The 98,972-nt window shown below is 40.2% G+C and carries 103 protein-coding genes and 1 rRNA gene; 73 read left to right on the top strand and 31 right to left on the bottom strand.

Annotation, left to right across the window (positions count from 1 at the left end):
- Together rrf and H5090_RS12855 are read left to right on the top strand one after the other, a co-directional pair.
- Positions 1-104 (top strand): 5S ribosomal RNA (gene rrf, locus H5090_RS12860); the annotation flags it as partial.
- A 332-nt stretch (positions 105-436) separates the two neighbouring features.
- Positions 437-1,030 carry a hypothetical protein gene (locus H5090_RS12855; protein ID WP_182695887.1) on the top strand — a complete coding sequence of 198 codons (594 nt, stop codon included), beginning with the start codon at positions 437-439 and terminating at the stop codon, positions 1,028-1,030.
- Between the two features lie 2 nt (positions 1,031-1,032).
- Here H5090_RS12855 and H5090_RS12850 read toward each other — a convergent pair whose 3' ends face one another.
- A complete protein-coding gene (locus H5090_RS12850) occupies positions 1,033-1,413 on the bottom strand; it encodes a hypothetical protein (RefSeq protein ID WP_039489163.1) in 381 nt (126 codons plus the stop codon).
- Positions 1,414-1,512: 99 nt separating this feature from the next.
- On the opposite strand from H5090_RS12850, the gene H5090_RS12845 reads away from it, so the two are divergent.
- A complete protein-coding gene (locus H5090_RS12845; protein ID WP_154904115.1) occupies positions 1,513-1,953 on the top strand; it encodes a TerB family tellurite resistance protein in 441 nt (146 codons plus the stop codon).
- Positions 1,954-1,974: 21 nt separating this feature from the next.
- Here the strand turns inward: H5090_RS12845 and H5090_RS12840 are convergent, their stop codons facing one another.
- Positions 1,975-2,541 (bottom strand): NADPH-dependent FMN reductase, encoded by a 567-nt coding sequence (locus H5090_RS12840; protein ID WP_182695886.1) that lies wholly within the window; start codon positions 2,539-2,541, stop codon positions 1,975-1,977.
- Positions 2,542-2,660: 119 nt separating this feature from the next.
- Here H5090_RS12840 and H5090_RS12835 point away from each other — a divergent pair, with 119 nt between their 5' ends.
- On the top strand, positions 2,661-3,560 hold the full coding sequence (locus tag H5090_RS12835; RefSeq protein WP_182695885.1) for a LysR family transcriptional regulator: 900 nt from the start codon (positions 2,661-2,663) through the stop codon (positions 3,558-3,560).
- Positions 3,561-3,592: 32 nt separating this feature from the next.
- On the opposite strand, the gene norR is transcribed toward H5090_RS12835, so the two are convergent.
- Positions 3,593-5,149 (bottom strand): nitric oxide reductase transcriptional regulator NorR, encoded by a 1,557-nt coding sequence (norR, locus tag H5090_RS12830; RefSeq protein WP_024594305.1) that lies wholly within the window; start codon positions 5,147-5,149, stop codon positions 3,593-3,595.
- Positions 5,150-5,309: 160 nt separating this feature from the next.
- On the opposite strand from norR, the gene H5090_RS12825 reads away from it, so the two are divergent.
- Genes H5090_RS12825 through hmpA form a run of 3 tightly spaced genes read left to right on the top strand, consistent with a single transcriptional unit; the run spans position 5,310 to position 8,013 of the window.
- Positions 5,310-5,579: a hypothetical protein gene (locus H5090_RS12825; protein WP_007584928.1), complete on the top strand. Its 270-nt coding sequence runs from the start codon at positions 5,310-5,312 to the stop codon at positions 5,577-5,579.
- Positions 5,579-6,811, top strand: a complete 1,233-nt coding sequence (locus H5090_RS12820; protein ID WP_182695884.1) for an NnrS family protein — start codon at positions 5,579-5,581, stop codon at positions 6,809-6,811. Before H5090_RS12825 ends, H5090_RS12820 begins: the two co-directional genes overlap by 1 nt.
- A gap of 20 nt (positions 6,812-6,831) precedes the next feature.
- Entirely contained in the window at positions 6,832-8,013 is a 1,182-nt protein-coding gene (gene hmpA / locus H5090_RS12815; RefSeq protein ID WP_024605008.1) for an NO-inducible flavohemoprotein, read from the top strand.
- Positions 8,014-8,084: 71 nt separating this feature from the next.
- On the opposite strand, the gene H5090_RS12810 is transcribed toward hmpA, so the two are convergent.
- The 3 genes from H5090_RS12810 to H5090_RS12800 form a co-directional block, all read right to left on the bottom strand.
- Positions 8,085-8,456, bottom strand: coding sequence for a hypothetical protein (locus H5090_RS12810; RefSeq protein WP_024605009.1), 372 nt, complete (start codon positions 8,454-8,456; stop codon positions 8,085-8,087).
- Entirely contained in the window at positions 8,456-10,063 is a 1,608-nt protein-coding gene (locus H5090_RS12805) for a S41 family peptidase (RefSeq protein ID WP_182692764.1), read from the bottom strand. Before H5090_RS12805 ends, H5090_RS12810 begins: the two co-directional genes overlap by 1 nt.
- A gap of 100 nt (positions 10,064-10,163) precedes the next feature.
- Complete coding sequence (locus H5090_RS12800) at positions 10,164-10,817, bottom strand: endonuclease (RefSeq protein ID WP_149603346.1); 654 nt, start codon at positions 10,815-10,817, stop codon at positions 10,164-10,166.
- Positions 10,818-11,048: 231 nt separating this feature from the next.
- Between H5090_RS12800 and H5090_RS12795 the strand changes: the two genes are divergently transcribed.
- Both H5090_RS12795 and H5090_RS12790 read left to right on the top strand, forming a co-directional pair.
- Positions 11,049-12,017 carry a DnaJ C-terminal domain-containing protein gene (locus H5090_RS12795; RefSeq protein WP_182695883.1) on the top strand — a complete coding sequence of 323 codons (969 nt, stop codon included), beginning with the start codon at positions 11,049-11,051 and terminating at the stop codon, positions 12,015-12,017.
- Entirely contained in the window at positions 12,017-12,337 is a 321-nt protein-coding gene (locus H5090_RS12790) for a chaperone modulator CbpM (protein ID WP_024599636.1), read from the top strand. Before H5090_RS12795 ends, H5090_RS12790 begins: the two co-directional genes overlap by 1 nt.
- A gap of 62 nt (positions 12,338-12,399) precedes the next feature.
- Here the strand turns inward: H5090_RS12790 and H5090_RS12785 are convergent, their stop codons facing one another.
- Complete coding sequence (locus tag H5090_RS12785) at positions 12,400-13,125, bottom strand: hypothetical protein (RefSeq protein WP_182695882.1); 726 nt, start codon at positions 13,123-13,125, stop codon at positions 12,400-12,402.
- A 313-nt stretch (positions 13,126-13,438) separates the two neighbouring features.
- Between H5090_RS12785 and H5090_RS12780 the strand changes: the two genes are divergently transcribed.
- Positions 13,439-13,819 carry a hypothetical protein gene (locus tag H5090_RS12780; protein ID WP_024595094.1) on the top strand — a complete coding sequence of 127 codons (381 nt, stop codon included), beginning with the start codon at positions 13,439-13,441 and terminating at the stop codon, positions 13,817-13,819.
- On the opposite strand, the gene H5090_RS12775 is transcribed toward H5090_RS12780, so the two are convergent.
- A complete protein-coding gene (locus tag H5090_RS12775) occupies positions 13,820-14,260 on the bottom strand; it encodes a PaaI family thioesterase (RefSeq protein ID WP_149603343.1) in 441 nt (146 codons plus the stop codon).
- A 167-nt stretch (positions 14,261-14,427) separates the two neighbouring features.
- Between H5090_RS12775 and lexA the strand changes: the two genes are divergently transcribed.
- From lexA to H5090_RS12750, 5 genes are all read left to right on the top strand, one after another.
- Positions 14,428-15,045 carry a transcriptional repressor LexA gene (lexA, locus tag H5090_RS12770; protein ID WP_024595093.1) on the top strand — a complete coding sequence of 206 codons (618 nt, stop codon included), beginning with the start codon at positions 14,428-14,430 and terminating at the stop codon, positions 15,043-15,045.
- Between the two features lie 484 nt (positions 15,046-15,529).
- Positions 15,530-16,672 carry a cytochrome c oxidase subunit II gene (coxB, locus tag H5090_RS12765; protein ID WP_039489140.1) on the top strand — a complete coding sequence of 381 codons (1,143 nt, stop codon included), beginning with the start codon at positions 15,530-15,532 and terminating at the stop codon, positions 16,670-16,672.
- Complete coding sequence (gene ctaD / locus H5090_RS12760) at positions 16,672-18,264, top strand: cytochrome c oxidase subunit I (protein WP_002959615.1); 1,593 nt, start codon at positions 16,672-16,674, stop codon at positions 18,262-18,264. Before coxB ends, ctaD begins: the two co-directional genes overlap by 1 nt.
- Positions 18,264-18,794 carry a cytochrome c oxidase assembly protein gene (locus tag H5090_RS12755; protein ID WP_182695881.1) on the top strand — a complete coding sequence of 177 codons (531 nt, stop codon included), beginning with the start codon at positions 18,264-18,266 and terminating at the stop codon, positions 18,792-18,794. The genes ctaD and H5090_RS12755 overlap by 1 nt, the downstream gene beginning before the upstream one ends.
- A 35-nt stretch (positions 18,795-18,829) precedes the next feature.
- Entirely contained in the window at positions 18,830-19,705 is an 876-nt protein-coding gene (locus H5090_RS12750) for a cytochrome c oxidase subunit 3 (protein WP_002959610.1), read from the top strand.
- On the opposite strand, the gene H5090_RS21030 is transcribed toward H5090_RS12750, so the two are convergent.
- A complete protein-coding gene (locus H5090_RS21030) occupies positions 19,608-19,916 on the bottom strand; it encodes a DUF2909 domain-containing protein (RefSeq protein ID WP_182693455.1) in 309 nt (102 codons plus the stop codon). The genes H5090_RS12750 and H5090_RS21030 overlap by 98 nt on opposite strands.
- A gap of 14 nt (positions 19,917-19,930) precedes the next feature.
- Between H5090_RS21030 and H5090_RS12740 the strand changes: the two genes are divergently transcribed.
- From H5090_RS12740 to H5090_RS12680, 13 genes are all read left to right on the top strand, one after another.
- A complete protein-coding gene (locus tag H5090_RS12740) occupies positions 19,931-20,671 on the top strand; it encodes an SURF1 family protein (protein WP_182695880.1) in 741 nt (246 codons plus the stop codon).
- Entirely contained in the window at positions 20,661-21,155 is a 495-nt protein-coding gene (locus H5090_RS12735; protein ID WP_002959602.1) for a hypothetical protein, read from the top strand. The genes H5090_RS12740 and H5090_RS12735 overlap by 11 nt, the downstream gene beginning before the upstream one ends.
- A 28-nt stretch (positions 21,156-21,183) precedes the next feature.
- Positions 21,184-22,173 (top strand): heme A synthase, encoded by a 990-nt coding sequence (locus H5090_RS12730; protein ID WP_182695879.1) that lies wholly within the window; start codon positions 21,184-21,186, stop codon positions 22,171-22,173.
- A gap of 12 nt (positions 22,174-22,185) precedes the next feature.
- A complete protein-coding gene (gene cyoE, locus H5090_RS12725) occupies positions 22,186-23,115 on the top strand; it encodes a heme o synthase (RefSeq protein ID WP_182695878.1) in 930 nt (309 codons plus the stop codon).
- Positions 23,112-23,729 carry an SCO family protein gene (locus H5090_RS12720; protein WP_182695877.1) on the top strand — a complete coding sequence of 206 codons (618 nt, stop codon included), beginning with the start codon at positions 23,112-23,114 and terminating at the stop codon, positions 23,727-23,729. The genes cyoE and H5090_RS12720 overlap by 4 nt, the downstream gene beginning before the upstream one ends.
- A gap of 151 nt (positions 23,730-23,880) precedes the next feature.
- Positions 23,881-24,153: an STAS domain-containing protein gene (locus H5090_RS12715; RefSeq protein ID WP_002959595.1), complete on the top strand. Its 273-nt coding sequence runs from the start codon at positions 23,881-23,883 to the stop codon at positions 24,151-24,153.
- Between the two features lie 8 nt (positions 24,154-24,161).
- On the top strand, positions 24,162-24,524 hold the full coding sequence (locus tag H5090_RS12710) for a response regulator (protein ID WP_007584956.1): 363 nt from the start codon (positions 24,162-24,164) through the stop codon (positions 24,522-24,524).
- A 10-nt stretch (positions 24,525-24,534) separates the two neighbouring features.
- Entirely contained in the window at positions 24,535-26,625 is a 2,091-nt protein-coding gene (locus H5090_RS12705; protein ID WP_182695876.1) for a chemotaxis protein CheA, read from the top strand.
- Positions 26,622-27,107 carry a chemotaxis protein CheW gene (locus H5090_RS12700; protein WP_182695875.1) on the top strand — a complete coding sequence of 162 codons (486 nt, stop codon included), beginning with the start codon at positions 26,622-26,624 and terminating at the stop codon, positions 27,105-27,107. The genes H5090_RS12705 and H5090_RS12700 overlap by 4 nt, the downstream gene beginning before the upstream one ends.
- Before the next feature lie 45 nt (positions 27,108-27,152).
- Positions 27,153-29,459, top strand: a complete 2,307-nt coding sequence (locus H5090_RS12695) for a methyl-accepting chemotaxis protein (protein WP_182695874.1) — start codon at positions 27,153-27,155, stop codon at positions 29,457-29,459.
- An 83-nt stretch (positions 29,460-29,542) separates the two neighbouring features.
- Positions 29,543-30,367 carry a protein-glutamate O-methyltransferase CheR gene (locus H5090_RS12690; RefSeq protein ID WP_182695873.1) on the top strand — a complete coding sequence of 275 codons (825 nt, stop codon included), beginning with the start codon at positions 29,543-29,545 and terminating at the stop codon, positions 30,365-30,367.
- Positions 30,357-30,974 carry a chemoreceptor glutamine deamidase CheD gene (gene cheD, locus H5090_RS12685; RefSeq protein ID WP_039489124.1) on the top strand — a complete coding sequence of 206 codons (618 nt, stop codon included), beginning with the start codon at positions 30,357-30,359 and terminating at the stop codon, positions 30,972-30,974. Before H5090_RS12690 ends, cheD begins: the two co-directional genes overlap by 11 nt.
- An 8-nt stretch (positions 30,975-30,982) precedes the next feature.
- Positions 30,983-32,014, top strand: a complete 1,032-nt coding sequence (locus H5090_RS12680; protein WP_024596107.1) for a chemotaxis response regulator protein-glutamate methylesterase — start codon at positions 30,983-30,985, stop codon at positions 32,012-32,014.
- On the opposite strand, the gene H5090_RS12675 is transcribed toward H5090_RS12680, so the two are convergent.
- Complete coding sequence (locus H5090_RS12675) at positions 32,004-33,041, bottom strand: polysaccharide deacetylase family protein (protein WP_182695872.1); 1,038 nt, start codon at positions 33,039-33,041, stop codon at positions 32,004-32,006. The genes H5090_RS12680 and H5090_RS12675 overlap by 11 nt on opposite strands.
- Between H5090_RS12675 and dinF the strand changes: the two genes are divergently transcribed.
- Positions 33,021-34,355, top strand: coding sequence for an MATE family efflux transporter DinF (dinF, locus tag H5090_RS12670; protein WP_182695871.1), 1,335 nt, complete (start codon positions 33,021-33,023; stop codon positions 34,353-34,355). The two genes, H5090_RS12675 and dinF, sit on opposite strands and share 21 nt — an antisense overlap.
- Positions 34,356-34,364: 9 nt before the next feature.
- Here dinF and H5090_RS12665 read toward each other — a convergent pair whose 3' ends face one another.
- Together H5090_RS12665 and nfuA are read right to left on the bottom strand one after the other, a co-directional pair.
- Positions 34,365-34,634 carry a hypothetical protein gene (locus H5090_RS12665; protein ID WP_002959572.1) on the bottom strand — a complete coding sequence of 90 codons (270 nt, stop codon included), beginning with the start codon at positions 34,632-34,634 and terminating at the stop codon, positions 34,365-34,367.
- Positions 34,635-34,643: 9 nt separating this feature from the next.
- Positions 34,644-35,219 carry a Fe-S biogenesis protein NfuA gene (nfuA, locus tag H5090_RS12660; RefSeq protein ID WP_002959571.1) on the bottom strand — a complete coding sequence of 192 codons (576 nt, stop codon included), beginning with the start codon at positions 35,217-35,219 and terminating at the stop codon, positions 34,644-34,646.
- Between the two features lie 146 nt (positions 35,220-35,365).
- Between nfuA and H5090_RS12655 the strand changes: the two genes are divergently transcribed.
- Positions 35,366-37,921 carry a M14 family zinc carboxypeptidase gene (locus tag H5090_RS12655; RefSeq protein ID WP_182695870.1) on the top strand — a complete coding sequence of 852 codons (2,556 nt, stop codon included), beginning with the start codon at positions 35,366-35,368 and terminating at the stop codon, positions 37,919-37,921.
- A gap of 223 nt (positions 37,922-38,144) precedes the next feature.
- Here the strand turns inward: H5090_RS12655 and H5090_RS12650 are convergent, their stop codons facing one another.
- Complete coding sequence (locus tag H5090_RS12650; protein ID WP_182694083.1) at positions 38,145-38,822, bottom strand: ComF family protein; 678 nt, start codon at positions 38,820-38,822, stop codon at positions 38,145-38,147.
- Between the two features lie 74 nt (positions 38,823-38,896).
- On the opposite strand from H5090_RS12650, the gene bioH reads away from it, so the two are divergent.
- From bioH to H5090_RS12635, 3 genes are all read left to right on the top strand, one after another.
- A complete protein-coding gene (gene bioH / locus H5090_RS12645; protein ID WP_182695869.1) occupies positions 38,897-39,634 on the top strand; it encodes a pimeloyl-ACP methyl ester esterase BioH in 738 nt (245 codons plus the stop codon).
- A gap of 90 nt (positions 39,635-39,724) precedes the next feature.
- Positions 39,725-40,033 (top strand): hypothetical protein, encoded by a 309-nt coding sequence (locus tag H5090_RS12640; RefSeq protein WP_002959563.1) that lies wholly within the window; start codon positions 39,725-39,727, stop codon positions 40,031-40,033.
- Between the two features lie 4 nt (positions 40,034-40,037).
- Positions 40,038-40,886, top strand: coding sequence for a putative metalloprotease CJM1_0395 family protein (locus tag H5090_RS12635; protein ID WP_182695868.1), 849 nt, complete (start codon positions 40,038-40,040; stop codon positions 40,884-40,886).
- Positions 40,887-40,958: 72 nt separating this feature from the next.
- Here H5090_RS12635 and H5090_RS12630 read toward each other — a convergent pair whose 3' ends face one another.
- From H5090_RS12630 to greB, 4 genes are all read right to left on the bottom strand, one after another.
- Positions 40,959-43,286, bottom strand: coding sequence for a Tex family protein (locus H5090_RS12630; RefSeq protein WP_182695867.1), 2,328 nt, complete (start codon positions 43,284-43,286; stop codon positions 40,959-40,961).
- 168 nt (positions 43,287-43,454) lie between these two features.
- Positions 43,455-44,036 carry a CBS domain-containing protein gene (locus H5090_RS12625; RefSeq protein WP_039489108.1) on the bottom strand — a complete coding sequence of 194 codons (582 nt, stop codon included), beginning with the start codon at positions 44,034-44,036 and terminating at the stop codon, positions 43,455-43,457.
- Positions 44,037-44,086: 50 nt separating this feature from the next.
- Positions 44,087-44,398, bottom strand: coding sequence for a hypothetical protein (locus tag H5090_RS12620; protein WP_138489777.1), 312 nt, complete (start codon positions 44,396-44,398; stop codon positions 44,087-44,089).
- Positions 44,399-44,514: 116 nt separating this feature from the next.
- Entirely contained in the window at positions 44,515-44,994 is a 480-nt protein-coding gene (greB, locus tag H5090_RS12615; RefSeq protein WP_002959554.1) for a transcription elongation factor GreB, read from the bottom strand.
- A 195-nt stretch (positions 44,995-45,189) separates the two neighbouring features.
- Between greB and ompR the strand changes: the two genes are divergently transcribed.
- Together ompR and envZ are read left to right on the top strand one after the other, a co-directional pair.
- Positions 45,190-45,909, top strand: coding sequence for a two-component system response regulator OmpR (gene ompR / locus H5090_RS12610; protein ID WP_002959552.1), 720 nt, complete (start codon positions 45,190-45,192; stop codon positions 45,907-45,909).
- Between the two features lie 5 nt (positions 45,910-45,914).
- Entirely contained in the window at positions 45,915-47,237 is a 1,323-nt protein-coding gene (gene envZ / locus H5090_RS12605) for a two-component system sensor histidine kinase EnvZ (protein ID WP_182695866.1), read from the top strand.
- 49 nt (positions 47,238-47,286) lie between these two features.
- On the opposite strand, the gene H5090_RS12600 is transcribed toward envZ, so the two are convergent.
- Entirely contained in the window at positions 47,287-48,078 is a 792-nt protein-coding gene (locus H5090_RS12600) for an ABC transporter substrate-binding protein (RefSeq protein ID WP_182695865.1), read from the bottom strand.
- Between the two features lie 225 nt (positions 48,079-48,303).
- Complete coding sequence (locus tag H5090_RS12595) at positions 48,304-50,346, bottom strand: glycoside hydrolase family 97 protein (protein ID WP_182695864.1); 2,043 nt, start codon at positions 50,344-50,346, stop codon at positions 48,304-48,306.
- A gap of 158 nt (positions 50,347-50,504) precedes the next feature.
- Here H5090_RS12595 and H5090_RS12590 point away from each other — a divergent pair, with 158 nt between their 5' ends.
- The 3 genes from H5090_RS12590 to H5090_RS12580 all read left to right on the top strand — a co-directional run bounded on the left by H5090_RS12590 (position 50,505) and on the right by H5090_RS12580 (position 54,017).
- Positions 50,505-51,128, top strand: coding sequence for a methylamine utilization protein (locus H5090_RS12590; protein WP_182695863.1), 624 nt, complete (start codon positions 50,505-50,507; stop codon positions 51,126-51,128).
- Positions 51,118-52,350, top strand: a complete 1,233-nt coding sequence (locus tag H5090_RS12585) for a hypothetical protein (RefSeq protein WP_182695862.1) — start codon at positions 51,118-51,120, stop codon at positions 52,348-52,350. The genes H5090_RS12590 and H5090_RS12585 overlap by 11 nt, the downstream gene beginning before the upstream one ends.
- Positions 52,351-52,415: 65 nt before the next feature.
- Positions 52,416-54,017, top strand: a complete 1,602-nt coding sequence (locus H5090_RS12580) for a methyl-accepting chemotaxis protein (RefSeq protein WP_182695861.1) — start codon at positions 52,416-52,418, stop codon at positions 54,015-54,017.
- Positions 54,018-54,197: 180 nt separating this feature from the next.
- Here the strand turns inward: H5090_RS12580 and speE are convergent, their stop codons facing one another.
- Positions 54,198-55,061 (bottom strand): polyamine aminopropyltransferase, encoded by an 864-nt coding sequence (speE, locus tag H5090_RS12575; RefSeq protein WP_182695860.1) that lies wholly within the window; start codon positions 55,059-55,061, stop codon positions 54,198-54,200.
- A 199-nt stretch (positions 55,062-55,260) separates the two neighbouring features.
- On the opposite strand from speE, the gene speA reads away from it, so the two are divergent.
- The 4 genes from speA to H5090_RS12555 are packed head-to-tail and all read left to right on the top strand — an operon-like array spanning position 55,261 to position 60,282.
- Positions 55,261-57,141: a biosynthetic arginine decarboxylase gene (gene speA, locus H5090_RS12570; RefSeq protein ID WP_002959544.1), complete on the top strand. Its 1,881-nt coding sequence runs from the start codon at positions 55,261-55,263 to the stop codon at positions 57,139-57,141.
- 60 nt (positions 57,142-57,201) lie between these two features.
- The gene (locus H5090_RS12565) at positions 57,202-58,080 is read left to right on the top strand and encodes an acyltransferase (RefSeq protein ID WP_182695889.1); all 879 of its coding nucleotides are present in this window, start codon (positions 57,202-57,204) and stop codon (positions 58,078-58,080) included.
- Between the two features lie 25 nt (positions 58,081-58,105).
- The gene (locus tag H5090_RS12560; protein ID WP_182695859.1) at positions 58,106-59,026 is read left to right on the top strand and encodes an acetyltransferase; all 921 of its coding nucleotides are present in this window, start codon (positions 58,106-58,108) and stop codon (positions 59,024-59,026) included.
- Positions 59,023-60,282 carry a mechanosensitive ion channel family protein gene (locus H5090_RS12555; protein WP_002959539.1) on the top strand — a complete coding sequence of 420 codons (1,260 nt, stop codon included), beginning with the start codon at positions 59,023-59,025 and terminating at the stop codon, positions 60,280-60,282. Before H5090_RS12560 ends, H5090_RS12555 begins: the two co-directional genes overlap by 4 nt.
- Here the strand turns inward: H5090_RS12555 and chrA are convergent.
- Positions 60,239-61,393: a chromate efflux transporter gene (gene chrA / locus H5090_RS12550; RefSeq protein WP_182695888.1), complete on the bottom strand. Its 1,155-nt coding sequence runs from the start codon at positions 61,391-61,393 to the stop codon at positions 60,239-60,241. The genes H5090_RS12555 and chrA overlap by 44 nt on opposite strands.
- A gap of 190 nt (positions 61,394-61,583) precedes the next feature.
- Between chrA and H5090_RS12545 the strand changes: the two genes are divergently transcribed.
- Positions 61,584-62,216: an OmpA family protein gene (locus tag H5090_RS12545; RefSeq protein WP_002959537.1), complete on the top strand. Its 633-nt coding sequence runs from the start codon at positions 61,584-61,586 to the stop codon at positions 62,214-62,216.
- Here the strand turns inward: H5090_RS12545 and H5090_RS12540 are convergent, their stop codons facing one another.
- Positions 62,217-63,995, bottom strand: a complete 1,779-nt coding sequence (locus H5090_RS12540) for an ABC transporter transmembrane domain-containing protein (protein ID WP_182695858.1) — start codon at positions 63,993-63,995, stop codon at positions 62,217-62,219.
- A gap of 91 nt (positions 63,996-64,086) precedes the next feature.
- Between H5090_RS12540 and H5090_RS12535 the strand changes: the two genes are divergently transcribed.
- The 5 genes from H5090_RS12535 to pulA all read left to right on the top strand — a co-directional run bounded on the left by H5090_RS12535 (position 64,087) and on the right by pulA (position 72,670).
- Positions 64,087-64,485, top strand: coding sequence for a DUF3224 domain-containing protein (locus tag H5090_RS12535; RefSeq protein ID WP_182695857.1), 399 nt, complete (start codon positions 64,087-64,089; stop codon positions 64,483-64,485).
- Positions 64,486-64,502: 17 nt separating this feature from the next.
- A complete protein-coding gene (locus H5090_RS12530; RefSeq protein WP_024604488.1) occupies positions 64,503-64,685 on the top strand; it encodes a hypothetical protein in 183 nt (60 codons plus the stop codon).
- Positions 64,686-65,303: a LysE family translocator gene (locus H5090_RS12525; RefSeq protein WP_182695856.1), complete on the top strand. Its 618-nt coding sequence runs from the start codon at positions 64,686-64,688 to the stop codon at positions 65,301-65,303.
- Positions 65,304-65,469: 166 nt separating this feature from the next.
- Positions 65,470-68,343: a TonB-dependent receptor gene (locus tag H5090_RS12520; protein ID WP_182695855.1), complete on the top strand. Its 2,874-nt coding sequence runs from the start codon at positions 65,470-65,472 to the stop codon at positions 68,341-68,343.
- A gap of 22 nt (positions 68,344-68,365) precedes the next feature.
- Positions 68,366-72,670, top strand: a complete 4,305-nt coding sequence (pulA, locus tag H5090_RS12515) for a pullulanase-type alpha-1,6-glucosidase (protein ID WP_182695854.1) — start codon at positions 68,366-68,368, stop codon at positions 72,668-72,670.
- A gap of 87 nt (positions 72,671-72,757) precedes the next feature.
- Here the strand turns inward: pulA and H5090_RS12510 are convergent, their stop codons facing one another.
- The 3 genes from H5090_RS12510 to H5090_RS12500 form a co-directional block, all read right to left on the bottom strand.
- Positions 72,758-73,507 carry a MipA/OmpV family protein gene (locus H5090_RS12510; RefSeq protein WP_182695853.1) on the bottom strand — a complete coding sequence of 250 codons (750 nt, stop codon included), beginning with the start codon at positions 73,505-73,507 and terminating at the stop codon, positions 72,758-72,760.
- A gap of 187 nt (positions 73,508-73,694) precedes the next feature.
- Positions 73,695-75,020 carry a basic amino acid/polyamine antiporter gene (locus H5090_RS12505; RefSeq protein ID WP_182695852.1) on the bottom strand — a complete coding sequence of 442 codons (1,326 nt, stop codon included), beginning with the start codon at positions 75,018-75,020 and terminating at the stop codon, positions 73,695-73,697.
- A gap of 32 nt (positions 75,021-75,052) precedes the next feature.
- On the bottom strand, positions 75,053-75,970 hold the full coding sequence (locus tag H5090_RS12500; RefSeq protein ID WP_182695851.1) for a homocysteine S-methyltransferase family protein: 918 nt from the start codon (positions 75,968-75,970) through the stop codon (positions 75,053-75,055).
- Between the two features lie 249 nt (positions 75,971-76,219).
- Here H5090_RS12500 and H5090_RS12495 point away from each other — a divergent pair, with 249 nt between their 5' ends.
- Together H5090_RS12495 and H5090_RS12490 are read left to right on the top strand one after the other, a co-directional pair.
- Positions 76,220-76,765 carry a PH domain-containing protein gene (locus H5090_RS12495; protein ID WP_182695850.1) on the top strand — a complete coding sequence of 182 codons (546 nt, stop codon included), beginning with the start codon at positions 76,220-76,222 and terminating at the stop codon, positions 76,763-76,765.
- Positions 76,766-76,802: 37 nt separating this feature from the next.
- Positions 76,803-77,204, top strand: a complete 402-nt coding sequence (locus tag H5090_RS12490; RefSeq protein WP_024604483.1) for a DUF1801 domain-containing protein — start codon at positions 76,803-76,805, stop codon at positions 77,202-77,204.
- Between the two features lie 15 nt (positions 77,205-77,219).
- Here H5090_RS12490 and H5090_RS12485 read toward each other — a convergent pair whose 3' ends face one another.
- Complete coding sequence (locus H5090_RS12485; protein ID WP_024591370.1) at positions 77,220-77,564, bottom strand: rhodanese-like domain-containing protein; 345 nt, start codon at positions 77,562-77,564, stop codon at positions 77,220-77,222.
- A 287-nt stretch (positions 77,565-77,851) separates the two neighbouring features.
- On the opposite strand from H5090_RS12485, the gene H5090_RS12480 reads away from it, so the two are divergent.
- A complete protein-coding gene (locus H5090_RS12480) occupies positions 77,852-78,160 on the top strand; it encodes a helix-turn-helix transcriptional regulator (RefSeq protein ID WP_010554926.1) in 309 nt (102 codons plus the stop codon).
- On the opposite strand, the gene H5090_RS12475 is transcribed toward H5090_RS12480, so the two are convergent.
- Positions 78,153-78,830, bottom strand: coding sequence for a nitroreductase family protein (locus H5090_RS12475; RefSeq protein WP_182695849.1), 678 nt, complete (start codon positions 78,828-78,830; stop codon positions 78,153-78,155). The genes H5090_RS12480 and H5090_RS12475 overlap by 8 nt on opposite strands.
- Before the next feature lie 187 nt (positions 78,831-79,017).
- On the opposite strand from H5090_RS12475, the gene H5090_RS12470 reads away from it, so the two are divergent.
- From H5090_RS12470 to H5090_RS12455, 4 genes are all read left to right on the top strand, one after another.
- Positions 79,018-79,899 (top strand): ABC transporter ATP-binding protein, encoded by an 882-nt coding sequence (locus H5090_RS12470; protein ID WP_182695848.1) that lies wholly within the window; start codon positions 79,018-79,020, stop codon positions 79,897-79,899.
- A 9-nt stretch (positions 79,900-79,908) separates the two neighbouring features.
- Positions 79,909-83,487, top strand: coding sequence for a M1 family aminopeptidase (locus H5090_RS12465; protein ID WP_182695847.1), 3,579 nt, complete (start codon positions 79,909-79,911; stop codon positions 83,485-83,487).
- Positions 83,488-83,670: 183 nt separating this feature from the next.
- Positions 83,671-83,982: a Bor family protein gene (locus H5090_RS12460; protein ID WP_182693249.1), complete on the top strand. Its 312-nt coding sequence runs from the start codon at positions 83,671-83,673 to the stop codon at positions 83,980-83,982.
- A complete protein-coding gene (locus tag H5090_RS12455; protein WP_182695846.1) occupies positions 83,979-84,290 on the top strand; it encodes a Bor/Iss family lipoprotein in 312 nt (103 codons plus the stop codon). The genes H5090_RS12460 and H5090_RS12455 overlap by 4 nt, the downstream gene beginning before the upstream one ends.
- Before the next feature lie 70 nt (positions 84,291-84,360).
- Here H5090_RS12455 and H5090_RS12450 read toward each other — a convergent pair whose 3' ends face one another.
- The 4 genes from H5090_RS12450 to H5090_RS12435 form a co-directional block, all read right to left on the bottom strand.
- On the bottom strand, positions 84,361-85,047 hold the full coding sequence (locus tag H5090_RS12450) for a TorF family putative porin (RefSeq protein WP_024591363.1): 687 nt from the start codon (positions 85,045-85,047) through the stop codon (positions 84,361-84,363).
- A gap of 276 nt (positions 85,048-85,323) precedes the next feature.
- Positions 85,324-86,487: a hypothetical protein gene (locus tag H5090_RS12445; protein WP_024606326.1), complete on the bottom strand. Its 1,164-nt coding sequence runs from the start codon at positions 86,485-86,487 to the stop codon at positions 85,324-85,326.
- Between the two features lie 155 nt (positions 86,488-86,642).
- Positions 86,643-86,843: a helix-turn-helix transcriptional regulator gene (locus H5090_RS12440; protein WP_002959505.1), complete on the bottom strand. Its 201-nt coding sequence runs from the start codon at positions 86,841-86,843 to the stop codon at positions 86,643-86,645.
- A gap of 8 nt (positions 86,844-86,851) precedes the next feature.
- On the bottom strand, positions 86,852-87,271 hold the full coding sequence (locus H5090_RS12435; protein ID WP_182695845.1) for a hypothetical protein: 420 nt from the start codon (positions 87,269-87,271) through the stop codon (positions 86,852-86,854).
- A gap of 232 nt (positions 87,272-87,503) precedes the next feature.
- Between H5090_RS12435 and H5090_RS12430 the strand changes: the two genes are divergently transcribed.
- From H5090_RS12430 to rplQ, 18 genes are all read left to right on the top strand, one after another.
- A complete protein-coding gene (locus H5090_RS12430) occupies positions 87,504-89,474 on the top strand; it encodes an AsmA family protein (protein ID WP_182695844.1) in 1,971 nt (656 codons plus the stop codon).
- Between the two features lie 272 nt (positions 89,475-89,746).
- Complete coding sequence (gene rplN / locus H5090_RS12425) at positions 89,747-90,115, top strand: 50S ribosomal protein L14 (protein ID WP_002959498.1); 369 nt, start codon at positions 89,747-89,749, stop codon at positions 90,113-90,115.
- A 10-nt stretch (positions 90,116-90,125) separates the two neighbouring features.
- Positions 90,126-90,440, top strand: coding sequence for a 50S ribosomal protein L24 (gene rplX, locus H5090_RS12420; protein WP_002959496.1), 315 nt, complete (start codon positions 90,126-90,128; stop codon positions 90,438-90,440).
- A gap of 16 nt (positions 90,441-90,456) precedes the next feature.
- Positions 90,457-90,996, top strand: coding sequence for a 50S ribosomal protein L5 (gene rplE, locus H5090_RS12415; RefSeq protein ID WP_010554915.1), 540 nt, complete (start codon positions 90,457-90,459; stop codon positions 90,994-90,996).
- Between the two features lie 10 nt (positions 90,997-91,006).
- Positions 91,007-91,312, top strand: coding sequence for a 30S ribosomal protein S14 (gene rpsN / locus H5090_RS12410; RefSeq protein WP_006794245.1), 306 nt, complete (start codon positions 91,007-91,009; stop codon positions 91,310-91,312).
- 21 nt (positions 91,313-91,333) lie between these two features.
- The gene (gene rpsH / locus H5090_RS12405; protein WP_002959491.1) at positions 91,334-91,726 is read left to right on the top strand and encodes a 30S ribosomal protein S8; all 393 of its coding nucleotides are present in this window, start codon (positions 91,334-91,336) and stop codon (positions 91,724-91,726) included.
- 13 nt (positions 91,727-91,739) lie between these two features.
- Positions 91,740-92,273, top strand: a complete 534-nt coding sequence (rplF, locus tag H5090_RS12400) for a 50S ribosomal protein L6 (RefSeq protein ID WP_002959488.1) — start codon at positions 91,740-91,742, stop codon at positions 92,271-92,273.
- 9 nt (positions 92,274-92,282) lie between these two features.
- Positions 92,283-92,633, top strand: coding sequence for a 50S ribosomal protein L18 (gene rplR / locus H5090_RS12395; protein WP_002959486.1), 351 nt, complete (start codon positions 92,283-92,285; stop codon positions 92,631-92,633).
- 9 nt (positions 92,634-92,642) lie between these two features.
- Positions 92,643-93,149: a 30S ribosomal protein S5 gene (gene rpsE / locus H5090_RS12390; RefSeq protein WP_002959485.1), complete on the top strand. Its 507-nt coding sequence runs from the start codon at positions 92,643-92,645 to the stop codon at positions 93,147-93,149.
- Between the two features lie 2 nt (positions 93,150-93,151).
- Positions 93,152-93,334, top strand: coding sequence for a 50S ribosomal protein L30 (gene rpmD, locus H5090_RS12385; protein ID WP_002959482.1), 183 nt, complete (start codon positions 93,152-93,154; stop codon positions 93,332-93,334).
- 4 nt (positions 93,335-93,338) lie between these two features.
- Positions 93,339-93,773, top strand: coding sequence for a 50S ribosomal protein L15 (rplO, locus tag H5090_RS12380; protein ID WP_002959480.1), 435 nt, complete (start codon positions 93,339-93,341; stop codon positions 93,771-93,773).
- A 10-nt stretch (positions 93,774-93,783) separates the two neighbouring features.
- The gene (gene secY / locus H5090_RS12375) at positions 93,784-95,112 is read left to right on the top strand and encodes a preprotein translocase subunit SecY (RefSeq protein WP_002959478.1); all 1,329 of its coding nucleotides are present in this window, start codon (positions 93,784-93,786) and stop codon (positions 95,110-95,112) included.
- Positions 95,113-95,134: 22 nt separating this feature from the next.
- Positions 95,135-95,248 (top strand): 50S ribosomal protein L36, encoded by a 114-nt coding sequence (gene rpmJ / locus H5090_RS12370; protein ID WP_002959476.1) that lies wholly within the window; start codon positions 95,135-95,137, stop codon positions 95,246-95,248.
- 125 nt (positions 95,249-95,373) lie between these two features.
- Positions 95,374-95,730, top strand: a complete 357-nt coding sequence (gene rpsM, locus H5090_RS12365; RefSeq protein ID WP_002959473.1) for a 30S ribosomal protein S13 — start codon at positions 95,374-95,376, stop codon at positions 95,728-95,730.
- 12 nt (positions 95,731-95,742) lie between these two features.
- The gene (gene rpsK / locus H5090_RS12360) at positions 95,743-96,129 is read left to right on the top strand and encodes a 30S ribosomal protein S11 (protein ID WP_002959471.1); all 387 of its coding nucleotides are present in this window, start codon (positions 95,743-95,745) and stop codon (positions 96,127-96,129) included.
- Between the two features lie 21 nt (positions 96,130-96,150).
- Positions 96,151-96,771, top strand: a complete 621-nt coding sequence (rpsD, locus tag H5090_RS12355) for a 30S ribosomal protein S4 (protein WP_002959461.1) — start codon at positions 96,151-96,153, stop codon at positions 96,769-96,771.
- Between the two features lie 24 nt (positions 96,772-96,795).
- The gene (locus H5090_RS12350; RefSeq protein WP_002959452.1) at positions 96,796-97,782 is read left to right on the top strand and encodes a DNA-directed RNA polymerase subunit alpha; all 987 of its coding nucleotides are present in this window, start codon (positions 96,796-96,798) and stop codon (positions 97,780-97,782) included.
- Between the two features lie 39 nt (positions 97,783-97,821).
- Positions 97,822-98,223, top strand: coding sequence for a 50S ribosomal protein L17 (rplQ, locus tag H5090_RS12345; RefSeq protein WP_002959450.1), 402 nt, complete (start codon positions 97,822-97,824; stop codon positions 98,221-98,223).
- Positions 98,224-98,972 lie beyond the last annotated feature (749 nt).

Raw genomic sequence — 98,972 nt, 5'->3', positions numbered from 1 at the left:
TAGCGTTTTGGACCCACCTGACTCCATGCCGAACTCAGTAGTGAAACGAAACAGCGCCGATGATAGTGTAGCATTTGCTATGTGAAAGTAGGACATTACCAGGCTTCAAATTGTAGAGAGCCCGAATCTAACGATTCGGGCTTTTTTACGTCTGCAGAAAAGTAAAATGTGCGCAATTATCATCCACTCACAGCAACACCCATCTCGTAGGCCGGGCGAGCGTAGCGACTCCCGACGTTAAAATCACATCTAGAAGTGTGCAATTAATATTTATAAAAGTAGGATTGTTAATGAGTACAGAGATATTTAGTCGTTAATCATTCCTTAAAATTTTATCTAGCTGTCCCGTTCTCATTTTTATATAGATACTTCTAATAAAGTACTTAAGAAAACTGTACTATTACAGGTGTTTTAAAATAACTATAACGAGAAAAAAATGAAATTATTAACTGCAGCAACTTTATTACTTGCTTCATCGACAGCCTTTGCACGCCCTGCACCGTTAGTGTCTATTCCTACTCATGATGCCTTTTTTAATAGTATTGCAGCGCATTGTGGTAAAGCTTTTGAAGGTGAAGTAGCGGTAGATAACGCGAAAGGCCCAAGCTCATTTACAGATAAAAAACTGGTTATGCATGTACGTAAATGTAGTGAGACTGAGTTACAAGTACCGTTTCATGTAGGAGACGATGCATCACGTACGTGGATCATAACTAAAACGGGTAGCGGCTTGAGTTTAAAGCACGATCATCGTCATAGAGATGGAACAGACGACGCATCAACTATGTATGGTGGCCATACGCTTGATGCAGGGTTTGCGCAAATGCAGTCGTTTCCAGCAGACCAATACTCTAAAGAGTTATTTGTAAAACAAGGTCTTGCGCAGTCTGTAGGTAATACATGGCAAATGTATATTTACCCAGAAGTATTTACTTATCGATTAATTCGTCAAGGACGTGAGTTTAAGGTGGATTTTGATTTAACTAAACCGATTATTCCACCATCAGCACCTTGGGGTTATAAAGACTAAGGTTACTTACCTTTACTTGTATCTTCTTTAGTTTCGCATTGGAGTAAAACACTTAAATCTGGTTGGTAAGCGCGTGGTTTTGTTGGAAAGCGTTCGTACTCTTGCACGCCTTCAAGTACTTTCAACATAAAGGTATTGCCGCGGCATAGACGGTCAGCATGACGTAACAAAAATACACTTTGATTGGTAAAGTGTTTGTAATCGTCTGACTGGATTTCTATTTTATAGTTGTCTTCGCCAATTTGTGTTTGGTAGTAATGTACTTTGTTATCAAAGTCGTAGAGCTTCTCGGTTTCGGCTTTTTCAGCAAGTGCAGTATTTGCACTCGAAAGGGCCACCAGCGTAGCGCCTATAAATAAGCGTGGTGTGTTTATTCCTTTCATAAAATGTATCCTTTAATTTGCGAACTTTATACCCATTAATAAGAGTAATAAGGTCGATTTCTTTACGTATTAGTCTAACACCCAAAAAGGGAAAGTGTGATGTTCAAACAAATAAAACAACTTTTTGCTGTATTCGATGAACAGCAGCCAAGTATGCAAGAGCACGACTTAAAAACAGCGGTTGCTGCATTATTAATTGAAGTTATGCGCGCAGATACCAAGCTTGAACATGATGAACAACGAACCCTGACTGTAACCTTAAAAAAGTACTTTAATTTAACAGACACTGAGGTTAATGAGCTTACTAATAATGCGGCAAGTAGCTTAGATGATTCGATAGATTACTTTCAGTTTTCAAAACAGATTAATGAGCATTGTAGCGCGGAGCAGCGAATAGAAATAATAGAGTTATTATGGCGCTTAGCGTATGCCGATGGAGAAATAGATCCCCAAGAAGACTACGTTATACGTAAAGTAGCAGGGCTTTTATATGTAACGCATACCGACTTTATCGCCGCCAAAATAGCAGCGACAAAGTAATTAGTTATTTAGGCGTGCAAGTTATCTTAACTTACTTGCAACGCTTACTAACTGATGAGCGAGGGCTGATACTTTTTCAGCCGTTACAGGTTCATTTATTTGCCCATTCTCATTAAACAGTGTGTGCACAGCGGGTACTGCAAGTTGATCGGCAAGTACTAACGATCCAATGCCGCTTAATATATCACGCACATGATTTAAACCGCGTAAGCCGCCAAGCCCACCAGGCGATGCTGCAAATAAAGCGACCACTTTATTACGAAAAGCAGGAACAGCACCTTGCTCTGTGCGCGATGCCCAATCAATCGCATTTTTTAGCGCTGCGGTAATAGAGCCGTTGTACTCTGGGCTTGCTAGTAAAATACCGTCGGCTGTACGTAGCTTATCTTTTAAAAGCTGTACATCGCTTGGTGTACCTTGCGCTTCAATATTTTCGTTAAATAGTGGGATGTTTAATTCGTTTAGTTTTATTACTTCTACTTCAGCACCTGTTTGTAGAGCAAAACGTGCTGCCTCATTAATAATTTTTTGATTAAAGCTTTCTTGGCGAAGGCTTCCAGCTAGGGCGATAATTTTTGGTGCTGACATGGTAGTGGCCTTTTAATGTTTTAAGTTACATGACTAATGTAGCAAAATTTCACTTGTAGAAAACCCTAATAAACGCAACACTTATGTGCGTATATGCACATAAGTAAAAGGTAGGCAGCATGGCGATAAAATTTGAAGATTGGCAAGACATTAAAGTTGCGTTTGAAGTAGCACGGTTAGGCACGCTGACAGCGGCGGCCGAGGAGCTTAATGTGCACCACAGCACAGTGCTTAGACGCATTAATAATCTTGAAGAAAACTTAAATGCACGGCTTTTTCATCGCCATGCTCGTGGCTACAAGGTTACTGAAATTGGCACCAAGTTATTTGCAACAGCAAAAACAATCCATAGCTCCTTAGAGCAGTTACATAACGATATAGTAGCGGCCGATAGCACCCTTAGAGGTAGTTTGTTGCTAACGACGGTAAGTGGCTTTATGGATATACTTGGTGATGTATGTGAGCAATTTCAGGCGCTACATCCACAAGTGCAGCTTGAGGTTATTTTAGAACAAAAAAGGCTAAGGCTCGATCACGGACAAGCACATATTGCAGTGCGTGCAGGCCCAAGACCTGATGAAGGCGATTATATTGCTCAGCATTTGGCGCAGCTTTCATCGGGTTTATACGCTAATAAACGTTACATTAATAAATACGGTATGCCTAAATTATTAAGTGATTTACAACAACATAACTTTGTATCGGGCGTGGCAGGTTTTAATGCCCGCGTGCCTTATTTTGCATGGGCTGATGAACATATTCCTGCATCGCAAATTAAGCTGCGAGTATCTGAAACCGCAGAAGCGACTCGTGCAATAATTAAAGGGCTAGGCATTGGCGGATTACAGCATGACGTAGCGGCGCAATATTCTGATTTAGTACCTATATTACACAGTGAGTTAAGCTGGCCTACCGATGTATGGTTAGTCACGCATCACTTAGTGCATCGCACTGCTAAAGTAAAAGCTTTTGCAGGGTTGTTAAAAACACATTTTAGTAAGTTAGCTGCTAATCAATAGTTTTAGCAGCATTTTAGCTGTGTTTTAAATGATTATAGTGTTTTTTTTACTTCTATCCCTAGGCGTTTGGCCAAGCGTACTAAGTTAGCTCTATCTAATTCAAGTACTCTTGCTGCTGCTGACCAGTTGTAGTTATGCTTCTTTAATTGCTCAGTAATTACGTTGTATTGCAACGATTCTACAGCTTGCTTTAAAGGTTGGTTGATTAAGGTGTTGGTTGTAATTTGGCTTGCTACTAGAGAGTTTTGCGGCGCACTCGGGGTTAAATCACAGTGCTCGCTTGTAATGGTTATTATTGGATTTTGCCATTGGCTTTGTTTTGCTTTTAGGGCGCTGCGGCTAATGACATGTTCAAGCTCGCGAACGTTACCTGGCCAGTTGTACTGATTAAGCAGTACTTGTGCTTCAGGGCTTAGTTTTAATTGTTTTATCCCTAATTTACGGGCTGTTTGCTCAATAAAATAACCAGCTAAGAGTGTTATGTCGTGCTCGCGTTTACTAAGTGGTGGCACAGTAATAGGGTAGACACTGAGGCGATGGTATAAATCGGCTCTAAAGCGACCTTGAGCTACTTCTTCTTTTAAATTTCTGTTGGTTGCGGCAACGACGCGTACATCTACGTACTTTGGCGTGTCTTCTCCTACCGTTTGTATTTCGCCACTTTGTAGCACTCGTAATAGTTTACTTTGCATGGCAAGGGGTAGTTCGCCAATTTCATCTAAAAATAACGTGCCGCCATCAGCTAATTGAAATTTACCTTGGCGCGAGTTTTGTGCGCCTGTAAAAGCCCCTTTCGCATGACCAAAAAATTCACTTTCGGCGAGGTTTTCGGGAAGCGATGCACAATTTAAGTGAATAAGCGGTTGATCTTTGCGAGCTGAATTTAAGTGAATATTACGCGCAACAAGTTCTTTCCCTACCCCTGTTTCACCTAATATAAGCACGCTAAAGTTAGATGCTGCAACGAGTTTAATTTCGTTTTTAAGTGTTTGCATTAGCGGACTTTGACCAATAATTTCACCGCCGTCCCGTGTTAACGCTTCACGATTTAGTTCTTGCACTAATGCACTTGAGTGCTGTGCATGCTGTTTGTAATGGGCAAGCTCTAAAGCTGTTTTAAAATGCGCACTACACAGCGTTTGTAAGGTATTGAGTGTATCAGCGCTTATGCTGTTAAATGCATTGGCGTTAAGGCTATCAAACGTAAGTACGCCAAGTAGCGCGTTTTTATCATAAAGAGGTAAGCCTAAACATGCATGTACCGGTATGTCGCCGGTTTTAGCTAATAGCAATCCGTCGTATGGATCGGGTAGTGGGCAGTCGTGCGCAAATTGCAGCGCGAGTGTGCTTTTGCAAATAGCTTCTAGGCGAGGGTGTTCTACTATTTTAAATCGTCTGCCAAGGCTGTCGGACATTAACCCTTTAATTGCCAGTGGTTTTAATTGCTCGCCCTGAAGCACTAATAACGCACTTGCATCACTAGGAATCACCCGCTCAACCGTTGCTAGTAATTGATCAAAGCTATGCTCGTGTAGTGTACTTTGAGCAAGCTCTAGAGCAACTTGTGTAAGGTTGAATTGCTGATTCATGTCAAAATGACCTATTCGAGTTTTTATGAGTTAATTTATAGTAGGTCATAAAGACTCATATTGTAAAGTGGTTTAATTTAACTTATTGAATTTAATTAATTAAATTTGTTGGCACAGTATGTGTAATAGCTAAGTAACGTAGTTAGTTACAGAGATCGCCATGAACACACTAATGCTGAATAATTTAAATAATCAAACACAGTTTAGTTCACTATACGAAACAGTATTATTTGCTGCCAATACTGCATTAGCTGTGAGTTTAGTGTGTATTACGGCAAGTATTTTAATTAGCTACCCGTTTGCTGAGTACTTTTCCATGGCGGTGCAAGTATCAGCTCATATTGGGACTATTGTTATTGCTGCTATTTTAAAAGTAAGTTACGTACTGCGCTGTGTTGCACAACATGGTTTAGGGCAGGAGGTACGATAATGCGCCCTATAAACTTAACTGAGCCAATGCCAGCACGCGTTGCTATTCATCAAGTATCTCAATGGCCATTATGGATGCTCGCTTTTAGACCTTTCTTTTTAGGCGGTGGCTTATTGGCATTTTTGTCGGTGGGGTATTGGCTACTTATTTTAACAGGCCATGCAAGTTGGCACTCATCGATACCTGCGACATTATGGCACGCGCACGAAATGCTGTTTGGCTTTGCAGGAGTTGTAGCTGTTGGCTTTTTACTTACCGCAGCACAAACATGGACAGGCGTTGCGAGCATAAGTGGGAAAGCCCTTATGTGGCTTACGTTTATATGGCTTGCAGCGCGCTTAGCCTTTTTTGTGATATTGCCTGATATTGCTCATTTTAATTTATATGCTGCACTTACATTACAAGTTATTTGGTGGCTAGGCGCCATAGCAGTACTGGCTAATATGTTATTAAAAGCCAATAGCAAAAGTAACTATCCGTTTTTAGCTATTTTAGCTGTGCTTTGTGGGCTCAATGTATTGTATTTAATACTTGTTTTAAAACAAAACATGCAGCTTGCACTTGGTGTGGTTGATACCGCAGTACTGGTAATTACTTTACTAGTTGGCATTGTTGCGGGTCGCGTTCTACCATTTTTTACCGCTAAAGGTCTAGGTTTAACCGCACAAGTTCGCACTCCTAAAATAGATAAAGCGGTGATGTATTTATCTATTTTGGCTATCACTTTATTTTTCATCAACAAGTTGTTTTTGAACACGATTAATCCTGCGTTAGTTGTTGCAACTGTTGCTGCGCTTCACCTGGTCAGGGCTGGTTTTTGGTGGGATAGCAAGGTATTGAGAGTGCCGTTGTTATGGTCTTTACATTTTTCCTACTTAGCGTTAGGCGTAGGGTTAATGATGGTTGCATTTAGCTTTTATAGCAGTGCAATACAATTTAAAGATGCGCTGCACTTAATCACTATTGGCACAATAGGTATGATGATTTTAGTAATGATGACGCGTGTATCACATGGTCATACAGGGCGTACACTCGCTATTCCTCATTACATGGCTGTTGCTTTTGCGTTTTTGCTTGTGGCCGCTATTACTCGTTCATTACTCCCTTTTATTATTGGGCCTCACCTTGCTTGGCAAATAAGTGCTTTGCTGTGGTTAGTGGCTTTTTCATTATTTTTAATTCACTGCACACCTATATTAACGCGGCGTCGTGTTGATGGGCGTCGTGGTTAGTTTACCCATAGGAAACACATATGTTATCTGATAAAACCATTGAGATTGTAAAAAGCACAGTTCCGTTATTAGCGCAGGCGGGTACGGTTGTTACCGATCATTTTTATAAGCGTTTATTTAGTCATAATCCTGAGCTTAAAAATATTTTTAATATGGCGAACCAAGATACAGGTCGTCAGCAATTTGCACTTTTTAATGCATTGGCTGCGTATGCACAAAATATTGATAATTTAGCCGTATTAAAAGAAGCGCTAACACGTATTAATCATAAGCATACAAGCTTGAATATTTTACCTGAGCATTACCCTATTGTAGGTGCACACTTAATTGGTACGCTTAAAGAGCTTCTTCCTGAGCAATTTACTCCCGATGTTGAATACGCTTGGCGCGAAGCTTACGGCGTACTTGCTGATATTTGTATAACCGAAGAAGCTGCTTTGTATGAGCACAGTAAAAATAAACACGGTGGTTGGGCGGGAACTCGGCAATTTGAAATAACCAACAAACAGGCCGAATCAGAACTAGTAACGAGTTTTACACTTACGCCAGTTGATGGCGAAGCTGTTATTACACATAAACCAGGGCAGTATTTAGGTATTAAAGTTAAGCCAGAGGGCGCTGAATATGAAGAAATTCGCCAGTATTCTATTTCACAAAAAAGTAACGCTAAAAACTACCGTATTAGTGTTAAAAAAGAGCTACAGCCAAAGCCTGGCATGGTGTCTAATTATTTACACTCATTAGAGCAAGGCACTATTGTTGAGTTATACCCGCCGGCAGGAGACTTCTTTTTACGCAATAACACAAGTCCAGTGGTTCTCATTTCAGCAGGTGTTGGGCAAACGCCAATGCTGGCTATGCTTGAAACGTTATTAAGTGACAATTCTAATCAAGAGATTATGTATTTACATGCTTGCGAAAATACTCAGCAACATTCGTTTTCAAAATATTTATATGATCTTACAGCGCAGAATAACCACTTGAAAACAATAACGTGGTTTAACCAAGCGACAGAGGGCGCTGACTTTACTGGGTTAATGAACCTAAATGCAGTACAAGCACAGCTACCATTGAGTAATGGCGACTTTTACTTATGTGGTCCTGCCGGTTTTATGGCATTTATAAAAAAGCAGTTACTTGAACTAGGTGTTAAAAACGAGCAGATTCATTATGAAGTGTTTGGTCCGCATGAAGACTTGTAATAACGCTTTAAAATAGAAAAAGGCGTACAGCGATGTGCTGTGCGCCTTTTTATAAACGCTAATAAAGTGCCTTATAACTCTTTACAGGTCACACCTTCAAGTACTGTAGTAAGCTCTTTTTTAGGATAGTAAAGCTCGCATTGGTTATTACGTAGTTGCAAAATAAACTTCTCAGATTTTATATTATGCGCGCCCATAATTACTCTGCCATCAGACCCTTTACTCATTGCATGATCAATTAGCAGTTCGCTACGTTTAGTAAATACGGAATCGGAAAGTGTTACTAATGCGCCTCCCTTAGCTTGTTGAATTGCCTGTTGTAGTGTTGCAATAACGCTAGGATTAACGCTCGTTAATATAGCGGGTTTAGCGGGATCACTATTTACACTTTGGCATCCACCTAAAGCGAATAAGGTAGCTAATGGGAGTACTAATTTAGCCATTACCTTTCCTCACTCAGTGTTGGCCAAGTTAAGTCCATATTACGCTGGGTAAATTGCTCAGGCATATTTAAAGGAATGAGAGATTCACGAGAGCTTGAAAAATTAGCTGGCTCTGCTTTTGCAGCAGCCGTTCTAATTGGGCAATTGCCATTTTCAACATGAAACAATGCGGTGGCTAAAACGGCCTCGTCACTGTCGCCTAACTGATGATCAAAGTCGTCCTCAATTTCACAACCTTGAACATCAGCATCGAATTGTGGCGTAGGGGTTGGTGTAAAACCCGCAGCGTATTCGCCAAATCCTTTGCTATTTACCCCACTAAATTGAATAGTGTAATAGGTTGTTGCGCAGTTATGAGTTGGGGTAAAGCCATAGGGCTTACCGCAGGTTGTATCGCCAATTAAAATAACTTCTGCGTCTATACCTTTTAAACCATTAATAAAAGCTTCTGATGCCGAACAGGTGCCTGATGTGCTTAATACATAAACCTTCGATAAGTTTAAATCAGGTAGGTTTTCACCTGTGCTAAAAAAAGTAGAGTAATCTATTTCTTCATCAATAAATGGAAAAGGTGAATCAACGGGTTGTTTATCGTTTTGTTGAGTTTGATAATAAAAGCGGTTGTTAACGTTGGCATTACCGGCAACCATATAAGCTAATTGTGCCGACAGTGCTAATAAACCACCACCGTTATATCTAAAGTCGATTACAAGCTCATCAATACCATCGGTTTTAAACTTATTTACTGCATCAATAAGCCCTTCTTGGGCAATGCTTATATGGCTATTAAATTGCATGTAACCCACGCTTGAACCATTTGCGGTTGTAATCGTTTTAACATTTTGAACCGGTGTTTGTTCAATATTGCCAGCGGTTACATTAAATGTTTTTTCGGCGCCATCGTTACTGCGTACAACAATAGTATGTGAGTCGCCGTTAGTAGGACTAAATAAACCTTCGTTAAGCGTATCTACACCCGACTGTGTATTGGTATTAATGCTAACACCGTCAACTGAAAGTACAGTATCACCACGTTGAAAGCCTATTTGGCTTGCAGGTGAATCATCTTCAAGATAAGCGACGCGTAAAATACGGTCGGCTGTATCGCCAATAAACGCCCAATTTATACCGTAACCAGAAGTAACGCCCGATTGCGCTTCTTGAAAGTAATCTTCAGTAGGTTCTGAAAAATGAAAGTTATCTTTTTTTGCTCCTGAGTCGGTAAGCTGCTCTGTTTTTAATTGGGCAAAATAATCGGCTACTGTGGCAAAGCTTTCAGGATCGTTATCGGCAATCTCATCATACCAAAGGTAGGTTTCGTCGCTCCAAGAACGAAGCCAGAGTTTTTCGTAAAGGGCAGAACCGGCTTGATCTGGGTAAGGCTCGTTGTTATTAAAGGGATCGTTACCCGTACGCGGGGTTTCGCAAAAGTTTTTTAAATCGTTAGAGGGTTCAAATACACCCGCAGTCCATGTTGGACTGCTACTAACAGGTGTTGTAACTACAGGGGCTGAGTCGATACCGCTACCGCCGCCGCCACAACCGGTCAAAGCAAAGCCCGCAAATGCAGTGAAAATGGCAAGCGAGGTTTTATTATTTTTAAACATAGTTAAGGGCTTTTTTGTAAATAAGTTGTTTAAAATATTACAACACTCGCTCGTTTATTCAACATTTATAACTTTGATTTATGTAAATGAGTGTTAAAGCTTAGAGCTTGCTCGCACTACTTGTATCTGCGAATGCTTGCTTTTGCCATGCATTAAATAACTTTTGCTGTTTATCAGAGATTTTTAAACCGTATGTTTTTTGCATGTAAGCGTAGGTGTCAGCTATACGTTTTCGTGCATAAACAGGCGGTTCAACTACACGTTGCTTAAAGTTTACTTTTACTTCGCAACGACCATATTGTGTGGCGTTTTCGCTAAGCATACCAAAACGATAATTAGAGCGATCGGCATTAATTTCGCCAATAGCTGGCGCTAAGTTATTTATATCAGCTTCCATTTTTCTAAATTTAGCACTTACTTTACGGCAGTTTTTACGCCCGCCATCTTGCCAGCATTGTAGTTGGTGACCAAATTCCCACGCCGGAACAATGTGCTCCCACTCAATGCGTAGTGCTCGCACATTTACTTTACCTGAGCGGGTAAGGGTATTTCGAGGAATGTAACCACAGTTAGACGGGTCAGGAACGAGTTTTTTGCCTTCTTTTTTAATATCACAGCCGCAGTAAATGCTTTTGGCGTTGTCAGGTAGGGTTTTAATTAAATGTCTTTTAGCCGTTGAAAAACGGGTAAATTGTTCGGCTGATACCGAAACGCACACACAACAAGCCAATAAGGCCAGAATAAATCGAGTCATATCCATCACAAATGTGAACTACAGGAATAGGCAGTTTAAAGCCTTGAAGATAAAAGATAAAGTTAACTTAAGGCCTACGCTTATATTAATAAAAAGTGCCTGATTAATTTTTTACTCAAAGTTATTTTCACTATTCATTTATTTCTCACTATTTATCGTATTTTAACCACACAAGGTTACCCGTTAAGGAGTATGCTTAAAGCTTACTCAATATGAGGATTTGGATTGCAAATGAAATTTGTTGATTATTATGCAGTGCTTGGAATATCGCCTGATGCAGATGATAAAGCGGTTAAAGTAGCTTATAAAAAGTTAGCCAGAAAATATCACCCAGATGTAAGCAAAGAGCCTCAAGCAGAAGATAAGTTTAAAGAAATAGCAGAAGCTTACGAAGTCATCCATAACAAAGAAGAACGGGTAAAATACGACGAGTTACGTCGTCACCAACAAAATCGTGCTCGTCAACAGCAAGGCCATTATGGTGGTAACAATGCCTCTTCGCAAAGTAATTATCAGCAAAGCGATCCTCAAACCGACCAAGAGTTTTCTGACTTTATTAATTCAATGTTTGGCGGAGCTGGTGGATTCGATCGTTCCGGGCAGAGCAGAAGTAACGCCGCTCGCGCGCAAAAAGGACAAGATGTGGAAATAGAGTTCCCAATTTTTCTTGAAGAGACTTTAGTTGATACCGTTAAGCCTGTTGAGTTTATGTTACCGCAGCGAGACAGCAGTGGCCGTGTCACTGAAATTAAAAAATCACTTAAAGTGAAAATTCCTGCAGGCTCAGTAAATGGCGAGCGAATTCGACTAAAAGGGCAAGGCGGATTAGGGTCAGCTAATGGGCAAAATGGCGACTTGTATTTACAAATTAGTTTAGTGCTTCACCCATTATTTGATGTTGAGGGTCATAACCTAAATATAGTTGTCCCTCTTGCACCATGGGAAGCGGCTCTTGGTACAAAGCTAAATTTACCTACGTTGACAGGAAACATCCAATTAACTATTCCTTCTAATAGTCAGTCTGGTCAACGCTTGCGTATTAAAGGTAAGGGATTAATGAGTAAAAAAGCTAAAGGTGATTTATTTGCTGTGCTTAAAATTGTTAATCCAACATCTGTTGATGATGCCAGTAAAAAACTGTGGGAAGAATTAGCCAAAAAAGCTCACTTTGATCCCCGTAATAACTGGAGCAAGCCATAATGCAAATTATCGTGACACAAAAAGACGATTTACTTACTAGCAAAGAGCTATGTTTGAGCAGTGATATTAGCGAAGCAATTTTATATGAGCTAGTTGAGCATAATATTGCGGTTCCAATTGAGGGGGATCATGTTACGCAGTGGCAATTTACGGTATCTGCAGTGACCTTAGTTAAAAAAGCGGCCCGTATCCAACATGACTTTTCGTTAGATTGGTCGGCAATAGCTTTAGTTTTACAATTGCTGGATGAGCGTGATGAGTTGATTTTCGAAAACGAAATGTTAAAGCGACATTTGAGTCGATTTAAGCACTTGGAATAAAATAAGCCCTAGGCTTATTTACTCTTTGATAAGTGGGCGCTAGCTCTCAAAAACCAATATGACTACTTTGATTTATTCTTATTTTTAATTCGGATAAATCGTTTTAGTCGTATATTTTGTATAAGTAGTAATATTCCACTTAAACAAAAAAGTACACTGGTTGCTGAAAAGCTAATAAGCAGTGGATTATTAAAATTCTCTCGCTCATCGTAATCCATAATATGTAACATCCAAAAAAAGTCGAAAATTCGCCATAGCGTGCTGCGAACGGTAACAACTTTGCCGTTATTTTCTGACAAGTACAGTGTTGTGTTAAATGTGTCGTCAAATTGGACCTGCCAAACATTGGTTTTATATCCGACTTCCCGCGTACCTTGCTTTAGTAGTACAGCGCTTGTTACTTGAGCGTCAATAAGTAAGTGTGCTTTAGCATTTGCGGTAATTTGTATTTTAGTTGGCGGTTCAAATGGTCGGCCTGTTATTCCATTGAAGCTTTGCTGCTCGTTATTACTAAAGACAGTAATAAGTGGTGTAGTTAAGAAGTTCTCAAAAATTATTTGTGTTGGATTAACCACCTGAGAGGCAATATCGTCAAGGGAGGCAACATAATCAGCCTGCGTAAATGGGTTATTAAGAGTACGTGTTGCAAGATGCTCCCCATGAACTTTATCAAGAGGGATTGCACTCATAATTAAACCACCTAGTAACCATGCTAAAATTTGTAGTGCTAATAAATATCCTAACCATTTATGGAACTTGCGAGCATGTTTAAATATTTTTTTATTCATGTTTTAGTCTTATTATTTTTAGAGGCTAGTTTATTACATTAATGGGATAAGTTACTGCGACATTTTGTCGCAGTTTAAACTATAGCTTACTGTAATCATTTAAAAATAAAAAAGATTACACTTAAATTCCTAACATGACTTATCTGTTTAATTGAGCTGGATGTTTGATATCCAGCTAGCTTTAAATGCTAAAAAATACTTAAAAGCTGCGAAATATCCATATAAAGTGGTTATTAGGGCATAGTTGATTTGGTATAACGGTAAAACTGCGTTAAAGTTTGCAATGAAATTATTAGAGGATAAATACGAAACGATGTCGGAAATTCAATTTTTAAATGTAGATCTTGAGCTTGAATCAAAGCAAGATATTAGTTTGCTAGTGGCGGACTTGAAAAAAGTCGCGACGATTTTACATTATGACAAAGACGAATACCGTCAACTAGCGCGTATTGAAGCTACAGGTGAGGTGAGCACACCTGATAAAGCCATAAACCATATATGTGAGCTTATTGAATCGTGTTCGCGTAACGCGCTAAAGCAATGGTTAAGCTGTTCACGTAGAACGTTTGATATTGGTTTTGAATCAGGGACTTCTCCTAAGTGCTTTAATCAAGCCTTAGATGCAGATACATTATTGCGTATATCTGCGATTGGTGCGGGTATGGAAATTACCATTTACCCAATCGAAAAGTAACTATCTTCGCTCTACGACTGCTGCGGTCATTTTTGATACGCAGCACAGCTCATTGCGGCTATTTGTAATTTTTATTTCCCACACTGAACTACGTTTGCCAATATGAAACGCTCTTGCCGTTGCTGTTAAAGTGCCGTTGCGAGATGCTTTTAAATGACTTGCGCTAATCTCCTGTCCTACACAGTAAAATTTAGTAAAATCGACAACAAAGTTAGCGGCATAGCTGGCAACTGTTTCGGCAAGTACAACGTTAGCACCGCCGTGAACCATCCCCATTGGGTTATGATGCTCAGGAATTGCCGGCATTGTGGCAACCAAATAATCATCGCCAATTTCTGTGACTTCTATCCCCATAGTTTTCATTAATGTTCCTTGGCCATTAATGCCTTGTTCTAACTGCTTGCACAGCTCTAAGGTGATGGGCTGGTACCAAATACTCATAATGTCTCCTTTGCATTTTTAATCATTTATAAACTTAGCTTTAGTTATATCCCTAAAATGTACACAAGTGAAATTACTTTAGCTATTTTAAGGCTTAATTTAAATTTGCGATTTTTATTTAACTGTATATACTCACAGTTAAATGTACTGTATGGAAAACCAGTTGTATGCGACCATTAACGAACCGCCAAGCTCAAATACTCGAACTAATTAAAGTTTTTATTAAAGACACTGGTATGCCTCCTACACGTGCTGAAATAGCGCAAACATTAGGTTTTAAAAGTGCCAATGCTGCTGAAGAACATTTAAAAGCACTTGCTAAAAAAGGCGCAATTAAAATGAAACCAGGTGCAAGCCGTGGTATTCAATTAATTGAAGAAGAAGAGCCAGAACAATTAGGTTTACCGCTTATAGGGCGTGTTGCTGCTGGTTCACCTATTTTGGCGCAAGAGCACGTTGAAAGTCACTGCAAAATCGATCCATTAATGTTTAAACCGGCTGCAGATTTTTTACTACGCGTTAACGGTATGAGCATGAAAGATATTGGTATTATGGATGGTGATTTACTTGCTGTACATCGTACTCAAACCGCTGAAAATGGACAAGTTGTTGTTGCTCGCCTAGACGAAGACGTAACTGTAAAACGTCTTGAGAAAGCGGGTCGTAAAGTATTACTTCATGCTGAAAACGACGATTTTGACTCTATTGAAGTAGATCTTGAGAATGAGTCTTTTAATATTGAAGGCTTAGCCGTTGGCGTTATAAGAAACGCTGATTGGATGTGACTATTAAAAATAGCTTTTAAACAAGCAGTTTTATAAATGCGTACTAATTAGTACGCATTTTTGTTTTAAAATTTGTACTAAAAAAAGGGCGTAAACAGCCCACTGACTATTTAAGCTGTAAACTTTTTTGCACTTATATTTTCCCCCTCCGAATGCGTTAAACCCCTTTGTTTTGCTCATATTTTGAACTTCCTGTTGCCCAGTTGATTACCGATTTTTTATTAATTATTCAATATCACCTGATTGTTTTTTATACTAAAACTTGCTTGTTGTTCGTTTTTTAGCTAATTGTTAATGTGCTGAGCTAATAATAACTCACAGCTTTTTAGTTTTGAGAACACACAATATACACAAACTCGTTGTTGGCGCAGCAAAACCAATCAATATTAAATAAGATTGGCTAAAAAAATAAAAATAACGAATTGGCGTTTAAGCCGTATGCCTCTTCGCTTTGCATTCGCAATAGCATCAAAGGAGCCGTCACATGGGTAAACTGACCTCTACCTTGTGGCTTATATTATGTGTTTTTTCGCACCCAGTTTTGGCTAACAGCCAATACAATATGCGCAAAGGCGTAACCGATATAAGCAATAATGTATATCAGCTGCACATGACCATATTTATAATATGTTGTGTGATTGGGGTGATAGTGTTCGCAATTATGTTTTGGGCACTTATTCATCACCGTAAATCTAAAGGGGCTGTACCTGCCCAATTTCACGAAAGCACTAAAGTAGAAATACTTTGGACTGCAATTCCGTTTGTTATTTTAATTGCTATGGCAGTACCAGCCACTAAAACCCTAATTGCAATGGAAGATGCCAGCAAAGCTGATCTCACTATTAAAATTACGGGTTCGCAATGGAAATGGCATTATGAATATATGGGTGAAGATGTAGAGTTCTACTCTATTTTATCTACCCCGCAAGATGAAATCGCGAATCTTGCAGATAAAAATCCTAACTACTTACTTGAGGTTGATAAGCCTCTTGTACTGCCAATAAATCAAAAAGTACGATTTTTAATGACTTCTGACGATGTTATTCACTCTTGGTGGGTACCTGATTTTGCAGTTAAAAAAGATGCTAACCCCGGCTTTATAAACGAAACATGGACGAACATAAACGAAGAAGGTACTTACCGAGGCCAATGTGCTGAGTTGTGTGGTAAAGACCATGGCTTTATGCCCGTTGTGGTGGTCGCTAAATCTGAGGCTGATTTTAAAACATGGCTTGCAGATGCAAAGCAGGCTAAACAAAAAGCAGCATTAGCAGATGCCGCATTACTTGATAAAACCCTCCCAAAAGAAGAATTAATGACTTTAGGCGAACAAGTATATATGGCTAATTGTGCTGCATGTCATCAACCTACTGGCATGGGGTTACCGGGCGTATTTCCTGCACTTAAAGGCAGCCCGATAGTGCTTGGCGATATAAAAGATCACATTGATGTAGTTATCCATGGACGACCCGGTACGGCAATGCAAGCTTTTGCCAAGCAGTTATCTATAAAGCAATTAGCTGCGGTTATTACTTATAAACGTAATGCGTGGGGTAATGATACGGGTGATGTTATTCAACCGAGTCAAATACAGACAGCACTTGATGCCAAAGTGGAGGCGAACTAATGAGTAGCATAGTAGAACAACCTAACGCCAATGAAGCTCATCATGCTCATCACCCAGCTAAAGGTTTTAAACGCTGGCTTTACACAACTAATCATAAAGATATAGGTAGTTTATATTTAATTTTTTCGCTGACCATGTTCTTAATTGGTGGCGCAATGGCCATGGTGATCAGAGCTGAATTATTTCAACCAGGTTTACAGTTGGTCGACCCTCACTTTTTTAATCAAATGACCACAGTGCATGGTTTAATTATGGTGTTTGGTGCGGTTATGCCCGCCTTTACAGGCCTTGCTAACTGGATGATACCACTCATGATTGGCGCGCCAGATATGGCATTGCCAAGAATGAATAACTGGAGCTTTTGGATTTTACCGTTTGCGTTTTTAATCCTATTGGCATCGTTATTTATGCCTGGTGGGGGGCCTGCATTTGGTTGGACTTTTTATGCACCACTGTCCACAACATACAGTAATGATAATACTGCATTGTTTGTATTTGCCGTACATATTATGGGAATTAGCTCAATAATGGGCGCAATCAATGTGATTGTAACCATAGTGAACTTACGTGCCCCAGGCATGACATGGATGAAGTTGCCCTTATTTGTATGGACGTGGTTAATTACTGCCTTTTTATTAATAGCCGTAATGCCAGTGCTTGCAGGGGCTGTCACTATGGTACTTACCGATAAGTATTTTGCGACCAGCTTTTTTGATGCCGCAGGCGGTGGCGACCCGGTGATGTTCCAACACATTTTTTGGTTTTTTGGTCACCCCGAAGTATACATTATGATTCTTCCTGCCTTTGGCATTATATCTACAATAGTACCTACCTTTTCTCGTAAAAAACTTTTTGGCTATGCCTCAATGGTATACGCCACATCCTCCATAGCACTATTGAGCTTTATTGTATGGGCTCATCATATGTTTACCACTGGGATGCCGGTCGCTGGCGAGTTGTTTTTTATGTACGCGACCATGCTTATATCGGTACCTACAGGAGTAAAAGTATTTAATTGGGTTGCCACAATGTGGAAAGGCTCAATAACTTTTGAAGTGCCAATGCTTTTTAGTATTGCGTTTATTGTGCTGTTTACCTTGGGTGGTTTTTCGGGATTGATGCTGGCAATTACACCTGCTGATTTTCAATATCACGATACTTATTTTGTAGTGGCGCACTTTCATTATGTATTAGTAACAGGGGCTGTATTTTCGATAATGGCGGGGGCTTATTACTGGCTGCCCAAGTGGACGGGCAATATGTTTAATATCACATTGGCTAAATGGCATTTTTGGCTATCGCTGGTGAGCGTGAACGTACTGTTTTTTCCTATGCATTTTGTAGGGCTTGCTGGTATGCCGCGTCGAATTCCCGATTACGCTCTTCAATTTGCCGACTTTAACGCAATCATAAGTATTGGTGGGTTTGCCTTTGGTTTATCGCAATTGTTGTTTGTAGCTGTGGTAATTAAATGCGCGCGTGGCGGTGATAAAGTGCCTGCAAAAGTATGGGAAGGGGCAGAAGGCCTTGAGTGGGAAGTTGACTCTCCAGCGCCATATCATACTTTTTCTACGCCGCCGGTTATTAAGTAATGACACACGCACCGCTACTCAAACGTTTGGTACTTATTTGCATAGGCATGTTTGCCTTTGCCTTTGCTTTAGTACCTTTGTATGACGTGTTTTGTGATGTAACAGGGCTTAATGGAAAGCCTTCGCTTGAGCAAGCAGAGCAAAGTACACAAATAGTACAAAACCGAGAAGTTGGCGTTAGCTTTACTAGTCACGCACAAAGTGGTGCACCGTTTGAAGTTAAATCAAAAGAATACAGTGTAGTGGTAAAACCCGGTGCAATGCGTGAAGTAATGTTTAGTGCTAAAAATAACAGCAATCTAGATAAAGTAATGCAGGCTGTACCATCAGTCTCACCAGGTAAAGCGGCAAAGTATTTACATAAAATAGCCTGTTTTTGCTTTGATCAGCAACCTCTAAAAGCAGGGGAAGAGCTTGAATTTAAATTACTTTTTTATGTTGATACCGCATTGCCAAGCGACATTGAAGAATTAACTTTATCTTATACCGTATTTGATATTAGTGAACAGCTGGTGGCAAGTAATAACTAGCTTTTTAAACTAGTGTGAAACTAGGAGTAAATAAAATGAATCAAGAATATGAGCATTATTACGTACCTGAGCAAAGTCCGTGGCCTATTGTAGGTGCTGTTGCATTGTTTTTTATTGCAGTAGGGGCAGGCTTAACAGTTATGAGTGTAGGTAAAGAAGGTGGTAGCGGGGTTTATCTGCTTTATGCCGGTATTGCTGTACTTGTGTATATGTTGTTTAGCTGGTTTAAAAATGTAATTAGTGAATCGGACCAAGGTTTGTACTCAGCACAAATGGATCGCTCTTTTAGACAAGGTATGAGCTGGTTTATTTTTTCTGAAGTTATGTTTTTTATGGCCTTTTTTGGTGCGCTTTTTTATGCACGGGTATTGTCGGTACCTTGGCTTGGAGGTGCAGGCAATAATGCAATGACTAACGAGGTTTTATGGCCTACTTTTGAAGCCGTTTGGCCGCTAGTTTCAACACCTGCTGGCGAAACTACTCAAGCTATGGGCTGGCAAGGCTTACCACTTATAAATACCTTAATACTGCTTACTTCCTCAGTTACTTTACATTTTGCCCACGTAGCGATGGAAAACAATAAACGTACTCCACTTAAGGTTTTTTTAGGCGCTACTATTTTACTGGGTGTTTGCTTTTTAGGGCTGCAAGTTGAGGAGTACATGCATGCATATAATGACCTTAATCTAACGCTAGATGCGGGTATTTACGGTAATACGTTCTTTTTATTGACTGGTTTTCATGGCATGCATGTAACGCTAGGAACCGTACTTTTATTTGTAATATTTTTACGGATATTAAAAGGGCACTTTACTAAAGATAAGCACTTTGCTTTTCAAGCAGCTGCTTGGTATTGGCACTTTGTTGATGTGGTGTGGCTGTGTTTGTTTGTATTTGTATATGTGCTGTAGCGTTTATTGGCGAATTATTCGCTTTAATAAAACCAAGTTTAAGCGCTGCAATAACAACAATTAAAACAACGAACGAAAACAATACGCGACGACCTAAAAAGTGAGACATAGGTCGTCCCCCTGTTTTCCCTGACACCATAATAAACAATGCTCTAAATAAGTTAAAAAGTATAAATATTAACAACAGTACGATAATAATTTTAATAATCACTGAGTTGACCCTTTATGCAGTTAGTTTTATGGCACAAACAAAAGCTTAGCTCACTAATCACACTTTGTATGGTTGTGGTTGTTGTACTTGTGTGTGTGCGATTGGGGTTTTGGCAGTTGGAGCGAGGTGAGCAAAAGCAGCAACAACTAACCGCCATTGCTAAGCAACAGACTCGTGGTGTGATGAGCTGGTCTCAATTACTTAACTTGCCTGATAGCTGGAACAAAACAGGTGTATTGGTTGAGTTAAAAGGGCGGTTTGTACAAAACCAATATTGGCTTTTAGATAATCAAGTTTATAACGGACAAGTAGGGTACGACCTACTTGCTTTACTAAAGCCAGATAGCGAAGAAAAAGTGATTTTAGTTAATTTAGGATGGGTAAAAGCGCCTATATCTAGAGATACACTGCCAAAGGTTGCTCTGCCTACAGGTGTTTTTATTCTTAAAGCGCAAATAAAAGAAAATAACTTAAGTAGCTTTACGCTTGAAGATAAAACTACAAATAACGACTTACCTACAAGAATCCAATCTATCGACTTGAATATGCTGAGCACCCAAAGCCAGCAATCATTAATTAATTTTATGGCTTACAGACAAGGTACTGGTGATGAGATTGCAACACCTCATTATGAGGCCGTTGTTATGAGCCCTCAAAAGCATAATGCCTACGCTGTGCAATGGTTTTTAATTGCTGTTGCATGTGCTGTTGTGGCTATTTTTGCGAGTAAAAAAAGGACACATAATGAAAAATAATCCCCTTTTGTTGTTTGTGGGCTGCTGCGCAATCCCATTGGTTTTGGCATATGGCGCTTTAAAGTTTGATTGGTTGCCTACTGCAATTACTAATAATGGTGAGTTTTTAAGCCAAGAAATAAAACTTAAAAATTGGCCGCAAAATAATCCCAAACAATGGACTATCGCACTTAATTATTCAAACGAATGTAACACCCCATGCAGCGAACAGCTCAATGCACTTAATAACTTATATGTGGCACTTGGTAAAAACCAAGGCAAGGTTGATATGGCTGTAATGGGAAGCCCCGACAATAAAAATCTACCATGGAAAATTATTACCGAACAACAGAGTTTAAATCCTGCAAGTTTATATTTAATTGATCATATGGGGTTAGTGGTACTTGAGTATCCCTTTAAGGTCGAGCCACAAGAAAACCGTTTAGTACAAAAAGGGTTATTAAAAGATCTAAAAAAATTACTTAACTATTCTCGTTCTAGCTAATTAAGTTGAGCTTAAGTTGGAGTATCTGATGTATAAAAATTATAAAAACTTAGTATTAATAACAGGATTACTCGCTTTGATTGTAGTTGCTTTAGGTGCGTACACCCGCTTAAGTGATGCAGGATTAGGGTGCCCCGATTGGCCTGGTTGTTATGGCTTTTTAACGGTACCTAAGCATGAGGCTGACATAGCCTTAGCAGCTCAAAGCTACCCCGATATGATGTTCGAAACCGCAAAAGCGTGGAAAGAAATGATTCATCGCTACTTTGCAGGTGCTTTAGGTTTACTTATTTTAGGTTTATTTGTGTTGGCTTTTTTAAAGCGCCAATATCCAACTACGCCAGTTAAATTGCCTTTGGCTTTACTTCTACTCGTGGTGTTTCAGGCTGCCCTTGGTATGTGGACAGTAACCATGAACCTTCAGCCGCTTATTGTAATGGGGCACTTATTAGGTGGCTTTAGTATTTTGTCACTTATAACGCTTTTATATTTACGGCTAACCGCAAAACCTATTATGGGTGGTGATAGCGGCGCAAAACGCTATTTTGGTTTAAGTTTAGTAGCGCTCAGTGTATTGATTATCCAAATTGCACTTGGTGGTTGGCTGGCTGCAAATTACGCCGCTCCTCATTGTAGTGGTTTGCCATTGTGTAATTACGCACAACCGTTTTCATTGAGTAGCGTATTTCAATTACCACTTGAGCACAGTAATTATGAATTTGGTGTGTTATCGCAGCAAGCGCGTATGTCTATTCATTTATTACACCGCATTTGGGCACTGGTTACTTGCATCGTTCTGGCGCTAATTATGTGGAAAATATACAGCCAAGCGTACTCTAAAAAAATTAAAAATTGCGTGGTGAGCGTATTGCTTACCCTGCTTTGCCAAATTAGCTTAGGGCTTATTTTAGTACATTGGCATATTCCGTTGGGAGTTGCACTGGCGCATAACTTGATGGCTGCCATACTATTATTAAGCTTGGTTAGGTTGTGTTATTACCTAAAATCACGCACATAAAGGGGAAGTATAATGGCACTTATAATTGATAAAAAAATACTGCTACTCGTTAATACTCAATCGCTAATTCCGCGTACTCATAATTTGCTGCAAGACTACTTAGCAATTAGTAAATTTAAAGTGGTAGCCATGCTGGTACTAACAGCTTGGGTTGGTTTAGCGCTGGCTCCTGATGTAGGGCGCGGTATGGCTGTACAGTTTATTAGCTTGTTAGGTATAGGGCTACTTTCTGCTGCTGCAGCGGTTATTAATCATGTGGTTGATAGTGAGATAGACTCAAAAATGGCAAGGACTCGTCATCGTCCTGTGGCTAAAGGGCGTTTAAGTAAAATACATGCGCTTAGTTTTGCAGCTGTTATTGGGGTTGCGGGTTTTATTATGCTAATGGTGTGGGCTAATACCTTAACCGCTATATTAACGTTATTTGCATTGGTAGGTTATGCATTTGTTTATACATCATTTTTAAAGCGTGCTACACCGCAAAATATTGTTATAGGTGGGTTGGCTGGCGCAATGCCTCCATTATTAGGTTGGGTGTCAGAAACAAACCAAATGGCAGCAGCCCCTTGGTTACTTGTAATGATAATATTTACCTGGACCCCACCACACTTTTGGGCGCTGGCTATAGCACGAAAAAGTGATTACGAACGCGCTAAAATTCCTATGTTACCAGTAACCCATGGAATCGACTTTTGTAAAACGTGTGTCGTTGCCTACTCTGTTTTACTCGCTGTAGTTTGCGTATTACCTTATTTAATTGGTATGTCTGGATTAATATATTTAATAGGTGCGTGTGTATTAAATGCAGTGTTTATATATAAAGCCGTCAAATTAAAAATTGCTGGAAATGATGAGACTGCAATGGACTTATTTCGTTTTTCGATTATTCATTTAATGGTACTCTTTGTAATCTTATTTATAGATAAATGGCTCCCTTTATGAAGCAGTTATGGCTTGGATTAATTGTTGTTTTAGTTTTGTTTTTATCAGCATGTTCAAATGAAAATAGTCCACCAGATGTAGATGCATTAGTTTACGAAAATGCAAAGCCATTGTCTGATTTTACGCTAAACGATCAGCGCGGCGAATTAGTGACTAAGCAACAATTTTTAGGACAGTGGAATTTAGTATTTTTAGGCTACACAAGCTGCCCAGATATTTGTCCATTAACACTTGCTAAGTTAAATGCTGTTTATAAAAACTTACAAGCAGATTATCCGCTGCAAATTTGGTTTTTATCGGTTGATCCAAAACGCGATACACCAGCTAAACGAAAGCAATATATAGATTACTTTAATTCTGACTTTTTAGCTGTATCAGGGGAGCATAAACACCTTTTTCCTGTTGTTAGAGAGCTTGGTTTAATTTACGCGATTAGCGATAGTAGTGAATCAGAATATGCAGTTGATCATAGTGCTTCGGTCGCTATGGTTGATCAAAATGGAGCGGTTAGAGCTATTTTTAAACCAGAATTCAAACAAGGTAGTGTGCCATTAATTAATGCGACGACTTTAACGAAAGAGTTTAAAAAAATAGCCGATTACTACAAAAACTAGTTTTTACTTTTTACCAATTTGAAAGGAGCTTTAGGCTCCTTTTTTTGTATTTTAACGACAGGTTAAATTTAATTAAGCATTTTATGGCAATTTTAATAACTAGGGCTAAGCTTTTGTTATGAATTGAATTGACAGGGAATGCACCTACTAAATGCTAAAACTTCCAAGCGAACTTGCTATTACGCAAGTTGAAACACTACATCAAGATTTACTGCACGAACTCAATAGCAACGATGATATCTGTCTTGATATTAACGATGTGATTTCTGCTGATACTGCCTCAATTCAACTTTTATGCGCCTTACAAAAACACCTACTTACTATACAGCACAAAATAATATGGGTAGGCAGTAGCGAGGCCTTAACGCATACAATTAATAAACTTGGCTTAAGCCAATACTTAACAACCGAAAGTAAAAGTTAGGGGTATATATGAAAAGAATTTTAGCGGTTGATGACTCAGCATCGATGCGTCAAATGGTGAGCTTTACATTAAAAACCGCAGGGTTTGATGTAACCGAAGCTAAAGATGGCAGTGAAGCTCTCGCTATTGCCAAGCAGCAAGACTTTGATGCCGTGATCTCAGATGTAAACATGCCAATAATGGATGGAATTACATTAATACGAGAGCTGCGTACTTTACCGAGTTATAAATTTACACCATTACTAATGCTTACTACAGAGTCGGGCTTAGAAAAAAAGATAGAGGGTAAAGCTGCTGGTGCAACAGGCTGGATTGTAAAACCATTTAATCCCGATCAGCTACTAGCGGTAATTAAAAAAGTTATTCGCTAAGGAGCGCAGTGTGAGTATAGATTTAAGTCAATTTTTTGAAGTTTTCTTTGAAGAGAGTTTTGAAGGCCTAGATACCATGGAGGCTGAGCTATTAAACTTAGTGCCAGGTGAGGAAGATTTAGAAACTATCAACACTATTTTTAGAGCTGCTCACTCGATAAAAGGAGGCAGTGGGACATTTGGTTTTAGCTCCGTTGCTGACTTTACTCATGTACTTGAAACATTACTAGATCAAATTCGCCAAGGTGAACGAGAGCTTAGTACCGAGCATGTTAATTTATTACTCAAAGCTGTGGATTGCTTACGCGCTTTACTTGCTGCACTTCAAGGTGAACAAGAGCCAGATTTAACCGAAGCAGATTTGTTAAAAGTACAATTTGAACATGTACTTGGAATGAAAAATGAAACACATGAGAATAAACCTCAAAGCTGTGAAGAGCAAACAAGTAGTAATACCTATCAAATAGACTTTAAACCTCATCATCATTTATTTAAAACAGGAAACGAGCCACTGTATATGATCAGTGAGCTTGAAGAGCTAGGTGAGTTAGAAACCACAGTATTTTACGATGAAGTTCCAGAAATCACCGATTTAAGTAGTGATGAATGTTTTTTACATTGGCGCTTTTTTTTAAGCACTAGCCATGATGAAAAAGCCATAAAAGAAGTGTTTGAATGGGTTGAAGACGATGCCGATATAAAAGTTGAATTATGTGGCGGCTTATTTGGCAATGATGAGCCAATACAACCTAATCAAGATGAGATATCTAAAGCTGTTGAGCTTGAAACATCCGATTTAATAAAAGTAGCTGAGCTACCTAGTAAGCCAAAGCAACCCGTTGCTAATAAAGATAAAAAACCTGCAAGTACACCAGAGTCTACCTCCATTCGAGTTGGTATTGATAAAGTTGATTCGTTAATAAATATGGTAGGTGAACTTGTTATTACACAAGCCATGCTAAATCAACTCAGCGAACAAGAAATCACACCAGCCACAATCACTTTACTACAAGAAGGCTTAGCACAACTTGCACATAATACGCGTGATTTACAAGAAAATGTGATGCGTATTCGTATGCTCCCAATTAATTTTGTATTTAGTCGTTTTCCTCGATTAGTGCGAGATATAGCGCAAAAGCTAAATAAGCAGGTTGAGCTAAAGCTGATCGGAGAGCAAACCGAGCTTGATAAAACAGTAATGGAAAAAATATCTGACCCTATGGTGCATTTAGTAAGGAACTCACTTGATCATGGGTTAGAGACTGTTGAGCAAAGACTGGCGGCAGGTAAAGATCCCGTTGGCACAGTAACCTTAAATGCATTTCATCAGGGTGGAAACATCGTTATTGAAATAATGGATGATGGGCAAGGGTTAAATACAAAAAAAATAAAAGAAAAAGCCATCGCTAACGAATTAATCTCAGCTGATAACCATCTCAGTGACGATGAAATAAATGAGCTTATTTTTATGCCCGGCTTTTCGACATTGGATGAGGTAAGTGACTTATCTGGTCGTGGAGTTGGGATGGATGTTGTTAAGCGAAATATCCAATCATTAAATGGCTCAGTGGAAGTAACCTCAGCGCCCGGTGTTGGTTCTACGTTTACTATTAGATTACCCCTTACTCTCGCTATTTTAGATGGGCAATTAGTTAAGGTGGCTCAGCATACTTATATTATTCCGCTCATTTCTATTGTGGAGTCACTGCAAATTGATATTGCAAAAGTGAGTCGAGTGGGTAAAAGCCTTGATGTATTGAGGCTTCGAGACGAATACATTCCTATATTAAGACTCTACGATATTTTTAATCATAAAAATGCTATTGAATCACTCGATAAAACGCTGCTTGTTGTTGTAGAAACAGATAACCAAAAGGTGGGTTTATTAGTTGATGATTTACTGTCTCAACAGCAGGTTGTTATTAAAAGTTTAGAGGCAAACTACCATAAAGTGGATGGCGTATCGGGTGCTACCATTTTAGGAGATGGGCGTGTATCGCTGATTGTGGACATTAGCGGCTTAATAAAGCTCTCAGGCTTAAAAAAGCCAGGTAGCCAAGAACTAACTATTGAAACGCAAGCCACTTTGGAGGCGTTATGAGCTCAGATCAAAGCCAGTTAAGTAACCAATTAAATCTTCAGCAACAGCAAGGTGTAAAACAGTTTTTAACTTTTATTATGGCTGATGAAGAATATGGCGTTGATATTTTAACAGTACAAGAAATTCGCAGTTGGGAAGAAATTACAGTACTGCCCAATGCACCTGAATTTGTAAAAGGCGTTATTAATTTACGCGGAACAATAGTGCCAATTATTGATTTACGGTTGCGTTTTGGATTACCAAGTGTCGACTATGGACCATTAACGGTGGTTATCGTTGTCAAAATAGAATTTGAACTAGGTAGAAAAATTATAGGTGTTGCTGTTGATGCCGTCTCTGATGTTTACAGTATTGCGGAGCAAGATGCGAAAGCGGTTCCTAGTTTGTCTGAATCGAGTAATTGTGAATATGTAGCTGGGTTGGTGAATGTTGGTGAAAAAATGGTAGCGCTAATTGACCTGCAAAAAACAATGAATATTTAGCAAATAGAAACTAAATGAATAATAAACTTAAAGGTGGTGATGAGCATGGGATGGTTTAGTAATCCAAAGCAGTCAAAATCAAGTAATGATTTAATTGTAGACGCATTGAATAAATCATTAGCAGTGATTGAATTTGAACCTAACGGAAAAATAATTACTGCAAATATGAATTTTCTAAACGCGATGGGCTATCGTCTTGAGGAGGTTCAAGGTCAGCATCACTCGATGTTTGTTGACCCAGATGAAGCTCAGGGCAACGATTATAAAAACTTTTGGCAACGCCTGCGTAATGGCGAGTTTATCTCAGATGAGTTTAAGCGTAATGCTAAAGGTGGAACTGAGGTATGGATCCAAGCAACTTATAACCCAATTGTTGATGAGCAAGGGCAAGTATTAAAAGTAGTTAAGTTTGCCACCGACGTGACTGAGCAAAAGTTAATAACAGCAGAAGCTTCAGGGCAAATTAGTGCTATAAGTAAATCTCAAGCGGTTATCGAATTTAATTTAGATGGCACTATTATTGATGCCAATGCTAACTTTTTAAATGCGCTTGGCTATCAACTTAGCGAGATTAAAGGCCAGCACCATAGGCTTTTTATTGATCCCGAACATGCAAATAGTATCGAATATAAAGAATTTTGGGCCAAACTAGGTCGCGGTGAATTTGATTCAGGGGAATATTTAAGAATAGGAAAGCAGGGTCAGGAGGTTTGGATTCAAGCATCTTATAATCCAATTTATGATATGAACGGCAAGCCGTTTAAAGTGATTAAATATGCATCTGATATTACTGAACAAAAAGAGCTTGAAAAGGCATCTCGCAAAGCAGCCGATTTAGCAAATGCGCTTAAAGTTTGCCAAGCAAACGTAATGATTGCTGATGAAAACCTTAAAATAGTATTTGTGAACGACCGTGTTCAGCAAATGCTAAAAGTCCGCGAAAAAGAATTACAAACCGTATTGCCAAGCTTTTCTGTTGATAATTTAATTGGCACCTGTGTTGATGATTTTCATAAGCACCCTAATCATCAACGTGATTTATTAAAAAACCTAGATAAGCCTTATAAAGCCGAGCTACTGTTAGCAGGTGTCACTTTTACCTTGATTGCTTCACCTTGGATCAGTCAAGACGGAAAGCATTTAGGCACCATTGTTGAGTGGGAAGATAGAACCAATGAAGTTGCGCTTGAAAAAGAAATCGCTGAGCTTATTGGTGCTGCAGGTAATGGCGAATTAGATACAAGAGTTGCGGAAGATGGGAAGGAAGGGTTCTTTTTACGTTTGGCTCAAGGATTAAATAGCTTAGTTAAAATAGTTGATGATGCCGTTGCCGACACTGGCAATATGCTCGATGCGATGGCAAGTGGTGATTTATCAAAACGTATTGAAAAAGAATACAAAGGTTCATTTGATAAACTTAAACGCGACGCAAATGCTACGGCAGATAAATTAACAGAAGTGATTAATCGCATAAATTCATCGGCAACGTTAGTAGCCAGTGGTGCAGAAGAAATTTCTCAAGGTAATGCTGATTTAAGCCAACGTACAGAAGAGCAAGCCTCGTCACTTGAAGAAACAGCTTCAAGTATGGAGGAAATGACCAGTACCGTTCGTCAAAATGCTGATAACGCAAAAGTAGCAAACGACTTGGCAGAAGAAACCTGTGAAAAAGCGATTCAAGGTGGTGAAGTTGTTAATAGAGCAGTTACGAGCATGTCGGCAATTAATGAGTCGAGCAAAAAAATTGCAGATATTATCGGTGTAATAGACGAAATCGCGTTTCAAACGAATTTATTAGCGCTTAATGCCGCTGTAGAGGCAGCAAGAGCGGGTGAGCAAGGTCGAGGCTTTGCGGTTGTTGCAGGTGAGGTTCGTAATTTAGCGCAGCGCTCTGCGGGCGCAGCGAAAGAAATTAAAGAGTTAATACGAGATAGTGTAGGCAAAGTAGCTGATGGCTCTCAATTAGTTAATGAGTCGGGCGCTACACTTAAAGAGATTGTTGTGTCGGTGCAAAGAGTGACGCAAATGATTTCTGATATTACGGAGGCATCTGAAGAACAAAGTGCGGGTATTGAGCAAGTTAACAAAGCTATTTCTCAAATGGACGAAATGACGCAACAAAATGCCGCTCTAGTAGAGCAAGCCTCTGCTGCTGGTGAGTCTATGGCTGAGCAAGCTAATGAGATGCGCCGATTACTTAACTTTTTCTCAGTAGATCAGCAAGAGATGACAATGATGTCATCAACTATGCGAACCCCTGAACTATCTCATAAGCCGCAAAGTCGTTTTGTGAGTAATAAGCCAAGGGGCGATAACTTTGTAGACTCAGCTGATGAGTGGGAAGAGTTTTAATATTTAGCCTTTTTATGCCTCGTCTAATAAATAGTTACAGCGAGGCACTACTTGTTAGCGTTAGGTTTAATTGGGAGCGGACAATGAAAGAGTTTTTGTGTACCGACCGCGACTTTAAGGAAATTGCCAGTTTAGTTTACAGCGCATGTGGAATTGTATTAGGGGATCATAAGCGAGAGATGGTTTATTCACGCTTAGCAAGACGTATTAGGGAGCGTAAATTAACTGATTTTAAAGCTTACTTAGAGTATTTAAATAGCCATAAAGATCAGGAATTTGATGCCTTTATTAATGCAATAACAACGAACTTAACGTCTTTTTTTCGTGAAATACATCACTTTGAATTTATAAAATCTGAGCTTGTACCTGCTCTTTTAAAGGCAAATAAAAACAGTAAGCGAGTAAGAATCTGGTCTGCAGGTTGCTCCACAGGGGAAGAGCCTTACAGTTTGGCGATGACTTTAAATAACGCATTTCCGAGCAATTGGGATATAAAAATACTAGCAACCGATTTAGATTCTAATGTATTAGCAAAAGCACAAAAAGGTATTTACACCGCAGCGAATGTTAATGGCTTAGATGACGTGCAACTTAAGCGTTGGTTTTTAAAAAGCAAAGACGGTGAAAATTATAAAGTTAGAGATAAACTAAAAGAGTCTATTTCTTTCAAGCGTTTAAACTTATTACAAGACTGGCCAATGAAAGGATCATTTGATCTTATTTTATGTCGTAATGTTGTTATTTACTTTGATAAAGAAACAAAAGATCAGCTTTTTAAGCGTTACGCCAATATATTAAATGAACAAGGTTATTTGTTTTTAGGTCACTCAGAAAGTATGGGTAAAGAGCATTCGCAATTCAAAAACTTAGGGAAAACTATGTACCAAAAGGGACAAAATGCACGCTGAGTTCAGGCCGGTATTACCTAACTTTGAACATATTAAACGATATTGGGATTCGGGCCGAGGTAGCGTTGTTGCTAAAGTACTTCCGGGTGAGTTTTATGTTTCTAAAAATAATGAACTGATCTCTACAGTTCTGGGTTCGTGTATTGCGGCTTGTGTATACGATGAAGTACTTGGTATTGGCGGGATGAATCACTTTATGTTACCAATTCAAAAGGGAGTAGAACTTAAAAATGCGCATAGTTTAAGTTGTCGGTACGGTAATTGGGCTATGGAGTATCTTATAAACGAAGTTTTAAAAAATGGCGCGTCTCGGTGTAACCTAAAAGTAAAACTTTTTGGCGGGGGGAAAATTATTAGTGCGATGACTGATATAGGGCTGGGTAATATTAGTTTTGCAGCAGCGTATATTAAAGAAGAGGCATTAAATCTAGTTGCCCATGATATGGGGGGGCCGTGGCCGCGAAAAATATTTTTTCACCCGAACACTGGTAAAGTTCATATGAAAAAACTTAAAAACCTACATAATAATACGATTGAAAAACGCGAAGTCCGTTACTTACAAAACCTTAAAAAGCAAGAAGTAGTAACCGATATAGAGCTGTTTTAGGAGTATGCATGATTAAAGTATTAATAATTGACGACTCCCCTTTAATTAGGCGTTTACTCACTGAAATATTACAACAAGCTAAAGACATTACAGTAGTGGGGAGTGCTGAGGATCCCTACGAAGCTCGCGAAATGATAAAAAAACTCAGTCCTGATGTATTAACGCTCGACGTAGAAATGCCAAAAATGGATGGTATTAGTTTTTTAAAAAACTTAATGCGATTAAGACCAATGCCAGTAGTGATGATTTCAACACTGACACAAAAAGGCTCTCCTATCACACTAGAAGCGCTCGAATTAGGGGCTGTTGATTTTATAGCTAAGCCTACTAATAACGTAAGAGAGCAATTGAGCCAATATGCATCACTTGTCCAACAAAAGGTGCGAATAGCTGCTGGAGCAAGAGTAAGAAGCTATAAAAAAACGGTCGTCACAAATGAGCCTATTAATACTCATTCTCAGTTTTTACTTAATAAAGTAATAGCGATAGGTGCTTCAACGGGGGGGACTGAGGCTATAAAAGAAGTGCTTATTAAAATGCCACAAAATTGCCCGCCAATTGTAATTACTCAGCATATTCCTCCTGTGTTTAGCGCTTCATTTGCTGAGCGAATGAATCGTACATGCACGATAAATGTGAAAGAAGCTGAACATGGCGATAAGCTTAGCGCAGGCTGGGCTTATATAGCACCGGGTGGGTTTCATTTAAGTATTAAAAAACGAGGTGTTAGCTTGTATTGCCAGCTTGATGATGGCGAGCCGGTGAACAGACATAAACCTGCGGTAGATGTGTTGTTTAACTCATTAGTTGAAACTGGGGCTAAAAACGTAGTTGCAGCCATACTAACAGGAATGGGGAGTGATGGCGCAAAAGGTTTACTTGCACTAAAACAAAACGGAGCACATACCTTGGCTCAAGATGAGTATTCGTCTGTGGTATGGGGTATGCCTAAAGCAGCTGCTGAGCTAAATGCAGCTGACGAGATAGTTGCGCTGGATAAAATAACCCAGCGGCTTTTACATCAGGCCGTTAAGGTTTAGATGCTTCAATTACCCAAGGCTGCGAAAACCAAAAGTAATCACCAGGGCTTGAAATAGAAGGGGCCGTGCAATTAAAACGAGAACGCCCTTTATTAAGCACCTTTGGTGAGGTGATTTCGACAGTATTTTTAGTTATCCATTTTAAATCTGCTTGGCCTACGCTTGATACATAACAGGCAAATTGGCTCTTATGAAAATCACCCATCTTAAATTCCATTGTGAGCGTGGGTGGATTTTGCTGTGTAACGCTATTTTGATAAGTTAAATTGGTGATATTAAACGCGCGTGAGTTAAGCTTAGTAATAAGGGTTTCTAGCTTGCTGTAAAAGCCTGATGCAGGAAAACGCGGCAAGCGGCTAAAATTAGAATCTTTATTTACAGCGCCTGAGTGCTGGCCAATACCTACAAAGCCAAGCTCTGTCACGAGTGCTTGCAGCTCGTTATTAAACTCACCATACGGGTATGCTAAGTATTTATAGTTGTGGCCTATTTCTTCTTTTATGCGCTTTTGAGAGTTAAGAATATCTTGCTTAATACGTGATTGCCATTGTGCATCGGTTTCGTTTTCAAGCTTAAGGTGTAAGTAATCATGTTGTCCGCTATGATTGGCTATTAATGCCCCTTTTTTAGATAATTCTTTGAGCTTATCCCACCCCATTACGTAACTCATACCTTCGTCTATTAATTTAGGATTTACAAAGATAGTGTACGGGTAGCCAAACTTTTCTAAAATAGGTGCGGCTTGTTCATAGTTATTGTTATAGCCATCATCAAAGGTGATGGCTAGAGTTTTATCAGGTAAAGTTTCACCTTGTTGAAGCGCGCTAATTAACTCATTAAGAGGAATAACGTTAAAGTTGTGCTCTTTTAAATAGCTTAAGTGCTCCGTAAATGTATTGGCGCTAACGCTCGTGACAGCGGGTAGGGTTTCACTAACATGATGATACTGTAAAATAATGGCTGCTTGAGCCCGTACAGATACACTAATGAGGATAAATAACACTAAATGAAACAATTTCTTATACATAATAAGGCACACCATAAAAGCTTGCTGTTGTTAGCGGGTCCGATGATACTATCAAATATCACAGTGCCGTTGTTAGGAATTGTTGATACTGCTGTAATTGGGCACTTAGGAAGCGCTCATTACTTAGCTGGAATTGCCCTTGGCTCTGCAGTTATATCTATTTTATTTTGGCTTGCTAGTTTTTTAAGAATGAGCACCACGGGACTCGTGGCACAAGCATACGGAAAAAACGATTTAACCCAACTTGCCGCTTTACTTAAACGAAGCCTATTGCTTGCAAGCGCAGTGGCCGTGCTATTAATTGTGTTATCCCCATTAATAAAGCACGCTATTGCTTACCTCTCCGCAGCCAATGGCGACGTACTTAACCAAGCTTATCAGTATTTTAGCATTCGTATTTTTAGTGCTCCAGCAGCATTATGTAATTTAGTGTTACTGGGTTGGATGCTCGGTGTGCATTATGGTCGAGGTCCATTTTATTTATTACTCGTCACTAATATCGTTAATATAGTGCTCGATATTTATTTTGTTGTTTATTTAGATTGGGCAGTTGCAGGCGCTGCATGGGCGTCACTTATTGCTGACTATACAGCACTAGTATTTGCACTGTTTTTAGTGGCTAAACTAGCTAAAAAACAAGACATTGATCTAAATGTACCGAATTGGTTGAGTATTAGCAAAATGGCTGAATTATTGAGTTTGAATAGAGATATATTTATTCGCTCTTTAATACTGCAATTATGCTTTAGTTTTATGACATTTTACGCGGCGCGTATAGGCGAAACTACATTAGCTGCTAATGCTGTCTTACTTAATTTTTTAATGTTGGTGAGCTTTGCTCTTGATGGCGTTGCTTACGCCTCTGAGGCAAAAGTAGGGCAAGCGAAAGGCCAAGGAAGTGTTAAGAATATAGAGCTGTGGGTTAAAATAAGCGTATTTTGGGGTATGCTTTTTGGTGTGTTATATAGCCTATTTTTTGCATTATTTGGCAACACCATAATCAAGCTTTTAACCAATGTGCCAGAGGTTATTCAAGAGGCAACGCATTATTTACCATGGATAGTAGTATTACCAATTTTGGCCATGAGTTGCTTTTTGTTTGATGGTGTTTTTGTAGGGCTTACGCGAGCAAAGAACATGCGTAACAGTATGATGCTTTCAGCTGGAGTTGGCTTTTTTGGTGTGTTTTGGGTGTTTATAGACTTGCAAAATAACGGGTTATGGCTGGCTATGAGCTGTTTCATGTTAATGCGCGGGGTTACATTAATAATTAAATATCACCACTTAAAAATAAATAATCAGCTATTAGATTAAATAAATGGTTTATTTCCAGAGATCGGGGTCGTGGTGTTTAGGGCCCATATCTTTTAAAACTTGTGAAAAACGATTAGCAAAAATACCGCAGTAGCCCCAACCGGCAAAAAATAATGCGGGGAGTAAAATTATAACGCCAATTATTTGTAAGCTGTAGTGGGTGTAATACCCAATAGATATGAATATCACGGCTAGCACAAACAGTGCTAAGCCGCGAAAAAAGCGCTTTAAGCTCAGCTTAGGATTGCTCCCTAAGCGATAGATAAGCTGCTTTAGCATTTACAAGGCCTAATAGTAAGAGTGATCGCCCGCTTCGTGTTCTGTTATATCAGCAACACCGGTGATTTCTTCAAACTTAGCTATCATTTCTTTTTCAATGCCTTCTTTTAGTGTTACATCGATCATAGAACAACCATTACAACCACCACCAAACTGAAGTATAGCTATACCTGCAGCTGTAATCTCAACAAGGCTTACTTGACCACCGTGGTTAGCAAGTTGTGGATTTACTTCGGTTTCTAGCATGTGCTGTACACGTTCGTTTAACGATGCATCGTCACCTATTTTACGCGCCTTTGCATTTGGTGCTTTTAGCGTTAACTGAGTACCCATTTTGTCGGTAACAAAATCGATTTCAGCTTCTTCTAAAAATGGAGCACTTTCTGCATCTACAACGGCATCAAAACCGTTAAAGTTTAGGCGAATATCGCTCGCTTCTACAGCGTCTTCTGGACAATAAGACACACCACATTCCGCTTGTGATGAACCAGGGTTTACAACAAACACACGAATATTGGTTTGTTGTGATTGATCTGCTAATAGTTTAGCAAAATGCGCTTGCGCTGTTTCGGAAATAGAAATCATAAAACCATCTATACTTGACTAAATTACTCGGATACTGCGTATCATACTCCGCTCATCGTGTTGCGGCTAGTGTTGAGCGTAAAAAGTTGGCATCTATTTTAAGCAATGGTAGCGTGCAAACAACGAACATTTTTTGAGTGATTTATATGCGTTTGGTATTAACATTAATGGTGGTGTTGCTTAGCTTTTCAAGTGTAGCTAAGCCACTTTCGTATTATTTTGAACAAGATGTAAAATTTGACCCTTCAATTCCTACTCCTGAGCAAGTACTCGGTTACGAAGTAGGAGAGTGGCACGTGAGACATGATCAGCTCGTACGTTATATGGAAATACTTGCTGATAAAAGCGACCGTATAAATTTTGAAGTGATTGGCCGCACACATGAACAACGCCCCCTTGTCATGCTAACAATTACAGCAGCTGATAAGTTATCAAGCATAGAGCAGACACGCCAAGCTCACTTAGCACGCTTAAGTAACGATGGATCAGATGCTAATTCTACAAAGCAGCCTGCCGTTGTATGGATGGGGTATAGTGTGCATGGTAATGAGTCATCAGGTAGTAACTCATCTTTGCTGGTGGCATATTACTTAGCTGCTGCACAAGGTGCTGAAATAGATGAGTTATTAAACAACACGGTTATTTTACTCGACCCTTCGCTTAATCCTGACGGACTTGCTCGTTTTGCTAACTGGGCCAACAGTAACCGAGGTATGAACTTATCAAGCGACCCTAAAACCCGTGAACATGTTGAAAACTGGCCAAGTAGTCGTACCAATCATTACTGGTTTGATTTAAATCGTGACTGGTTATTACTACAACACCCTGAATCGCGCGCGCGTATTGCTAAATTTCATCAGTGGAAACCAAATGTCTTAACCGATTTTCATGAAATGGGACCAAACAGCAGTTACTTTTTTCAGCCAGGTATTCCTAGTCGTAAGCATCCTATAACACCGGATGAAAATGTAACGTTAACTAAAGCGATTGCTAACTATCACGCAAAAACATTAGATGAAAACAACGCACTGTACTTTACTGAAGAAAGCTTTGACGACTTCTATTACGGTAAAGGTTCAACCTATCCCGATGTAAATGGTGGCATAGGCATTTTATTTGAGCAAGCAAGTTCTCGCGGGCATATCCAAGACACTATAAATGGACCTTTGAGCTTTCCCTTTACTATTAAAAATCAACTATTAACGAGTTTATCTACCTTTAAAGCCGCTGTTGATAACCGCCAAGCATTACTTGATTACCAAGCTAAGTTTTATAATCAAGCTACTGATTTAGCCAGTGATGAAAGCTTTGAAGGTTATGTTATTGAGGGCGCGGATGACAACACTCGTATTAAAGATTTTTTAGGGTTGTTGAAACAGCATCAAATAGATGCTTTTTCGCTTACTAAATCACTCAAGGCAAATGGCAACAACTATACAACCAATAGCTACTTTGTGCCCTTAGCCCAGCCACAGTACCGCCTAATAAAAGCTATTTTTAGCGAGCAAAAAAACTTTGCTGATAACACCTTTTATGACGTATCTGGCTGGACTTTAGCGCATGCGTTTAACTTACCTTTTGCAAAAGTAAAAAGCAGTTGGGGTTTAGAGGTTGCAAGTACACCGTGGCAAAAAGCGGTAAAACCTTCTTTTGCTTCACTTGAGCAAGGCTATGCGTTTGGCTTTTCGTGGGATGATTACCTAGCACCTAAAATGCTAAACAGCCTTTTAAAGCAAGGTATTAAAGCGCGTGTAGCGCTAAGCCCATTAACAGCCAAATCAAACTCAAGTGAAGTAAGCTTTGATGCTGGTAGTATTATTGTGCCAGCAGGCTTACAAACGAATAATGATTGGGTTGGAATATTAAATAAAGCACAAAACGAGTTTGGAATTGCAATCAAGCCTATTAACTCAGGTCTTACAAGCAAAGGAGCCGATTTAGGGTCTCGTACAATGGCGGTTGTTAGCGAGCCAAAAGTATTATTGGTAGGTGGTAAAGGCGTAAGCCAGTACGAAGCTGGGGAAGTATGGTATTACCTCGATCGCTTTGTAGGTGTTGCGCCAACAATTGTTGAAATGGAGCGTTTAAACTCTATTGAACTCAGTAATTACAGCCATATAGTACTTGCTCATGGTAACTACAATAGCTTATCTGATACCGACAAAGTGGCTATAAAAAGCTGGGTAAGAAAAGGCGGCGTTATTTGGGGCCATAAAGGCGGTGCTAAATTTTTAGCTGATCAGCAATTACTTAAAGCAAGCTATCTATCACGCCAAGATGTAGCAAGTGCATTTAAAACAAAAGGTTTAAGCTACGCCGATAAGGACCATTTAGCAGGACGTCAACGCATTGCAGGTGCCATTTTTAATACTAATGTAGATTTAACTCATCCGCTTACATTTTCACTTAAGCGCAATACATTGCCTGTATTCAAAAACAGTACTTGGTTACTAGAAGCTTCCGATGCACCGTTTGTAAATGTGCTTACCTACACTAAAAATCCATTATTGGCAGGCTTTACCGATGCTGTTAATGTTGAACAAGTTGCTGGTGGTGCGGGCTTAATTGCACACTCGTACGGACGAGGTACAGTAATCGGCATGACCGACGATCCTGTATTTAGAGGTTACTGGTATGGGACTAGTCGACTACTAAGCAATGCTTTATTTTTTGGTCATACGTTTCGTGCAAATGGCGAATAATACCAATTTGCATAATTAAGTGATCTACTTTGAGGATGGAAAAACGTGTTGATAGCTAGGCAAAAAGTTCGCTATTTAGTTGGTCTCGGCAATTGCTCCTGCATTGCTCTACCTTCTGCATCCATGCAGTCGTAAATGAGAATTTTTTAACACAGGTAGCGACACGTTTAGCCCAACAAAATGATTAAGTATTATTGCGGATTGGTTTAATACTTTTTAATAATTAAATAGGCGTTAAGCAAGTTGTAAAAGCCCACACTTGTTTAGCGCCTGCTTGTTTTAGTGCACTAGTAGCTGCGTTTAATGTTGCCCCTGTCGTCATCACATCATCAACAATAGCGACTGTTTTACCGGCCATATCCTGTGTACAAATAAAGGCATTTTTTAAGTTTCTTATACGCTTTGCTTTGGATAGCTCCGACTGAGCTTGTGTTTTTTTATCGCGAATAAGAACATTACTTAGTGGGGCGTAATTAGCTAAACAGGGTTGCCAAACTTGGCTTACCTGATTAAATCCACGAGTAATAAAGCGGCTTTTATGAAGAGGTAAAATAATAAAGGTATCTGGCAAGTTAGGGCTTTGCTCAAAAAACTGCGTTAACTGTTTTTGTATAATTTGCTGCAATGCCTTTTTATAATGAATTTGATTATTAAATTTTAGCCTTTTAAGCCAATGCTCAAAGGGAGGCTGATAAAAAGCGCATGCAAATAATTTATCAAACTCGCAATTAGGAAACATCTCAATAATATCAGGTCGATGCAATAAACTCGTATGCTTACTAAAATCAAACAATGGTAAATCTTCAAGGCAATAATCACATAGCCCTAAAGAGGTCGCAATCGAGTTTTGACACTGCACGCAATAGGAGGGAAATAACCAATTTAAAACGGCTTGTTTCACAGACTCGCTCCTTGCATTGCAATCGCCTTTCTAAACGTTATGATGAGCCTAAGTTTGGTAAAGGTTAGGCAAATATGCAAAATGAGTTAGTGTTATTACATGGTTGGGGAATGAATCAGGGTGTATGGCAGTTAGTACAGCCAGAACTTGAGTTTTTATATTCAGGAAATGTACGTAGCCATGACATACCTGGGTTTGGTAATAGCCATGTTTGCCCAAGCCCTTATACTTTGCATGATGCAGCAGAAATTTTAAGTAAGCAATTAAAGCCGAAGAGCATTTTAATGGGATGGTCGTTAGGTGGATTATTTGCACTTTATATTGCTAAGCATTGGCCTGAAAAAGTATCTAAAGTTATTTTAATAGCATCGACTCCTTTTTTTGCTGAGGCAGATAATTGGCCTGGAATAAAAGCGAATGTATTGGCGCAGTTTAAAGAGCAGTTAGTTAATCATCGAGAAAAAACAATAGAGCGCTTTTTAGCTATTCAAGCAATGGGTAGCGAGTCGGCGCGTGATGATATAAAGCAGCTTAAACAATTGCTAAATCAGTACCGCGCACCCCAAAGCGATGCCCTGAGTGCTGGTTTAGATATTTTACAAAACGACGATTTACGTGACTTATTTACTCATTGCCCAGTCCCTATTAGAGGAGTATTTGGCCGGCTTGATGCTTTAGTACCTTATAAAGCAATTAGCAAAATGTCAGCACTAAATACTGAGTTTGAATATGAAGTACTAGATAAAGCATCTCATGCACCATTTATTTCTCATAAAAGTGAGTTTTTATCTGTCGTTAAATCAATGCTTTAAAATAGAGCTAAGAATAGCGCTGTTTAAAGCTTTATTTTGAGCAGAACCTGAGCGATAATTAAACAATATTTATTTGGTGGAGGTTTTAATATGCCAATCGGATCAGTATTTAATAGTGGTATAGAAGGGTTTAACCGAGCTAGCCAAGGTATTGAAAAAGCCAGTGCTGAGATTAACCGTGCCAGTATAGAACAACAAGATGACGCGCAATTAGCGCAGCAACGTCAGCTTACGGCAGCACGCCCTGAAGAAGCGATTACTGCACCAGTAGCACAACCAGCTCGTGTTGATGAAGCGCTTGTTAACTTAAAAGTTGAAGAGTTTAATGCCAAGGCAAATACGCAATCAATTCAAACGGCCGATGATGTACTTGGCACGTTAATCGATATTAAAGTTTAGTATTATGAATATTGTCACGCCATTTCCGTCTATTAATATAAACACCGCAAATGTTTATACGGAAACCGCACGGCGTGACAACCAACTACGCGAAGTTATTCCGGCTCCCGCATCTAGTAGCGCAAGTAATACAGAAACCAAAGCGCAAAGTGATGCTGAAAAAGCAAAATTGCCAGGCAGTAGCGATGGTGCGACGTATAACGCAACGGGAAAAATAGCAGACGAAAAGTCAGTTCAGCAGCGCGATGGAAACTCAGAAAATCCTGAGGGCACTGAGCAAGAAAGTGAAGCAATTGAGAAAAAAGAATCTGAGCAAGAAGAGCTGCAATTAGAACAAGAACAACAACAAATTACAGAGCTAAAAGCACGGGATACTGAAGTACGAATACACGAACAAGCACACGCTTCTGTAGGCGGGCAATATGCTGGCTCGCCAAGCTATGAATACCAACGTGGCCCAGATGGTACTAACTACGCAGTTGGCGGAGAAGTACAAATAGATGTATCAGAAATTCCGGGTGACCCGCAAGCAACTATAGACAAAATGCAAACGGTACGCGCTGCCGCATTAGCGCCTGCAGAGCCTTCGGGAGCTGATCGCTCTATTGCTGCAGATGCTACGCAAAAGCTAGCAGCGGCTCAAGCTGAGCTTGCACAACCTGAAAAAGAAGAAGACGCAAAAAGTAAACTTGAAGCGTCATTCTCTAGCGATGAAAGCAGCGATACAAAAACAGCTAAAAGTGACGAGCAAACACGTGATGCCGATGTTGAAGCACGGGCGGGGCGTATTGCTAACTTTTATCAAATGGCTACATCGCCAGCGAGCCAAAGTAGTTTTTCAGCGTTAAGTTAATAATTTAGCAAAACATAACCACAAAAAAACCGCTTACGCGGTTTTTTTCGTTTTAGCTTAGTTGTACAAGTATTATTTTTTTACTTTAGCATTAGCGAACGCATCGGCAAATGCATTGCCCATTAACGCATTACCGTTGTCACGTTTAGGCTTTGCAGCGCGAGGTTGCGAATTATTAGCACGTGCTTGTGGCTTTTGCGTAGCTGGAGCTGCTGACTTATTACTTGTGTCAATATCGTCATCTAAGCGCATAGTAAAGCTTATGCGTTTACGTGCAGCGTCTACTTCAACAACTTTAACCTTTACAATATCACCAGCTTTAACAACTTCACGCGGATCTGATATAAATTTATTCGTGATTGCTGAAATATGCACTAAACCATCTTGGTGAACACCTACATCAACAAACGCACCAAAATTAGCAACGTTTGAAACCACGCCTTCTAAAATCATACCTAGTTTTAGGTCACTAATTTTTTCAACACCGGCTTTAAACTCAGCTGTTTTAAATTCAGGTCGAGGATCTCGACCAGGTTTATCAAGCTCAGTAATAATGTCGGTAACGGTTGGTAAGCCAAACTTTTCGTCAGTGTAATCGTTAGCAGCAAGTTTAGTTAAAAAGTCGCTGTTACCAATTAGGTTACTGACATCTAAGCTATTGCGTTCACAAATGCGTTTAACAACAGGATAAGCTTCAGGGTGTACTGATGAGTTATCTAGTGGATCGCTACCATTGTTAATACGTAAAAAACCAGCCGCTTGTTCAAATGCTTTTGGCCCTAAACGCTCAACCTTTTTAAGCTCACTACGTTTAGTAAATGTGCCGTTAGCATCGCGATAATTAACGATATTTTGCGCTAATGTTTTGTTTAAACCAGATACGCGTGTAAGTAACGGTACCGAGGCCATGTTTAAATCTACGCCTACTGAGTTTACACAGTCTTCAACTACTGAAATAAGGCTCTGGCCTAACTGGCTTTGTGATACATCATGTTGGTATTGGCCAACACCAATTGATTTTGGCTCAATTTTAACAAGTTCAGCAAGAGGATCTTGAAGGCGGCGTGCAATAGAGACAGCCCCTCGTATAGAAACATCTAAATCTGGAAATTCATTAGCTGCAAATTCAGAAGCTGAGTAAACCGATGCACCCGCTTCGCTAACCATAATTTTACTAAGCTTAAGTTCGCTGTTTGCTTTGATAAGCTCAGCAACCAACTTATCTGATTCGCGTGATGCAGTACCGTTACCAATCGCAATTAGCTCAACTTTATGCTGACGGCAAAGTTGCTCTAACGTACGCACTGATTTATCCCAATGATTTTGTGGTGCATGAGGGAAAATAGTTTGTGTAGCTAGTAATTTACCTGTGCTATCAACAACGGCAATCTTACAGCCAGTACGAAGGCCTGGATCAAGACCTAAAGTAGTACGAGGGCCTGCAGGTGCAGCCATTAATAAATCTTTTAAGTTTTTAGCAAATACATCTATTGCACCGGCTTCTGCTTTTTCGCGCATTGCTGCAAAAAACTCATTCTCTAGGTGTAACCCTAGCTTAACTTTCCACGCCCATTGAACAACGTTTAATAACCAAGGACTTGCCGCTTTATATTTAATATCTAAACGGTAATGCTCAGCAATCATGTTTGCACATAATTGTGCTGAATTTTCTGCACTAGGCTCTGGGTTTATATTTAACTGAAGTACACCTTCATTTCGAGCTCTAAGCATTGCAAGCGCACGGTGAGAAGGTACTTTTTTAAGAAGTTCTTGATGCTCAAAGTAATCACGGTATTTTGCACCGGCTTGCTCTTGGCCTTTAATCACAGTACTTTCAATTGCGCCATTTTGGCTAATGTGGCTTCTAAATTTAGCAAGTAATTTTGCGTCTTCAGCAAAGCGTTCCATTAAGATGAATTTAGCGCCTTCAAGTACCGCTTTTGTATCTGCAAAACCTTTTTCAGCACTTACAAACTGTTCCGCTTGTTGCTCTGGGTCAAGGTTAGCATCTTTAAATAGTGCATCTGCAAGAGGCTCTAAACCAGCTTCAATTGCTATTTGGCCTTTAGTGCGGCGCTTAGCTTTATATGGTAGGTATAAATCTTCAAGTTCTGTTTTACTTTGTGCATTAGTTATATCGGCACTTAGCTCTGGCGTTAGTTTATTTTGCGATTCGATTGTCGATAAAATAAAACTACGGCGCTCTTCTAGTTCACGTAAATACGATAAACGCTGCTCTAAAAGGCGTAATTGGGTGTCGTCTAGGCCGCCTGTAACTTCTTTTCTGTAGCGGGCAATAAAAGGAACAGTTGCGCCTTCATCAAGTAACTTTGTTGCAGCAACAACCTGTTGCTGCTGTGCGTTTAACTCACCGGCTAAACGTGCAGAGATATCGCTCATGCAAAAACCTTTTTATACAATAAAATAAGACCAGAAGGGTGTTACTGGCGCTGTTAATTGCTTGAATAATATCACAGGAGGTAGTAATGAAAAGCTCTTAAAGCAAGCTATTTTACTTGCTTTAAGATGGTTGGGTCGGGAGCAAATCAATTCAACTAAAAGAGCGCCCTAGTGAGGGTGCTCAATGTTTTCTAATACCTCACTGAAAGAGTGAGCAATAGGTGAGATATGTACAGGAATATGTAATGTTTTAGCTATTTGGCGAGCTGAAATTAAACCACAAATTTCGTTACTCGCCGTTGTAACTAATAAAAACATTGTGCCCTGATGCTCCATCGTTTGCAGCGCATCACCAATGCATGCGTAGCTTAAGCTTTGCATACTTACACCTGTAAGGCGGTTAACTGGTGTCATGATGTCACGTAAGCTTACTTCGCTTCGTTGCATATTTAAGCGCTCTGCAATAATAGTAATTTTAGAGCTTTGTAAATCGGCGCTAGAAACTAGGCCAATTAATTTTTGGTGTTCGTCTGTTACTAAAACAAAGTCAGATTGTTGTGCACTTACTTGTTTAAGTGCATCTGTAATCGTTGTTCCATGCTCTGCACGAATAGGTGTTTTTTGAGTAAAGTTATTCACCATTTTTAGCGCTGGAGAAGATAAATCGATTAATGGTTGATCATCTGCAAATGTGCTAGCAATAACGCCATGAGAAATATTTTGGGTACGTAATTCTTTAAAGTTAGACATAGTAGTCACCTTAGTAGTTATAAAATTTAATTAAGTTGTAAAATAATGAATTAAATTAAATAGCTAGGTGGTCCGCGTTGGTATGCAGTGCTAAAAGGTCTGTTTAGATTAGTGCTCTTATAAAAAGAATCTACGACATTAGGAAGTGGTTGAGGCGACCTAAAGGTAATAGTGTTAACGTGAGAGTCCACGTCAAAATCGAGGTTTGCTTGGTCAGGAATATCACAAGTAATAAAGTGATTAGATAGTTTAGCGTTATCAAGGTTTACGTCAGTGTTGCTGGCATGCAGCGTCAAACTTACACTCATTAAAAGTGCAAACAATACGGCATTACTAAATATGCGCTGTACCATGTTTGACATAATCACGACCTTAATTAACTGCTTTCAAATTAAACAAATCAACTTGAATAATTCAGTTATAGCTTATTGCTTTAATTTACACAATCAAAAGTTAACATGATCTGAATCAAAACTTTTTATTTCTTTTTTTGGTAATCGATACTGTTTACATACCACTGCTTTTTTCCCTGAGGAGTGGTCACTTCAAATTCGTCATCTACTTGTTTTTTAATCAACGCACGCGCCATAGGTGAGTCTATTGATATGTAATCTTTACGGTCGTAAATTTCATCAGGACCTACAATTCTGAACTTTTTAACTTCACCTTCTTCGTTTTCAATTTCAACCCATGCACCAAAAAATACTTTTCCATCTTGCACGGGAGAGTAGTCAATAATTTTTAAATCAGGTATGCGTTTGCGTAAGTAGCGTACCCGGCGGTCAATTTGGCGCAGCAATCGCTTGTTATATTGATAGTCTGCGTTCTCAGAGCGATCTCCGAGGCTGGCTGCCCAGCTTACTATTTTTGTTACTTCTGGGCGTTTTACGTTCCATAGTTGATCGTGTTCTTGTTGTAATTGCAAGTAACCTTCGCGAGTAACTAAATTTGTTTTCATGACCAATTCTTTATTAACTCTAATGGTGTGCACGTTATTAAATTTGCCAAAATTTGTCGAGCGTAAAATGTAATAAAGTACGAGTAAGGAAGCTTTGAAATGTTCAGTAACAATCTAAGCAAGTAATTAGTTTTTGATAATTAAGTTTTTCATTTATATTAACTAGTAATTGGATATAAAAATAAGAAAGAGATTATGGGACACGAGACCACAAAAGTATTAGTTGTTGATGACGATATGCGCTTACGCAGTTTGCTTGAACGTTACTTAGTAGAGCAAGGCTTTATTGTTAGAACCGCAGGAAACTCGGAGCAAATGGATAGACTCCTAGAGCGTGAAAACTTTCACTTAATGGTTCTCGATTTAATGCTTCCAGGCGAGGATGGTTTATCTATTTGCCGCCGACTACGCCAAAAAGAAAATGAAATTCCTATTGTTATGCTTACTGCAAAGGGTGACGAAGTAGACCGTATTATTGGTCTTGAACTTGGCGCTGACGATTACATTCCAAAACCATTTAATCCACGTGAGCTACTTGCTCGCATAAAAGCAATTTTACGCCGCCGCGCAAAAGAAGTGCCAGGTGCTCCAGCTGCTGAAGAAAACTTAATCGCTTTTGGTAAATTTACGCTTAATTTAGCAACGCGCGAAATGAGTGAAGGGGATAAAACAATATCGCTTACCAGTGGTGAGTTTGCAGTGCTTAAAGCGCTTGTTTCGCATCCGCGTGAGCCACTTAGCCGCGATAAGCTAATGAACTTGGCGCGTGGCCGCGATTACAGTGCGCTTGAGCGAAGTATTGATGTGCAAGTGTCGCGACTTCGCCGCATGATTGAAGTAGATGCTGCTAATCCTCGATATATTCAAACCGTTTGGGGTTTGGGGTATGTGTTTGTTCCCGACGGTGAAAAGTAATATTTATGGGCATGTTTCCGCGCAGTGCTTTTGGGCAAACTGTTTTTTTAGTGGCGGCTTTGTTGCTAATAAATCAAATAGTGTCTTATGTTACGGTTAGTTTTTATGTTGTAAAACCAACTATTGAGCAAGTTAACTTGATGCTTGCTAAGCAAATTAAAACGGTATTTATTGACTGGGAAGATGGCGTTGAAATAAACGACGAAGTATCTGCGAAGTTTTTTGAAATTACCGGCATCGAAGTGATGACGCAGCGCGAAGCAATGCGTCAAGGGCTTGGACAAAGCCGCGAATATTCTATGCTATCGCGTAGTATGACTGAGCAACTTGGTGGTTATTCTCGTGTACGTATTAGCCAAACTGATCCATTGATTTATTGGGTTGAAGCACCGCAAGCGCCAGGTTATTGGGTAAAAGTACCGCTTAAAGGTTTTAAAGAGAATAACTTAGAGTTTTTAACTTTTTACTTATCAAGTATTGGCTTTTTAAGTGTGCTGGGTGGGTGGTTGTTTGCAAGGCACCTTAATAGGCCATTAAAAGCACTGCAACAAGCTGCAGTGAAAGTAGGTAAAGGCGATTTTTCTACCAAATTAGAAGAAGAAGGCTCAACAGAAGTAATAGAAGTAACGCGCGCGTTTAATCAAATGTCGCGCGGAATTGCCGCACTTGAAAACGACCGCCGTTTACTAATGGCTGGTGTATCGCATGATTTACGTACGCCGCTTACGCGTATCCGTTTAGCCACCGAAATGATGGTTGATGAAGATGACTATCTTCGTGAAGGTATTATTTACGATATAGAAGATATGAACGGGATTATCGATCAGTTTATTGAGTATTTACGCCACCATAAACGTGAAGAACTAAGTTGCGAAGATATAAATGCTTTAGTTGCCGAGGTTGTTAATTCTGAGCTTCAGCATCAACGTACTATTACGTTTAAAAGTAATCCAAATATAGGCAATATACCCTTAAGCTCTGTGGCTATTAAACGTGTAATTACCAACATGATTGGTAATGCGCTGCGTTATTCTGAGGGCGATGTTGAAGTACTTAGTTACTTTAATTCAAACAAAAAATATGTAGTTATCGCTGTAAACGATAGTGGTCCTGGGATCCCTGAAAACGAATTAGAGTCTGTGTTTGAGCCCTTTAAGCAAGGCGATGCTGCACGTGGCAGTGAAGGTAGTGGCTTAGGCCTTGCCATTATTAAACGCATTGTTGATATGCACGACGGTAAAGTAAAACTAGAAAACCGCCCAGAAGGCGGTTTAAGTGCACAAGTATATTTGCCAATCAAGGTATCAACTCCTGCAGTATCAAAGTAAGCTAAAGCATGGTTGGCTCTGTGCTTTTAAATAAAGCCCGTTAAAAGTATTACTCGGGCTCCCAAACGTATAAGCCATATTTTTGCATTACTTTTTTAAGGTCACCAGATTTTCTGAGCTCCTGCATACCAGTATCTATAAGTTGAGCATATTCATGTGCTTTAGGGTTTTTAGGTGAGAAGCACATCCTACCCCATAGTATTTTGTCAAACTGACCTGCTTTTTCAAAGCTATCTTGCAGACCATATTTTTGTAGTTTGTAATCGGCTACATAGGCAGCTTCACTAAATGTATCGATTCGGCCTAATTTCAGTTTTTTAAACAAGCGATAAATGAGATCTTCTGAACCATGATGAACCTGAATTAGCTGCTCGTTATCGCGGTTTTCTTCAAAGTAGCTTTGAACTTCAGGAGATATTGGTGAAAAATCGTAGCCTGCAATAACGCCAAATCTTATTAACTTTAGAGACTCCATCCCATTGTAACGCCATTGAGTGCCTTTTTTGACGTAAAAGCTATATATCATCGGGCCTACAGTGTTTTTAGAACATATATTTACTTTTGAACTACTGTCGTTACTTATAGCTACAGCATCATACTTTCCACTCTCTGTTCCTTTTAAAGAGCGTAAATAAGGGACTATATAAAAATTTACTTGGTGGCCTGCACGTTCTAAGATTATTTTTTCTAGCTCTAATACAAAGCCTATGGAATTATTATCGGAGGTATCACTGCAAACGTACGGGCAGAAGTCGAGTGCAGCAATATCAAGAGTATCAGAGCGTACGTTGCTACAACCAATTAGGGCAGCAAACATAATAAGTTTTGGTTTAATTGACACTGTAATATTACGCCCTTATTTTTATTAGTTTGGTAGTTCACTTGTATCGCGTTAATTATTGTTGATAATTTGTTAAATTCAACTTTTTAAAGAATAAGGCAGGGCTTTTGTTGTTTTATAATAATTAAGTGAATTGGCATAAATACCAAACATGCCTTAGTTAGAGCATTGGTAGGTTTAAATCTACCAATGCTCCGTAAACGGTGCAGGCATAATAATAAAAAATTAAAGTGCCCTAAAGCGAATGGCTGTGCCGCCGCTGGTAGCGAGTTTTAAGGTTAGTTTATCGCTTGCCGTGACTACATGTTTTTCGATATTTAAATCGTATGGATTGTTTTTCCACTCTGCGTTTTTACCATCTTGATAAATTTGCGCTTCAAACTTTTTACCTTGCTCTAAAAAGTCGAGCTTTACCTCAATTGTTCTGGCTTTCTCGTCAGTAACAGCACCTAGGTACCAATCGTTTCCTGAGTATTTAGTGCTTTTACGTTCTTTACGGGCAAATACAATAAAGTCGCCTACTTCGCCATCAAGGGCAATACTTTGCTGCCAATCTGTTGGTACGTCTTGAATAAATTGAAATGCGTCGGGCTTAGCCAAATAGTTTTTAGGTAAGTCGGCAGCCATTTGAATTGGGCTATACAACACAACATAAAGTGCAAGTTGTTTGGCAAGTGTAGTTTGTGGGCGGTTTGTATCGCCTCCTAAACCATTAAAGCTCATATCAAAAATACCTGGCGTAAAGTCCATAGGGCCAGAGAGCATGCGGGTAAAGGCAAGCATTGGTACGTGTTCTGGGGGGTTAGGAGGCGAACCCCATGCATTATATTCTTGCCCGCGTGCACCTTCGCGCGCGATCCAGTTGGGGTAAGTACGGCGCAGGCCTGTATCTTTAATTGGCTCGTGCGTATTGATGCTAATTTTATGTTTAGCCGCAAGCTTTACGTTATGAAGGTATTCGTTAACCATAAATTGGCCGTCATGCCATTCATGGCGCGCAATACCGTTTTTGTCTATACGTTTTATATTTCCGCCATCGGCTACATAACCTGTTTTTACTTGGCTGACGTTTGACTTTTCGTAAAGTGTAAAGGCATCTTCCATTTGGTCTCGGTAGTTGCTTACATTGCCTGATGTTTCGTGATGGCCAATGAGATGTACGCCTTTTTCTTTGCCGTATTGAGCAAGCGCTGTTATATCAAAATCGTCGTACGGTTTGGTAAAGTTAAATACATCGCCATTAAAGTACCAATCGCCATCCCAGCCAATATTCCAGCCTTCAACGAGTACGCCATCAAAACCATACTGCGCTGCAAAATCCATATAGTATTTTGTGGTTTGCGTAGTGGCGCCGTGTTTTTTACCGCTACCCCAAGTTTGCGTGTTTATATGCATACCCCACCAAATACCGACGTATTTGCCAGGTTTAACCCACGACACGTCACCGAGATTATTAGGCTCGTTTAAATTTAGTATTATATCTGAATTAACTAGGCCAACAGCGCTGTCGGCTATTTGAATGGTGCGCCATGGTGTTTTAAAAGCACCTTGTTTTTTAACGGCAACACCATCTGACCAAGGGGTTAAGTCTGCTGTAAATGTGCCTGGACGGCGCTGATTAAGCACCATACCCGCGTAATCAACAAGAGCGGCTTCATGAATACTAATATGAGTACCGTCACTTGTTTTAAACGTAAATGGTGTGTGAGCTAGTGGAGCTTCGTTAAGTGGAGTAGTGTTGTAAACATATTCGTAGCGGTTCCAGCCACGAGCAGGTATCCACCATGCTGTTGCATCATGGCTATTGTTTATTGCAAACTCAGTCAGCTCTTTGGTTATTTCTGTATGTTCGAAGCCGGTTTGTTGTGGCACTTCGTATCTAAAACCTACACCACTATCAAATGCTTTAAATCGAATAGTGTAGGTACCTTTATTTGGCTCGTTTTTTGTAAAGGTAACGGCTACTTCGTTATATTCGTCAACAACGTTTTGGCGTTCGCCCCAAGGTTGTTGCCACTGCGAGTTAACGCTTTGTTGTTCAATGCTTTTAATTTTAAAACCGTCGCTAAAGGCCGCTTGTGTTTTAAATTCAAACCCCAGTAAAGATTTGTTTATAACCGCTTTGTTTTTAAATTTTATTGCGTAGCTTGGCGTGTTGTTTTCGTCAGAGATGCTTACTGTTATTTGTGTGTCTGGCGATTTTAGCTCTACAGTTTGTCCGTAGCTATTACTAGCAAAGGCTAAAAGCACAAGTGCAGGGATTCTCATGGTGTGTCCTTAGATGAGTCGGTGGTGACATTTAAGGATAATGACTGTTGATGATTAATACGACTGCCTACATACGTATTCAATGTTTTAAAAAATAGAAAGAATTTAGTGGTTTAATCGGTCTATAATGTAAACAAATTGATAATAGCGACAAGAAAATGATAAAAAGCTTACTTTGTGTATTTTTACTAAGTGTTAGTACTGGAGTTTTTGCAGCAAATATAACAATTAAAAATGCTAATAATGGCCCATTACCTAATGCTGTTGTGTGGCTAACTGCAGGAGATTCCTATGGCGTTATTCCTCCAGAAGCACCTTATGCGATGACCCAGCAAAATCGAGAATTTAAGCCGCGTATTTTAGTTGTCCCACAAAATGCAAAGGTAGAGTTTCCGAATGCGGACTCAATCATGCATCATGTTTATTCATTTTCTAAAGCTAAAACATTTGAATTAAAGCTATATAAGGAGCACCCAAAAGCGCCCATTACTTTTGATCAAACAGGGGTTGTTGAGCTTGGCTGTAATATTCATGATTGGATGTTAGGTTATATTGTGGTGGTCGATAGTACTATTTTTGCAATCACTGATGAAAATGGTCATGTTGATTTAAATGCCAATGTAGGCGAATACACGTTAAGTGTTTGGCATTCTGGGTTTAGTGATATTAGTAAGGTTGAATCTCAAACTATTACTGTGGCTACTAACCCGATCACTTATAAAGTAAAGCAGGAAATTGCGGAGCAAATTGACTTTGCTACGGATGAATTTGATGACTATTAATCGTTTAACGAGGCTGATATTTTTAGCCGGTGCTTTATGTTTTAGTAATGCATTGTATGCACAAGTAAAAGGCTTGTTACAAATTAGAGCCGTGCAGGGTGACGATATACGTAGCTTCCATGAGGGCGGCCTTGGGCTATATCGGCACGATACTAAAAGCGACGAACTGATTTTATCCCAAGGTATTTTAAATTTTAATGTTGATTTAGCATCTAGTTGGTCGGCTCATGGGGTGTTAAATGCGAATCAAGATCCTGACGTTGGCCTTGGTTTTACGCAAGCTTATGTAAAGTATCAGCCGCTATCTAACAGCAACTATAAATGGCATGTGCGTGTAGGGGGCTTTTATCCACTTATGTCGCTTGAAAACCCTGATATAGGGTGGACTTCTCCTTATAACTATACAAACTCAGCTATTAATAGCTGGATTGGCGAGGAAGTACGCACTGTTGGCGCAGAGATAACTATTAAGCGCCCAGCAAAACGTTTTAACAGCGCTCATAGCTTTAGTTTTGTAGGTGCTACATTTAAAGGCAATGACCCTGCCGGTACTTTACTTGCTTGGCGTGGTTTTGCATTACACGATAGGCAAACTACATTTAACGAAAGTGTTAAATTTGCGCCTGTAGCGGCATTAAATACGTATGAATTACGCTGGCAAGCTAATCAGGTTTTACCGTTTGAAGAAGTAGACGGACGTTTTGGCTATTACGCTGGCGTACACTGGGATTACTTAAAAAAATCACAATTTCGAATTTATTATTACAACAATAACGGTGACCCAACCACACTTAATATTAGTACAGGGCAGTATGCTTGGGATACTCGCTTTACAAGCGCCGCTTGGCTTTATAGGTTTAATAATAAAACCCGCTTTATAGCACAGGTACTTAATGGTAAAACCGAAATGGGCGCTAATGCTTTAATAGATAATGCCTTTTACAGCCATTATTTAATGTTAAGCCATAAAGAAGGCAAGCATCGAGTTTCTGTACGCTACGATTACTTTAAAGTGACAGATAACGACACTACTGCGTTTGATCCTAATGCAAGCAATGGGGAAGGTTTAACCGCAACATGGCGCTACCAGCTCACTAATAAACTACAAATAGGGGTTGAAGGTTCTGCACTTAAAAGTGTTGCAAAAAATAGAGAGCCAATTGGATTTAATGAACGAATCTCGCAGCAGCAAATAATGCTAAACGCTCAATGGCGATTTTAGGTTTTATAAACTAGATTTATTATCAAAAAGGTAGGTATTAAATATGTTTTTTTTTGGAGTAATTAATGAATTTGAATAGTATCCGCGTCAAAGTCTCTTTTCCTATTGTTATTTTAGGTATTGCTATCTTGTCGTTAATTATTGGGTATTCATACTTAATTAACTTACAAAAAAATGCATTAGATGTGCAATCCGATAAATTTATTAAGGCTGTGTCTCTTGCTTTGAGTGCCGACAGGGATTTGTATCAAGCAAAGGTTGCTGAGTTAAATTTAGTCGCACATAACGACAATAAAGAAGCTTATTTGCAAGAGCATAAAGAAAATGCTGAGCAAGTAACGCAAAGGTTAGAGCAGTACTTAGCTTTGTTATCGGACTATCCAAAAGCTATAAATGAGCTTCGCGGTTTTGATGGTGCTTATAATACTTGGTTAAACGCTTCACTGGCCTATATGAATGATAAAACAAATCTAAAAAAACAGTCTCAATCAGAAAAAGCATTTGACGAATTAAGAGCTACGCTTGATCAAGCTGGTGAATTAGCAGAGCAAACATCGGTTGAAGAAGTTCAAAAACTATCAGACACAATTGCTTCAACTAAGTTAACTATGCTTATTTTTGTCATATTAATTTTATTAGTGGCGTGTTGGTTTAGTTACCTTATTCCTAAGCAATTAACACAGCAAATTAACTATGTAACTTCTCGTATTAACGATATAGCCTCTGGTGATGGCGATTTAACTGGCAGGATCGCTATAACGTCTAAAGATGAATTTTCTGAACTTGCAACGCAGTTCAATCGTTTTCTCGACAACTTACAGCAATTAATTCGCGATATTTTAGAGCAATCAAAAGAGCTAAGTGAATTAGGAGGTGAGTTAAGTCAGGTTGCAAATAAAAACAATGCTGTAAATCAAACGCTCAGCCAAGCCTCTGAGTCAATAGTAAGTGCAGTGCATGAGATGAGTGTAGCAAGTAGAGAAGTTGCAGGTGTTGCTCAGCAATCATCAACAGAAGCTGATAAATCGTTAAATTTAGCTCAGCAAGGACTAACAGCGGTTGCGCACTCTAGTTCTCGTATTATTTCTTTGTCGCAAAATATGGAGCAAGCTATGGCGCGCTCTACAGAACTACAACAAAGTTCTGATAACATTGCCAAAGTACTTGAGGTTATTCGTGCAATTGCAGAGCAAACAAATCTGCTGGCGCTTAATGCTGCTATTGAAGCCGCGCGAGCTGGTGAATATGGCAGAGGTTTTGCTGTGGTAGCAGATGAAGTAAGAACATTGGCTACACGCACGCAAGTAAGCACAAACGATATTCAAAAAATGATAGAGCAATTTGCAACGAGCGTAGAACAATCAATTAAAGCGATAGATGAAGGTAAGCAATTTGCAGATGATGCGGTTGGCTCGTTTAGTCAAACTAATGATGTGCTTAATGCAATGCAAAGCTCGTCTACTAAAGTAAATGATATGGCGATGCAAACAGCGCAAGCGACTGAAGAGCAGACAACGGTTGCAGATGAAATAAGTCAAAACCTATCATCATTAAACGATCAAACTTTAGAAGGGGGGGCGCTTGCTCGAACTACTGAGGATGTATCTAAAAAAATGGAACAATTGACTGATGAGCTAAATCACTTAGTACATCGATTTAAAGTTTAAATAAGCTGATTATTTGGTTAGATAGCTCTTTAAGGTTTTAAAATATAACTGTACTTATGTTGTTTGTTAGCTCGATTTCAGTTTGAATAGTCATTATAAATATAAAAAGGGACTTTAAAAGTCCCTTTTTTAATGCAATTTTAACCTTGAGAAGTCAACAAAGCCTAAAGTGAATTAGTATTATTTTTTATCAAAAGCGCGTTTCATGTAGTTAGGTGTAGCGAGTGCACCATGATGAATACCGCTGTTGTAGTATTCACTTTGCTCAGCTATTTGTGCTGCGCCGTCTTCTCTAAAACCGTCAAATGCTTGTGATTTACGTGCAAGTGTTACCGACCATAAACCGCTTGGGTAAATTGGTTGCGGGAATGGCAGTGTTTGTAAATCGTTAAAGCCTACGCTTAGCATTGCTTCGCGCATTTCAACTAATAATGGCATATGCATAAGAGGTGATTCGCTTTGTTGTACTAAAACACCACCTGGGCGCAGTGCATCTAAACAGCTTGTGTAAAACGCATGATTAAATAAACCTTCACCTGGACCCACCGGATCGGTGCCATCAACAATAACCACGTCGATAGATTCGCTAGCGGCTTCGCGCATGTATTTAATACCGTCGTCAAACATAACCGTTGCACGGGCGTCGTTGTTAGATTCACAAAGCTCTGGGAAGTATTTTAACGACATTTGCGTTACTACTTCGTCTATATCTATTTGCGTTACAGTTTCTACGCCTGGGTGTTTTAATACTTCGCGTAAAGTACCGCAGTCGCCGCCGCCAATAATAACGACGTTTTTAGGGTTTGGGTGCGCTAAAAGTGCAGGGTGGCTGATCATCTCATGATAAAAGAAGTTTTCGCGGGTTGTTACCATAGTACACCCGTCGATGATCATTAAATTACCAAAGTCTGTGGTTTCAAACATTTCTACCTTTTGAAAAGGAGACTGTTTTTCATCTAACTTTTTATTAATACGTAATGAAAATGCGCTGCCATCGCGGTCGCTAATTTCAGTAAACCACTTACTTTGATCTAAATTTGCCATAGTTACTATTACACTTTTTTAGGTTGAGTATGAAAAAGGGGCAATTCTGCCAGTGCTTGGCGTTTTGCTCAATGACATTTTAACTGATTTGACGAATAAAGTTAGTTAGGAGTGAGTGAAAGTTCAATTTTTGTTAGCCTAGTGGATAGTGACGTATTAAAATGCGCCTTTATACCTAATTGACTAAAGAAGAGTTGCCATGACCTGGGGTTTAGAAACAGCACGCGCCACTTATAACGTTGCTCATTGGAGTGATGGTTATTTTGATATTAACGCACAAGGCGAACTGGTGGCTTACCCAGATGGCGACCAAACAAAACCGGCCATTTCTTTAACGCAATTAACTGAGCAGTTTAAGCAACAAGGTTTAACGTTGCCGGTTTTAGTACGCTTTACTGATATTTTAAAAAATCGTGTAGACACACTTACTAACGCGTTTACGCAAGCGCGAGCAAATCGTGAATATAACGGAAAATACACCTGTGTTTACCCAATAAAAGTAAATCAGCAACGTTCTGTAGTAAGTAAGCTATTAGCGCATCCAAGCGGGCTTGTTGGCCTAGAAGCAGGCTCAAAGCCAGAACTTATGGCTATTTTGGGCGTAGCAAAAGAGCCAATCACAATAGTGTGTAACGGCTATAAAGACAGTGAGTTTTTACGCTTAGCATGTATTGGTCAAGCCATGGGTCACAGCGTAAAAATTGTGGTAGAGAAACTTTCAGAACTAACCACACTACTTGAAGAAATAGACAACCTAGGCATTGAACCTGCTATTGGTATTCGTATTCGCCTAAATTCAGTAGGCAAAGGCAAGTGGCAAAACACGGGCGGCGAAAAAGGCAAGTTTGGTTTAACGGCAGGCCAAGTACTAAGTGCTGTTGAAGTGCTGAAAAAGCATAATAAGCTGCACTTAATGCAAATGGTGCATTTTCATATTGGTTCTCAAATTGCCAACATTCGTGATATTCACCGTGCTTTGCGTGAATGTGCACGCCACTTTGCTGAACTTACGCAATTAAATGTACCGTTAAATACCGTTGATGTGGGTGGCGGATTAGGCGTTGATTACGAGGGCTCTGGCTCGCGCAGCGCGTGTTCAATGAATTACACCGTAGAAGAGTACGCGCGTAATGTAGTGAATGCATTTGCAGAGGTGTGCGATCAGCATAACCTTACGCATCCGGCCATTATCACCGAATCGGGGCGCGCTTTAACCGCTCACCATGCGGTATTAATTACCGATGTAATTGACGTAGAAAAAGCGCCCAATCATTTAAATCCAGAGCCACCGCTTGAAAATAGCGCGTTAGTGCTTGATGAAATGTGGCAGTGTTTACAGCGTTTAAACCCGCGTATGGCACTTGAGATTTATCACGACGCTATGCACTTATTTAGCGAAGCGCACGATCAGTACGTGCATGGCTTAGTAAGCATGCTAGAGTGGGCGAAAATAGAGCAGCTTTACTTTACTATTTTACATCGTGTACGTGCATCGCTTAGTAATAACGCGCGCGCGCACCGTGAAGTCCTCGACGATTTAAACGAAAAGCTTGCCGATAAACTCTTTGTTAACTTTTCATTATTTCAGTCATTGCCTGATGTATGGGGTATTCAGCAATTGTTTCCGGTTATGCCAATCGAAAACTTAACTCAACCATTGACTCAGCGCGCGATTATTCAAGATATTACCTGTGACTCTGACGGGCAAATCCGCGAATACGTTGAAGGCGCTGGTATCGAAACCAGCCTACCAATACCAGAATATAAACACGGCGAGCAATACCATATTGCGATGTTTATGGTGGGTGCATATCAAGAAATTTTAGGCGATTTACATAACCTATTTGGTGACACTGATTCTGTGCATGTAGAGCTTAACGATGAAGGTTATGTGTTAACCAATGCCATAAAAGGTGATAGCGTTAAGGATGTATTAAAGTTTGTTGACTATGATAGCGCCATTTTAGCTGACAACTTTGCGTACCAAGTTAATAAACTTGATGTATCAGCGCAGTGTAAAGAAGGTTATTTAGCTGAGCTTAATGCAGGCCTTGAAGGCTATACCTATTTTGAAGATTAATTTGTAAGCAACTGAAAGCGCAGTATTAGTGGCTGCGTAATGTTTAAAGGAATGGAAGTAATGTCAGTTATTCGCGGTGTATTTAGTATTATTTTTTACACAATAAACACACTTTTTTGGTTTGTGCCTATTTTTATTTGTGGGCTTATAAAGCTTATACCTATTAAGCCTCTACAAAAGATTATGAGCTGGGCTGCAAAGCAATTTGCAACTATTTGGGTGACCTTTAATAGCTTAAATCAAAAGTTATTTACGCCAACTAAACTTAATGTAACTGGCCTTGAAGACCTTAAGTTAAAGGATTGGTACCTAGTAATTGCAAATCACCAAAGCTGGGTCGATATTTTAGTATTGCAGCGCGTGTTTAACCGTAGAATTCCATTTTTAAACTTCTTTTTGAAAAAAGAGCTTATTTACGTGCCTATTCTAGGTTTGTGTTGGTGGGCGCTTGATTTTCCGTTTATGACTCGCACGAGTAAAAGCCAATTAAAAAAGAATCCAAAGCTGCGTGGCAAAGACTTAGAAACCACGCGTAAAGCCTGCGAAAAATTTAAAGAGATGCCAGTAAGTGTGGTTAACTTTGTAGAAGGCACTCGTTTTACTACACAAAAGCACGCGCGCCAAAATAGTCCGTTTCCACATTTATTAAAACCAAAAGCGGGCGGTATTGCTTTTGTAATGCAAGCAATGGGCGAGCAAATTACTAAAGTGGTTAACGTTACAATTCATTACCCAGATGGCATTCCTACATTCATGGATTTTGCAGGTGGTAAGGTAAAAAATATCAACGTACACGTGGATGTAAGGCCTGTAAGCGAAGAGCTTATTGGTGACTACACCGGCGATTCTGAATTTAGAGTACGCTTTCAAAGCGAGCTAAATCGTTTATGGGAAAATAAAGAGCAAACATTACAATCGCTCGAAAAACACCCCAAATAAAAGGCAAAAATATGAGCTTACAGTTATGCTAAAAAAGTGGTTACCAAATTGGCTTAACGGCTTAATTGTGGGCTGCGTATTGTTTTCTAATGTAATGCTTTTTGGCTCGCTAGTATTTGTACTAGGGCTTATTAAGTTATTACTGCCTTTGTCTGTTGTTAACTCTTTATTGCATAGCGCTTATCGAGGGTGGTGTAATGGCAATCGGTTTGGCTTGTGGCTAGGTTGTCCTAATATTGTGGTTGATATAAGTGGCGATTTAAATTCAAAAAGTTGGTATTTACTTATATGTAATCACACGAGTTGGTTAGATATAACCGTGCTTAGCTCATTACATGCATTGCCAGCCCCTAAGTTTTTTTTAAAAGATGAATTAAAATACGTGCCTTTTATTGGCACTGGTGCGTGGGCTATGGGTATGCCGTTTATGAAACGGGTAAGCAAAGCACAGCTTGCTAAAAACCCAAAGTTGAAAGGGTTGGATGTAGAGCGCACAAAGCACAGCTGTCGCAATTTTCGTCAATATCCTACTACCATCGTTAATTTTGTTGAAGGCACACGCTTTACGCCAGCTAAGCATAATCTGCAGCAAAGTCCTTTTAAGCACTTATTAAAACCCAAAGCGGGTGGCATTGCTTTTGCGCTTGAAGTGCTAGCCAACCAATTTGATGCCATGCTAAATACAAGTTTAGTGTATAGCGGTAAAACAGATCACGTTTGTCGGAACTTACTCAAAGGCGAGCTAGATTCTATTTATGTTTCAATAGACGTAACGCCCATTAATGACAATATGCAGGGCAGCTATCAAACCGATGACGTATTTAAAGCTAATTTTCAACATTATGTGAATGAGCTATGGGTTGCGAAAGATCAGCAGCTTGCCGATATTTATGCTCAACAAGATTTACCTGAACCACAAATCAGTAAGGAAATTGAAACACTATGACCAACACCCACCTACAGGAGTTAATCGCTCCTTGGTTTGAAAAAGTACCCGATGCGGATTTTCTTAGTTCTATTACCGCAGTTTCAATAGGGATTTTTTCTTTATTAATTGTTTACTTATTTACTCGTAGGTTAATGTTACCAGGCATTCAAAAAGTGGTAACTAAGCTTTCGCCTCAACGTATTGGTTCGTTGTCGCCTATGCTTAATAAGCTTAATAGACGTATTGCAGGTATGCTTTGCTGCGTATTATTTTTGGCGACCTTTGACAGTGTTTATCCGGTTAATGAGCTGACCGCTGAAATTTTGAAAACGGTTGGCCAAGCCATACTAATTATTCATGTAGGTTTTATTTTTAGCAGTATTGTAAGTATTGCGGGTTCTATTTATAACCAATTGGAGTTTGCACGCGAAGTCCCTATTCAGGGCTTAATTCAGGTTGTTAAGCTAATCACCTTTATTGTGTGTGCTATTTTAATTGTAAGTATTTTCCTTGAGAAGTCACCCACTTATATTCTCTCTGGCTTTGGTGCTATTGCAGCTGTTACGTTATTAGTATTTAAAGACACTATTTTAGGCTTTGTAGCGAGTATTCAAATAGCAGCAAATCGCCTAGTAACTTATGGTGATTGGATTCAAGTAGAAAACTACGGCGCCGATGGTGAAGTAATTGATTTGGGTTTAAATACTGTAAAGGTACGTAACTGGGATAACACCATAACAACTATTCCAACTTATATGCTAGTTGCGGGTTCGTTTAAAAACTGGCGCGGTATGCAAGAGTCGGGCGGTAGACGTATTAAACGTTCACTTAATATAGATATGCACAGTATTTGTTTAGTAAGTGATGAATTTAGAAAGCAAATAGATGCGGCTATTCCGCTTCATGACTATATCCGAGTGACGACATTACCCGCTCAAGTTTCTAATTTAGGGCTGTTTCGTCGTTATGCTGAGGGCTATTTAAAGCAGCACAGTAAAATTAATACGTCGCTTACGTTAATGGTACGAGAGCTACAACCAATGAACCACGGGTTACCGATTGAGTTTTATTGCTTTAGTGAAGACAAACGCTGGATTTCGTACGAGCATCTACAAGCCGAAATAATGGACCATTTACTTGCAGTATTGCCAGTGTTTGGGCTTAGGGCATATCAAAGTGTTAGTGGGCAATTAAGCCCTCCTAACGAGCAACAAACAGATAAGCCAACATTTAGAGTGATGGCAAATAGTGCTGCAAAAGACCCACAGCAATAAATAAAGCTAAGAGCCACCAAATAGGTGGCTTTTTAAATCGCAGCCATGCAAATGTAATTATTACTAACGCAACCTGCCAAAGGTTATGCACAGCCGATGTCCAAATTGGTGAATACAATGCGGCCGCTAAAAAACCGACTACCGCTGCATTAAGCGCCGCTATTGAACTTGCAAAACGTGGCTTACTTGCCAAATTAATCCAACTCTTCTGAAGCGCCAGTATAAGTAAAAAACCAGGCATAAATATAAGCAGTGTAGCTATAAGGGCACCCACTAAAGGCTGCTCAGTAGTAAGTTGTGCGCCTAAGTAAGTAGCAATAGTAAACATTGGCCCTGGCACTGCCTGTGCACTCGCGTAAGCACTTAAAAACTGATCATCACTCAATGCTGGTACGCCAGCTTGAAGTACCGGCAGTACTACGTGTCCGCCGCCAAACACCATTGCACCCGCTTGGTAAAAAGGGGTAAACAAAGCAAACTCATGTCCTAGTGGAATAAAGCTAACCCCAAGTAAGAGCGCAAATAACCCCAGTGCAATCCAATTAATATTACTGTTTTTACTGCTAACATCGTCTGCTACTGTGCCAAGTTTTAATAAAGGCCATATAGCACCTACTGTTGCAGCAGTGATTAAAATCGCTATTTGAGTTCCCATCATTGGAAATAACACCAAGGCAAGTGTACTCATTATCGCAAGTAACTTAAGCGCTGCACTTGTACAAAAGCTTTTAGCCATACTAAGTGTTGCATCAGCGACTATAACAACGGCAAATAACTTTAAGCCTGCAATAATTGCAAAGTAAACAGCGTCAAACTGATGGGCACTAACCGCAAGCAGCACCATTATTAAAAACGAAGGCAAGGTAAAGCCTACAAAAGCAGCTATACCACCCAGTACTCCTGCACGCTCAACACCAATAGCAAAACTAACTTGGCTAGAGCCTGGCCCTGGTAATGCTTGGCTTAAACTAATAAGTTGTGCGTAACGGGTGTTAGTTAGCCAATTTAACGAATCTACAAAGTGGCGCTTAAAATAGCCTAAATGCGCAGCGGGGCCACCAAAACTCATGCACCCTAGTAAAAAAAATTGTCTAAAAATAGCAATTAACATTGCGCCAATATCCTTTGTAAAATTCATTAAATTGTCACAGCGTAGTATGACATTTTTATTAAAACGGCACATTAGTTTGAGGTCTGTTTAACAATCATGCAAGATGCGCTGCTTTTAACACTCTCTTCATAGTTTGTTCATACATGTATTTGCATACTCTTGCTAAATTCTTAATGAATAGGGTATCACCATGACTTTAACTAAATCACTTTTAAGCGTAACCGTAGTAGCTGTATTACTTTCTGGTTGTGAAATGAATAACACCGGCAAAGGTGCGGCTATTGGCGCAGCAGCGGGTGGCGTATTAGGTAAAGCAACAAGTAACCATAAAGATAAGCGTATTTTTATAGGCGCTGCTATCGGCGCACTAGCTGGCGCTGCAGTGGGTAACTACATGGATAAGCAAGAAGAAGCATTTCGTGATGAACTTGCAGGCTCTGGTGTTGAAGTTGTACGTGAAGGAGATAACTTGCGTTTAGTTATGCCATCTAATATTACGTTTGCGACCGACCAATCTTATATTTCGTCTGGCTTTAACGATACCTTAGATGCTATTGCTAAAGTGATGAACAAATACGAAAAAACGTACCTAAGTATTGAAGGCCACACAGATAGCACAGGTAAAGACAGCTACAACATGAACCTATCGCGTGAACGTGCTCAAAGCGTTAAAAACTACTTAGTGAACCAGCAAATCATGGCTGAGCGTGTAAGTACTATGGGTTATGGCGAAACACGTCCAATTGCGACTAACGATAGTGCAAATGGCCGTGCTCAAAACCGCCGTGTAGAAATTCAAATAGTACCAAACACTGAAGAATAATTAGTCTTTATTAAACTGTAATTCACACAGTTTTTGATACAACGGGTTACTTGCTACTAATTCTTGGTGGGTACCCGTTGCTATAATCTCTCCATTTTCCATTACCACAATCACATCGGCATGTTTAACCGTTGCTAGTCTATGGGCAATAATAAGCGTGGTGCGGTTTTGCATTAAATGCTCAAGCGCTGCTTGTACATGGTGCTCACTTTGAGCATCGAGTGCGCTGGTGGCTTCATCAAGAAGGAGTATTTCAGGGTCTTTTAGTATGGCACGCGCAAGCACAATACGTTGCTTTTGCCCACCCGATAACCGCACACCTTGCTCACCTAAAAAACTGTTATAACCTTGCGGTAATTGTTTAATAAATTCATCTGCATGAGCATGTTTGGCAGCGGCATATACTTGCTCGTCACTTGCTTTTGGGTTGCCGTAGCGAATGTTATGCATTACATCGGAGCTAAACAAGATAGGGTTTTGCGCGACCATACCCATTTTACCTCTGAGGGTATTAAGCGATAATTCTTTAATGTTTATATCTTTAAATTTAATGGCTCCGCTAGCCGGATCGTAAAAGCGCTGTAGTAATTCAAATAAGGTTGTTTTACCTGCGCCAGAAGGGCCAACAATAGCCACAGTTTGGCCTTGAAGTATATTTAAACTTATTTTATTAAGTGCGCTTACGTCTGGGCGAGAAGGGTAGTTAAAGCTTATATTCTCAAGCGTAATAGCAGGGCTGTTACTATTTTTTAGTAAGTAACTATCTTGTGGATTTAGTGGGTTTTCTATCTCACTTTTAACAGCAAGTAACTCAAGTAATCTTGCAGCTGCGCCCGCTGCGCGTTGTAGTTCGCCATATACTTCAGCAACGGTTGCCACCGACATTGCTACCATAATAGCGTAAAACACAAAGGCTCCTAGCTCACCGCCAGTCATGGTACCTGCTAATACGTCGCTGCCGCCGACCCACAGCATTGCGCTAATAGCGCTAAAAGTTAAAAATATTACCGCTGCAATTAAAAACGAACGTTGCTTAATGCGGCTTTTAGCCACATTAAAGGCTTTTTCGGTTTCAAGTGCAAAAGCGTGCTGCTCTTGCTCTTCGTGGCTATAGCTTTGCACAACTTTAATATTTTGAATGATCTCGCCGGCATAGGTGCTTATATCGGCTATGGCATCTTGGCTGGAGCTTGCAAGTTTGCGCACCTTTTTACCAAATATCATCATAGGAACAAGTACCAACGGCACACAGGCTACAACCACTAAAGTAAGTTTTAAATTAGTAAACAACAGCATAGCAAGTCCACCAACCAGCATAAGTACACTGCGAAGCGCCATAGAAAATGATGAACCAATAATTGATTGCAGTAATGTTGTGTCGGTTGTTAAACGCGACATAAGCTCGCCACTGCGGTTTTCTTCAAAGTAGCTTGGGTGCAAAGTAACAATGCGATTAAACACGGCTTTGCGAATATCGTTACTGACTCGCTCGCCAATCCACGACATTAAATAAAAGCGGCTAAACGTGCCTACGGCCAATAAACTAATTAAACCAATAAGCACCAATACAGCTTGTTGTAGCTGATCTTTAGAGCCAGCTATAAAGCCATGATCTATGACAAACTTAACCCCTTGACCTAGTGATAAGTTAACACCAGCGGTGACTAAAAGGGCGGCAAGCGCCGCCACTACCATCCATTTATACGGTTTAATAAACGCAAAAATAGGTAATAAACTACTAAAAGCGGCTTTTTCGGGCTTAGGGCTTGTTTTTGACATAGTGGATTCTTTTTAAAGGTTAAGGTATAGATATGGCACTAAGATAATAAAAATCAATACTTTTAAACATTAGCATCAATAAGGAAACGTTATGACTACTGCAACCGTAAGTGGAGAATTTAATGTAAATCTAGCCCCAATTGAAGGCTACGCAAGCGGCCAAAACGGCGTCAATTTAGGGCGTATGTCGATAGATAAAACATTTAAAGGTAGCTTAAATGCCACCAGCCAAGGCGAAATGCTAAGCGCCATGACTCCTACACAAGGCAGTGCCGGTTATGTTGCCATAGAGCAAGTAATAGGCGAGCTTGAAGGTAGAAAAGGCAGCTTTGTATTACAGCATTTTGGTACTATGGATAAAGGCCAAGACAGCCTAATTTTAAATGTAATTCCCGACTCAGGTACTCATGAGCTAGAAGGGTTAACGGGCAGTATGAAAATACGTATTGAGCAAGGGATTCACCACTACGATTTTGAATACACGTTATAAGATACTCAAGGATTAAAATGCAAAAAGTAATCGAATTTAGAAAGACCCGTTTTTTGGGTGGGGTAGATATAGTCGCACTGAATGACCGCATACAGGAATTAAACCAAGATGGCTGGAAAGTAATAAACGCAGTGCCCTTGGCAGGTTTTTATGGGCAAGTGCACGGTTATACATTACTTATTGAAACTGACGAGCTTTAAATGACATTTACAGTATGGTTAAGCCTAGCGGCTATTTGCATGATGGGCGCAATGTCGCCAGGGCCAAGTTTAGCGGTAGTTTTAAAGCACTCACTTAACGGCAGTATGAAAAACGGAATGCTTGCCGCGCTCAGCCATGGTACTGGTGTTGGGTTATACGCAGGTGCATCGTTATTAGGGCTAGGCGCTTTAATGATGCAGTTTCCGACTGTTTATCAAATACTGGTGTATTTAGGCGCAGCCTATTTGGCGTATTTAGGTATAAAAATATTGCTAGCAAAACCGAGCAATAACGAACTTGAAGTACAAAAAAGTGAAGTAAGTGCTGGCCAAGCTTTACAAGATGGCTTTGCTATTGCCTTTTTGAACCCCAAGCTCGCTATTTTCTTTTTAGCCTTGTTCTCGCAGTTTATTGACCCTCAGCTACTTACTTTAAGTGTGGGTATAATTATGTGTTTAACCGTGTTTGTAATTGATACCGGCTGGTATTTGCTGGTGGCGTTGCTGACAGAGGTTTCAAAAAATCGCTTTGGCTTTACCAAGCAAAGTCCGTGGCTTGATAAAATACTAGGAGTCGTATTTATTGCCCTTGCGATAAAAGTGGTGCTAAACCTTTAAATCGCGTTCCCGATGCAGGGGCGCGAGCCTACATGCCCCTGCAGCCTAACCCTCATGCCCTGCATACGTATTCATCACATTAATTTTACCTTTTAGTTACAATTTGTTGGTTGTGTTTTAACCAACACAGCAACACCTGACAACAATAACTCAAAGGTTCACACACATGGACAAGTTTAAACTAAGTGCACTTATGCTGGCTTTATTTGCCGCTAATAGTGCATTGGCTGCAAACGAAGACTCAACAAATCAATCACCCAGCACACAAGCTGAAGATTTAGAAATTATTGAAGTGCGAGGCTTTAGTCGCAGTTTAATTCAATCTTTAAATCAAAAGCGTTTTAGCGATACGGTGTCAGAACAAATTTCTGCCGATGATTTAGGGGCACTGCCTGATATTTCAATGGCCGATGCACTAACACGATTACCTGGTATTTCAGCGGTACGAACGGGCGGACAAGCGGCGCAAATTAATATACGCGGGCTGTCGGGCGGGTTTGTATTTTCAACACTTAATGGCCGCGAGCAAGTATCTACAAGTGGCAGCCGCAGTATTGAGTTTGACCAATATCCGACAGAATTAATTAGCTCTGCGGCGGTATACAAATCGCCAAAGGCATCGCTTATTGAAGGTGGCGTGGCCGGTACGGTAGAGCTTGAAACCGCCAGTCCACTTAATAATGATCAAACGCATAAATTTGTAGCTAATGTGCGCGGTATGTATAACGACCGCGCCTCAGAGGTATCGGATGCCACTGAATTTGGCGATCGAATTAGTTTTTCGTATCAAGGCAAATACCTAGACGACACATTAGGCGTAGCGCTGGGCTATGCGCGTTTGTTTCAGCCAAGTGTAGCAACGCAGTTTATTGGCCTTGCGTACAACGACACAAAAGACGTTGATGGCGCAGCTAACGATACCAATGGCCCTTTAGCTAACCCTGAGAACGAATACATTAGCGAAGGCTTTGAGCTACAGCATTTAGGCGGCGAAGAAACCCGTAATGGTTACTTAGCAGCTATAGAGTGGGCGCCGGTAGATAACTTTACATTAAAAGGTGATGCGTTTTTATCGCGCTTTGATAAAGAGTCGTTTGCTCGCGGCCTGAGGGTTAAATTAGGCGGGCCAACAGCTGCATATGCAAACGCTCAGCTTGATGGTAATGCCGTAATAGGCGCAGCGGTTAACCGTACTTCGCAAAGCTATACCCGCGTTGAAATAGTGAACGACGACAACCAAGACTTTGACGAAGTCGACAGTTTTGGCGTGAATGCTGATTGGCAGGTAACCGATAGATTAAACGTAAATGCCGATGTGTCGCTCTCTCGCGCAAAAAGTAATTTTAGAAATGGCTTACTGTGGAGCTTAGTAGCAGAAGATGCCAATGCAGAAACGCCAGTATTTGATAACAACGTAGCAATTAACTATCAATTAAACGGCTTAAATTTACCTGACGTTGGGTTTAATCAGGCGGCCGCCTTTAGTGATATAGACCGTGTAATGGTCAGTAAATACGGAATTTACCCAGATCAAACAGAAGATGAAGTAACTGCATTTAGGCTCGACTTTAAATACGAGCTAGAAAGCGACATATTTAGCTCAGTAGAGTTTGGTGCGCGCTACTCAGATAGAGAGTACAGCCGTAAACGATCGGTATTTGAGTACGGTAACGACGGGGCGTTTTCAGCAACGCAACCCCCTTTGCGTTTAACCGACGATATGGCCTCTGTGGTTGACTGGCAGGGCGAGTTTAGTTATTTCCCATCGTATTTAGCCATTGACTTAGACAAAGCACTTAACGCATGGTTTCCAGATGGTACGCCAGAGCCTGTTCAAACATGGGGTAATGCCGATGGCGTAGACGACGCGCAAGGTTATACAACTAACTATTCGTGGTCAGTGCTGCAAAGCGGCTCGGTGTTTGAAGATGTGCTAGCTGCGTACGTTATGGTAAACATTAACACGCAAATTGCCGGGCTCGACCTATCGGGTAATGTGGGTGTGCGCCGCGTTGAAACCGACCAATCTGCAACGGTACTAGAGAACGTAGCAGGCGATGCGCGCTTAGGTGCGCAAAATATTGTTGATGAGAACGGCATTGTAAATAATTTATACGCACCTAATGTATTAGGCACTAAATACACCGACTACTTACCATCATTAAATTTAAACCTGCAATTTAACGATAATTCACTTGTACGCTTTGCTGCGGCTAAAGTAATGTCGCGTGCGCCAATTAACCGCTTAGCGGGCGATGCCAGTGCAAATGTGAGTGATGATGGTGTTATTAATGGTTCAAGTACTAATAACCCATTTTTAAAACCTTTTTATGCCGACCAGTACGACTTATCTTACGAATATTATTTTGAAGAAGGTAACGGCACTATCGCAGCAGCGTTATTTTATAAAAATATAGACTCGTTTGTTGAAACCTTATCAATCGAAAACTTCGACTTTAAAGGCAATGGCTTTAACGTACCTGACTCTATAGAAGACCCAGTTAGTGGCGAGCAAGTTGCGACAATAAACGGTATTTACACCACGGCAGTTAATAACGGTGAAGGTGGCTACATTAGAGGGCTAGAGCTTGCGTATACGCAAGTGTTTAGCTTTTTGCCTGCGCCATTTAATGGCTTAGGTGCTAATGCAAGTTACTCATACACCGAAAGTGAAATTGAATCGATTACCAGTTTAGGGGGCGATACATTAGCGCAATCTTTACCTGGGCTGTCTAATAACGTGTTTAATGCCACGGTGTTTTATGCTTTAGAGGATTTTGAAACCCGCCTTAATGTGCGTTACCGCGATGAATTTGTATCAGAGCAGGTTGCCATTAACGAGCAAGTGGTTAATTTTGATGCCGAAACTGTAGTCGACTTTCAAACCTCTTATCGCTTTAGCGACTCGCTAACAATGCTTTTGCAAGTTAATAACTTAACCGATGAACCAACCCAAAGTTACTTTGGCTCAGAGCAACGAACAGGGACGACTCAGTACTTTGGTCGTCAGTTCTACCTTGGTTTTACATACAGTCATTAATTAGCAAACGGAGCGTTTAAAAATGAAAATTATAACTATGTCTAAATATTTGCTAATAACGTTAGCGTTAATGCTATTAGCAGCATGTGGTGGAACAGATGATGTTGAATCTGGTGAACCATTACTTACCTGTAATGTGCCACAAGTCCCTAATGAAGCCGGGTCACAATGTGTCGATCCCGAACCTATATCGTGCCCTGCACCTACAGTACCTGATGAAAATAACGAAAGTTGCGTGGTTGGCGCCGACCCAACCCTGCCAGACCCTGTTGTATTTGCAGGGGAGGGAGAGGCGGTTTTATTTTATAACCGCTTAGCCGATGATAACTACGAAGGCTACCGATTACATTCGTGGAATAACGATGTGTGTGATGCTTATGCACCACCATTTGATACCAGTGATTGGGCTAACGGCCATGAATACGATGGTATTGATCCAAACTACGGTGCGTACTGGATAATTAACCTTAAAGAGGGTTATAACGAATGTGCCAATTTTATTATTCATATTGGTACAGAAGGATCAGGTAAGGCGTTTGGTGATGTGGATTTAACCATGCCGCTGATGCAAGACGATGAAACCTTTCAGCGTATGAACTTTACCATTCATGGCGAGCCTTCGGTGTTTGAATACCCTATATTAAGTTTAGGCGAACGCGCAGTTGCTATAACAGGTGCTTCAGCGCATTGGATTGATTTAAATACTATTTTGTATAAACCAAGTAACGAGCTTACAAGCCTGATTAAGTTACATTCATCAGCTACGGCTGAGCTTGAAGTGGATATTGATACTGGTTTAAACGGCGATACTGTTACGCTGCAATCAAGCAATATCACTGATGAGCAAGCGTCAAAAGTACCGCATTTAACCACCTGGAACGCATACGAAGGAAGTTGGGATACAAGCACGGCTAAAACACTTATTAAATCGCAGCTTGTTATTGCAGGTTACGATAGTGAAGGTAAGCTTCTAGAAGCAAGCTATGTGCAAACCGCTAAAGCACTCGATGCCCTTTATACGCAAGGCGAAGACGATGCTAATGAAGCTGTGCTGGGTGTAAATTATGGCAATAACGCGATTGATGTAACTGTGTGGGCACCCACCGCTAATAATATGATGCTAAACGTGTTTGATGATGCAAAAACACAAGTGCACTCTACGCCAATGACATTAAATACACAGACAGGTATTTGGCAAGCAAGTGTAGATATGCAATACGACCGCCACTACTACCGCTTTAATTTTGATGTTTACCACCCACTGACTCAGCAAATAGAGTCGCTTTGGAGCACAGACCCTTACTCACTAAATGTATCTACCAATGGTTTATACAGCCAGTTGATTAATTTAGCCGATGAAGACACTAAACCAGAAGGGTGGGATACACGCCTAATTCCTACTGTAGAAAACCCAGAAGATGCGATTATTTACGAGGGCCATGTACGTGACTTTAGCGCACGCGATAAAAGCGTAATAGAGGCTAACCGTGGTAAGTACCTTGCGTTTACTGAGCTAAATAGTGCTCCTATGCAGCACTTACAAACTTTGGCTCAAAATGGCTTAACGCATTTTCATTTATTACCTATTACTGATATTGGCACCATAGATGAAGACATCAGTAAGCGTGTAGATATTAGCGATACGCTAGGTGATTTATGTGAGCAAATCAACGATGAAGCCGATGCGTGTAAAACCCAAGATAAAAGCAGCACCATTATTGATTTAATGAGCGGTTATTTACCAGGCTCAGATGACGCACAAGCACTTGCTAATGCTATGCGCAGCTTAGATAGCTTTAACTGGGGTTACGATCCGCATTACTTTATAGCGCCTGAAGGCTCGTACGCCTCAAGCCCAGAGGGCATTGCCCGCGTTAAAGAAACCCGCGCTATGGTGCAATCACTGCAATCTATTGGTCTGCGCGTAGTGCTTGATGTGGTTTATAACCATACAACATCGTCGGGTATTTGGGACAAGTCGGTATTTGATAAGCTAGTACCGGGTTATTACCACCGTTATAACGAAGTAAGTGGTGAAATAGAGCGCTCAACATGTTGTGAAAATACAGCTACAGAGCATGTAATGATGGATAAGTTTGTTACTGATTCATTGGTTATTTTAGCGCGTGAATTTGGCTACGACAGTTTTAGATTTGATGTTATGGGGCACATGCCAAAATCGTCAATTCTTGCAGCACGTGATGCAGTGCAAGCTGTTGATGAAGATAACTACTTTTATGGCGAAGGTTGGGACTTTGGTGAGGTGGCAAATAACCGCTTATTTGTGCAAGCCAAACAAGCCGATATGGCCGGTAGCGAAGTAGGTACCTTTAACGACCGTATTCGTGAAGCCGTTCGCGGCGGCGCATTATTTAGTAATAGCTCAACGGATGGTAATTTAGCAGAGCAAGATACTTTACGTTTGTCGCTTGCGGGTAATTTACAAAACTACATTTTAAAAGACTTTAAAGGTAACTCAGCAAAGGGTAATAGCTTTACTTGGAATACTCAGCCAACGGCGTATGCACTAGACCCTGCCGATAGCATTCATTACGTATCTAAACACGATAACGAAACACTATGGGATCAGCTGCAATATAAACACAGCACTAATATGAGTATTGAGCAGCGCGTTCGTGCTCATAATATGGCGTTAGCACTTCCGCTTATGAGCCAAGGTATTCCATTTATGCAAATGGGCGCCGACTTGCTGCGTTCAAAATCGATGGATCGTAACAGCTACGACTCTGGCGACTGGTTTAACTTTGTTGATTTTACCCAAGATACCAATAACTGGAATATTGGCTTGCCACCCGCGCAAGACAACGAAGTGAAATGGCAAGAAATTATGCCTATTTCTGCTAATACCCAAGCGGCCGCACAGCCACAAGATATTACCTTTGCACATTATGTATTTAACGAGTTTTTACAAATACGTAGTAGCAGCGCACTCTTTAGATTAACCACAGAGCAAGATGTTATTGAGCGAGTGGGTTTTCATAACGTAGGTAAAGCGCAGCAACATGGCTTAATAGTAATGAGCATTGATGATGGCGAAGGGCTAACAGACTTAGACCCTGCATTTGACGCGCTTGTTGTCGTGATTAACGCAACCGAGCAAACCCTTAGCCATACTATTGCCACCGCAGCGGGTTTTGAATTACACGACGTATTAAAAAACAGTGTTGATGCAAGCATGGCCAGCGCCAATTTTGCCCAAGGCGATAACGAAGGCACATTTACTGTACCGCCTTACACACTAGCTGTTTTTACTAAAAACCAAGGTGAGAGCCAAGGTGTTGGTTTAAGTGCAAATGCAACCGTAGGCGCGCCTGATGTAGTACCTTATGGCAGCACCGCTGTGTTTGTGCGCGGTAGTTTAAACGACTGGGGCACACGCGATGCATTTGAATATATTGGCGATGGTGAATACCGTATAGCAATTGCACTAAGCGCTGGCGATTACGAATTTAAAATTGCCTCTGAAGATTGGTCTACAGTTGATTTTGGCGCGCTTACTGACGCTGATAAAGATGTAGTTGAAAACCAAAGCGAGGCATTAACGCGCTCAGGTGCAAACATGACATTCAGCGCTGCTATTGATGCAACCTATGTATTTTCACTTGATGCTTCAAACCCTGAAAATCCAACGCTTACTTTATACAACGAAGAGCCATTTATAGGCACTGCTATTTATGTGCGCGGTACGCTTAATGACTGGGGAGTAACCGATGAGCTAAGTTATAAAGGTAAAGGCATTTACACCTTTACTAAAACACTGAGTGCTGCAAGTTATGAATTTAAAGTAGCGTCAGAAGATTGGAGCACGGTTGATTATGGATCGGCTGAGGGTGATGCCAGTGTAATGGTTGGCACCGCAGAGCAGTTGTCGGTTGCGGGCGCGAATATGACCATAAACATTGCAGAAGAAGGTGAATACCAGTTTATATTTGACGCCAGTGATTTAAATAACGTATCGCTAAAAGTGCTCAACGGCGAAATGTTTGCACAAACAACGGTATTTATTCGCGGCAGCTTAAATGACTGGAGTACTGATAACCCGCTTATGTACGAGGGTGATGCAATTTACTCTACATCAATAGATTTAGAAGCAGGTGACTACGAATTTAAAGTAGCGTCTGAAGATTGGAGTACCGTTGATTACGGTGGAGCAGGCGATACGCCGGTAGTGGCAATTGATGAACTAACACTACTTGAAGCCGTAGGTGCCAATATAGCACTAAATATTACCGAACAAGGTACTTACTCCTTCAAGGTAATAGGCCCAGATAGAGAGAATGTGAGCATACTTATCAACAAACAGTAGCGGTTATATTTTCCCAGACCTAAGCCGAGCATAGCCCTGTATGCTCGGCTTTTTTAATGCCTAATTAATACCTAACAAAAGGGGGGATTAAAAACGATAGTTAACCGACATCATAACAGTCGTGGTGTTATCGGTATCAATAATGGGTGAGTCTTCAATATCAGAATCGAGCTGCTTATAGTTAACCATGGCATTTACGTTCCAGTTTTTATTAATGTAATACATTAAAAATAAACCCGCATTGTAGTTAACCGTAGAACCAAGTTCGTAAGGCGCATAGGTGGTAGATTCGCCCAGTGCTACACCATAATAATAGTTAGATACATCACTGCTATTTAGCTCAACACCTACAGAAGGAACGAGCATTAGTTGTTTAGATAACTTAATAGGGTAACTGTAATTGGTTTTAAATTTAGCGCCATCGCCGTGGCCTATTACATCATGGGTAGCACTGGCGCTTATTTTACCAAAGCTTGCAGTGTAACTAACCTGCGTGCCAGCGTAGAGTGATAGCTTTCTATCGTCTAAGGCTTTTATGGCTGCAAGGTCTGAATCTGAGGTATCAAAGTTATCTCCTGGCTCTAAAACTAATGACCAGTTAAAACCTTGCTGCTCCACTAATTTATAATCAAGCGAAAAACCTTTAAAACTAAGCCTTTCGCCTTCGTAAGTAATGATAGGTAAAAATAGCGTTTCACTGTCGGTACCTGCATAAGGTGAGCTGGTAGAAATGACACCGCCCCCTAAAGAAAACTGCGACTCAGCTTGAGCAGTAATGCTGCCAAGTGCAAGTGTGCCAACTAATAACCGTAGTGAGTTTTGTATATAAGTGTTCATAGGAGCCTTGGTGTTAAGTAAAAAGTGAAAATTGTTTGCGATAAGTAAAGTGTGCCGCAACGCTATTAGGCTTTAGTGTAGCTATATTTTTGATTGGCGTTTGTAAGAGAGTGTATGAAAGTTTATCTGAATGTAAGTGGGTTAATACTCAGGCTTTTAATAAAGATAAAACCTGAGTATGGATACTTTAAGCGTGTTGATTTAATTTAAATTGTTTACGGCTATACATAAATAATAACGTGCCTGGAATATATAAAATAAGTGAAAGCGCTAATGTGTTTAGCCCCGCAGCATAAACAAGCCATAAACCATACACACTTGCGCCTAACCCCATTAGCTTAATGGGTACCGAGAGCTTTTGTGCAAAGGCGACTTTTACCATATAGGCGGCAACTAAAAAGTACGGCACCAATATCATAGACGTTGATACAAGCACTAAGGTGTTATAACTCTCGCCAGTAAATAAAATAAGCACTAAGCAAAGTTGCACTGTAATGCTGGTTAAAGTTAATGACGCTATAGAGGTTCCGTTATGATTTTGCTTTTTAAAAACGTTAGGAAATGCGCCGTATTTAGCCGCGCTGTTAGGCACTTCGGCGGCGTAAATAATCCAACTTAAGTAAGAAGCCAGTACCGACACAATAAGCCCCGCACTTATAATAACTTTGCCTGTAGTGCCACTCATCATGGCCATAATGCCCGCCATTGAAGGGTTACTAAGTTGGGCAATAGTGCTTTGGTTCATTATCCCAAATGACAGCATGGTAATAGCAATATATAAAATAAGCGCTGCAACAACGCCTATCACCGTGGCTAGGCCAATATCTTTACGGTTTTTGGCACGAGCAGAGAGCACAGCAGCCCCTTCAATACCGGTAAATACCCATAAAGTAATAAGCATGGTATTTTTTACTTGATCAATAAAGTCTGTTTGCACACTCACATGGCTTTGATTTGCCTTAAATACGTTAGGGTCAAAATAAGCATAAGCAAAGCCGATAAATAGCAACAGCGGGATCACTTTAGCGATAGTGCCAAGCAGGTTAATGAAAGAGGCCTGTTTAATGCCTTTAACAATAATTAAATGCACAGCCCATAAAATAATAGATTCGCAAATAAACGCCATAAGGGTATTACCCTGGCCAAATAGGGTGAATGTTGGCGTATCTACAAATGCGCCTAAAGCAGCAAAAGCCACGACTAAATAACCCACCACCCCAATGGTGGCGCAAAGCCAATAGCCCCATGCAGATAAAAAGCCTGCTAGTTCGCCAAAGCCTTCTCTAGCATAAATATAAATGCCGCCGTCGAGCTCTGGCTTAGCGCGTGATAATTGTAAAAAACACCCTGCAAGCAATAAAATACCCACACCGGTGATAAGCCAACCTACTAAAACAGCATTTACACCAGCCACTTCGGCCATATTTTGTGGCAGACTAAATATCCCAGCCCCTACCATTGCACTAAATACCAGCGCGGTAAGTGCGACTAATCCAATTTTATTTTCTTTCATTTTACTACTTACATGTAAGCTAATAATTAGCGTTATAAAGAGGCAAAGTGCTGATTTAATGTTGCAATGTGTTCAGGGCCTATACCGCAGCAGCCACCAATTATGCTGGCACCTTGTTGTTGCCATTGCTTAGCCCATTGCAAGTAAGAGAGCGGGGTTAAGTCTTTGCGAACCTCATCTAACCCTTCGTTAGCTGTGGCTTCTTTAGTTTGTGGCGCAAATGCATTTGCGTAAGCACCCACTTGAACATGCTCTGCTCTTTGTGTTTTTAATTCCTTTTGGGTTAAAACTAAAGCTTGCTCTATTACCTCGGGCTGGCAGCAATTAAATAAAATGCCTTTTACATTTTCTTTTAGCATTGCAGTGACCGCATCTTGCACCGACTCGCCCGAGCGTAACGTGGCTTGCTCGTTGGGGTTTTCATCGTCAAGGGTAAAGGCAACCCATACAGGTTTTTGACTATCACTTACTTTACTGATTAGTGCTTTAATATCGAGCGCTTCTTGAATGAGGCTTTGGGTTTCTATTAACCACAGGTCGGCATAAGGTGCTAGGCCTTCTATTAAAGGCGTGGCAATGCGTGTTAGTTGCTCTGCTTGGTATAAATCTGGGCGATATGAGCCAAACATAGGAGGTAAACTTGCTGCTATTTTTGTGCCTTTGTTTTGTTGCTCGACCGCTTTTTTAGCCGCTAGTCCGGCGGTTGCAGCCAGTGATTTAGCAGATTGGTTAAAGCGCTCTTCGCCAATATGAAAAGGCACTAATGCATAGCTATTTGTGGTTATAACAGTGGCACCACTTTGTATAAAGTTACTATGAGCCTGCGTTACTTTGTCAGGGGCTTCTATTACTGCCAATGCTGACCACTCAGGTTGCTGAAATGGCGCACCAATACGAGTGAGCTCTCTGCTCATGCCGCCATCGAGTAAAGTTAGAGTATGAGTTGTCATTATATTTCCTTTGTATGAGATAATTTCACCTTGGATGTTTAGACGTCTATAAAGCTATTATCCAGAATATAAAGCACACAATTAGGTTAAACAACCCTATAAATTAAAATAATGGGCGTATTAACTAAGCGTTATCATTGCTTAACAACCTCGTTAAATTGCATTGAAGTAATTGATCACGTAACTTAAACAAGCAGTGTATTTTACTAGCAGCAAAGCGCTGTGTTTAAGTAGATTAAGGATAAACCAATGAGCAACCCTATTTTAAAAAGTGCCAGCTTTGATCCCAAAGTGAAGCAATACTGGATGACCATGGCATGCTTTTTTAGTGCCGTTGCATTAGTGACCATTCCACTTATACCTGTGGTGTTATTTGTTGTATGGCTGGTGGCAGGTGAAATTTTGGCCGCTATGTCGGCGCAATTACTCACGCAAAAGCTGGTTGTTAAACGCGGCATTTTATTTAAAGAAGAAAAATCTATACCACTTGAAAAAATAACCGATGTGGGGCTGAACCAAGGGCCGCTTATGCGCTTTTTTGGGTTATACCGCTTAAGCTTTGAAACTGCAGGGCAGTCGGGTCATGGTGCATTGGTGTCATTACTTGGTGTTGAAAATGCCAGTGAGTTTAGAGAAGCCATACTTGAGCAAAAAGATGTATTGGCAAACCAAGGTAAAGCGTCGCAGCAGGCAACAGAGCAAAGTGAGAAAGAGCTACTGAGATCACTTACTTATAGTGTTAAAAATATTGAGCAGATGCTACTTGTTTTACTTGATGAAAGGCAGCAAAAGTAGCCTGTTTTAAAATTGTAAAGCTTATAAGGATATTTTTATGAATACGGAAATAGAAAATATATTTAATAATTATCCTGAGATAGCAAAAAGTAAGCTTATAAAATTACGAGAGTTAATTTATACCGTAGCACAAGAGCAAAACTTAGGAGCTGTTGAAGAGTCTTTAAAGTGGGGAGAGCCAAGTTATAACACAATAAATGGCAGCCCCATTCGCGTAGGCTTTAAGGGCTCCTCGTGTTATTTGTTTTTTCATTGCCAATCAAAGCTAGTAAGCACATTTAGAGAGTTGTATTCCCACACTCTCACTTTCGAAGGTAACCGGGCAATTGTATTAAATAGTGAAAAGCCATTACCAGAATACCCAGTTAAAGAGTGTATTAAATTAGCACTGACTTATCACAAAGTTAAACGCCTACCTTTACTAGGCGCATCATTATAAGTATTCAGTTGATGTTTAAAACACACTACATATTTGGTTTGCGTCACAGGTAATAACGGTTACGTTTTCATAACCCACACGCGTTAACGCTTCTGCTCCCAACGTTGCGCGCGCACCACTTGCGCAGTGCACGTAAATAGGGCGAGCTGCGTCTTTTTCTATTTCCATCAGTTTCATCTCGAGTAACCCACGCGGAATATTTATAGCGCCGGCAGCCGATTTTGTCGCGTGCTCTGCAGGTTCTCGCACATCAATAAGTAAACCTTTATTTTGTTCAAGCTCGAGTTTTGCTTGCGCTGCGTCAATACGGCGTTGGTTAGGTGTGATAATTTTTAGTAAGTCAGGGATTGATGTAAGCATTAGTTTGTAAATCCTCTTTTTCTTAAAAAAGACATTAATAGGTGCTACTTGGTATAAGTAGGTTGAATTGAGTTAATACTTATAAATAACGTTAAAAACTGAAAGTTACTTTATATAAAGTAACTTAATAGTGCGGATACTGCTACAGCACTTCCGCCGATTAATAAAATGGCATCGCTAGTTTCATGGCTATCTTAATATTAGTAAAACCTAATGTTAATTATATTAGAACTTACTAATGTAAAAGTCTATACTTAAAAAGGTATTAAAAAAGAGAAATAATAAAAATGAATATTGAACAACTAGCTGTCAACGCAGAGCAAGCCGAACAGTTTTTAAAATTAATGGCTAACAAAAATCGCTTAATGATTTTATGTAGTTTATTACAAGGTGAGCAAAGTGTAGGTGAGCTAAATAAAAATGTACCTTTAGCACAGTCAGCGTTATCTCAGCATTTAGCAAGTTTACGCAAGGCAGATATGGTTGCTACTCGCAGAGAAGGGCACACTATTTATTACTCGTTGACCGACCCAAAAGTTGAGTCGATCATTGCTTTGCTATATGAGTGGTTTTGCCGACAAGAAAATACTAAATAAACGTAGCTATTTCATCGAGTGATTTTTTATCCAGTGCATGAGCAGGTACTGTGGCATCATCGCTTGGGTAGCCTGCAATAAGTAGCATGTATGGGCGTTCGTTATCTTTATCGCGATTACATATGTCGGTTAAAAAACTCATTGGCTTTGGAGTATGAGTAAGGGTTGCCAAACCACTGCGGTGCAAAGCTTGAATTAAAAAGCCGGTAGCTAAGCCAACAGACTCATGCACATAATAATTCGTATTTTTATCATCGCTGCTTACGCCGCCCTTTTTTTGACTAAATACAGCTATAAGCCAAGGTGCATGCTCTAAATAAGGTTTATTGGCGTCGGTACCTAACGGTTTTAGCGCATCTAACCATTCTTCACCTGCTCTGCCTTCGTAAAAAGAACGCTCTAATTTTTCTGCGGCTTCTCTTATTTGTTTTTTTACATCGCTACTGTTTATAGCCACAAAATGCCAAGGCTGATGATTCGCTCCACTTGGTGCTGTGCCAGCTGCTTTTATACATGCTTCAATAATATTTTTTGGTACTGGGCGAACGCTAAAGCTGCGAATGCTATGGCGGCGTTGGCTGGTTTGTAAAAACTCGTTAGCACGATTTAGCATTTCTTCATGTGGATATTCTATAAAGTCATTTAACGGCTGGCTTTGGTGATCTTGCATGGCTTTTCGTTTCTTATAAAAAGTATATGTGGTTTTTATACCGAGTGAATACAGTGCAGGCAAGTGTTATGAGTTTAAATTATGTTTATTTGTTGTTACAAATTTAACCAGCAAGTAACTTATGTTCCTATTTTCCTTGTGGTATAAAACATTATAAAAATAATTACTCATATTCAAGGAAGTAAAAATGCTATCAATAACAGGGTTATCTAAAACCTACGATAATGGCGTACATGCACTACAAGGTGTTGATTTATCTATCGGCAAAGGGATGTTTGGATTACTTGGGCCAAATGGCGCAGGTAAATCATCGCTAATGCGTACCATTGCAACACTGCAGTCGGCTGATTCGGGTTCAATCACTTTTGATGGTATTGATGTTTTTAAAGACCCACAGGCTCTGCGCCAACGTTTGGGTTATCTACCGCAAGATTTTGGTGTGTACCCGCGTGTTAGTGCTTACGACTTACTGGACCATATGGCTGTTTTAAAGGGAATTCATAATAAAGCAGAGCGTAAAGAGTCGGTTGAAGGATTACTTGCACATACTAATTTATATCAACATCGCTCAAAAGCGGTAAGTGGCTTTTCGGGCGGTATGCGCCAGCGTTTTGGTATTGCACAAGCCTTACTAGGCGACCCCGACTTACTTATCGTTGATGAACCTACCGCAGGGCTAGATCCTGAAGAGCGAAATCGCTTTCATAACTTGTTAGTAAGCTTAGGCGAGCAAAAAGTCGTTATATTATCGACCCACATTGTTGAAGATGTAGCAGAGCTTTGCCCAAACATGGCGGTGCTGGCAGGCGGTAAAATACTATTAGAGGGCAATCCAATTGCTCTTACCGATAAACTCCAAGGCCAAATTTGGCGCAAAGCCATGAGCCAAGAAGAAGCGCTAGAGCTTGAACCGCAGCTGCCTGTTATTTCAAAACGCTTATTTGCTGGGCAAACCATATTACATGTATTAGCCAATGAAGCCCCTGAAGGTTTTGAGCTCAGCAGTCCAAACCTAGAAGATGTGTATTTTTCTACGTTGCTTAATCATCGTAACAGCCAAGTAGCATAAGGGGGCGCTATGTTTTTTAATATGCTAGCGTTTGAGCTGCGCTATTTTATGCGTCAGCCTTCGTTTTATGTGACCTCATTAATATTCTTTTTTATGGCGTTTTTTATAAGCTCCAGTAGTAAGTTTCCGTTAGGTGGGGCTAATGTTCATATGAACTCGCCTTATACCATTATGGTTTTAACGGTTACCTTTTGTACGCTTGCTATGTTTTTAGTGGTTAACTTTGTCGCAAGCTCAGCGATTCGCAACAGCGAGACCAAAATGGATGAGCTGGTGTTTAGTAAGCCCGTTAACCCGCTTGCTTATCAATCAGGGCGTTTTTTTGGTTCTTACTTAGTTGTACTTATTGTGTTTTTAAGCGTGCCACTAGGCGTATTTTTGGGATCTCAATTTGGCTTGTTGGTTGGCTGGCTCGATAGCGAGCTAGTAGGCCCCAATAAGTTTATATATTACGCAGCGCCTTTTTTATATTTAGCAGTGCCAAGCTTATTGGTCCTCAGTGCTATTTTTAATAGTGTGGCGGTCTATTTTAAAACCATGATGGCGGTATATGTAACGGCCGTGGTGGTTTATATAACCTACCAATTGGCGAGTATCTATTTTGACGATTTAGCGTTTAGAAATATTGTTGTTTACGCAGACCCATTTGGCACAGGGTCGTTAATTGACTTAACCCGTTACTGGACTGTAAGTGATAAAAATACTGAAGTGTTAACGCTTTCGGGCGATTTTTTAATTAACCGTATTTTATGGGTAGCAATAAGTTTAGCGATGTTTTTTGGCCTCGGAAAGTTAGGTAATCGCGTAGTCACTAAAAAACAGAAAAAGCAATTTGCTGTCTCAACGTTTGTAAAAAACAAACAAGCAGCACTTATTAGCAGCGCTAAAAATTACAAGTCAAAAGGGGTAAATACGAAATCGCAATTAGTAATGCGCAGCTTATTTGAACTTAAGCAAGTTATATTAAGTGCCCCTTTTATGATTTTAGCGGGTGTCAGTATTACTATGTTACTCGCACCACTTTTTGCACCTATTGGCGCATATGGCACAACGGATTGGCCGCTCACACAAAACATGGTGGGCATTATTCAAAACTCCTCCGCTTTGTTTATATTTATCATTATTGCTTATTACAGCGCAGAGCTGGTTTGGCGAGAACGCCAAAGTGGTATGGGTGATATTGTTGACAGTTTCCCGGTGCATAACAGTGTGTTTTGGGTATCTAAAATTATTGCGTTAATCACTGCAGTTTGTGGCCTTTATTTAGTAGGCATGATGTTTACCATTGCAGTGCAGCTATTTAAGGGGCAATTTAACCTAGAGCTTGGTCAGTACTTATTTAGGTTGGGTTACCTTACATTACTGCCTTTAATTATGATGGCTATATTGGCGTTCTTTTTACAAATAATTAGCCCTAATAAATACATAGGTATGGGTTTATTTATTCTGTATTACATTGCTCAAATGGTAATGGGTGCTTACGGGTTTGAGCATCATATGTATCATTTTTCTCAAAGCAGTAGCGTACCGTATTCTGATATAAATGGTTATGGACATTTTTTACAAGGCGCGCATTGGTATACCCTATATTGGGGGGCATTGAGTGTGTTTTTAGCTATTGTAGGGTTTGCTTTATGGCATCGCGGCCCGTCGCAATCATTGCGTACTCGTTTATCTTTAGTGCGTTACAACATGTCTTTAAAAGGCCAGATTGCAGCCGTTATAAGTTTATTGGTATTTGTGGGCGCGGGTTATAACATTTATTACAACACCCGTGTAATCAACGAGTTTGTAACAAGTGATGATAACGAAGCGCTACAAGTAAGGTATGAGCAAGAGTTTTCACAATACAAAGACTTGCCACTGCCTATAATAACTGATGTTGACTTACACATTGATATTTATCCTAAAAAGCGTGCTTTAAATGCCGTGGCTAAAATTAAGTTTACCAATACCGCAAACGAGCCAATAACCCGTGTGTTAATCAACGAGCCTAGCCAATCTAAAAGCTGGGATGTAAAAATGGCGGGCGGAAAAATAGTAGAGCGTTTAACCGATTTTGGCATGGTATGGTTTGAGTTTGAACAACCGCTAATGCCCAATGAAGTACGAGAAGGCGAGCTCTCAGTTTCTCGTGAACACGACGGTTTTGTTGATAGAAGATCTGATACTCAACTCGTGCACAACGGTACATTTGTAAATAATGGAGAATTATTACCAAATTTTGGTTATCAAAAGTATTTTCAAATTGCCGATAAGTATGAGCGCCGCAAGCACGATTTACCTGAACTTGAGCGCGCACATAAACTAGAAGACAGCCGCTATTATACGCAAAATGAGTTTGGGCCTGCTAATGGATTTATAAACTACAAGGCAACCGTAACCACCGATGAGTCACAATTTGCGATTACTCCAGGTTACTTAAAAAATGAGAGTGTAAAAGATGGACGCCGCACCTTTGTTTATGAAATGGATGCTCCAATTATAAACTTTTACTCTGTGCTTTCGGCAGAGCTTGAAAGTAAAAAGGTTGAGCATAATGGGGTAAATATTGAGGTGTACTACCACAAAGATCATGCATGGAATGTTGACCGCATGATTGAGTCAGTTCAAGACTCAATAGATTACTACACGCAAGCCTTTGGCCCGTATCAGCATAGACAGCTTCGTATTATTGAGTTTCCTAAGTATCGCTCGTTTGCGCAAAGTTTTGCCAATACGGTACCTTACTCAGAAAGTATGGGCTTTATTACAGACTTAAGAGATGAGAGTAAAGTTGACCTACCTTACTATGTAACCGCACATGAAGTTGCACACCAATGGTGGGGGCATCAAGTATCTGGGGCTAATGTAGAAGGCAGCGCCGTTATTTCTGAATCGCTCTCCCAATACAGTGCGCTTATGGTGCTAAAAAAACGCTTTGGCGCCGAGAAGCTTCGTAAATTCTTAAAGTACGAGTTAGATAGATACTTAATGGGCCGCACAGGCGAAGCCTTTGAAGAAATGCCGCTGTATAAAACGCAGTCTCAACAATACCTTCATTACAATAAAGGCTCAGTTGCGATGATGGCTTTGTATGACCTATTAGGTGAAGAGCGCTTAAATGCCGCACTTAAAGCGTTTTTGAATGAGTATAAATACCAATCAACGCCATACCCAACCACACTTGATTTACTTAGTTATTTAAAGCGAGATACAACACAAGCTGAACAACGTTTTATTGATGATCAGTTTAAATATATAACGCTTTATGAGCTTGAAATGAAAGAAATCTCGGTTACAGATGATGTTGATAGCGAAGGTTTTTATACAGTAACACTAAACGTTGAAGCAACTAAGCAGCATGCCGATGGACAAGGTGAAGAAACCGAGCAACCACTCGATGAGCTAATTGATATTGCATTATTTAGCGATGATCCTGAAAACCTTCTCGCTGAAGACTTTGTGATTTACTCGCAAAAGCATCAAATAGTATCTGGTACCAATACTATTGAGCTAAAAGTAAAAGAAAAACCATTATTTGCAGGGGTTGATCCTTACATTAAGCTGGTCGACAAAGACAGTAAAAACAACTTAGCTAAGTTTTAAAGTCTATTTATTTACTAACCACTTAAACTGACTACTTTAAAGGCCGCATTTATGCGGCCTTTATGTGTAATAAACTGTATAAAACTTCATAGCGTTTCTACATATTCCCCACAGCTTTTTACGCTAATATTTTATGTTCTCTTATAAAGTTACCTTACTGGTATTTAGTTTATAAGGAAGAGTATGAAACCATTAATTATAGGGGCGATAGCATTAAGCCTCAGTGCTTGTTCTGCGGTAACCATTCAGCCACGGGCAACAGCAAAAATAACGAGCCAAGCTAATTACGAAGATAGCCGCCCATTTTATTTATGGGGATTAGTGGGTGAGCAGCGGGTAGACGTAAAACAAATATGTTCAAATACACCGGTTATTCAAATGCAGTCACAGCAAACGTTTAGTGATGGAGCGCTGAGTTTAATTACGCTTGGAATATACTCGCCTCATACCATTAAAGTGTGGTGCCAAGAGCAAGTACTAGGGGAGGCATTATGAGCATCAAGCTATTTGCAGCCGGTTGCACACTGATTATTTTAACGGGGTGTACAAATATTTACTTTGATAACGGTATGCAGAGCAAAGTAAGCAATAAGACGCTAAAAAGTTCACAGTGGCATCATAATTTTGCACTTGCGTTGTACGAGGGATCAGAGCCGTTAGATTTAACAACACATTGCCCACAAGGGGAGTGGCAAAGCGTTCATACGTATAAATCGTTTACTAATGGTTTAGCTGAGGTGGTTGTGAATCAAATTGGCCCAGCTTGGTACCCTAAAACAGTAGAAGTACAATGTACCATTTAAAGCAAAACAGCTATAAAACTAGAAAAGGGCCAAAAGGCCCTTCGTGTCGCAGCAAGTAACACATTCTTTCTTATAAATTAAAGTCTACAGAATAAGCAACGTAAGCTTTAATATCTGAGTCATCCATATCTGTATCAGATAAACCAAAAGTGAACCCATCTTTCGAAATTGATACACCGTAATCTAAGATATTATCATCGCCAATAAAGTCACCAGAGTAGTGGCCTAAGTGAAGTGCCATTTCAGTGCCGTTACTGCCAACAGCAAAACCGTAGTCAGCTGTCAGGTAAAGTGAATCACCAAAGTCTGTACCATCACCACTTGCAGCTGATGTTGCAAGTACTGAAGCACCAAATGTAAAGCCTTCAACACTGATGCTACCGTAAATTTCAGAGAAATCTGCGTCAGCTTCAGAAGCTGCATCTGGGTAAGCGTAATAAATATAGCCAACATCATAGCTAACGCTTTCGTTAATGTCGCCACCAAAGCCTGCATATAAATCAAGCTCATATGTCATTTCATCTGCCCACGATGCATTTGAAGCCCAAGTACCTGCATAAAAGCCCGATTCATTGGCGTAATCAATACCGCCTGAAATAGCTGCATCGCCCCCAGTTTGCTCTTGACCACGCCATAAGTAGTTTGATGTTGCCGCTGCATTAGCTGTTACTTCAGCATGTACGGCTGTTGATGTTAAAGATGTTGCGCCCATTAATGCTATAGCACTTATAGCGATGGTTTTTTTTAGTTTTAGCATGTCCATTTCCCGTTATATGATTTTTGCTCGCCAAGGTTTTTATTATGTATTCGGAACCTTTAGGCTGACGGCTTTTTATTGTTTAACTAACGGGATAATTGCACTGTATGTGCCAGCTTCATTATTTTTTATTAAAAATTATTTTTATACATTAAAAACATGAGCTTGTATTTTATAGATTGAGAAGAGATATGGTATGTAGGAAGATGTTGCGCACACTGCTGGTGCATAAATTAACCTAGCCGCACCATAAAAGTACGGCTAAATTAGAAGTTTTTAGCCAAATATAGTGCGCATAAGGCTAATTGTTTCGTTTACACTACGACCTTTTTGAACTTCACTCACAATTGAATCGCGCTTACTGCGAATGTGCTCAGGAATATCGTCAGCAGCAAGTGCGCGGTCTACTAAAATTTCTGCAGACTCTTTACCTCTACGCTGAGTTTTACCTGTCGTAGTTGTAGTTCGTTTAGGCTTACTTAACAGTTTGATGTAGTTAGAGTTATCTGGTGTTTTTGCATCAGCATAGTGAAAGAAACATGGGATTAGTGCTTTAATAGCAACTAATTGTTCTTCTAACTCATTACTAGGTTTAGCCATTTTGTACCATGACATAGCTTGAATACCTTTTACAATATCTTGCCAGTAACGCTCAAAATCACTATTTTTTAGTTTAGAAACACCAAGGGCACCGCATAATGCATCTAATCGATTGTTTGTGATCGGAGTAAATATATCAGGGCGACGCATTGCAAGCAGTCGTGTTGCAGGCGCAAGTGTTGGTTTTTCATTATTGTCGGTGAATATTTTTGAATAAGCAGCAACAAATTGTTGATATTCGTATTGAGTAATGTCACCTTCAAGTGGAATATTTACTAGTGCATCGTCAAAGGCACCTGGTAAATCGCCAAGCATTTGATGAAAGCTCTTCGCACTTTTTGTTGATGCAAACCATTCAACGTCAAAGTTGTATGTGCTTGGATCAAGTGATGCCATGTGCTTACCGCTAAACGCAAGTAAGTCTTCAGGAATCATATCTTTAAGAGATTGTTCACGAATGCTTTTAATGTAGTCTACTAAGCGAAGCTGTTCATCAAGAGCAATAACGTCTTTGTGTTGTTCTACAAATACACTTACTACAGGCCACGGAGCAATACGTAAAGTTTTAACCTGTAAAAAGCTGATAGCTGAAATAAGCTGATCGTGTAGCTTCTTAAGTACTGGTAATTGCTGCGGCTCTAGTAAGTCGTAGTTCATACGATCTCTGCTTGCACTTAGCAATTCGTAACACCAAGGTAAAAAATCATCAGGGTGGTTTTCTACTTTCACGGCCATAAGGTTAAGGCTTAATTCTGAAGATTGCTTCAGAATGTTCTGATAGATTTGATTTTCTTGTTCGCCTAGCGTCATTTTTGACGGTGAAATTAGCAGTTTTTTCATGCCTTGTAGAATCTCCGGTTTAGATATATATTTTTTTGCTGGTCTATTTTAGCGCAATTACGTTAATAACAACAGCGCTGTCCTCCATACGTTGTAATTGAAGTAGCTAAATCGGTGTTTTTGCTAATAGAATGAGACTAACGCTTTAACATGTATCAATCATTTTTATCTAGTACAAAGAGACTTTCAACTGAGGTATTAAAATGCTTTGCTATTTTTAGAGCAATTATTACCGAAGGGGTAAATCGTGCCGTTTCTACTGTACTAATAGTCTTACGTGAAACCGCAATTAGATCAGCCAAGTCTTGTTGAGAAAGGCCTGCTTCTTTGCGGTATTTTGCAATTTTATTTTGCACTTTTGCTCCTAATCTTTGCTTTGCCAAAGAATTGATACGCCGTATATTAAACTCATTACAGCAAGGTAAAATGTAGCCATCATGCTGTGAGAAACTTCTAAAGCAAGAGTATCGGAGAGTAAGTACACGCCACCCATACTAAAAAGTAAGCCAAGCATGACATGTTTATAGGCAATAGTGTCGATGGTATTTAAATACTCATCTTTATATGTAAGGTGGTATTTCATTCTCCATGTAAACCCGCCTCTGATCACAAACATAAAGAATGAACCTAAAAAAGCAGCAGTTCCTAAAAACAATAGTGGGGCTGATGTTTGATTAAGCATTGGGTAAACACTAATGATTAATAAAGTGACCCCCATGAATAATGAAAACCATGCATTTTGGCCCATAAATTTTTCTTCACTTTTAATATCGTAATTAGACATAGCTCATTTCCTTTTAAAATTTTTACAATATGTAACCTGTAGGTATCAATGTAACCTTAAGGTTTCATTGGGTCAATATTTATTTGTAACCTAAAGGTATCAAAATGTTTCAGGGGCGATTCAGGATGGGAATGTAATATCTAATAAAAAGCTTTTTTATCAGAACGACAATGATTTTAAGGCTAACACTCGCTATGATAAAAACATTATTTGCACGTTTTAAAGGACGATCATGAAAACCTTACTTAAAATTGTAGGTGTAATACTTTTACTATGTATAGCACTAATTGTTGCCGCACCGTTTCTAATCCCTACTGATACTATTTTTAACAAAGTTTCAGAACAGGTAGAACAAACAACTGGGCGCACTCTTACTATTAAAGGTGATAAAACACTTAGCGTATTCCCTGCATTAAAGTTAGAACTTAACGACGTGCATTTTGCAAATATGGAATCAGGTTCGCGCGCCGATATGGCGAGTATGAAACAGCTTGCTGTACACATACCTTGGTTTTCATTATTTGGTGGTGAGTTTAAATTAGATAAGTTTGTTATAAACGAACCAAATATTCTATTAGAAACCGACAAAAATGGTAAAGCCAATTGGCAGTTGTTTGATGCAGTTGCAGAGCAACCAAAAGAGCAGAGCCAATCAGGTGAAGCGATAAAGCTTCCAGATAACTTTGATATTGAGTTAGGTGAGGTTGCTATTTATGGCGGCACATTTACTTATCTAGATGGTCAAACAGGTGCCAAACAACAAATTAGCGATTTAGAACTCGCTATTTTACTTCCTTCACTTCGTAAAACATTAGAAGTAAAAGGGGGTATTACTTATATGCAAGAGCGTTTTGATCTTGATATAAAATTAGATACTCCTGCTAAAGCAATTGAAGGTGCTACTTTTAATGTTAAACAAACCTTAGATTCTCGTTTAGTTGATTTAACGTTCGAAGGGAGCATAGCTAAGCAAGGCCAAGATATTAAAGGTCAGTTAGCACTAAGCGGTGAGTCTGTTAAAAGTATTGCGAAATGGCAAGGTGTAGAGCTAGACGCTAAAGACAATGCATTTAACGGATTTAGTGTAAACGGTAAAATGCACCTACTAGGTGAGAAATTTAATCTAGAAGATTTAGTTGCGACGTTAGACGCATTAGAAATAAAAGGTAAGAGCGAGCTTAACCTAGGTAAGCGTTTAGCAGTAAATGCTGATATTGATTTAGGTATGCTTGACTTAAACCCGTATCTACCTGAAGCAGTGGCAAAACAAGAAGAGCCAGAAGAGCAAGAAGATAAACCTGCAGAGCCAATAGTATGGGATGACACTAAAATTGATTTAAGTGCATTAAATTCACTAGATGCAAATGTAGTGATTCGTTCAAGTGGATTAAAAGCAAATGATATTAAATTAGGCGCAAATCAATTTACTGTTGCTTTAAAAAATAGCGTTGCAAAACTAAGCCTAGATAGCTTTTCTGCTTATGAAGGGTCAGGTAAAGGCGTTATCAATGTAAACGCACAGCAAGTACCTTATAAAATATCAACTAACTTTGACTTAGCTGGAATAGATGCACAGCCTTTATTAACGGATGCGGCAGGTTTTGACAAGCTAATGGGTAAGGGGTCTTTAAATTGGAACCTAAACACAACTGGCCAAAGTCAAAAGTCGTTTATTGGTGCGCTTAATGGAAAGCTTGGATTTGAGTTTACTGATGGAGCTGTAAAAGGTGCAAATATAGCTGAGATGGTTCGTAAAGGTAAGGAACTCATTTCAGGTAACTTTGGTGCTGCATCTGAAGGGCTTGATACCGGATTTGAAGAATCTGAGCAAACAGATTTTTCAGCATTAACTGGAAGTTTTAACTTTACTAATGGCGTTGGCAAAAATACCGACCTATCACTTATCAGCCCACTTATTAGAATATCAGGTGAAGGCGACGTTGATTTACCGCAAACAACGGTCAACTATCGTTTGGTTACAGGTATAGTTGGATCTATCGAAGGTCAGGGAACTACCGATGACAGCACTGGCTTTAAAATACCACTACGTATAAAAGGGCCTTTCCACGATGTAGGTATAAAGCTAGATGTTGGTGATGCGCTCAAAGATGAAGCTAAGCAGAAGGTCGATGAGGCAAAAGAAAAAGCCAAAGACAAAGCAAAAGATAAAATTAAAGATAAATTAAAAGGTTTATTTGGTTAATTTATTACACTTTAAACAAACAAGGCATATTACAGGTGCCTTGTTTGTTTTGTAACCACCTGTAAAATAGCTACATAGCCGTAATTACTCAGCTTTAATTTCCCATCACTCCAAATTAATTAAAAAATAACCTATCGCTACCCCCTCAATGCTGGTACAATTGCCCGCCCTTAAGAGACAACTCGTTTGTTTTTGAGTGGGATTTAATCGAAATGTCTTGATTTTAAACAAATTTAAGACACGTTGTAATTACTACACCGGAGGTCATTAACATGATCCAAATGCAAACTCAGCTGGAAGTTGCTGATAACAGCGGCGCTCGCAAAGTGCAGTGTATAAAAGTCCTTGGTGGTTCTCACCGTCGCTACGCAGCGATTGGCGACATCATTAAAGTTTCTGTAAAAGAAGCTATTCCTCGCGGTAAAGTGAAGAAAGGTGATGTTAAAAACGCGGTAGTTGTGCGTACCAGAAAAGGTGTTCGCCGTCCAGATGGTTCTCTGATCCGTTTTGACAGCAACGCTGCTGTTATCTTAAATGATAACTTACAGCCAATTGGTACACGTATTTTCGGCCCTGTGACTCGCGAACTTCGTAATGATAAGTTCATGAAAATCGTTTCACTAGCCCCAGAAGTACTGTAAGGAGCCAATCATGGCAGCAAAAATACGTCGTGATGACGAAGTAATCGTACTAGCAGGTAAAGACAAAGGTAAGCGCGGAAAAGTGCTTTCAGTTGTTACTGAATCTGGTCGAATCTTTGTCGAAGGCATAAACTTGATCAAGAAACACCAAAAGCCGGTTCCACAATTGAACCAAGCTGGCGGCATTGTTGAGAAAGAAGCATCTATGGATGCATCAAACGTTGCGATCTTCAACTCGGAAACGAGTAAAGCTGATCGTGTAGGTTTCAAGATTGAAGATGGTAAGAAATTACGTATCTTTAAATCTACTGGTAAAACTATCTAATAGTTGGAGTAGAATGATGGCGAAACTGCATGAAGTATATAAAGACAAAGTAGTTGCTGAACTTCAAGAGAAGTTTGGTTTCAGCTCTGTCATGCAAGTCCCTCAGATCGAAAAGATCACATTGAATATGGGCGTGGGCGAAGCCCTAGCTGACAAGAAGATTTTAGATAACGCAGTCGCGGATCTAGCAGCAATCTCTGGTCAGAAACCTTTAATCACTAAAGCACGCAAATCTGTTGCTGGCTTCAAAGTGCGTGAAGGCTACCCGATTGGTTGTAAAGTAACCCTACGCGGCGAGCGTATGTGGGACTTTTTTGAGCGTTTGGTATCAATCGCTATCCCACGTATTCGTGACTTCCGTGGCGTAAGTGCAAAGTCTTTTGATGGACGTGGCAACTACAGCATGGGCGTACGTGAACAAATCATCTTCCCAGAAATCGATTACGATAAAGTAGACCGTGTACGCGGTATGGATATTACTATCACTACTTCTGCGAAATCTGATGAGGAAGGCCGTGCGTTGTTAGAAGCGTTTAACTTCCCATTTAAGAAATAAGGGTAGGGTTATGGCAAAGAATTCTATGAAAGCGCGCGAAGCAAAGCGCACAAAACTAGTTGCTCAGTACGCTGAAAAGCGCGCTGCACTAAAAGCTATCATCAGTGATGTTAACACATCTGAAGATGATCGTTGGGACGCGGTACTTAAGCTACAAGCTTTACCTCGTGATTCTAGCCCTGCACGTCAACGTAATCGTTGTAACATTACGGGCCGCCCACATGGTTTCCTTCGCAAATTCGGCATGAGCCGTATTAAAGTTCGCGAAGCAGCTATGCGCGGTGAAATTCCTGGCCTTAAAAAGGCTAGCTGGTAATAGAATCATGGGAGTAAGACTATGAGCTTGCAAGATCCTATCGCGGATTTGTTCACACGAATTCGTAACGGTCAATCAGCGAAGAAAGTATCTGTAACGATGCCAACTTCAAAGCTGAAAGTAGCATTAGCTAAAGTACTAAAAGACGAAGGTTATATCGTAGATTTCGCTGTTAACGGCGAAACTAAACCTGAGCTTTCTATCGAGTTGAAGTACTTCGAAGGCAAAGCTGTAATTGAAAATATCCAGCGTGTAAGTCGCCCTGGTTTACGTATCTATAAGAAACGTGACCAATTACCTAAGGTAATGGGTGGTCTTGGTATCGCTATCGTATCAACTTCTAAAGGCCTAATGACAGACCGCGCAGCACGTAGTGCTGGTGTTGGTGGTGAAATCATTGGTTTTGTAGCTTAATCGGAGGGGAACTATGTCTCGCATAGCAAAGGCACCAATTACTGTTCCTGCCGGTGTAGAAGTTACATTAAAAGGCCAGGAAATCACAGTTAAAGGCAAAAACGGTGAACTTACTCGTACAATCAACAACGCTGTTGAAGTACAAGTAAATGACAACGTTATTACTACTTTACCTCGTGATGGCGTAGCTAATGCATGGGCTCAAGCAGGTACTGCTCGCGCTCTAATCAACAACATGGTTGTTGGTACGCATGAAGGTTACGAGAAGAAACTTCAGTTAGTAGGCGTGGGTTACCGTGCTGCAGCGAAGGGTAAAACATTAGATTTAACTCTTGGCTTCTCACACCCAGTTAATTTCGCAGTTCCTGAAGGAATTACGATTGAAACTCCAAGCCAAACAGAAGTTCTAGTTAAGGGCGTAGACAAGCAGTTAGTTGGTCAAACAGCTGCTAACATTCGTGCATACCGTAAACCTGAGCCTTATAAAGGTAAGGGTGTTCGTTATTCAGATGAGAATGTACGCCGTAAAGAGGCTAAGAAGAAGTAAGGTAAGACGATGGATAAAAAAACAGCTCGTCTACGTCGTGCTAAACGCACTCGTAGAAATTATATTGAACAAGGCACAACGCGTCTTGTTATCCACCGCACGCCACGTCACATATACGCTCAAGTTGTAAATGCTGAGGGTAATGTACTGGCTGCTGCTTCTACTGTTGAAAAGGCTATTAGCGAAACAGTTAAAGGCACCGGTAACGTTGAAGCTGCGCAAGCAGTTGGCAAAGCGGTTGCTGAACGTGCGGCTGACAAAGGCATCGAAAAGATTGCTTTTGATCGCAGTGGCTTTAAATATCACGGCCGTGTGAAGGCGCTAGCTGATGCTGCGCGTGAAGCCGGTTTGCAATTCTAGGAGTAGACTATGGCTAACGTAGAAGCAAAGCAACAACAGCCTGATCTAGCTGAAAAGCTAATCGCGGTGAACCGTGTGTCTAAAGTAGTTAAAGGTGGTCGTATCTTTAGCTTTACTGCACTAACTGTAGTTGGTGACGGCGCAGGTAAAGTAGGTTTTGGTTATGGTAAAGCACGTGAAGTTCCAGCTGCTATTCAAAAAGCAATGGAAAAAGCACGTCGCAACATGATCAATGTAGACCTAAATGGCAATACATTACAGCATCCTGTTAAGGGACGTCATGCTGGCTCACTAGTGTTCATGAAACCAGCCTCTGAAGGTACTGGTATCATCGCAGGTGGTGCTATGCGTGCAGTACTAGAAGTGACTGGTGTTCAGAACGTACTTTCTAAATGTTACGGTTCTACTAACCCAATCAACGTAGTACGTGCAACGATTTCGGCTCTTGAGAATATGAATTCTCCACAGTCAATCGCTGCAAAACGTGGCCTTCGCGTAGACGAAATACTGGGGTAACCATGGCAAATCAAACTGTAAAAGTAACACAAGTAAAAAGCTCTATCGGTCGTTTACCGAAACATAAAGCTACATTACGCGGTCTTGGTTTACGTCGTATCAACCACACTGTTGAGTTAGAAGACACAGCATGTGTACGTGGTATGATAAACAAGGTTTCTTACATGGTTAAGGTAGAGGGTTAATTCGATGCATTTGAATACACTTTCACCTGCTGCAGGTTCAAAAACTGCTCCAAAACGTGTTGGTCGTGGTATCGGTTCTGGTCTAGGTAAGACTGGTGGTCGTGGTCACAAAGGTCAAAAATCACGTTCTGGCGGCAAAGTACGCGTTGGTTTTGAAGGCGGTCAAATGCCTATGCAACGTCGTCTACCTAAATTTGGTTTTACTTCTCGCAAATCTTTAGTATCTGCAGAAATAAACCTTTTTGAAATCGCTAAAGTTGAAGGCGATGTGGTAGACCTAAGCGCGTTACAAGCAGCTGGTCTAGTTAAAAAGAACGTTCTTTTCGTTAAAGTTGTTAAATCTGGCGAAGTTTCACGCGCTGTTACCGTTAAAGGCCTTAAAGCCTCTAAAGGTGCTCGCGAAGCTATTGAAGCTGCCGGAGGCAAGGTAGAAGACTAAGGAAGTACTAATGGCTAAACCAGGTCAAGATACAAAAAGTGCACAAGGTGGACTTTCGGAATTGAAGCGCCGATTACTCTTCGTATTGGGTGCTATCATAATTTACCGTCTAGGTTCATTTGTGCCGATCCCTGGGATTGACGCCGCTGTACTTGCCGATTTCTTCGAGCAACAAAAGGGCACCATTGTTGAAATGTTCAACATGTTCAGTGGTGGTGCACTTGAGCGAGCTTCAGTGTTAGCACTGGGTATTATGCCGTATATCTCGGCTTCGATTATTACGCAACTATTAACGCATATGTATCCTCCGTTTATAGAGCTTAAGAAAGAAGGTGAGCAAGGGCGTAAAAAAATTAGCCAGTACACACGCTATGGCACGCTTGTGCTAGCTACTATTCAATCAATCGGTATTGCTACTAGCTTACCGGGCATGATGGAGGGGTTAGTTGTTAACCCTGGTATGGGTTTCTATTTCACCGCTGTGGTGAGTTTAGTTACTGGTACTATGTTCCTTATGTGGTTGGGTGAACAAATAACAGAGCGCGGTATCGGTAACGGTATCTCTGTTCTAATATTTGTTGGTATTGTAGCTAACTTGCCGTCTGCTATTGGTTCGACAGTCGAAATGGCGCGCCAAGGTGATTTGAATGTTTTTGTACTGTTGATGGTTGCGGTAATCGTATTCGCTGTTACTTATCTTGTAGTGTTTTTCGAACGTGGACAACGTCGTATTGTTGTTAACTACGCTAAACGCCAACAAGGTCGTCAAGTATTTGCTGCCCAAAGCACGCATTTACCACTAAAAGTAAATATGGCGGGTGTTATTCCACCAATCTTCGCTAGCAGTATAATTCTGTTCCCTGGTACAATTGCTAGCTGGTTCGGCCAAGGTGAAGGTCCAGTCGCTGATGTATTACAAGCTGTTGCTACTACGTTGACTCCAGGTCAACCGTTGTACTCGCTTGTTTTAGCTGCGGCCATTATCTTCTTCTGCTTTTTCTACACAGCGTTGGTTTTTAACCCACGTGAAACAGCAGATAACCTTAAGAAATCTGGCGCATTTATCCCAGGTATTCGTCCAGGTGAGCAGACATCTAAATACATTGATAAAGTGATGACACGCCTGACATTGGCAGGTGCTTTGTATATAACCTTTATCTGTCTGGTGCCTGAATTCATGACGATGGCGTGGCAAACGCCATTCTACTTCGGCGGTACATCAGTTTTGATTATCGTTGTAGTAATCATGGACTTTATGGCACAAGTACAGACTCACCTGATGTCTCATCAGTATGATTCTGTGCTGAAAAAAGCGAACCTTAAAGGCTACGGTCGATAAGGTCAGTTTACGGAGTTGAGCAATGAAAGTACGTGCTTCCGTTAAGAAAATATGCCGTAACTGTAAAGTTATTAAACGTGCTGGTGTAGTACGCGTAATTTGCAGTGAGCCTAAGCATAAGCAAAGGCAAGGCTAAGTAAACAGTCGTGCAGGCTGAGTTTTCTCGGCCTGTGTTTTTAGTAGTGATTTGGTCTTCGTTTGAGTATCCTTACGGGCTTTTCAAACTTTTGATTACCAAATTCGAATATAGGAGATGTGTTAGTGGCCCGTATTGCTGGCATTAACGTCCCTGATCATAAACATGCAGTTATTGGTTTAACAGCTATTTATGGCATAGGTAAGACTCGCTCTAAGGCTATCTTAGAAGCGACTGGTATCGCCGAAACCACAAAAATCGGTGAACTTTCAGACGAAATTCTTGACGTACTGCGTGATGCAGTTGGCAAGTACACTGTTGAAGGTGATCTTCGTCGTGAAGTTACTTTAAATATCAAGCGCCTAATGGACCTTGGTTGTTATCGTGGCCTACGTCACCGTCGCTCTTTACCACTACGTGGTCAAAGAACTAAGACTAACGCGCGCACCCGTAAGGGTCCTCGTAAGCCTATTAAGCGATAAGGGGATAGTATTATGGCTAAGACACCAATTCGTCGTAAAAAGGTTAAAAAACAAGTTGCTGATGGTATGGCTCATGTTCATGCGTCTTTCAACAACACTATTGTAACGATTACCGACCGTCAAGGTAATGCACTATCATGGGCTACTGCCGGTGGTTCAGGTTTCCGTGGTTCACGTAAATCTACACCATTTGCTGCTCAGGTTGCTGCAGAGCGTGCAGGTACTGCTGCTCAAGAATACGGTTTAAAAAATCTAGAAGTTTTCATTAAAGGTCCAGGTCCAGGTCGTGAATCTGCTGTACGTGCTTTGAATGCTGCTGGTTACCGTATTACCAACATTACTGACGTGACGCCAATACCACATAATGGTTGTCGTCCACCGAAGAAACGTCGCGTTTAACAATAGGTTAGGAGAAATAACATGGCAAGATATTTGGGCCCTAAGCTCAAGCTGAGTCGTCGTGAAGGTACTGACCTGTTCCTTAAGAGCGGCGTAAGAGCTATCGACTCTAAGTGTAAACTTGAGACTGCACCTGGTCAGCACGGCGCTCGTAAAGGTCGCTTATCTGATTACGGTTTACAATTACGTGAAAAGCAAAAAGTACGTCGTATCTACGGTGTATTAGAAAAGCAATTCCGTAACTACTACAAAGAAGCTGCTCGCCTTAAAGGCAACACAGGTGAAAACTTGTTACAGCTTTTAGAGCAACGTTTAGACAATGTTGTATATCGCATGGGTTTTGCTAGCACACGTGCAGAAGCACGTCAGTTAGTAAGCCATAAAGCGATTTTAGTTAATGGTCGTGTTGTGAACATTCCTTCATACGTAATTACTCCAGAAGATACTGTTGTAATCCGTGAGAAGTCTAAGACGCAAGCACGTATCATCGCTGCTCTAGAGTTGGCTGAGCAACGTGAAAAGCCGACTTGGGTTGAAGTTGACGGTAAGAAATTGGAAGGCAGCTTTAAGCGTCTACCTGAGCGTTCAGACCTGTCTGCGGACATTAATGAACAACTAATCGTCGAACTTTACTCTAAGTAAAGTTAAGAGTTAAGAGAGGATAAAATGCAGGGTTCTGTTACAGAATTTCTAAAACCAAGGTTAGTCGACATCGACGCTATCAACCCAACGCGTTCTAAAATAGTTTTAGAACCATTAGAGCGTGGCTTTGGCCATACTCTGGGTAATGCTTTACGCCGTATATTACTTTCATCTATGCCTGGATGTGCAGTAACTGAAGTTGAAATCGACGGTGTATTACATGAGTACAGCGCGAAAGAAGGCGTTCAAGAAGACATCATTGAAATACTATTAAACCTTAAAGGTTTAGCAGTAACGTTAGAAGGCAAAGATGAAGTTTTTCTGACCCTGACTAAATCTGGTGTAGGCCCTGTTACTGCGGCTGATATTCAGCACGATGGCGATGTAACAATTGCTAATCCAGATCACGTTATTTGTAATTTAACTACAAATAACAGCGAGATCAGCATGCGTATTCGTGTTGAACGTGGTCGTGGTTATGTGCCGGCATCTAGTCGTTTATCCTCTGATGACGATGAGCGTCCAATTGGTAGATTGTTGCTTGATGCATCATTTAGCCCAGTTGAACGTATTGCGTACTCGGTTGAATCAGCTCGAGTTGAGCAACGTACAGATTTAGACAAGTTAATCATTGATATGGAAACAAACGGCACTTTAGATCCAGAAGAAGCGATCCGCCGTGCGTCTACTATCTTAGCTGAGCAATTAGATGCATTCGTAGATTTACGTGATGTAACTGAGCCAGAAGAGAAAGAAGAGAAGCCAGAATTCGATCCTATTCTACTTCGTCCAGTTGATGATCTTGAATTAACAGTACGCTCAGCAAATTGTTTGAAAGCCGAGCAAATTCAATATATCGGTGATTTAGTTCAGCGCACTGAAGTTGAGCTTCTTAAAACGCCTAATCTAGGTAAGAAGTCTCTAACTGAAATTAAAGACGTGCTAGCTTCACGTGGACTTTCTCTAGGTATGCGCCTAGAAAATTGGCCACCTGCAAGCTTAGCTGAATAATCTAAATCACTATATTAGTTTAGTTAGAAGGATAGGGTCATGCGCCATCGTAAGAGTGGTCGTCAATTAAACCGTAACAGTAGCCATCGTAAAGCGATGTTTAGCAATATGGCAGGTTCTTTGGTGAAACATGAAATCATCAAAACTACTTTGCCAAAAGCGAAAGAGTTACGTCGTGTAATTGAACCTTTAATCACACTGGCTAAGACTGACAGTGTAGCAAATCGCCGTTTAGCGTTTGCTCGCACGCGTGATAATGAAGTTGTTGGTAAATTATTCAGTGAAATCGGTCCACGTAACGCGGATCGTCCAGGTGGTTACACTCGTATTCTTAAGTGTGGCTTCCGTACTGGTGATAATGCACCAATGGCTTATATTGAACTAGTTGGTCGCCCAGCGACTAGCGAAGCAGTTCAAGAAGACGCACAGTCTGCAGAGTAAGTCTTAAAGAAACCTAAAAGCCGAGCTTATGCTCGGCTTTTTCTTGCCTAAAATTTGTCAAACTATATGAACCAGTAATTACCTTCTATTATGTGCATCGACTCATAGATTCTGAATCGATAGGTTGTTTCGACTGCTGTTTTAATAACTTAGCCTAGTTACCTTTACTTACCATTCATCCAAAATAGCCTATCCGGTTTTAGTTAAAGAGTATTTTCACTTTATATAGTGATTTACAATTATTAATAATAGCACTTCGAATTTAACTACCATTAAGCAATCCCTAACGAAGTTTTTAGTGATTAGAGCTGCTCAGAAGATATATGGGGTCGCTCTCTTATCTATATACCGGTACTAAGAACCTCATAGTAAAGCTAACCATTGGGGCCTTAGTAAACTCACTTCTCAAATAAAAATATAGCCCAATGAATTTAAATCTCAGCTTTTGACTATTTCAAATGATTTTAGTAACACGACTCTTAACTTATTGGTTGGCTTTTTCAGCATTGATGATCCAAATATGTCTCTACTGATCACTAGTTACCATAACTTTGACTTTAAATAGCTCTTTAAACCCCTCAATACAGGAGGTTTAGTTGTGTTTTTGAGCGTTTAGCTCAAATACTCAGCGAACAGCACATTATTTCAAGTTTTCTTCAAAAAAGGGTTGATCTGTTTTCGGATCTCCCTATAATGCGACCCCACTGAGACGGGAAACAGCAACGCATAGCGAGGCACGAACAACTCAG

It is taken from the genome of Pseudoalteromonas sp. SR43-5 (genome assembly GCF_014163835.1).
In the GTDB taxonomy this organism is placed as follows: Bacteria; Pseudomonadota; Gammaproteobacteria; order Enterobacterales; family Alteromonadaceae; genus Pseudoalteromonas; species Pseudoalteromonas distincta.
Note: the sequence above shows the minus strand (reverse complement) of the source record. Positions and strands in the feature narration are given on the sequence as shown.

Excerpts from the sequence above, each read along its gene's own strand:
- H5090_RS12750 (WP_002959610.1), top strand. The coding sequence starts at position 18,830 with ATGAATCAAGAATATGAGCATTATTACGTACCTGAGCAAAGTCCGTGG.
- H5090_RS12470 (WP_182695848.1), top strand. The coding sequence starts at position 79,018 with ATGCTATCAATAACAGGGTTATCTAAAACCTACGATAATGGCGTACAT.
- H5090_RS12625 (WP_039489108.1), bottom strand. The coding sequence starts at position 44,036 with ATGTCTAACTTTAAAGAATTACGTACCCAAAATATTTCTCATGGCGTT.
- H5090_RS12555 (WP_002959539.1), top strand. The coding sequence starts at position 59,023 with ATGACCAACACCCACCTACAGGAGTTAATCGCTCCTTGGTTTGAAAAA.
- H5090_RS12585 (WP_182695862.1), top strand. The coding sequence starts at position 51,118 with ATGACTATTAATCGTTTAACGAGGCTGATATTTTTAGCCGGTGCTTTA.
- H5090_RS12825 (WP_007584928.1), top strand. The coding sequence starts at position 5,310 with ATGAACACACTAATGCTGAATAATTTAAATAATCAAACACAGTTTAGT.
- H5090_RS12795 (WP_182695883.1), top strand. The coding sequence starts at position 11,049 with ATGAAATTTGTTGATTATTATGCAGTGCTTGGAATATCGCCTGATGCA.
- lexA (WP_024595093.1), top strand. The coding sequence starts at position 14,428 with ATGCGACCATTAACGAACCGCCAAGCTCAAATACTCGAACTAATTAAA.
- cyoE (WP_182695878.1), top strand. The coding sequence starts at position 22,186 with ATGGCACTTATAATTGATAAAAAAATACTGCTACTCGTTAATACTCAA.
- H5090_RS12595 (WP_182695864.1), bottom strand. The coding sequence starts at position 50,346 with ATGAGAATCCCTGCACTTGTGCTTTTAGCCTTTGCTAGTAATAGCTAC.
- H5090_RS12820 (WP_182695884.1), top strand. The coding sequence starts at position 5,579 with ATGCGCCCTATAAACTTAACTGAGCCAATGCCAGCACGCGTTGCTATT.
- H5090_RS12665 (WP_002959572.1), bottom strand. The coding sequence starts at position 34,634 with ATGCTAAAGCAGCTTATCTATCGCTTAGGGAGCAATCCTAAGCTGAGC.
- H5090_RS12620 (WP_138489777.1), bottom strand. The coding sequence starts at position 44,398 with ATGTCAAACATGGTACAGCGCATATTTAGTAATGCCGTATTGTTTGCA.
- H5090_RS12580 (WP_182695861.1), top strand. The coding sequence starts at position 52,416 with ATGAATTTGAATAGTATCCGCGTCAAAGTCTCTTTTCCTATTGTTATT.
- rplO (WP_002959480.1), top strand. The coding sequence starts at position 93,339 with ATGCATTTGAATACACTTTCACCTGCTGCAGGTTCAAAAACTGCTCCA.
- H5090_RS12480 (WP_010554926.1), top strand. The coding sequence starts at position 77,852 with ATGAATATTGAACAACTAGCTGTCAACGCAGAGCAAGCCGAACAGTTT.
- H5090_RS12810 (WP_024605009.1), bottom strand. The coding sequence starts at position 8,456 with ATGGCTAAATTAGTACTCCCATTAGCTACCTTATTCGCTTTAGGTGGA.
- rpsH (WP_002959491.1), top strand. The coding sequence starts at position 91,334 with ATGAGCTTGCAAGATCCTATCGCGGATTTGTTCACACGAATTCGTAAC.
- rplF (WP_002959488.1), top strand. The coding sequence starts at position 91,740 with ATGTCTCGCATAGCAAAGGCACCAATTACTGTTCCTGCCGGTGTAGAA.
- envZ (WP_182695866.1), top strand. The coding sequence starts at position 45,915 with ATGGGCATGTTTCCGCGCAGTGCTTTTGGGCAAACTGTTTTTTTAGTG.
- H5090_RS12435 (WP_182695845.1), bottom strand. The coding sequence starts at position 87,271 with ATGTCTAATTACGATATTAAAAGTGAAGAAAAATTTATGGGCCAAAAT.
- H5090_RS12630 (WP_182695867.1), bottom strand. The coding sequence starts at position 43,286 with ATGAGCGATATCTCTGCACGTTTAGCCGGTGAGTTAAACGCACAGCAG.
- rplX (WP_002959496.1), top strand. The coding sequence starts at position 90,126 with ATGGCAGCAAAAATACGTCGTGATGACGAAGTAATCGTACTAGCAGGT.
- H5090_RS12690 (WP_182695873.1), top strand. The coding sequence starts at position 29,543 with ATGAAAGAGTTTTTGTGTACCGACCGCGACTTTAAGGAAATTGCCAGT.
- H5090_RS12490 (WP_024604483.1), top strand. The coding sequence starts at position 76,803 with ATGAATACGGAAATAGAAAATATATTTAATAATTATCCTGAGATAGCA.
- H5090_RS12735 (WP_002959602.1), top strand. The coding sequence starts at position 20,661 with ATGAAAAATAATCCCCTTTTGTTGTTTGTGGGCTGCTGCGCAATCCCA.
- H5090_RS12455 (WP_182695846.1), top strand. The coding sequence starts at position 83,979 with ATGAGCATCAAGCTATTTGCAGCCGGTTGCACACTGATTATTTTAACG.
- H5090_RS12430 (WP_182695844.1), top strand. The coding sequence starts at position 87,504 with ATGAAAACCTTACTTAAAATTGTAGGTGTAATACTTTTACTATGTATA.
- H5090_RS12545 (WP_002959537.1), top strand. The coding sequence starts at position 61,584 with ATGACTTTAACTAAATCACTTTTAAGCGTAACCGTAGTAGCTGTATTA.
- H5090_RS12540 (WP_182695858.1), bottom strand. The coding sequence starts at position 63,995 with ATGTCAAAAACAAGCCCTAAGCCCGAAAAAGCCGCTTTTAGTAGTTTA.
- pulA (WP_182695854.1), top strand. The coding sequence starts at position 68,366 with ATGAAAATTATAACTATGTCTAAATATTTGCTAATAACGTTAGCGTTA.
- H5090_RS12700 (WP_182695875.1), top strand. The coding sequence starts at position 26,622 with ATGAGCTCAGATCAAAGCCAGTTAAGTAACCAATTAAATCTTCAGCAA.
- H5090_RS12565 (WP_182695889.1), top strand. The coding sequence starts at position 57,202 with ATGTCAGTTATTCGCGGTGTATTTAGTATTATTTTTTACACAATAAAC.
- H5090_RS12520 (WP_182695855.1), top strand. The coding sequence starts at position 65,470 with ATGGACAAGTTTAAACTAAGTGCACTTATGCTGGCTTTATTTGCCGCT.
- H5090_RS12495 (WP_182695850.1), top strand. The coding sequence starts at position 76,220 with ATGAGCAACCCTATTTTAAAAAGTGCCAGCTTTGATCCCAAAGTGAAG.
- H5090_RS12460 (WP_182693249.1), top strand. The coding sequence starts at position 83,671 with ATGAAACCATTAATTATAGGGGCGATAGCATTAAGCCTCAGTGCTTGT.
- H5090_RS12730 (WP_182695879.1), top strand. The coding sequence starts at position 21,184 with ATGTATAAAAATTATAAAAACTTAGTATTAATAACAGGATTACTCGCT.
- rplR (WP_002959486.1), top strand. The coding sequence starts at position 92,283 with ATGGATAAAAAAACAGCTCGTCTACGTCGTGCTAAACGCACTCGTAGA.
- H5090_RS12710 (WP_007584956.1), top strand. The coding sequence starts at position 24,162 with ATGAAAAGAATTTTAGCGGTTGATGACTCAGCATCGATGCGTCAAATG.
- H5090_RS12485 (WP_024591370.1), bottom strand. The coding sequence starts at position 77,564 with ATGCTTACATCAATCCCTGACTTACTAAAAATTATCACACCTAACCAA.
- H5090_RS12635 (WP_182695868.1), top strand. The coding sequence starts at position 40,038 with ATGAATATTGTCACGCCATTTCCGTCTATTAATATAAACACCGCAAAT.
- H5090_RS12715 (WP_002959595.1), top strand. The coding sequence starts at position 23,881 with ATGCTAAAACTTCCAAGCGAACTTGCTATTACGCAAGTTGAAACACTA.
- rplE (WP_010554915.1), top strand. The coding sequence starts at position 90,457 with ATGGCGAAACTGCATGAAGTATATAAAGACAAAGTAGTTGCTGAACTT.
- H5090_RS12525 (WP_182695856.1), top strand. The coding sequence starts at position 64,686 with ATGACATTTACAGTATGGTTAAGCCTAGCGGCTATTTGCATGATGGGC.
- H5090_RS12465 (WP_182695847.1), top strand. The coding sequence starts at position 79,909 with ATGTTTTTTAATATGCTAGCGTTTGAGCTGCGCTATTTTATGCGTCAG.
- H5090_RS12590 (WP_182695863.1), top strand. The coding sequence starts at position 50,505 with ATGATAAAAAGCTTACTTTGTGTATTTTTACTAAGTGTTAGTACTGGA.
- rpsD (WP_002959461.1), top strand. The coding sequence starts at position 96,151 with ATGGCAAGATATTTGGGCCCTAAGCTCAAGCTGAGTCGTCGTGAAGGT.
- speE (WP_182695860.1), bottom strand. The coding sequence starts at position 55,061 with ATGGCAAATTTAGATCAAAGTAAGTGGTTTACTGAAATTAGCGACCGC.
- H5090_RS12535 (WP_182695857.1), top strand. The coding sequence starts at position 64,087 with ATGACTACTGCAACCGTAAGTGGAGAATTTAATGTAAATCTAGCCCCA.
- H5090_RS12740 (WP_182695880.1), top strand. The coding sequence starts at position 19,931 with ATGCAGTTAGTTTTATGGCACAAACAAAAGCTTAGCTCACTAATCACA.
- H5090_RS12475 (WP_182695849.1), bottom strand. The coding sequence starts at position 78,830 with ATGCAAGATCACCAAAGCCAGCCGTTAAATGACTTTATAGAATATCCA.
- H5090_RS12845 (WP_154904115.1), top strand. The coding sequence starts at position 1,513 with ATGTTCAAACAAATAAAACAACTTTTTGCTGTATTCGATGAACAGCAG.
- rpsE (WP_002959485.1), top strand. The coding sequence starts at position 92,643 with ATGGCTAACGTAGAAGCAAAGCAACAACAGCCTGATCTAGCTGAAAAG.
- H5090_RS12695 (WP_182695874.1), top strand. The coding sequence starts at position 27,153 with ATGGGATGGTTTAGTAATCCAAAGCAGTCAAAATCAAGTAATGATTTA.
- H5090_RS12680 (WP_024596107.1), top strand. The coding sequence starts at position 30,983 with ATGATTAAAGTATTAATAATTGACGACTCCCCTTTAATTAGGCGTTTA.
- chrA (WP_182695888.1), bottom strand. The coding sequence starts at position 61,393 with ATGTTAATTGCTATTTTTAGACAATTTTTTTTACTAGGGTGCATGAGT.
- H5090_RS12510 (WP_182695853.1), bottom strand. The coding sequence starts at position 73,507 with ATGAACACTTATATACAAAACTCACTACGGTTATTAGTTGGCACACTT.
- coxB (WP_039489140.1), top strand. The coding sequence starts at position 15,530 with ATGGGTAAACTGACCTCTACCTTGTGGCTTATATTATGTGTTTTTTCG.
- H5090_RS12450 (WP_024591363.1), bottom strand. The coding sequence starts at position 85,047 with ATGCTAAAACTAAAAAAAACCATCGCTATAAGTGCTATAGCATTAATG.
- H5090_RS12840 (WP_182695886.1), bottom strand. The coding sequence starts at position 2,541 with ATGTCAGCACCAAAAATTATCGCCCTAGCTGGAAGCCTTCGCCAAGAA.
- H5090_RS12505 (WP_182695852.1), bottom strand. The coding sequence starts at position 75,020 with ATGAAAGAAAATAAAATTGGATTAGTCGCACTTACCGCGCTGGTATTT.
- H5090_RS12350 (WP_002959452.1), top strand. The coding sequence starts at position 96,796 with ATGCAGGGTTCTGTTACAGAATTTCTAAAACCAAGGTTAGTCGACATC.
- H5090_RS12775 (WP_149603343.1), bottom strand. The coding sequence starts at position 14,260 with ATGAGTATTTGGTACCAGCCCATCACCTTAGAGCTGTGCAAGCAGTTA.
- secY (WP_002959478.1), top strand. The coding sequence starts at position 93,784 with ATGGCTAAACCAGGTCAAGATACAAAAAGTGCACAAGGTGGACTTTCG.
- speA (WP_002959544.1), top strand. The coding sequence starts at position 55,261 with ATGACCTGGGGTTTAGAAACAGCACGCGCCACTTATAACGTTGCTCAT.
- nfuA (WP_002959571.1), bottom strand. The coding sequence starts at position 35,219 with ATGATTTCTATTTCCGAAACAGCGCAAGCGCATTTTGCTAAACTATTA.
- H5090_RS12780 (WP_024595094.1), top strand. The coding sequence starts at position 13,439 with ATGTCGGAAATTCAATTTTTAAATGTAGATCTTGAGCTTGAATCAAAG.
- cheD (WP_039489124.1), top strand. The coding sequence starts at position 30,357 with ATGCACGCTGAGTTCAGGCCGGTATTACCTAACTTTGAACATATTAAA.
- rpmD (WP_002959482.1), top strand. The coding sequence starts at position 93,152 with ATGGCAAATCAAACTGTAAAAGTAACACAAGTAAAAAGCTCTATCGGT.
- rpsK (WP_002959471.1), top strand. The coding sequence starts at position 95,743 with ATGGCTAAGACACCAATTCGTCGTAAAAAGGTTAAAAAACAAGTTGCT.
- H5090_RS12785 (WP_182695882.1), bottom strand. The coding sequence starts at position 13,125 with ATGAATAAAAAAATATTTAAACATGCTCGCAAGTTCCATAAATGGTTA.
- H5090_RS12855 (WP_182695887.1), top strand. The coding sequence starts at position 437 with ATGAAATTATTAACTGCAGCAACTTTATTACTTGCTTCATCGACAGCC.
- greB (WP_002959554.1), bottom strand. The coding sequence starts at position 44,994 with ATGAAAACAAATTTAGTTACTCGCGAAGGTTACTTGCAATTACAACAA.
- H5090_RS12640 (WP_002959563.1), top strand. The coding sequence starts at position 39,725 with ATGCCAATCGGATCAGTATTTAATAGTGGTATAGAAGGGTTTAACCGA.
- H5090_RS12800 (WP_149603346.1), bottom strand. The coding sequence starts at position 10,817 with ATGACTCGATTTATTCTGGCCTTATTGGCTTGTTGTGTGTGCGTTTCG.
- H5090_RS12560 (WP_182695859.1), top strand. The coding sequence starts at position 58,106 with ATGCTAAAAAAGTGGTTACCAAATTGGCTTAACGGCTTAATTGTGGGC.
- H5090_RS12805 (WP_182692764.1), bottom strand. The coding sequence starts at position 10,063 with ATGTTTAAAAATAATAAAACCTCGCTTGCCATTTTCACTGCATTTGCG.
- dinF (WP_182695871.1), top strand. The coding sequence starts at position 33,021 with ATGAAACAATTTCTTATACATAATAAGGCACACCATAAAAGCTTGCTG.
- H5090_RS12720 (WP_182695877.1), top strand. The coding sequence starts at position 23,112 with ATGAAGCAGTTATGGCTTGGATTAATTGTTGTTTTAGTTTTGTTTTTA.
- hmpA (WP_024605008.1), top strand. The coding sequence starts at position 6,832 with ATGTTATCTGATAAAACCATTGAGATTGTAAAAAGCACAGTTCCGTTA.
- H5090_RS12500 (WP_182695851.1), bottom strand. The coding sequence starts at position 75,970 with ATGACAACTCATACTCTAACTTTACTCGATGGCGGCATGAGCAGAGAG.
- rplQ (WP_002959450.1), top strand. The coding sequence starts at position 97,822 with ATGCGCCATCGTAAGAGTGGTCGTCAATTAAACCGTAACAGTAGCCAT.
- bioH (WP_182695869.1), top strand. The coding sequence starts at position 38,897 with ATGCAAAATGAGTTAGTGTTATTACATGGTTGGGGAATGAATCAGGGT.
- H5090_RS12790 (WP_024599636.1), top strand. The coding sequence starts at position 12,017 with ATGCAAATTATCGTGACACAAAAAGACGATTTACTTACTAGCAAAGAG.
- ctaD (WP_002959615.1), top strand. The coding sequence starts at position 16,672 with ATGAGTAGCATAGTAGAACAACCTAACGCCAATGAAGCTCATCATGCT.
- rpsN (WP_006794245.1), top strand. The coding sequence starts at position 91,007 with ATGGCAAAGAATTCTATGAAAGCGCGCGAAGCAAAGCGCACAAAACTA.
- norR (WP_024594305.1), bottom strand. The coding sequence starts at position 5,149 with ATGAATCAGCAATTCAACCTTACACAAGTTGCTCTAGAGCTTGCTCAA.
- rpmJ (WP_002959476.1), top strand. The coding sequence starts at position 95,135 with ATGAAAGTACGTGCTTCCGTTAAGAAAATATGCCGTAACTGTAAAGTT.
- H5090_RS12835 (WP_182695885.1), top strand. The coding sequence starts at position 2,661 with ATGGCGATAAAATTTGAAGATTGGCAAGACATTAAAGTTGCGTTTGAA.
- H5090_RS12675 (WP_182695872.1), bottom strand. The coding sequence starts at position 33,041 with ATGTATAAGAAATTGTTTCATTTAGTGTTATTTATCCTCATTAGTGTA.
- H5090_RS12850 (WP_039489163.1), bottom strand. The coding sequence starts at position 1,413 with ATGAAAGGAATAAACACACCACGCTTATTTATAGGCGCTACGCTGGTG.
- H5090_RS12655 (WP_182695870.1), top strand. The coding sequence starts at position 35,366 with ATGCGTTTGGTATTAACATTAATGGTGGTGTTGCTTAGCTTTTCAAGT.
- ompR (WP_002959552.1), top strand. The coding sequence starts at position 45,190 with ATGGGACACGAGACCACAAAAGTATTAGTTGTTGATGACGATATGCGC.
- H5090_RS12755 (WP_182695881.1), top strand. The coding sequence starts at position 18,264 with ATGACACACGCACCGCTACTCAAACGTTTGGTACTTATTTGCATAGGC.
- H5090_RS12445 (WP_024606326.1), bottom strand. The coding sequence starts at position 86,487 with ATGAAAAAACTGCTAATTTCACCGTCAAAAATGACGCTAGGCGAACAA.
- H5090_RS12530 (WP_024604488.1), top strand. The coding sequence starts at position 64,503 with ATGCAAAAAGTAATCGAATTTAGAAAGACCCGTTTTTTGGGTGGGGTA.
- rplN (WP_002959498.1), top strand. The coding sequence starts at position 89,747 with ATGATCCAAATGCAAACTCAGCTGGAAGTTGCTGATAACAGCGGCGCT.